General features: G+C 41.1%; 128 protein-coding genes, 1 tRNA gene, 1 rRNA gene, 5 pseudogenes and 1 riboswitch (2 of these 136 running past the window's edge). Of the genes and pseudogenes, 40 read left to right on the forward strand and 95 right to left on the reverse strand.

The window, feature by feature from the left end; translation table 11 throughout:
- Positions 1–313: ribosomal RNA gene (locus H7F25_RS12820) — 16S ribosomal RNA — on the reverse strand (it extends 1,236 nt beyond the left edge of the window).
- Between the two features lie 435 nt (positions 314–748).
- Positions 749–850: riboswitch (TPP riboswitch) on the forward strand.
- A 98-nt stretch (positions 851–948) separates the two neighbouring features.
- Here H7F25_RS12820 and thiT point away from each other — a divergent pair.
- On the forward strand, positions 949–1,524 hold the full coding sequence (gene thiT / locus H7F25_RS12825; RefSeq protein ID WP_024423228.1) for an energy-coupled thiamine transporter ThiT: 576 nt from the start codon (positions 949–951) through the stop codon (positions 1,522–1,524).
- Positions 1,525–1,764: 240 nt separating this feature from the next.
- Here the strand turns inward: thiT and H7F25_RS12830 are convergent, their stop codons facing one another.
- Positions 1,765–2,319, reverse strand: coding sequence for a GNAT family N-acetyltransferase (locus H7F25_RS12830; protein WP_024423230.1), 555 nt, complete (start codon positions 2,317–2,319; stop codon positions 1,765–1,767).
- A gap of 171 nt (positions 2,320–2,490) precedes the next feature.
- Between H7F25_RS12830 and H7F25_RS12835 the strand changes: the two genes are divergently transcribed.
- Genes H7F25_RS12835 through ftsW form a run of 3 tightly spaced genes read left to right on the forward strand, consistent with a single transcriptional unit; the run spans position 2,491 to position 5,437 of the window.
- Positions 2,491–3,129: a helix-turn-helix domain-containing protein gene (locus H7F25_RS12835; protein WP_024423231.1), complete on the forward strand. Its 639-nt coding sequence runs from the start codon at positions 2,491–2,493 to the stop codon at positions 3,127–3,129.
- 14 nt (positions 3,130–3,143) lie between these two features.
- Positions 3,144–4,298, forward strand: a complete 1,155-nt coding sequence (rodA, locus tag H7F25_RS12840; protein ID WP_024423232.1) for a rod shape-determining protein RodA — start codon at positions 3,144–3,146, stop codon at positions 4,296–4,298.
- A gap of 5 nt (positions 4,299–4,303) precedes the next feature.
- Complete coding sequence (gene ftsW, locus H7F25_RS12845; RefSeq protein ID WP_081372127.1) at positions 4,304–5,437, forward strand: putative lipid II flippase FtsW; 1,134 nt, start codon at positions 4,304–4,306, stop codon at positions 5,435–5,437.
- Positions 5,438–5,467: 30 nt separating this feature from the next.
- Here ftsW and H7F25_RS12850 read toward each other — a convergent pair whose 3' ends face one another.
- Positions 5,468–7,015, reverse strand: coding sequence for a flotillin lipid rafts scaffold protein FloT (locus H7F25_RS12850; RefSeq protein ID WP_024423234.1), 1,548 nt, complete (start codon positions 7,013–7,015; stop codon positions 5,468–5,470).
- Between the two features lie 11 nt (positions 7,016–7,026).
- Complete coding sequence (locus H7F25_RS12855) at positions 7,027–7,557, reverse strand: NfeD family membrane protein (protein ID WP_024423235.1); 531 nt, start codon at positions 7,555–7,557, stop codon at positions 7,027–7,029.
- A gap of 206 nt (positions 7,558–7,763) precedes the next feature.
- Between H7F25_RS12855 and H7F25_RS12860 the strand changes: the two genes are divergently transcribed.
- Entirely contained in the window at positions 7,764–8,243 is a 480-nt protein-coding gene (locus H7F25_RS12860; protein WP_024423236.1) for a DinB family protein, read from the forward strand.
- A 39-nt stretch (positions 8,244–8,282) separates the two neighbouring features.
- On the opposite strand, the gene H7F25_RS12865 is transcribed toward H7F25_RS12860, so the two are convergent.
- Both H7F25_RS12865 and betB read right to left on the reverse strand, forming a co-directional pair.
- Complete coding sequence (locus H7F25_RS12865) at positions 8,283–9,491, reverse strand: choline dehydrogenase (RefSeq protein WP_024423237.1); 1,209 nt, start codon at positions 9,489–9,491, stop codon at positions 8,283–8,285.
- A gap of 27 nt (positions 9,492–9,518) precedes the next feature.
- Positions 9,519–10,988 carry a betaine-aldehyde dehydrogenase gene (gene betB / locus H7F25_RS12870; protein WP_024423238.1) on the reverse strand — a complete coding sequence of 490 codons (1,470 nt, stop codon included), beginning with the start codon at positions 10,986–10,988 and terminating at the stop codon, positions 9,519–9,521.
- A 206-nt stretch (positions 10,989–11,194) separates the two neighbouring features.
- Here betB and cudC point away from each other — a divergent pair, with 206 nt between their 5' ends.
- The 3 genes from cudC to H7F25_RS12885 all read left to right on the forward strand — a co-directional run bounded on the left by cudC (position 11,195) and on the right by H7F25_RS12885 (position 13,453).
- Positions 11,195–11,752: a transcriptional regulator GbsR gene (gene cudC / locus H7F25_RS12875; protein ID WP_024423239.1), complete on the forward strand. Its 558-nt coding sequence runs from the start codon at positions 11,195–11,197 to the stop codon at positions 11,750–11,752.
- A 72-nt stretch (positions 11,753–11,824) separates the two neighbouring features.
- Positions 11,825–11,897: transfer RNA gene (locus H7F25_RS12880), tRNA-Ala, on the forward strand.
- 806 nt (positions 11,898–12,703) lie between these two features.
- Complete coding sequence (locus H7F25_RS12885; protein WP_073207150.1) at positions 12,704–13,453, forward strand: hypothetical protein; 750 nt, start codon at positions 12,704–12,706, stop codon at positions 13,451–13,453.
- Between the two features lie 757 nt (positions 13,454–14,210).
- Here the strand turns inward: H7F25_RS12885 and H7F25_RS12890 are convergent.
- Positions 14,211–14,474: pseudogene (locus tag H7F25_RS12890) on the reverse strand (thymidylate synthase (FAD)); the annotation flags it as partial.
- A gap of 90 nt (positions 14,475–14,564) precedes the next feature.
- On the opposite strand from H7F25_RS12890, the gene H7F25_RS12895 reads away from it, so the two are divergent.
- The gene (locus H7F25_RS12895; protein WP_073207156.1) at positions 14,565–14,933 is read left to right on the forward strand and encodes a DUF2513 domain-containing protein; all 369 of its coding nucleotides are present in this window, start codon (positions 14,565–14,567) and stop codon (positions 14,931–14,933) included.
- A 702-nt stretch (positions 14,934–15,635) separates the two neighbouring features.
- On the opposite strand, the gene H7F25_RS12900 is transcribed toward H7F25_RS12895, so the two are convergent.
- From H7F25_RS12900 to H7F25_RS12995, 20 genes are read right to left on the reverse strand one after another with little or no spacing between them, the layout of a single operon-like run.
- Positions 15,636–16,439 (reverse strand): peptidoglycan recognition protein family protein, encoded by an 804-nt coding sequence (locus H7F25_RS12900; RefSeq protein ID WP_103131524.1) that lies wholly within the window; start codon positions 16,437–16,439, stop codon positions 15,636–15,638.
- 19 nt (positions 16,440–16,458) lie between these two features.
- A complete protein-coding gene (locus tag H7F25_RS12905) occupies positions 16,459–16,722 on the reverse strand; it encodes a phage holin (RefSeq protein ID WP_024423242.1) in 264 nt (87 codons plus the stop codon).
- Between the two features lie 11 nt (positions 16,723–16,733).
- The gene (locus tag H7F25_RS12910; RefSeq protein ID WP_017367922.1) at positions 16,734–16,946 is read right to left on the reverse strand and encodes a BhlA/UviB family holin-like peptide; all 213 of its coding nucleotides are present in this window, start codon (positions 16,944–16,946) and stop codon (positions 16,734–16,736) included.
- Positions 16,947–16,982: 36 nt separating this feature from the next.
- Complete coding sequence (locus H7F25_RS12915; protein ID WP_034624530.1) at positions 16,983–17,126, reverse strand: XkdX family protein; 144 nt, start codon at positions 17,124–17,126, stop codon at positions 16,983–16,985.
- Positions 17,123–17,443 carry a hypothetical protein gene (locus tag H7F25_RS12920; RefSeq protein ID WP_024425888.1) on the reverse strand — a complete coding sequence of 107 codons (321 nt, stop codon included), beginning with the start codon at positions 17,441–17,443 and terminating at the stop codon, positions 17,123–17,125. Before H7F25_RS12920 ends, H7F25_RS12915 begins: the two co-directional genes overlap by 4 nt.
- 12 nt (positions 17,444–17,455) lie before the next feature.
- Entirely contained in the window at positions 17,456–18,841 is a 1,386-nt protein-coding gene (locus tag H7F25_RS12925) for a hypothetical protein (RefSeq protein ID WP_103131525.1), read from the reverse strand.
- A 48-nt stretch (positions 18,842–18,889) separates the two neighbouring features.
- Complete coding sequence (locus H7F25_RS12930; RefSeq protein WP_073207165.1) at positions 18,890–20,017, reverse strand: pyocin knob domain-containing protein; 1,128 nt, start codon at positions 20,015–20,017, stop codon at positions 18,890–18,892.
- Between the two features lie 7 nt (positions 20,018–20,024).
- Positions 20,025–20,198: an XkdX family protein gene (locus tag H7F25_RS12935; protein ID WP_103131526.1), complete on the reverse strand. Its 174-nt coding sequence runs from the start codon at positions 20,196–20,198 to the stop codon at positions 20,025–20,027.
- Complete coding sequence (locus tag H7F25_RS12940; RefSeq protein ID WP_041107564.1) at positions 20,195–20,524, reverse strand: XkdW family protein; 330 nt, start codon at positions 20,522–20,524, stop codon at positions 20,195–20,197. The genes H7F25_RS12935 and H7F25_RS12940 overlap by 4 nt, the downstream gene beginning before the upstream one ends.
- 10 nt (positions 20,525–20,534) lie before the next feature.
- Positions 20,535–21,413 (reverse strand): hypothetical protein, encoded by an 879-nt coding sequence (locus H7F25_RS12945; protein WP_103131527.1) that lies wholly within the window; start codon positions 21,411–21,413, stop codon positions 20,535–20,537.
- A 15-nt stretch (positions 21,414–21,428) separates the two neighbouring features.
- Positions 21,429–21,812, reverse strand: coding sequence for a phage tail-collar fiber domain-containing protein (locus tag H7F25_RS12950; RefSeq protein ID WP_024423249.1), 384 nt, complete (start codon positions 21,810–21,812; stop codon positions 21,429–21,431).
- Between the two features lie 11 nt (positions 21,813–21,823).
- On the reverse strand, positions 21,824–22,747 hold the full coding sequence (locus tag H7F25_RS12955; protein ID WP_185853791.1) for a YmfQ family protein: 924 nt from the start codon (positions 22,745–22,747) through the stop codon (positions 21,824–21,826).
- Positions 22,731–23,780: a baseplate J/gp47 family protein gene (locus H7F25_RS12960; protein ID WP_024423251.1), complete on the reverse strand. Its 1,050-nt coding sequence runs from the start codon at positions 23,778–23,780 to the stop codon at positions 22,731–22,733. Before H7F25_RS12960 ends, H7F25_RS12955 begins: the two co-directional genes overlap by 17 nt.
- Complete coding sequence (locus H7F25_RS12965) at positions 23,773–24,195, reverse strand: DUF2634 domain-containing protein (RefSeq protein ID WP_024423252.1); 423 nt, start codon at positions 24,193–24,195, stop codon at positions 23,773–23,775. The genes H7F25_RS12960 and H7F25_RS12965 overlap by 8 nt, the downstream gene beginning before the upstream one ends.
- A 14-nt stretch (positions 24,196–24,209) precedes the next feature.
- Positions 24,210–24,476 carry a DUF2577 family protein gene (locus H7F25_RS12970; protein ID WP_024423253.1) on the reverse strand — a complete coding sequence of 89 codons (267 nt, stop codon included), beginning with the start codon at positions 24,474–24,476 and terminating at the stop codon, positions 24,210–24,212.
- Complete coding sequence (locus tag H7F25_RS12975) at positions 24,473–25,483, reverse strand: XkdQ/YqbQ family protein (protein ID WP_185853792.1); 1,011 nt, start codon at positions 25,481–25,483, stop codon at positions 24,473–24,475. The genes H7F25_RS12970 and H7F25_RS12975 overlap by 4 nt, the downstream gene beginning before the upstream one ends.
- A gap of 12 nt (positions 25,484–25,495) precedes the next feature.
- A complete protein-coding gene (locus tag H7F25_RS12980; RefSeq protein ID WP_185853793.1) occupies positions 25,496–26,164 on the reverse strand; it encodes a LysM peptidoglycan-binding domain-containing protein in 669 nt (222 codons plus the stop codon).
- Complete coding sequence (locus H7F25_RS12985; protein WP_185853794.1) at positions 26,157–30,284, reverse strand: transglycosylase SLT domain-containing protein; 4,128 nt, start codon at positions 30,282–30,284, stop codon at positions 26,157–26,159. The genes H7F25_RS12980 and H7F25_RS12985 overlap by 8 nt, the downstream gene beginning before the upstream one ends.
- The gene (locus tag H7F25_RS12990) at positions 30,285–30,422 is read right to left on the reverse strand and encodes a hypothetical protein (RefSeq protein WP_152619553.1); all 138 of its coding nucleotides are present in this window, start codon (positions 30,420–30,422) and stop codon (positions 30,285–30,287) included.
- A 41-nt stretch (positions 30,423–30,463) separates the two neighbouring features.
- The gene (locus H7F25_RS12995; protein WP_012011040.1) at positions 30,464–30,904 is read right to left on the reverse strand and encodes a phage tail assembly chaperone; all 441 of its coding nucleotides are present in this window, start codon (positions 30,902–30,904) and stop codon (positions 30,464–30,466) included.
- 185 nt (positions 30,905–31,089) lie between these two features.
- On the opposite strand from H7F25_RS12995, the gene H7F25_RS19530 reads away from it, so the two are divergent.
- Positions 31,090–31,146: a putative holin-like toxin gene (locus H7F25_RS19530; RefSeq protein ID WP_350223447.1), complete on the forward strand. Its 57-nt coding sequence runs from the start codon at positions 31,090–31,092 to the stop codon at positions 31,144–31,146.
- 283 nt (positions 31,147–31,429) lie between these two features.
- On the opposite strand, the gene H7F25_RS13005 is transcribed toward H7F25_RS19530, so the two are convergent.
- From H7F25_RS13005 to H7F25_RS13090, 18 genes are all read right to left on the reverse strand, one after another.
- On the reverse strand, positions 31,430–31,873 hold the full coding sequence (locus tag H7F25_RS13005; RefSeq protein WP_024423257.1) for a phage tail tube protein: 444 nt from the start codon (positions 31,871–31,873) through the stop codon (positions 31,430–31,432).
- A gap of 1 nt (position 31,874) precedes the next feature.
- The gene (locus H7F25_RS13010; protein ID WP_044332541.1) at positions 31,875–33,221 is read right to left on the reverse strand and encodes a phage tail sheath family protein; all 1,347 of its coding nucleotides are present in this window, start codon (positions 33,219–33,221) and stop codon (positions 31,875–31,877) included.
- A gap of 3 nt (positions 33,222–33,224) precedes the next feature.
- The gene (locus H7F25_RS13015; protein WP_003212736.1) at positions 33,225–33,437 is read right to left on the reverse strand and encodes a YqzN/YkzM domain-containing protein; all 213 of its coding nucleotides are present in this window, start codon (positions 33,435–33,437) and stop codon (positions 33,225–33,227) included.
- On the reverse strand, positions 33,424–33,879 hold the full coding sequence (locus tag H7F25_RS13020) for a phage tail terminator family protein (RefSeq protein WP_039180991.1): 456 nt from the start codon (positions 33,877–33,879) through the stop codon (positions 33,424–33,426). The genes H7F25_RS13015 and H7F25_RS13020 overlap by 14 nt, the downstream gene beginning before the upstream one ends.
- Before the next feature lie 4 nt (positions 33,880–33,883).
- Positions 33,884–34,381, reverse strand: a complete 498-nt coding sequence (locus tag H7F25_RS13025) for an HK97 gp10 family phage protein (protein ID WP_024423260.1) — start codon at positions 34,379–34,381, stop codon at positions 33,884–33,886.
- Positions 34,378–34,734, reverse strand: a complete 357-nt coding sequence (locus tag H7F25_RS13030) for a YqbH/XkdH family protein (RefSeq protein ID WP_185853795.1) — start codon at positions 34,732–34,734, stop codon at positions 34,378–34,380. The genes H7F25_RS13025 and H7F25_RS13030 overlap by 4 nt, the downstream gene beginning before the upstream one ends.
- Complete coding sequence (locus H7F25_RS13035; RefSeq protein WP_024423261.1) at positions 34,731–35,114, reverse strand: protein YqbG; 384 nt, start codon at positions 35,112–35,114, stop codon at positions 34,731–34,733. The genes H7F25_RS13030 and H7F25_RS13035 overlap by 4 nt, the downstream gene beginning before the upstream one ends.
- A gap of 13 nt (positions 35,115–35,127) precedes the next feature.
- Positions 35,128–36,051: a phage major capsid protein gene (locus H7F25_RS13040; RefSeq protein ID WP_024423262.1), complete on the reverse strand. Its 924-nt coding sequence runs from the start codon at positions 36,049–36,051 to the stop codon at positions 35,128–35,130.
- Positions 36,052–36,073: 22 nt separating this feature from the next.
- The gene (locus H7F25_RS13045; RefSeq protein WP_185853796.1) at positions 36,074–37,150 is read right to left on the reverse strand and encodes an XkdF-like putative serine protease domain-containing protein; all 1,077 of its coding nucleotides are present in this window, start codon (positions 37,148–37,150) and stop codon (positions 36,074–36,076) included.
- Positions 37,151–37,188: 38 nt separating this feature from the next.
- Entirely contained in the window at positions 37,189–38,646 is a 1,458-nt protein-coding gene (locus H7F25_RS13050; protein ID WP_185853797.1) for a phage portal protein, read from the reverse strand.
- Positions 38,643–39,944, reverse strand: a complete 1,302-nt coding sequence (locus H7F25_RS13055; protein ID WP_162860192.1) for a PBSX family phage terminase large subunit — start codon at positions 39,942–39,944, stop codon at positions 38,643–38,645. Before H7F25_RS13055 ends, H7F25_RS13050 begins: the two co-directional genes overlap by 4 nt.
- 8 nt (positions 39,945–39,952) lie before the next feature.
- Complete coding sequence (terS, locus tag H7F25_RS13060) at positions 39,953–40,597, reverse strand: phage terminase small subunit (protein ID WP_024425907.1); 645 nt, start codon at positions 40,595–40,597, stop codon at positions 39,953–39,955.
- Positions 40,598–40,749: 152 nt separating this feature from the next.
- On the reverse strand, positions 40,750–41,268 hold the full coding sequence (locus H7F25_RS13065; protein ID WP_024423267.1) for a sigma-70 family RNA polymerase sigma factor: 519 nt from the start codon (positions 41,266–41,268) through the stop codon (positions 40,750–40,752).
- 127 nt (positions 41,269–41,395) lie between these two features.
- Positions 41,396–41,548 carry an XtrA/YqaO family protein gene (locus tag H7F25_RS13070; RefSeq protein ID WP_395960789.1) on the reverse strand — a complete coding sequence of 51 codons (153 nt, stop codon included), beginning with the start codon at positions 41,546–41,548 and terminating at the stop codon, positions 41,396–41,398.
- Between the two features lie 50 nt (positions 41,549–41,598).
- On the reverse strand, positions 41,599–42,000 hold the full coding sequence (locus tag H7F25_RS13075) for a RusA family crossover junction endodeoxyribonuclease (RefSeq protein ID WP_034624557.1): 402 nt from the start codon (positions 41,998–42,000) through the stop codon (positions 41,599–41,601).
- A 50-nt stretch (positions 42,001–42,050) separates the two neighbouring features.
- Positions 42,051–42,293: a hypothetical protein gene (locus tag H7F25_RS13080; RefSeq protein WP_029706250.1), complete on the reverse strand. Its 243-nt coding sequence runs from the start codon at positions 42,291–42,293 to the stop codon at positions 42,051–42,053.
- Positions 42,271–42,423, reverse strand: a complete 153-nt coding sequence (locus tag H7F25_RS13085; protein ID WP_162860191.1) for a hypothetical protein — start codon at positions 42,421–42,423, stop codon at positions 42,271–42,273. The genes H7F25_RS13080 and H7F25_RS13085 overlap by 23 nt, the downstream gene beginning before the upstream one ends.
- The gene (locus H7F25_RS13090; protein WP_135032751.1) at positions 42,420–42,683 is read right to left on the reverse strand and encodes a helix-turn-helix transcriptional regulator; all 264 of its coding nucleotides are present in this window, start codon (positions 42,681–42,683) and stop codon (positions 42,420–42,422) included. The genes H7F25_RS13085 and H7F25_RS13090 overlap by 4 nt, the downstream gene beginning before the upstream one ends.
- A gap of 159 nt (positions 42,684–42,842) precedes the next feature.
- Here H7F25_RS13090 and H7F25_RS13095 point away from each other — a divergent pair, with 159 nt between their 5' ends.
- The 3 genes from H7F25_RS13095 to bioB all read left to right on the forward strand — a co-directional run bounded on the left by H7F25_RS13095 (position 42,843) and on the right by bioB (position 44,936).
- The gene (locus H7F25_RS13095) at positions 42,843–43,220 is read left to right on the forward strand and encodes a helix-turn-helix domain-containing protein (protein WP_185853798.1); all 378 of its coding nucleotides are present in this window, start codon (positions 42,843–42,845) and stop codon (positions 43,218–43,220) included.
- Positions 43,221–43,438: 218 nt separating this feature from the next.
- Positions 43,439–43,789, forward strand: a complete 351-nt coding sequence (locus tag H7F25_RS13100) for a hypothetical protein (protein ID WP_024425911.1) — start codon at positions 43,439–43,441, stop codon at positions 43,787–43,789.
- Between the two features lie 151 nt (positions 43,790–43,940).
- The gene (gene bioB, locus H7F25_RS13105) at positions 43,941–44,936 is read left to right on the forward strand and encodes a biotin synthase BioB (RefSeq protein ID WP_034624561.1); all 996 of its coding nucleotides are present in this window, start codon (positions 43,941–43,943) and stop codon (positions 44,934–44,936) included.
- 35 nt (positions 44,937–44,971) lie between these two features.
- Here the strand turns inward: bioB and H7F25_RS13110 are convergent, their stop codons facing one another.
- The 4 genes from H7F25_RS13110 to H7F25_RS13125 form a co-directional block, all read right to left on the reverse strand.
- Positions 44,972–45,445, reverse strand: coding sequence for a hypothetical protein (locus H7F25_RS13110; protein ID WP_024423274.1), 474 nt, complete (start codon positions 45,443–45,445; stop codon positions 44,972–44,974).
- 173 nt (positions 45,446–45,618) lie between these two features.
- Positions 45,619–46,452 (reverse strand): undecaprenyl-diphosphate phosphatase, encoded by an 834-nt coding sequence (locus H7F25_RS13115; protein WP_025094210.1) that lies wholly within the window; start codon positions 46,450–46,452, stop codon positions 45,619–45,621.
- Positions 46,453–46,579: 127 nt separating this feature from the next.
- Positions 46,580–47,722 (reverse strand): AI-2E family transporter, encoded by a 1,143-nt coding sequence (locus H7F25_RS13120; RefSeq protein WP_024423275.1) that lies wholly within the window; start codon positions 47,720–47,722, stop codon positions 46,580–46,582.
- Between the two features lie 65 nt (positions 47,723–47,787).
- Complete coding sequence (locus H7F25_RS13125) at positions 47,788–48,180, reverse strand: DoxX family protein (RefSeq protein WP_185853799.1); 393 nt, start codon at positions 48,178–48,180, stop codon at positions 47,788–47,790.
- A 197-nt stretch (positions 48,181–48,377) separates the two neighbouring features.
- Between H7F25_RS13125 and H7F25_RS13130 the strand changes: the two genes are divergently transcribed.
- Positions 48,378–49,370 (forward strand): Gfo/Idh/MocA family protein, encoded by a 993-nt coding sequence (locus H7F25_RS13130; RefSeq protein ID WP_103131539.1) that lies wholly within the window; start codon positions 48,378–48,380, stop codon positions 49,368–49,370.
- A gap of 73 nt (positions 49,371–49,443) precedes the next feature.
- Here the strand turns inward: H7F25_RS13130 and H7F25_RS13135 are convergent, their stop codons facing one another.
- The 9 genes and pseudogenes from H7F25_RS13135 to H7F25_RS19570 all read right to left on the reverse strand — a co-directional run.
- On the reverse strand, positions 49,444–49,968 hold the full coding sequence (locus tag H7F25_RS13135) for a type 1 glutamine amidotransferase domain-containing protein (protein WP_185853800.1): 525 nt from the start codon (positions 49,966–49,968) through the stop codon (positions 49,444–49,446).
- 90 nt (positions 49,969–50,058) lie between these two features.
- Positions 50,059–51,012: a methyl-accepting chemotaxis protein gene (locus H7F25_RS19535; protein WP_370880889.1), complete on the reverse strand. Its 954-nt coding sequence runs from the start codon at positions 51,010–51,012 to the stop codon at positions 50,059–50,061.
- Positions 51,013–51,051: 39 nt separating this feature from the next.
- Positions 51,052–52,050 (reverse strand): annotated as a pseudogene (locus H7F25_RS19540) (cache domain-containing protein); the annotation flags it as partial.
- A 164-nt stretch (positions 52,051–52,214) separates the two neighbouring features.
- Positions 52,215–53,162: a methyl-accepting chemotaxis protein gene (locus H7F25_RS19545; protein ID WP_369880186.1), complete on the reverse strand. Its 948-nt coding sequence runs from the start codon at positions 53,160–53,162 to the stop codon at positions 52,215–52,217.
- A 39-nt stretch (positions 53,163–53,201) separates the two neighbouring features.
- A pseudogene (locus tag H7F25_RS19550) lies at positions 53,202–54,191 on the reverse strand (cache domain-containing protein); the annotation flags it as partial.
- A 173-nt stretch (positions 54,192–54,364) separates the two neighbouring features.
- On the reverse strand, positions 54,365–55,315 hold the full coding sequence (locus tag H7F25_RS19555) for a methyl-accepting chemotaxis protein (protein WP_375850675.1): 951 nt from the start codon (positions 55,313–55,315) through the stop codon (positions 54,365–54,367).
- 42 nt (positions 55,316–55,357) lie between these two features.
- Positions 55,358–56,356, reverse strand: a pseudogene (locus H7F25_RS19560) (cache domain-containing protein); the annotation flags it as partial.
- A 125-nt stretch (positions 56,357–56,481) separates the two neighbouring features.
- Complete coding sequence (locus tag H7F25_RS19565; RefSeq protein WP_370880891.1) at positions 56,482–57,432, reverse strand: methyl-accepting chemotaxis protein; 951 nt, start codon at positions 57,430–57,432, stop codon at positions 56,482–56,484.
- A 39-nt stretch (positions 57,433–57,471) separates the two neighbouring features.
- A pseudogene (locus H7F25_RS19570) lies at positions 57,472–58,473 on the reverse strand (cache domain-containing protein); the annotation flags it as partial.
- A gap of 156 nt (positions 58,474–58,629) precedes the next feature.
- On the opposite strand from H7F25_RS19570, the gene H7F25_RS13160 reads away from it, so the two are divergent.
- Complete coding sequence (locus H7F25_RS13160; RefSeq protein WP_024423283.1) at positions 58,630–59,370, forward strand: protein-glutamine gamma-glutamyltransferase; 741 nt, start codon at positions 58,630–58,632, stop codon at positions 59,368–59,370.
- A gap of 21 nt (positions 59,371–59,391) precedes the next feature.
- Here H7F25_RS13160 and H7F25_RS13165 read toward each other — a convergent pair whose 3' ends face one another.
- From H7F25_RS13165 to H7F25_RS13190, 6 genes are all read right to left on the reverse strand, one after another.
- On the reverse strand, positions 59,392–59,640 hold the full coding sequence (locus tag H7F25_RS13165) for a hypothetical protein (RefSeq protein ID WP_024423284.1): 249 nt from the start codon (positions 59,638–59,640) through the stop codon (positions 59,392–59,394).
- 24 nt (positions 59,641–59,664) lie between these two features.
- Positions 59,665–60,693 carry a nitronate monooxygenase gene (locus H7F25_RS13170; protein ID WP_185853803.1) on the reverse strand — a complete coding sequence of 343 codons (1,029 nt, stop codon included), beginning with the start codon at positions 60,691–60,693 and terminating at the stop codon, positions 59,665–59,667.
- 16 nt (positions 60,694–60,709) lie between these two features.
- The gene (locus H7F25_RS13175; protein ID WP_024423286.1) at positions 60,710–61,111 is read right to left on the reverse strand and encodes a secondary thiamine-phosphate synthase enzyme YjbQ; all 402 of its coding nucleotides are present in this window, start codon (positions 61,109–61,111) and stop codon (positions 60,710–60,712) included.
- A 113-nt stretch (positions 61,112–61,224) separates the two neighbouring features.
- On the reverse strand, positions 61,225–62,517 hold the full coding sequence (locus H7F25_RS13180; protein WP_024423287.1) for a hemolysin family protein: 1,293 nt from the start codon (positions 62,515–62,517) through the stop codon (positions 61,225–61,227).
- 48 nt (positions 62,518–62,565) lie between these two features.
- Positions 62,566–63,240, reverse strand: a complete 675-nt coding sequence (locus tag H7F25_RS13185) for a zinc metallopeptidase (protein WP_024423288.1) — start codon at positions 63,238–63,240, stop codon at positions 62,566–62,568.
- Positions 63,241–63,320: 80 nt separating this feature from the next.
- Positions 63,321–63,545 carry a YuzI family membrane protein gene (locus H7F25_RS13190; RefSeq protein WP_024423289.1) on the reverse strand — a complete coding sequence of 75 codons (225 nt, stop codon included), beginning with the start codon at positions 63,543–63,545 and terminating at the stop codon, positions 63,321–63,323.
- A gap of 126 nt (positions 63,546–63,671) precedes the next feature.
- On the opposite strand from H7F25_RS13190, the gene H7F25_RS13195 reads away from it, so the two are divergent.
- Positions 63,672–64,658 carry a potassium channel family protein gene (locus tag H7F25_RS13195; protein ID WP_073207222.1) on the forward strand — a complete coding sequence of 329 codons (987 nt, stop codon included), beginning with the start codon at positions 63,672–63,674 and terminating at the stop codon, positions 64,656–64,658.
- On the opposite strand, the gene H7F25_RS13200 is transcribed toward H7F25_RS13195, so the two are convergent.
- From H7F25_RS13200 to H7F25_RS13220, 5 genes are all read right to left on the reverse strand, one after another.
- Positions 64,655–65,056, reverse strand: a complete 402-nt coding sequence (locus H7F25_RS13200) for a YugN-like family protein (RefSeq protein WP_024423291.1) — start codon at positions 65,054–65,056, stop codon at positions 64,655–64,657. The two genes, H7F25_RS13195 and H7F25_RS13200, sit on opposite strands and share 4 nt — an antisense overlap.
- A 30-nt stretch (positions 65,057–65,086) precedes the next feature.
- On the reverse strand, positions 65,087–65,305 hold the full coding sequence (locus tag H7F25_RS13205; RefSeq protein ID WP_024423292.1) for a spore germination protein: 219 nt from the start codon (positions 65,303–65,305) through the stop codon (positions 65,087–65,089).
- A gap of 112 nt (positions 65,306–65,417) precedes the next feature.
- The gene (locus tag H7F25_RS13210; protein WP_024425924.1) at positions 65,418–66,773 is read right to left on the reverse strand and encodes a glucose-6-phosphate isomerase; all 1,356 of its coding nucleotides are present in this window, start codon (positions 66,771–66,773) and stop codon (positions 65,418–65,420) included.
- 126 nt (positions 66,774–66,899) lie between these two features.
- Entirely contained in the window at positions 66,900–68,072 is a 1,173-nt protein-coding gene (locus H7F25_RS13215; RefSeq protein ID WP_024423294.1) for an iron-containing alcohol dehydrogenase, read from the reverse strand.
- Positions 68,073–68,193: 121 nt separating this feature from the next.
- Positions 68,194–69,357, reverse strand: a complete 1,164-nt coding sequence (locus H7F25_RS13220) for an iron-containing alcohol dehydrogenase (protein ID WP_024423295.1) — start codon at positions 69,355–69,357, stop codon at positions 68,194–68,196.
- A 144-nt stretch (positions 69,358–69,501) separates the two neighbouring features.
- Here H7F25_RS13220 and H7F25_RS13225 point away from each other — a divergent pair, with 144 nt between their 5' ends.
- The gene (locus H7F25_RS13225) at positions 69,502–69,738 is read left to right on the forward strand and encodes a DUF378 domain-containing protein (RefSeq protein ID WP_003212952.1); all 237 of its coding nucleotides are present in this window, start codon (positions 69,502–69,504) and stop codon (positions 69,736–69,738) included.
- A 239-nt stretch (positions 69,739–69,977) separates the two neighbouring features.
- Here the strand turns inward: H7F25_RS13225 and yugI are convergent, their stop codons facing one another.
- The 3 genes from yugI to H7F25_RS13240 form a co-directional block, all read right to left on the reverse strand.
- Complete coding sequence (gene yugI, locus H7F25_RS13230) at positions 69,978–70,370, reverse strand: S1 domain-containing post-transcriptional regulator GSP13 (protein ID WP_008345795.1); 393 nt, start codon at positions 70,368–70,370, stop codon at positions 69,978–69,980.
- A gap of 198 nt (positions 70,371–70,568) precedes the next feature.
- On the reverse strand, positions 70,569–71,762 hold the full coding sequence (locus tag H7F25_RS13235) for an aminotransferase (RefSeq protein WP_024423296.1): 1,194 nt from the start codon (positions 71,760–71,762) through the stop codon (positions 70,569–70,571).
- Positions 71,763–72,263 (reverse strand): Lrp/AsnC family transcriptional regulator, encoded by a 501-nt coding sequence (locus tag H7F25_RS13240; RefSeq protein ID WP_003213765.1) that lies wholly within the window; start codon positions 72,261–72,263, stop codon positions 71,763–71,765.
- 175 nt (positions 72,264–72,438) lie between these two features.
- Here H7F25_RS13240 and H7F25_RS13245 point away from each other — a divergent pair, with 175 nt between their 5' ends.
- A complete protein-coding gene (locus H7F25_RS13245; RefSeq protein ID WP_044332465.1) occupies positions 72,439–73,263 on the forward strand; it encodes an alpha/beta fold hydrolase in 825 nt (274 codons plus the stop codon).
- On the opposite strand, the gene H7F25_RS13250 is transcribed toward H7F25_RS13245, so the two are convergent.
- Positions 73,260–73,520, reverse strand: coding sequence for a YugE family protein (locus H7F25_RS13250; protein WP_024423298.1), 261 nt, complete (start codon positions 73,518–73,520; stop codon positions 73,260–73,262). The genes H7F25_RS13245 and H7F25_RS13250 overlap by 4 nt on opposite strands.
- An 83-nt stretch (positions 73,521–73,603) precedes the next feature.
- Between H7F25_RS13250 and H7F25_RS13255 the strand changes: the two genes are divergently transcribed.
- Together H7F25_RS13255 and H7F25_RS13260 are read left to right on the forward strand one after the other, a co-directional pair.
- The gene (locus tag H7F25_RS13255; protein ID WP_185853804.1) at positions 73,604–74,779 is read left to right on the forward strand and encodes a MalY/PatB family protein; all 1,176 of its coding nucleotides are present in this window, start codon (positions 73,604–73,606) and stop codon (positions 74,777–74,779) included.
- 330 nt (positions 74,780–75,109) lie between these two features.
- Entirely contained in the window at positions 75,110–76,402 is a 1,293-nt protein-coding gene (locus tag H7F25_RS13260; RefSeq protein ID WP_024423299.1) for a sensor histidine kinase, read from the forward strand.
- On the opposite strand, the gene H7F25_RS13265 is transcribed toward H7F25_RS13260, so the two are convergent.
- Complete coding sequence (locus H7F25_RS13265; protein ID WP_167364633.1) at positions 76,403–76,579, reverse strand: hypothetical protein; 177 nt, start codon at positions 76,577–76,579, stop codon at positions 76,403–76,405. It lies immediately after the preceding gene.
- Between the two features lie 91 nt (positions 76,580–76,670).
- Between H7F25_RS13265 and H7F25_RS13270 the strand changes: the two genes are divergently transcribed.
- Positions 76,671–77,063 (forward strand): kinase-associated lipoprotein KapB, encoded by a 393-nt coding sequence (locus H7F25_RS13270; RefSeq protein WP_044332458.1) that lies wholly within the window; start codon positions 76,671–76,673, stop codon positions 77,061–77,063.
- Here the strand turns inward: H7F25_RS13270 and kapD are convergent.
- The gene (gene kapD / locus H7F25_RS13275; protein ID WP_044332456.1) at positions 77,060–77,677 is read right to left on the reverse strand and encodes a 3'-5' exonuclease KapD; all 618 of its coding nucleotides are present in this window, start codon (positions 77,675–77,677) and stop codon (positions 77,060–77,062) included. The genes H7F25_RS13270 and kapD overlap by 4 nt on opposite strands.
- A 218-nt stretch (positions 77,678–77,895) precedes the next feature.
- Here kapD and H7F25_RS13280 point away from each other — a divergent pair, with 218 nt between their 5' ends.
- From H7F25_RS13280 to H7F25_RS13290, 3 genes are all read left to right on the forward strand, one after another.
- On the forward strand, positions 77,896–79,074 hold the full coding sequence (locus tag H7F25_RS13280; protein ID WP_024423302.1) for an MFS transporter: 1,179 nt from the start codon (positions 77,896–77,898) through the stop codon (positions 79,072–79,074).
- A 107-nt stretch (positions 79,075–79,181) separates the two neighbouring features.
- Positions 79,182–81,083: a transglycosylase domain-containing protein gene (locus tag H7F25_RS13285; protein WP_051170126.1), complete on the forward strand. Its 1,902-nt coding sequence runs from the start codon at positions 79,182–79,184 to the stop codon at positions 81,081–81,083.
- 18 nt (positions 81,084–81,101) lie between these two features.
- On the forward strand, positions 81,102–81,512 hold the full coding sequence (locus tag H7F25_RS13290; protein WP_024423304.1) for a thiol-disulfide oxidoreductase DCC family protein: 411 nt from the start codon (positions 81,102–81,104) through the stop codon (positions 81,510–81,512).
- A 247-nt stretch (positions 81,513–81,759) separates the two neighbouring features.
- Here the strand turns inward: H7F25_RS13290 and H7F25_RS13295 are convergent, their stop codons facing one another.
- Complete coding sequence (locus H7F25_RS13295) at positions 81,760–82,317, reverse strand: YufK family protein (protein WP_024423305.1); 558 nt, start codon at positions 82,315–82,317, stop codon at positions 81,760–81,762.
- Between the two features lie 185 nt (positions 82,318–82,502).
- On the opposite strand from H7F25_RS13295, the gene malK reads away from it, so the two are divergent.
- The 7 genes from malK to H7F25_RS13330 all read left to right on the forward strand — a co-directional run bounded on the left by malK (position 82,503) and on the right by H7F25_RS13330 (position 91,484).
- A complete protein-coding gene (gene malK, locus H7F25_RS13300) occupies positions 82,503–84,101 on the forward strand; it encodes a malate sensor histidine kinase MalK (RefSeq protein WP_024423306.1) in 1,599 nt (532 codons plus the stop codon).
- The gene (locus tag H7F25_RS13305) at positions 84,094–84,801 is read left to right on the forward strand and encodes a response regulator (RefSeq protein WP_111926645.1); all 708 of its coding nucleotides are present in this window, start codon (positions 84,094–84,096) and stop codon (positions 84,799–84,801) included. Before malK ends, H7F25_RS13305 begins: the two co-directional genes overlap by 8 nt.
- Positions 84,802–85,195: 394 nt before the next feature.
- Positions 85,196–86,278, forward strand: a complete 1,083-nt coding sequence (locus H7F25_RS13310) for a BMP family lipoprotein (RefSeq protein WP_024425935.1) — start codon at positions 85,196–85,198, stop codon at positions 86,276–86,278.
- Between the two features lie 157 nt (positions 86,279–86,435).
- Positions 86,436–87,971, forward strand: a complete 1,536-nt coding sequence (locus H7F25_RS13315) for an ABC transporter ATP-binding protein (protein WP_075621899.1) — start codon at positions 86,436–86,438, stop codon at positions 87,969–87,971.
- A complete protein-coding gene (locus H7F25_RS13320; protein WP_025094189.1) occupies positions 87,964–89,010 on the forward strand; it encodes an ABC transporter permease in 1,047 nt (348 codons plus the stop codon). The genes H7F25_RS13315 and H7F25_RS13320 overlap by 8 nt, the downstream gene beginning before the upstream one ends.
- Positions 89,011–89,970: an ABC transporter permease gene (locus H7F25_RS13325; protein ID WP_024423311.1), complete on the forward strand. Its 960-nt coding sequence runs from the start codon at positions 89,011–89,013 to the stop codon at positions 89,968–89,970.
- A gap of 176 nt (positions 89,971–90,146) precedes the next feature.
- Positions 90,147–91,484, forward strand: coding sequence for a 2-hydroxycarboxylate transporter family protein (locus H7F25_RS13330; protein ID WP_039181105.1), 1,338 nt, complete (start codon positions 90,147–90,149; stop codon positions 91,482–91,484).
- A gap of 75 nt (positions 91,485–91,559) precedes the next feature.
- Here H7F25_RS13330 and H7F25_RS13335 read toward each other — a convergent pair whose 3' ends face one another.
- Positions 91,560–91,769, reverse strand: a complete 210-nt coding sequence (locus H7F25_RS13335) for a hypothetical protein (RefSeq protein ID WP_024423313.1) — start codon at positions 91,767–91,769, stop codon at positions 91,560–91,562.
- Between the two features lie 219 nt (positions 91,770–91,988).
- On the opposite strand from H7F25_RS13335, the gene H7F25_RS13340 reads away from it, so the two are divergent.
- Genes H7F25_RS13340 through mnhG form a run of 7 tightly spaced genes read left to right on the forward strand, consistent with a single transcriptional unit; the run spans position 91,989 to position 97,759 of the window.
- The gene (locus tag H7F25_RS13340; RefSeq protein WP_185853805.1) at positions 91,989–94,394 is read left to right on the forward strand and encodes a Na+/H+ antiporter subunit A; all 2,406 of its coding nucleotides are present in this window, start codon (positions 91,989–91,991) and stop codon (positions 94,392–94,394) included.
- Positions 94,391–94,822 (forward strand): Na(+)/H(+) antiporter subunit B, encoded by a 432-nt coding sequence (locus H7F25_RS13345; RefSeq protein ID WP_024423315.1) that lies wholly within the window; start codon positions 94,391–94,393, stop codon positions 94,820–94,822. Before H7F25_RS13340 ends, H7F25_RS13345 begins: the two co-directional genes overlap by 4 nt.
- The gene (locus H7F25_RS13350; protein WP_024423316.1) at positions 94,822–95,163 is read left to right on the forward strand and encodes a Na(+)/H(+) antiporter subunit C; all 342 of its coding nucleotides are present in this window, start codon (positions 94,822–94,824) and stop codon (positions 95,161–95,163) included. Before H7F25_RS13345 ends, H7F25_RS13350 begins: the two co-directional genes overlap by 1 nt.
- Positions 95,156–96,634 carry a Na+/H+ antiporter subunit D gene (locus tag H7F25_RS13355; RefSeq protein ID WP_024423317.1) on the forward strand — a complete coding sequence of 493 codons (1,479 nt, stop codon included), beginning with the start codon at positions 95,156–95,158 and terminating at the stop codon, positions 96,632–96,634. The genes H7F25_RS13350 and H7F25_RS13355 overlap by 8 nt, the downstream gene beginning before the upstream one ends.
- A gap of 6 nt (positions 96,635–96,640) precedes the next feature.
- A complete protein-coding gene (locus H7F25_RS13360; RefSeq protein WP_024423318.1) occupies positions 96,641–97,120 on the forward strand; it encodes a Na+/H+ antiporter subunit E in 480 nt (159 codons plus the stop codon).
- The gene (locus H7F25_RS13365; protein WP_024423319.1) at positions 97,120–97,401 is read left to right on the forward strand and encodes a Na(+)/H(+) antiporter subunit F1; all 282 of its coding nucleotides are present in this window, start codon (positions 97,120–97,122) and stop codon (positions 97,399–97,401) included. Before H7F25_RS13360 ends, H7F25_RS13365 begins: the two co-directional genes overlap by 1 nt.
- Positions 97,385–97,759: a monovalent cation/H(+) antiporter subunit G gene (mnhG, locus tag H7F25_RS13370; protein ID WP_024423320.1), complete on the forward strand. Its 375-nt coding sequence runs from the start codon at positions 97,385–97,387 to the stop codon at positions 97,757–97,759. Before H7F25_RS13365 ends, mnhG begins: the two co-directional genes overlap by 17 nt.
- Before the next feature lie 92 nt (positions 97,760–97,851).
- Here the strand turns inward: mnhG and H7F25_RS13375 are convergent, their stop codons facing one another.
- The 6 genes from H7F25_RS13375 to degQ all read right to left on the reverse strand — a co-directional run bounded on the left by H7F25_RS13375 (position 97,852) and on the right by degQ (position 102,726).
- Positions 97,852–98,241, reverse strand: a complete 390-nt coding sequence (locus H7F25_RS13375) for a hotdog fold thioesterase (RefSeq protein ID WP_024423321.1) — start codon at positions 98,239–98,241, stop codon at positions 97,852–97,854.
- Between the two features lie 23 nt (positions 98,242–98,264).
- The gene (locus H7F25_RS13380; RefSeq protein WP_024423322.1) at positions 98,265–98,906 is read right to left on the reverse strand and encodes a two-component system response regulator ComA; all 642 of its coding nucleotides are present in this window, start codon (positions 98,904–98,906) and stop codon (positions 98,265–98,267) included.
- A gap of 80 nt (positions 98,907–98,986) precedes the next feature.
- A complete protein-coding gene (locus tag H7F25_RS13385; protein WP_024423323.1) occupies positions 98,987–101,299 on the reverse strand; it encodes an ATP-binding protein in 2,313 nt (770 codons plus the stop codon).
- 53 nt (positions 101,300–101,352) lie between these two features.
- A complete protein-coding gene (gene comX / locus H7F25_RS13390) occupies positions 101,353–101,523 on the reverse strand; it encodes a competence pheromone ComX (protein ID WP_073207246.1) in 171 nt (56 codons plus the stop codon).
- Positions 101,520–102,434 (reverse strand): polyprenyl synthetase family protein, encoded by a 915-nt coding sequence (locus H7F25_RS13395; RefSeq protein WP_024423324.1) that lies wholly within the window; start codon positions 102,432–102,434, stop codon positions 101,520–101,522. Before H7F25_RS13395 ends, comX begins: the two co-directional genes overlap by 4 nt.
- Before the next feature lie 151 nt (positions 102,435–102,585).
- Entirely contained in the window at positions 102,586–102,726 is a 141-nt protein-coding gene (gene degQ, locus H7F25_RS13400) for a degradation enzyme regulation protein DegQ (RefSeq protein WP_003213123.1), read from the reverse strand.
- 505 nt (positions 102,727–103,231) lie between these two features.
- On the opposite strand from degQ, the gene H7F25_RS13405 reads away from it, so the two are divergent.
- Positions 103,232–103,588 carry a YuzC family spore coat inner layer protein gene (locus H7F25_RS13405; protein ID WP_024423325.1) on the forward strand — a complete coding sequence of 119 codons (357 nt, stop codon included), beginning with the start codon at positions 103,232–103,234 and terminating at the stop codon, positions 103,586–103,588.
- Between the two features lie 35 nt (positions 103,589–103,623).
- On the opposite strand, the gene H7F25_RS13410 is transcribed toward H7F25_RS13405, so the two are convergent.
- The 9 genes from H7F25_RS13410 to H7F25_RS13450 all read right to left on the reverse strand — a co-directional run bounded on the left by H7F25_RS13410 (position 103,624) and on the right by H7F25_RS13450 (position 110,002).
- Positions 103,624–104,850: an EAL and HDOD domain-containing protein gene (locus H7F25_RS13410; RefSeq protein ID WP_024423326.1), complete on the reverse strand. Its 1,227-nt coding sequence runs from the start codon at positions 104,848–104,850 to the stop codon at positions 103,624–103,626.
- A gap of 137 nt (positions 104,851–104,987) precedes the next feature.
- The gene (locus H7F25_RS13415) at positions 104,988–106,400 is read right to left on the reverse strand and encodes a nicotinate phosphoribosyltransferase (protein WP_229137108.1); all 1,413 of its coding nucleotides are present in this window, start codon (positions 106,398–106,400) and stop codon (positions 104,988–104,990) included.
- 77 nt (positions 106,401–106,477) lie between these two features.
- Positions 106,478–107,029 (reverse strand): cysteine hydrolase family protein, encoded by a 552-nt coding sequence (locus H7F25_RS13420; protein WP_024423328.1) that lies wholly within the window; start codon positions 107,027–107,029, stop codon positions 106,478–106,480.
- A 60-nt stretch (positions 107,030–107,089) separates the two neighbouring features.
- Positions 107,090–107,497, reverse strand: coding sequence for a YueI family protein (locus H7F25_RS13425; protein ID WP_024423329.1), 408 nt, complete (start codon positions 107,495–107,497; stop codon positions 107,090–107,092).
- A gap of 27 nt (positions 107,498–107,524) precedes the next feature.
- The gene (locus H7F25_RS13430) at positions 107,525–107,773 is read right to left on the reverse strand and encodes a YueH family protein (RefSeq protein ID WP_024423330.1); all 249 of its coding nucleotides are present in this window, start codon (positions 107,771–107,773) and stop codon (positions 107,525–107,527) included.
- Between the two features lie 97 nt (positions 107,774–107,870).
- Entirely contained in the window at positions 107,871–108,092 is a 222-nt protein-coding gene (locus tag H7F25_RS13435) for a spore germination protein (RefSeq protein WP_024423331.1), read from the reverse strand.
- A 98-nt stretch (positions 108,093–108,190) separates the two neighbouring features.
- The gene (locus H7F25_RS13440) at positions 108,191–108,412 is read right to left on the reverse strand and encodes a spore germination protein (RefSeq protein WP_024423332.1); all 222 of its coding nucleotides are present in this window, start codon (positions 108,410–108,412) and stop codon (positions 108,191–108,193) included.
- Positions 108,413–108,478: 66 nt separating this feature from the next.
- Complete coding sequence (locus H7F25_RS13445) at positions 108,479–109,582, reverse strand: AI-2E family transporter (protein ID WP_024423333.1); 1,104 nt, start codon at positions 109,580–109,582, stop codon at positions 108,479–108,481.
- Between the two features lie 183 nt (positions 109,583–109,765).
- Positions 109,766–110,002, reverse strand: coding sequence for a YuzF family protein (locus H7F25_RS13450; protein ID WP_024423334.1), 237 nt, complete (start codon positions 110,000–110,002; stop codon positions 109,766–109,768).
- 176 nt (positions 110,003–110,178) lie between these two features.
- Here H7F25_RS13450 and H7F25_RS13455 point away from each other — a divergent pair, with 176 nt between their 5' ends.
- Positions 110,179–111,666, forward strand: a complete 1,488-nt coding sequence (locus H7F25_RS13455) for an esterase/lipase family protein (RefSeq protein ID WP_241258024.1) — start codon at positions 110,179–110,181, stop codon at positions 111,664–111,666.
- Here the strand turns inward: H7F25_RS13455 and H7F25_RS13460 are convergent.
- The 3 genes from H7F25_RS13460 to essA form a co-directional block, all read right to left on the reverse strand.
- Positions 111,663–112,196, reverse strand: a complete 534-nt coding sequence (locus tag H7F25_RS13460) for an HD domain-containing protein (RefSeq protein ID WP_024425954.1) — start codon at positions 112,194–112,196, stop codon at positions 111,663–111,665. The two genes, H7F25_RS13455 and H7F25_RS13460, sit on opposite strands and share 4 nt — an antisense overlap.
- Positions 112,197–112,495: 299 nt before the next feature.
- Positions 112,496–113,239: a (S)-benzoin forming benzil reductase gene (locus H7F25_RS13465; RefSeq protein ID WP_253207519.1), complete on the reverse strand. Its 744-nt coding sequence runs from the start codon at positions 113,237–113,239 to the stop codon at positions 112,496–112,498.
- Between the two features lie 99 nt (positions 113,240–113,338).
- Positions 113,339–113,347: the 3' end of a type VII secretion protein EssA gene (gene essA / locus H7F25_RS13470; RefSeq protein WP_185853806.1), read on the reverse strand. It continues 477 nt past the right edge of the window; only the last 9 of its 486 coding nucleotides appear in the window; its start codon lies off the right edge, out of view; it ends in the stop codon at positions 113,339–113,341.

Genomic DNA, 113,347 nt, shown 5'->3' on the forward strand with positions numbered 1-113,347 from the left:
ATCACCCTCTCAGGTCGGCTACGCATCGTCGCCTTGGTGAGCCATTACCCCACCAACTAGCTAATGCGCCGCGGGTCCATCTGTAAGTGACAGCCGAAACCGTCTTTCATCCTTGAACCATGCGATCCAAGGAACTATCCGGTATTAGCTCCGGTTTCCCGGAGTTATCCCAGTCTTACAGGCAGGTTACCCACGTGTTACTCACCCGTCCGCCGCTAACATCCGGGAGCAAGCTCCCTTCTGTCCGCTCGACTTGCATGTATTAGGCACGCCGCCAGCGTTCGTCCTGAGCCAGGATCAAACTCTCCGAGGTATGCAGGATGCATATCACACATGCGTTGCTACACGATGTAGCGAACTTAGCATGTGATCACTTCCTGCCTCGCCAGTTTGACTGACTACCTATGAAGTATCATAGGATTTTTTTATAAAAACTCGAATTAACAGGTACGTTTTGTCTTGTTTAGTTTTCAAAGATCATCTTCGTCGTCTCTCAGAGGCGACTTTATTAATATAACATTCTATCAAGATAAAGTCAACAACTTTTTTCTTAATGTTATTTATCAACCGCGCTGTTTCAGCGGCGAATACAAATATAACATCTTTTGAAAGAAGAAACAAGTATTTTTTCTAAATAATTTATTTTTCCTTATCTCTTCCTATATATTGATACAAATGCTGCTTATCTCGGGAATTATCTATTGTTGATCCTGCAGGTCTTTAGTATATTTATAATAGATTGAAACTAAATAACCGCAGGGGGAGCTTTGTGCTGAGAGTGAACATTCGTTGTTCTGACCCTTTGAACCTGTCAGTTAATACTGAAGTAGGAATGTGGAATCACTTGAATACATACGGTGTATTCAAATCGATATGTTTTTCTATGAATAACATACTCATCCTTACACGGTCTCTCCTTGCTCAATTCATGAAAAAGGAGATTTTTTTATGCAGCAATCAAATCAATTGGTACGACTGATGGAAATCGCAATTATGACTTCACTTGCACTTGTATTAGATTACTTATCAGGTCTCTTTTTAAGAATGCCCAATGGCGGTTCTCTTGCGCTGATTATGATTCCCGTCATTCTCATGTCTATTAGATGGGGAATATCTACCGGATTTATCATCGGTGTGTTAATCGCAGGTCTTCAGCTGATGAATAGCCCGATCATCGCTACACCTGTTCAAGGATTCCTCGATTACTTCGTTGCATCTGTTGTCATTTCTTTAAGCGGCCTGTTTTCTGGACTGATCAAAAAAGCCATTCAGGATCAAAAGCGAAAACAGCAATTCTTCTATATTACCCTAGCTGTTTTTATTGCTAGTTTCTTCAGGCTGCTGACGTTCTTTATTTCTGGCGTCGTTTTCTTTTCTCAATATGCACCGAAAGGAACACCAGGATGGGTTTATTCTTTAGTTTATAACAGCACATATATGGTTCCTTCATTTATTATTTGCAGTATTGTTCTTTGTATACTTATCCCAAGTGCATCCCGTTTGGTTTTTCCTCATCAAAAATAACCGGCTGATTTCAGCTGGTTATTTTTTTATGCATAATTTGCTGCTCTATGGAATCTATTAATAGTAGAAGATTTCATGCTGGAGGTACGACAATGAGCCCTTACTCCATTATGCTGTGCTGTTATATTCTCAGTCTTGCTTATTTTTTGGCAGGCTTCTATGAAGCTTTAAAAATAGCAGGCGTGAAAGGAAAAGTAGAAGCTTCACCGTTTATTTCTTACATGTTGCTTGCTGTGCTCTTCACTTTTTTCTCTCATTATTACTGGAAGCTGACGATTTAATTCGCTGTACATGGTTATTCAATATAGACAGCTCCCATCCATACCCTATTTCATTATGGTTCTCGCCAGCCAGCTCGAACTGGCTGGTAACGACAAAACTAGGTTGAAGTTTTTGATAAAATTGTTTTGCCGAATTTTGTTCAAACACCCATAGCATCAACTTCTGATACCCTTTTTCTATTAAATAATCGACACCTTTAGCAATTAAGGCAATACCCGCACCTGATTTCTGTTTCTGTTGTAATAAATAGATGGCATATAGCTCTCCATCATATGTAGAATAACGTTCGTCACGTTGTTTTCCGAAAGAAGCAAAACCAAATACGCCATCCGCATCTTCTGCGACAAACGTCCCTTCAAGTGACCTTCTTCTCCAGCTCTCTTTCCGATCTTCAATGTTTAATCCATCTAAATACTCCTGCGAAATAATCCCCTGATAAGTCGTCTGCCAGCTTTTCACATGAATCTCAGCGATTTTTGGAATATCTTGATGTACCGCGTGTCTCACCTTCATCCGCGCCACTCCTACTCACTGTTTTTATCCTATTTATATTATGATAAATTCTTATTTTTTAAAATTCAATCAATAAAGGATATCCGTTGACATTTTGTCAACACACCTTTATATTGGGTACGACTTCTTCTATAGAAGAGTTGATACATAATGAAAAGGATGGCGTAGAAAATGGATATTAAGACAACAGAGCTTGGGCAAATTTTAAAGGAAAAATTGCAGCAACGCTCTTTATCTTTAAGAGAGCTCAGCACATACACAGGAATCGATAAAGCGACACTGTCCAGAATCATGAATGGAAAAAGAAAACCCACTTTGAATCATCTGCAGCGGCTTTCAGAATCTCTGAACATATCATTAGATCAACTATTGACTGCTTCAGGGTATCCAATTAAAAACGAAAAGGCGCACGGTGATACGTTCATTCAAGCGGTAGAAGAGATTGAAAAAACCCTAAAAGATCAAGAGATCTACGACGGTACGTTTAGTCAGACCAAATTGGAACAAAAGTTAAACGAATACGAAGTCTACAGCCAAACAGCTGAAGGAAAAGAAACGATTACGGCAAAGTTTGAAAAAAAGATGAAGACGCTAAGCGGCGTCGGGCCATTTCTTGAGCAGTTGAAAAACATGTACAGTTTATTCATCAATGGACGAGGAACTCCTCGAGAATTGATGCTGATGGGAGGCGCACTCCTTTATTTCATTATGCCTGTTGATTTAATACCAGATTATATTTTTCCGATCGGCTATATTGATGACGCTGCCGCGGTGCAAGTCATATTAAACCAACTGACAAATAGGGCATAGCAGGAAAAGAATCCATGAAAAAACAGTACAGCATTGACTTCGCACTTTTACTCACTGTTATTTGTTTATTTGTCATCAGCCTACTAGCTGTTTATAGCGGATCGGGACAGTATGAAACGCAAGATATGCTTTATTTCGTCAAAAGGCAAATTTTCTGGTATATCGTCGGTTTCGGTCTCATGGCAGCAGTTGCCTACTTTGATTATGAGCTGCTTGAGCGTTTATCTTTTCGGTTATTTGCAGGTGGTATTTTTCTCATTATTCTTGTGCATTTTTTCGGAACGAGTCAAAATGGTTCCCAAAGGTGGATCAGCTTCGGTTCAATCAAAATTCAGCCATCAGAGTTCATGAAAATTTTTGTGATCCTGCTGCTTGCGGCTGTCTTGAACCAATACAAGCATCAGCGATTTTCTTTTCAAGAAAGCATCATTCCTACAACTAAAGTCATTTGCTGGACTATCGTCCCTTTTTTCCTCATCTTAATTCAGCCTGATTTAGGAACAGCGCTCGTGATCTTATCCATTGCCTTTACACTGATGCTTGTATCAGGGATTTCGAGCAAGATGACGGCTGCATTAATGGCTGCTTTTCTTGCACTTCTTGCCTTTTTGATCTATCTGCACAATCATCATTTTGAGCATTTTACGAAAATCATTAAGCCTCATCAGCTTGATCGCATTTATGGGTGGCTCTCTCCTGATGAATTTGATTCAACATACGGGTATCAGCTGAAACAATCGATACTCGGCATTGGATCAGGTCAATTATCAGGGAGCGGTTTTACAAAGGGGCAACAAGTACAAGGTGGCAATATCCCTGAAGCCCATACGGATTTTATATTTGCCGTCATTGGTGAGGAGTTTGGTTTTATTGGCGCCTCTCTTTTGATGTGTCTGTACTTAATGATGATTTACCGAATCATTCACGTGGCTATGCACGCTAATACACTCTATGGATTATACATATGTGCAGGTGTCGTTGGGCTGATCATGTTTCAAGTTTTCCAAAACGTAGGGATGACAATCGGTTTAATGCCTGTGACGGGACTTGCACTTCCTTTTATCAGCTATGGAGGCAGTGCGCTATTGACCAACATGATCGCCATTGGTCTCGTGTTTAGTGTCAATCTTAGATCATCATCCTATATGTTTGGTCGCAATTGGGGTTGAAGATGATGACATTCCTTTTATCCCATCTCAAAAGAATCGACCGCATTCTTGTTGGTACGATTGTGTTTCTCTGCTTATTTGGTTTACTGATGGTCTACAGTGCAAGTTATCCTTTAGGAGAAGTGAAGTATGAACAGGGCAGCTATTTCTTTATCAAACAATGGCAATGGCTCGTGATGGGGGGATTCTTTTTCTTCATTGCCGCTCTTCTCCCTTATCAGATTTATCGCAAATGGATAAAGTGGCTTGTCTTACTGTCATTGCTATGTCTCATCCTTGTCCTGCTTCCTGGAATTGGTGTTGTCAAAAATAATTCACAGCGGTGGATTCATCTAGGTTCTCTCATGCTCCAGCCTTCAGAAGCTGTGAAACTAGTGATGGTGATCTATTTTGCCTATGTGTATGCGAAAAAACAAGCGTACATTACATCTTTTAAAAAAGGTGTAATGCCCCCACTCATTCTTTTAGGGATTGCTTTTTTATTGATCTTAAAGCAGCCGGATTTAGGCACAGCTGTGTCTATTTTATTAAGCTGCGGCATTATTTTATTATGCGCTGGACTGAAAACGCGCCATCTTATTTTGCTGGGATGGACTGCCGCAGCGGGAATCACTTTTTTTGCTGTGACAGCTCCTTACCGTTTAAAACGGCTGACTTCTTTTCGTAATCCTTTTCAGTATGAAAATGGGGATGGATATCAGCTGATTCATTCGTATTTCGCGATGAATTCAGGCGGGCTGACGGGAAATGGCTTAGGCGGAAGCATTCAAAAACTGGGCTTTCTTCCTGAAGCCCATACGGATTTTATCATGGCCATCATCAGTGAAGAACTGGGAATCATGGGAATTTTGCTTGTGATTGGTGCATATCTTCTCATCATGTATCGAGCCATGCGAATTGTGCAAGCTTTACACGACCCATTTGGAAAACTGTTAACGATCGGGCTCACGTTTCAAATCATGCTCCAAGCAGCATTTAATCTAGGAGCTGTCTTCGGGCTTCTCCCCATTACAGGCATACCTCTTCCCTTTATTAGCTACGGCGGATCTTCATTGGTGTTCATGATGATATCAGCAGGCATTCTTGTGAATCTTTCTTCATCTATCAAAAGACACCGGCATGTGCCCCAAATAAAATAGACACCTTCTATCAGAAGGTGTCTTTTGATTTTATTCTTCTATTTGACGATCAGCGATTTCTTTTTTTCTTGGCTGTTTGATTTCATTGGTCAGTTCTTGGATGCTTTGTTTCACATTGCCTTTGCCAGAGAAATTCTCAATAATTTCTTTGACATCAATCCCAGAGGAAGCTTTCAGACTTTCTTGAAGACTGGACATAAGGTTTGTCGCATAGCCGGTCACTTTATTGGCGCCGCTGCCTTCGCCGTTACCGCCCGTATCCACAACAGTAATTTTATCAATGTTAGAAAGTGGAGCAGATACTTGCTTCGCATATTCAGGAAGCATTTTCACAATCATATCAAGGATCGCTGCCTGGCCATACTGTTCGAATGCTTCCGCAATTTTCTCTTTTGCTTCCGCTTCCGCAAGTCCTTTCAGTCTAATGACTTCTGCTTCTGTTTCCCCTTTCGCACGATCCGCTTCCGCTTTGGCAAGCCCGTCAATACGGACTTTCTCAGCTTCTGCTTTGGCCATTGCTTCGATGCTGTATTTCTTCGCATCTGCTTCAGCGAGGCGTTTCGCTTTTTCCGCCGCAGCTGACTGCTCAACAGCATAACGGTCCGCATCTGCTTTCTTTTTCACTTCAGAATCGTATTGACGTTCACGACGCTGAATCTCTTTTTCTTCTAATTCAATTTGTTTCTGACGCTCAATGATTTTGACTTGCATTTCTTGTTCAGTTACGTGCTGTCGGTTACGAGCTGTTTCTAGATCGTACGCTTGGTCAGCACTTGCTTTTGCCGTATCCTGTTCACGTCTGAATTCTGCTCTTTTCAGCTCATTGATCTTTTCTGCTTCAGCGATTTCAGTAGCACGCTCAAGCTCAGATTTCTTCGCATCTTTATCTGCTTCCGCACGTTTGATACGTGTTTCTTTATCTGCTTCAGCTGTTGCAATATCTGCATCGCGTTTTACTTGGGCAATTCTTGGTTTACCTAGAGATTCTAAATAGCCATTTTTATCACGAACATCTTTGATCGTAAACGATACAATGACAAGACCCATTTTCGCTAAATCTTGAGAAGCGACACGTTGTACTTCTTGAGAGAATTTCTCTCTGTTTTTATAAATCTCTTCAACTGTCATTGATCCTAAGATGGATCGAAGGTGGCCTTCTAATACTTCTCTTGCTTCGTTTTCGCGGTCTTCTTTTGTTTTCCCTAAAAATTGCTCTGCAGCAGTCGCGATTTCTTCAATCGATCCGCCAATTTTAATGATGGCTGTTCCATCCGCCATGACCGGTACACCTTGTTCGGTATAGACTTCAGGTGTTGAAACGTCTAGCTTGCTAGATAGTAAGCTGAGCGGCTCTGCTTGTTGAAAGACTGGAAGTACAAAGGTACCGCCGCCTCTCACAATCTTAATCTTGTTTCCACCTTCATCCACGTGGACATTTTTACTTCCTAGGTAACTTCCTGTGACGATTAATGCTTCATCTGGACCTGCTGTCCGGTATTTAGAAACAAATACACCAATAAGTGCAATAAGAATCACAAGCACAATTCCAATGATCACTAAAATAGTTGTTCCTGGCATAGCATTCCCTCCTAGATTTCTTCATTTGGTATAACAGATAAGACGCCTTTGTTCACTTCGACAACTAGCACACGGGTTCCATATGGAATCTCCTCTTGGTCGAAACTGACAGCTGGCTTTGAGATTTTCCCGCTATTACTGATTAACAGCACTTCTCCAAATCCGTCTTTTGGAACAGATACAATGATCTCCCCAGTTCTTCCTTTTAAATCGGCCTCCGTATAAGAGAGAGATTCTTCAGCAGAGGAAAGCGGGACTAGTACAAATACATTCAAACAGGTCACAAGGATCACTGCGAGGATGGCAGATAATCCTGCGCCAAGTCCACTTCCTACAATTGCTGTTTTTTCAGAGATAAACCCTCCAGCCGAGAAAAAGGTAAGAAATGCGAGGATCAATGTTGGTTGAAGGAATGGAACAGGGATCGCTTCAAACAATCCATCAAATACATCGCCGAAAAAGACGAAAACAAGTGTCAGGATTCCTGATATCATTAATATGTATAAATACAGCGTCTGAAGAGGCAGCCCGAACACATCCATCTTCCTCACCCTTTCTTCATGAAATGAACATCTTTGTTTCATTTAGACCACACTCACCTCCAATGTATTCCTTCTAACAGGTAATACGAACCACTTTTGTAAAGGTTTCATATTTCATCACAATTCTTCAAAGGGTTTTTCGGATAGCTCAAGAATGATTGTCATGTACCATTATGTTAAAATTTGATCTTGAGGTGATGAAGAAAATGAGTTTATTACATGAAGCGAGACAAGAATTGTGGCACGAGCTGCAAGGTTTGAGCGAAGAACAATTGAACCAAAAATTATCTGATGATACTTGGAGTATTCAAGAGGTAGCAGATCATTTAAAGAAAATGGACCTAGTTGCAGCAAAACATCTAGCTGCTGAGGGTAAAAAAGCACCAATTAAAGAATATGAACCAAAGCCGGTAGAAATGGCAGAGGACCGTTCGAAAAAAGCCACTGCGCCTAGTATTGTTGAGCCTGAGCGCAAGCATGTAACACCTACACATTTAAAGGATGAGCTCGATACTGCACGTGAGCAGCTCAATCAAATTTTATCAACATTTACTGAGGAAGATTTCAAACGCGTCATTGCACACCCTGTGTTTAAAGAGCTATCCCTTAAGCAATACCTTGATTTTATCGGTGCACACGAAAAACGCCATATTCATCAAATCAAAGAAATTAAAGAACAACTATAGACATAAAAAAGACTCCCTTTTGGGAGCCTTTTTTCATTGTTACACCGTTTTAGGTGTTAACTCAAAGCAGCGAGCATAAATCCATTTGTACGCTTTTTCGTTTAAATCTCTTGGGTTTCCAACTGTTTGCGGATCTTTCATCGCTTCTTTAGATAAACGATCAATCATATCTTTTGATACACCTTGTTCTTCTAATGAAGGAACTTCTAAATCTTCTACTAAATCATACATCCAATTCACAGCTGCTTTGGCTGCTTCCTCTGTTGACATTCTGCTTGTATCAATACCAAACGCTTGCGCAATTCGAGCGAATTTTTCCGGATACCCTTTCCAGTTATACTCCATCACTGGTCCCATCATCGCTGCAACACACTGACCGTGCGCTACAGGAATAATGCCTCCGAGTGTTTGACTCATCGCATGTGCAGCTCCAGCTGATTCACTTCCATAAGAAAGCCCGGCAAGCATCGCAGCTTGTGCCATTCCATATCTGGCTTCTAAGTCCTCGCCATCAGCAAAGGCACGACGAATATAATGAGCTGCATATTCAATTGCCATGAGCGCTACCGCATCTGTAATCGGCTGAGCAAATTTCATCGTATAGCATTCAATCGCGTGAGCAAGCGCGTCAATTCCAGTCATTGCTGTCACATGAGGCGGCATGGACACATGAAGCTCTGGATCAATTACTGTTAGATGAGCTGCAATGAGAGGTCCACCAGTATTAAATTTGAATTCTCTTTCTTCATCAGTAATGACCGCCCACTGCGTTACCTCTGAACCTGTACCAGCTGTTGTCGGAATAGTGGTTAAAGGAGGGATTCTGTTTTCTAGCGGTTTTTTTCCCTCTGCCGCTTCGTAATCAAGGACTGAGCCTTCATGGGTCGCCTCTACTCCGATTGCCTTTGCTGTATCCATTGAACTGCCGCCGCCTACTGCGATTAATCCATTACAGCCTTCTTTTTCATATAAAGCAGATCCTTCGTTCACTAGACGGACTGGCGGATTTGGCTCTACTTTATCAAATAGAACGACATCGATTTGTGCTTCTTTTAATGAAGCAATTACTGGGTCCACCACGCCGGCTTGATAAATACCAGGGTCTGTTACAAGCAATACTTTTGAAACGCCGTATGCTTTTACTTCTTCCCCAACATGTTTCACTGCACCAATGCCGTGTTTGATAACAGTCGGAATTTCAAATGTATGGAATTTCTGCATGCTTTCAATTTTCATATTTAGTGTCATTAAGAATCTCCTCCAAATGCGTAATTTTTATTTAAACCAATGAACTGCTTCAGGTTTTGTATTTCGATATAAATGCTTCAGCTCGGTATATTCTTCAAGTCCCGTGCGTCCTAATTCACGCCCAATGCCTGATTGCTTGTAGCCACCCCACGGTGCTTGAGCAAAATAAGGATGGAAATCATTGATCCAAACCGTGCCCAATCTTAATTGTCGAGCCACTCTTTCGGCCTTGCTGATATCAGAAGACCACACAGCTCCTGCTAATCCATAAATCGTATCATTTGCCAGCTTGATGACTTCTTCCTCTGTACGGAAGGTTTCGACTGTCAGGACAGGTCCAAAGACTTCTTCCTGCACAATCCGCATATCTGACGTGCAGCCTGAGAATATGGTCGGCAAGTAGAAGAACCCATTTTGCAGCTCCTCTGCGTCAGGTCTTTTTCCGCCTGTCTCTAACTTAGCGCCTTCTTCTAAACCGATGCTGACGTATTTTTCTACTTTTTCTCGATGCTCAGCTGAGATGAGCGGCCCGCTCTGGGTGTCTTCATCAAAGCCGTTGCCTAGCTTGATTTTTTTCGTACGCTTCACCAGTTCTTCTAAAAATTCATCATGAATAGATTCTTCCACCAGCAAACGTGAACCTGCTGAACACACTTGCCCTGCATGGAAAAATACAGCATTCATTGCCTGGTCAACCGCTACGTCTAAATCAGCATCTTGAAACACAATATTCGGATTCTTTCCGCCAAGTTCAAGGGCTATTTTTTTCACATTCCCGCTGGCTCCCTGCATAATTTTCTTCCCTGTTTCAATACCGCCTGTAAATGAAATCAGATCTACTTGATCATTTACAGCAAGCTCATCACCAACGGTTGCCCCAGGTCCAAGCACTAGGTTTGCAACGCCTGCTGGAACGCCCGCTTCTTCCATGAGTTTAAATATTTTTATTGTGGTGAGTGGTGTGATTTCACTTGGCTTTAGAACGATTGTATTTCCCGCCGCAAGTGCAGGAGCGATTTTCCAGCTTGCTTGAAGCAATGGATAGTTCCAAGGAGTGATTTGTCCGCATACACCGACAGGCTCTCTGACTAATTCACTTTTCGAGTTTGAAATTGGTGATGCAATGATTTCCCCGCCATCTTTATCAGCCAGACCTGCGTAATATTGGAACACGTTCGCAATATCGTCCATATCTGCCTTGCTTTCCTCTAATGTTTTGCCTGTATCAAGCGATTCCAATTTGGCTAGTTCATCAAGATCACGTCTAATCAATTCAGCTATCTTAAACACAATATTTCCTCTTTCAAGTCCAGGCAGGTTTGCCCAGTCCCCTTGATCGAAGGCTTTTCTCGCTGCTTTAATGGCTAGCTGCGCGTCATTTCTAGATCCTTCGCTGACTGTCGCGATCACTTCTTGATTGAACGGATTGATGATATCCCGTGTGTCGCTACTTTTAGCGCCAACCCATTGTCCGTCTATAAATAGCGTTTGACTCATAGAAGGAACCTCCTCTGATTCTCTTTGGTAAGTTTGTTAAATAAAAATTTAACGTTTTGAACATAATTAACTTATCATGTTCAAATTTTTCTGTCAAAGGGAGATATGCTTCATTTATTTTGACATTTTGTATTCTTTCGTTAACATATAGTCCATAAAGATTTTTTTGAACGGATTGAATTCTCTTAATAGAAAGCAGGGACAAGATGAAAAAGCAGGAACAGCCGCAAGCAGAAGATCGTATTTTAGCTGCTAAAGATCTAGTCATTGATTCCATAGCTGAAACGATGGATCTCTATGGCATTACACGAAGTGCAGGTATTCTATATGGGACGATGTATTTAAATGAGGAAATGACACTGGATGAAATGCGTGAAGAGCTGCAAATGAGTAAGCCGAGTATGAGTACGGGTGTGAAAAAGCTGCAAGACATGAATATTGTCAAAAAGACGTTTCACCGTGGCCGAAGAAAACACAGCTTTGTTGCGGAAAAAGATTTTTTTAAGTTTTTCACGAACTTCTTTCCGCAAAAATGGGAACGTGAGGTCGAGGTCAATTTAGCGGCAATTGAAGAAGCGCAAGAGCGGCTTCAAGAGGTGTCGCGTGATGATCAGCTGGAGGAGCATGTAAGAGAGGAAGCGCAGCAGCTCATTGAGCAGCTTGAAAGCTCAAAAGCCTATTATGACTGGCTGAGACGATTAGCCCATTCTGTTCATTCTGGTGAAATTTTTGACTATATTCCGATTGAACAGAAAGAAAAATAGACGATGTGTTTACGTTTTACAGCTTGAATTTCACAGGAGGATTGATTATAATAAGTTATGTCGTCATACCTCGGGGCATTAGCTCAGCTGGGAGAGCGCTACGCTGGCAGCGTAGAGGTCAGCGGTTCGATCCCGCTATGCTCCATACTCCGGTTTAACGGTGGTATATCAACGTTTACTTAACGGTGACTTAAGCGTTGACTCAACGTAGCGTATCGCTACTATATTGCGCAGTGTAGCGCACCGGTAAATCGATCGTCTTCTATACGAATAGGAGGCGATTTTTTATGCATTCAGAACGATGGAAAGGTAAGCGAGTCAAGGCGGAGAGAACGATAACTAAAACCCGGCGCGGTAAAACGTATTCGATCTCGGTTATCTGCGAGAAAATATGCGAATCAAAGCTCGCGGAAAATAGAGCAGAGCACCGGAAACTATCGATCGGTACCGAAGGGCGTGTCGTTACTTATTTTACGTCCAGCCACTCACATTACCTAGAATATACTGGGTTCCATCCCATGAAAACTCCTTTATCAAAGCAAAACCGTTTAGCATCCCATAAAGAAATTCACAAATTTCAATTGATATATCTAAGATATTATGTTAGAATTTAAAAAATTTACAAAAAATACCTTTTTGTATGATTCTAATTGAGAGAAACAAATTGGAAATTATATATGTTAGAAGAAGCCTTATAGAAATTTAAAGCTTTCCTAAGCTGTCTGGTTGACTGAAGAGCCTAACAGCTATCTATGATGTGGCTTCTGCTTACATAAAGATTAGCATTAGGAAGAAAAAGTGGAGAATTGAAAGTGAGAATCTCTTTGCTATTCTTTGAAAACTGAATAAAAAAATCTGTTAATATAAATAAGTGATACCAGTTCTTACTCAGCTTGATCCAGATTAAGATATAGAATATTTCATAAAATCAAATGAATCTTAGGAGGCAGTATGGATTTTTTGATAAAGCAAATCTCCGGAATTTATGAACAAGATATAGTTTCTAGCATTACTATTACTATTATTCTATTAGCATCGATTTGGTTGTATAAATCTATTAAAAAACAAGATGACAAATTAGAAGAAGAACGCAATCAAATTTTAAAGGATACAGAAGATTGTTGTGCTGACATTTTAAAAAATGCAGAATTAGCTCAGGGATCAGTAATCACAGAATCAGAATTTTATGCATCAGTAAGTAACCATCTTTCATCTATAGATTTAGAATCATTTAAGAAGCTTAAATTACTACTAATAAAAAAAGATCGTAAAATAAAAGACTTTCAAGAATTAGCAATGGAATTATTGAACAAATCAAAAATCCATAATGATAGTACCCCTTCAAAATTAATTAATCAAGTAAGTTCTTTTTTAGATAGGTTAGGCGCAATCCTTAAACCTTTACTTGCGACTGTATTTATCATGTACTTCATTCTTACTATAATTGTTAATACTTCGAACGAAAAAGAACTGTTTATATATTTCTCTTTTTTCTTTTATATAATGGTATTACTTCTACTCATCGCATCATTCATTGACAGAAATATAAATTTTAAAATCTTAATTATCAATCTTCTAATAGCTATAATACCGTTTTTAATAGTATTACTCTTTAAAAATTTCATTTTGACAATTACGTCTTTCTTTATTTGTTCCATAATAGTTGTAATAATTGTAAGGAACAATCGTATCGAAAACTAAAAATATCTTCCGAGTTTTAAAAATTGTGCGGAGTTTTTATTCGTCTGATTCTCCGTTTTCGTTGGGGGCGCATGGGGGGGCGGCGCCTCTTTCAATCGTTTCATCACGCAAATGAATAAAACATACATAAAAACGCATAATGAACGTAACAGAATCACCTTTTGTTACATTCGCGAACGTACGATATCATTGGTATGACAACGTTTGTCACGTTCTTATCTTCGCAATGACTACTATTGTTTTTATGCAACGTATAAACCGCGCCACGCCGGTATGCTCCCCGATGCCCTATGCCGGCCCGACTGTATAAGATCATGCATAAACGGTTCGTCGTCGGATGTTACACGTCGATACGTAACACACACCGTTAAGGCGTCCTATGCCGATAACCTATCGTCACATAAACGTTGGTATGACGCGGCTTAACGCCTCGTTGTGCCGCAGTGTACCGACCATTACGCTCAGCCCCTACATTCTATATACGGTAACATGGTGCAACCCCCCCTGAGTTTTCGGAGGCCTCGTCCGCGGGCGGTGCTTGCTTGGTGTTTTATATCTCGATAGCCTCGTAAGCTGCGTAGATCTCATCCACAGTTATGCCGATATGCTTTAACGTTTGCGCCTCCGAATTATAGTCGTATACTCTCCGCTTAATCTTGTACCTTTCGAATATAGCTGGAACCCGAATGTTATACGTAGTATGTACGTACTTACTGTGATATTTAAATTAATTACGTCTCGCCAGATACTTCTATGCCACGATCTCCCGGAATATTCGGTCTGCGTCCGTCCCCCCCCCGCCGCCATCTGATGCGTTGTTTTCGAAATACTTAGCGCCTTCTTTGGATGCGATTTCTGACGGCTTGTTTGCGCTATAACAAGTTCTGATCGCGGATAAGGCGACCGCTTGGCCGTGTGTGGCTTCGTAATCAGCCTCGTGATCATCGCTAAAGTCTACACGAGAGTGAGATCGATAGAATTTATCGCTTAATTGCGTATGTGCGAGTAGCTTCACGTTCATTTTGGTTTCCGCCATTTATTCGTCCTCCTCTATTTGTGTTACATAGTGAATTCCAATACAATAAACTTAAAAATGGAAGGTTGTATTTCTATGAGATTAAAAAATGAGATTATCAGAGACGTATTACTCAGCCTGGAGGAAGAGTTGGGTTTTGAGCAAGAAATGAATAAAGATGAATTTTTATCTATTGATAAAATCAAAAACCATAATAAAGATGATGTTTTATACACTTTAAAGAAACTGCATGAAGCTGGGCTGATTCATGTCATTTTCACACACGATTATAGCTTCGTAATATTGGATATCTCGTTTGAGGGTCACCAATTTATAGAAAATATTAGAGACCCTGAAATATGGGCAAAAACTAAATCAGCCGTGAATAAGGTGGGTGGAGCGTCTCTAAATGTTATTGGAGAATTAGCAGTAAATTACGTCAGACAAACTATCGGACTTAGCTAACACCGCTGCTCCCGAAGCCACCTGCGCCTCATTCCGTTTCTTCCAACGCATCAACAACCGTAATGCCAGTTTGATGAGCGCTTGGGCAAAGCTCTCGATATTCCCCACTATTGCGCCGCTTGATAATGACGTAACCCCCCAACCGCCTATTAAGACGAGGGTTCAGAGTAACGCCGTATTTAGTTGCGGTGTAGCGTTCCTATACGATATAATGCGCTTAGAGACGATTGACTTAACGTTGATATAGTTGACTTTACGGGTGACTTATCGGAGAAAAACAACGTAGATATAACGACGTGGAAGCTGGCAGCGTAGAGGTCAGCGGTTCGATCCCGCTATGCTCCATACGAAAAACCATTCTTGAGAAATCAAGGATGGTTTTTTTATGTACATATCTCTTATGCTTGTTCTTTGTTTTTTCGTATTCTTAATAAATTTATGATGCGGTATGTAATCACAGAAAGATAAGTTAGGATGAGAATGATTGTGTAGGACACAGGGAAATCGCTCGTCATTCCTTCCGTGATAAATGAAATAGATGAGCAGCACTGACAGCATGATGATCTGAAACAGTCCTTTTTTCATTTTTCTCCCCTCTTATGATATTGATTTGGTTGATTATATCACAAAAGATGTTATTTTTTGTTAGCTATCAGCAAGGTGGCATTTCCTCACTTGCTGATAGCTCTTTTTACCAAATCATTACTTCTTCAGCAATTGTTCGATTTTGCTCTTCGTCTTCGGTCCGTAAATTCCGTCTGCAGCTAAGCCGTTCATGAGCTGGAACCGCTTGACCGCATTTGCCGTTTTCGGTCCATAATAGCCATCAATCCCGTTGTTTTTTGCCCCTTTGTCTGGGTAAAAATAGAGGGAAGATAAGGCTTTTTGCAATGATGTGACTTGAGGGCCTTTTGTTAAGGGCTTGGTAACTTTTAAAATGCCAGATGGCAGATTTGACGATTTCTGTTTGGAAACAGGTGCTTTGTGGCTCAAGCTTTCTGCCTGAACTGGTTTTCTTGTGCTTTTGCTGCCGGTATGTGCTGTGGCTATGCCAGCTTTAAACTGATCCCATCGTCCGAGAAGTTTCCTTGGACATTCTTTCCCGCTCCAATGTTTATGAGGCACTACATTTGATAAAGGAATTCCGAAATCTCCCATCAGCTTTCGAATGAGCCATTGCGCATTTTCGACTGCTTGTTCAAAATTGCCGTCTGCATTTTCACAAATTTCAATACCAATTGATTTCATATTGCCGGTGCCTCTGCCATCCCCTGCGTGCCAGCCGTTTTCGTTTAACGGTAAATGCTGATAAATCACCTGATCATCAACGGTGTAATGCCAGCTCACCCCGGTACTTGAACGTGCAACAAATGCTGCATGACTGGCCGCATTAGCACCTTTTGCACTGTTTGACGTATTATGCACTGTAATATAGAGCGGCTTCATCGTGTTTCCTGGTCTGTTGCGATGTTGTTTTGGAATCAATGCTTGAATGATTTTTACCATGTCGTTTCTCCTTCAAGTATTATTTTGTTAGCCCTCTTTGTTTCAGAGCATCTTTTTGTAATTTGCCTTTGTAGGTCACATAATTGTTTTTAAACCAAGCTATTACCGCTGTGACCATAGTGAAAATTGTAGAACCTGCCACATATAGTGCCTCACCTGCGGTTTGTACTTGCTCCTCACTAATCGGCAGCACCGTCTGTCCAAACATGACAAGCGTTTGATTGATCAGAGCAATAAAAAGAAGCACTGTGCGAATCACAGTGCCTTTGTCGAATGTTTTCATGAGTTTTCCTCCTATTTTAAATTTCGTTCTATTTTGTCGAGTTTGTCGATCACGACGTCATACTTTTCACTAAACTTGGCTAGCACATCATTTTGCGCCTCGATTTGCTCATTGAGTTTGTTTTCTCGTTCCTTTGTGGTGTTGAGAACATAGAACAGAATCCAGCAAAAGAGAACGGCAAATGGGCCTTGGGTCATTAAGTTTTGAACAACATCTACTTCCATTGGAATCACCTTCTTTCCGACAAAAAAATAAAGCCATTAGGCTTCGTATTTGTCTCCTGTTATGTCTTGATAGTCGTCTGCCGAGATCCAGCCGATGCTTACATAAAATGCAATGTCCTCTGGGCCGTAACATTGCCAGTCCCAAAATTGTTTGATATCTGCTACAGTTGGAAACATCATTTTGATTCAGCTCCTTTAAAGATAGCAAATAGCTGCGTTAATTGTTTTGATAATAAAGCATTTTGTTTCTTTAATAGTTCTATATCATTTGGCGGGCGAGGGGCTGGTTTTAGGCTATCTATATACTCCTGTGTCGCAGATTCATACCATTGTTGTTTTTCCACATCAAAAGCTGCTTTATAAAAAGAAGGATTATTGGGTGGAGCAATTGTTGTGCATTGATCTGGAATGATATAATTTCCTTCATCATCCCTCTCAAACACTACTATAGGTCTGACCAATTCATTTTGATGATTGTACTCATAAACTTGTATCATACTATCACTTCCTTAATTTAATGGGACGACTGTGTCTAAATAGTAGCCAGTTACTGCACTTTCATTCGCTGCCAGTAAACCAGTTAGCTTTAGTTCTCCTGTCTTATATATAAGTAATTTACTATGACCCGTTGTACCTGATACGGGAACTGACACCACAAGACCTTTCTCTGGTAAACCTTCGGCTGGAATCCGGCCACAGATGATTTCTCTATTTGCTTTTAGATGACCTCTCAGCAACAACAAATTTCCCCATTTCACATATTCAACGGGTCTATCCCCTATAGATGAACTTTTGTCTAAGGTAACACTAAGCCACGTGACATGTTCAAACTCAGCATTTGTCACTAGCTGTTTCCAGCCCCTGAAGATTCCATCAGTATGAGTAGTTCCGTACCAATGGCTGTTATCATAGCTTCGACTCACATGAAAAGTTTTGCGGTTATTTCCCGTTTCTAAAATATCTACATTAAACCAAGAAGCATCGGTCGTTGATGGCATATTTACTGCATTCGTTCCAGAGACATAATAAAAACCAGAAGGCAGAGTGAATATATCTGTACCAGTAGGAATAAGCATTCTATTTCCATTCGCTTTCAATAATGGGTGCTCGTTCAACCTCTTCCAGCCGCTCCATTCTTGCTGAGTACCGGTAACATCTGTCGTCGATCGATTGATGTATACATCGCCTGTATTATTCGCCCCAATGATCCAACCATAAGTATTTTCACTAAAGACTGATAAGGCCCTCATAGAACTTTTTGTAGGCAGATCGGGGTGTGCTTCATGAATATACCAAGAATGCACGCCAGGTAATTTGATAAGTTTATCTAAAATACTAGGATCGTTTGCATTAATTCTTTCATAAGCTTTTCCATCGTCAGCAGTGATTTTAGATAGTTGTCCTGCGTCCCATTTGTTTTTTTCATTTTGTGTCGGCAATTGGAGCCAGTTAATTCCGACGTCATTCACATGATAGGAAAAACAAAATGCATTGCCTGATGTGTCAATCGCGATTCCTACGCCAATATTATTTTGACCTACAAGCTGAAAACCTCTTAATGCAGCATTACCTATAGCAGGAGAATCGACTACTCCAGAACCTCCCGGAGCATAGAACGAGCAGGCACCTAACGATTTAATCCCGTTATAAATACTGCCGCCAGCAGGGATATTCACCAACTGGGACCCGTTATCACTTGTCATTTTATATAACTGAGATTGATCCCATTTCTGCTTTTCTGTTACAGATACATGAGATGTTGCATCATTTTTGTGTTGATTGATTTGATCCAAAAGTCCAACATCATTTTCAAGAATAACCTTGCTCATGTCATTAAACAGATTTGCATGGGCTTTGTCACTGACTTTAAAAGAACGAGGTGTCTTTATCTCCATGAACATTCTCCTTTTATATTTCAGCTCTAAATATTGATTTTATTAGTTTCACCTTGTGCTGAACTTAAAACCAAATGTAATAAACTCAGTGGGATTGGCGTTATTTGAAGATGATTGTACACATACATTACCCTCTTTATCTATTAAGGTGCGATGGAATTGTGGTACTCCTGGAGTCCCTATACTAGAAGCGACTCCTACAAAATGCATTGCCTGTTTCGGCCGATATTCTTCAGGCAAATTAAACACTGCATTATTTCCTAATGTCCCACCTTTTACAGCTCCTACTATCTCAACTTCACCTAGGAGATTCTTGCGATATTTTACTGGTAAATTAATAGGGTCATATTCCTTCCAATTGCTTTTAATCTCTTTAGGTGTTTCCCAAGATCCTTCTAATAAATCTGATAGCGTGATTTGCTTCTCCCATGGTGTCCATGATTCTGCATTGTGTTTAAGAACTCTAAAGTATGTGTTCTTCCCATAAACAGATTCGTATGCTATTTGCACTAATGTACTGCCATAACTCATGACCAATAAAAACACTCGATTAAAGGATGATGGACCGTTTATACCTTGGTTATAAATGAGGTACATTCCTGTCTGAGTGAGGGTGTTATAGTCTGTTTCGCTAGCAAATCCATGATAAATGGGCTTTCCATTATCTTGTGTGATTTTTACTAATTGGCCGTTATCCCATCTATTCATATCACTTTCTGTAGGCAGCTTTGTCCATGAAATCGATGTATGTCCAGCATCATAATAGAAAAAATAAGCATTACCTGACATATCAATCGCAAAGCCAGATCCAATATTTTCTTGCCCTACTGTCTGCAGCCCTCTTATTGATAGATTCGGTAAGGCAGGTGAATCCTCCACGCCAGCAGCTGCATAAAATGTACATGTTCCTTTGTCTTTTATCGCATCAAATATGCTTTCCCCGGCTGACACATTGATAAGCTGTCTTCCACTATCAGCCGTGATCTTATAACTCTGGGATTCATTCCATTTTTTCTTTTCTGTTTCAGATGCGTGTACTCCGCCATCATTTGTATGTTTTAAGAGATGCTCTAATAATCCAGTATCATTTTCAAGTAATACTCTGACCATGTCATTAAACAGATCTGCATGCGCTTTATCATTCACGTTAAATGGTTTTGGTTCTTTTATTTCCATTCGGTTTTCACTCCCTTGCCTTGAAATTTGGTTCTATCTCTTGCAGCTGCTCTAAAGTGAGCAGCCTTTGCTCGTATCCTGCATTTAGATCTTCCATCGAACAATCACCTAGTTCAATTGCCTGTTTGACCAATCCAGGTGTCACCCATTTGAAATATAATGCCATTACCCAATAACTCATCTATCACTCTCTCCTTTAATGAAAAGGATCTCATTTTTTAACGCTTTTAGTTCGTTTGATAGAAGATCACATTGATGTTCAAGCTGTTTTCTCATCAGCTTTTCTTTTGCTACTTCTTGTGCTAGATAATCTAGCGGGAGCGGTGGTTGATACCTTGGATTAGCTTGTGATTCCTCCCACCATTTTTTCAACTCTTTCTCTGTTGGTTTGGGCACATCAAGATACCATTCATCTATATACGAACCAGCACCGTCATTTCTTAGTTCAAAATCCTTTTGCGGATCCGCATCGGGATATTTATATTTAATGGCTTCATATAAAATCATCAAAACCCTCCTATACTCGCGGGAAATTTCGGCCGCCTACTTCTGTAATGTCAAAATAGTTGTACCAGCCTGAGTTATCTGATATATAACGACTAACGTCTCCGTCATATCCTGCGTACATGTAAATTTCTAAATAATCCCCTTTATTAGCCGGTACATTGGCAGAACCATAAAGTCCCATACTAAAACTCAACGTATCAGATGGGCTTGTCGGACTTTGTCTTTGATGTGAAATATTTTTATATCTTTTTCCATTTAAATAGATCGATAATTCAAAGTTTGCATACCGTTGAAAGCTTTCAATATACACACCAGCATTCACTGAATACATTCCGTTTTCAAGGCAGATGAAGCGATTATTTTTGATATCAAAATTGTTATGACTGTCTTTTATCTTTCGATTAAAAAGGACTTTTTGATACTCTCCCTTGGTTAATAACTGCTTCCCGGTTGTACCTATATTGGCATGACAGAACCCAGAGAGTTTATGCCAGTCGGTCCAACCCGACCCAGTCCACCAATGACGGCACCACGTACCTGTGCTATCAAAATAGCTGCCTGCTTCGTTTCCAGTCCCATAATAATATTGAACAAATCGAAAGTTACTATATTTTTCATTTTTCACAAAGCCGAATCTTGTAGGGTATCCCGTATCATTGGCTTGACCAATATCCATGAATGTAATACCTATTGGATATTCCTCGCCGCTGACTGTCGCATCTTGAATGGCTTGATCCCCTGGTAGTTTGAATAAGCTTTCATTTGTGATCCCTTCTATTTGTTTACTAAGCGCATTGTCATTTTCCACAAGTGTGTCGACCATCCGGTTAAACAAATTGGCATGTGCTTTGTCAGAGGTTTCAAACGGTAAAGGTGATTTTATGTCCACTTCATTTCTCCTCCATTAATAAATATCATCAATCTCAAAAACAAATTCGATGTCGCCGTCTTTTTGTTTGTCTGTCATGGTGCGGATGGCGGTGAATTTGCCGTCTTCGTCGACAAGTGCTAGTTCGTTGATCACTTCTCCTGCCAGTTCTCCTTCCGCGATCGTGCAGGTGTAGCGGATTTTTGCTGGTTCCATGAAAGTAAACGAATCAATATTTTTTTGAACTAGTTCTTTTTTGAGTTTTTGTTCAGTGCCGTCTAGTGAGATCGGTTTTCCATCCTTCGTTCCCCCATTTCCAAAGGCCATTTTGACGACTTTTGTAAGTTTTGTTCCTTCAGCTCTTGCCTTTGCCATTTGTTGACGTGCATACAGTGTTGTTACAGTTAATTGATCAGCCATTGTGATCCTCCTTATAAATCTATTTTTTTAGAAGTTGCTGCTAGCATTTTTGATCCGTCCAGCGGAACAGATCCATCGAGAATCCAGTAATGATCCTTGATCAGTAAGCTTCCACCCTGCTCAGTTTGGACATGTACTGGCAGACGGAACGTCATCTTCTTCTCTGTTTGATGCTGGAGCTGCTTTTTTGTGCGTAAAGTCAATGCCGCTCCTTGCTTCGTTTCATGTACCGCTCCAGTCATGACATAGTTCATGCGATATGCTGTTTCTGACTGATGATGAAGCGGCATTCTCATGTTTAATGAGTGCCAAAAACGAGCAGGCACATCCGTTGTCCCTCTTGTTCCGCTGAGATAAAACGTACCATTTAAGACAAATTCACCATTGAGTAAAATGGGGATATGATCGAAAAAACCCACTCTGCTGCGCAGTGTGAGCCTCCCGTGATGATCATTTTTTTCATGTACATCAGTATGATGAAAAGCCGTGAACGTATAAGCCAAGTGTGCGGGTTTTAACGTTTCAAGTATTTCTACAATATATCTCGTGTTTTGCAAATCATCTAGGTTCACACGTAAAGCGAAGTGATAGCGATTGGTTGTGAGACGGATGACGGCACTTGGATTCTTGAGAAAGCGATTGACTGATTTCTCTAATGAAAGGTAAGTGATTGGGGGAATATTTGACATCATATTGAGTAAGCGTGCCCTGCGCAGTTCAATTGAATCATCTGATTCCCGCTGCACCTTCAGCATTCTTTCCCATCTATTCAATCCCCATGTCGCTGTTAAAGGAAAGAACTGATCCGTTAAGTCGAAAATAGATTCGTCCAATCCCTCAAATTCCGGTGCCTCTGTCTTGAGCAGGTGATCAACTTCATAAATCTCTGTAAAATATGGCGGCAAGTAGTTTTTCATTTCATCCTGTTTGCTCAATAACCTTCACCTGCCTAAGACGCGGAATCTCAATATCCTGTAATACTAAGTTTTTCGACTCTCCATTCAATAACACATCTGCATAATCTGACACACTTTCTGAATGGTACAGAATATCATTTAAGGCGGACATTCGAATGGTACTCTTTTCAAATGCGATTGATTTCAACAGCGTCTTGACCTTTTCTTCTATTTCTTTCTGAGCGCCTTCAAGGGTCCAGTCCATTTGAAGTTCGACAGCCACTTCTATGTCGATATCCAGCCATTTGGCGCTTTCAACGGTTGCTTTCGAGCCTATAGGCGCTTGTCCTTCTCCTTCACCTGGCACTGGGTCGATATATTCCTGTACCCTTTTGACAAGAAGGTCTGATGCAACATCTAGATTGCCATCTGTGATGACAATTTTGACTGTCCCTTCTCCGTTCCAAAGCGGGAACACTTTCGCTCTGCCAACACCGGGCACTTCCTCAGCCCATTTTTTATAATGCGCCCTGTTGGCACTGACAGCCTCCCGCCTCGCACGTATTAAATATCGATCATATAAAGAAGCGTCATCTTCCTCCTCTTGACCTGGTATCACCAGTTCTTTCATCTTAATCGATTCAAGTCCTGGAATTGTATCAAGTGACAGCAGCGGCTGATCTGTTAATTGAACATTGCCAGCTTTACCAGGTGTCTCGCATTCTAGCGTACCATCCTTCGAATACTGGAAATAAACGTCTTCAATAAAAAAACGTGAGCCAGCTGGTATGTTGATATTGTCTGGCTGAATGACCGCTGACCAAACCGCTTTAGTGGCTGGTTTTCTTTCGATCCCTACTTCAGCAGCCCGCCGATCTAGAAACTCTCCTTGTGCTGTGTCTGCAAAGACCAGCTCAAATACTTGGTCAAGCCAAATATAGGACTGGGCCAGTTCAGCGGCAGCAGGTGCCAAGGCATTCCAAATGACGCTGTTTTCTCTTTTATCTATATCATCTGGCAGTCTGTCCAGCATTCTTTCCATTAATGCTTCGTACGTCTGTTCCTCAAACATCGCCCTCCATCACCTCCTCTATTTCTAATGTGCCCTCATCTGTGACAATCGCTAGCTTGACATGAAACGAGTCATTTTGCTTTGTGACCTCTAACTCTTCAATATGATCAATCCGTTCGTCAACGAGCAGTGCTTCCTCTAGCAGCCTTGGAATCTCCATTTCTTTGTATTCATCCGTAGCTTCTGTATCCGTCAACAGCTCCTGAATTTCAGTGCCAATGTCGTGACTGTAGATAGGATGTGCATACCGCTCTGTCCTAAGTGTCATATAAATGAATTGCCGGATTGCCTCAATACCTGAAATGGTTTCGCCTGTCAGTCTGCCAGTTTCAAAATCTATTCGATACGTCGTTGAGGTTTCGACCTCTTCATCTTCTTCTATTTCCTCGATTTCTTCCTCTGGTGAAAGTGCCACGTTCATCACCTCCCTTACAATTTGTCGATGATGTAAAAGGACTGGCCTCCTGCCATTGCAAGCACCATAATACTGTCTCCCCTTTTCAGCTCATCATCCTCACCCTTATTTAAGCGCTTCGGCCAAATCAGTAATTCTTCTGGAATGATCAGCTTATGATTTTCATTTAATCGGATGCTCAGAGGGGAAACTGCCGTGACTTCTCCGATGACAAGATCAATTGGCGATTCTGCGTCTACTGCATTCACTGCTAATCGTTTAATCGCTTCACTTAATCTCACGCTTGATCACCCTTTGGCATAGAATTTTTCTCAACAACATCAATGGTCATGGTGTGTTTCACCCCACTGAATTCATGTTTGTCTTGATCGATCCAGTAAGTTTTTTTTACGTTGATTTCAGGAATTTTCAAATAGATTGGGAGACCGCTTTGCAGCTCAGGAATTCCTAGGGCTTGTATGCTTTTGACTTCTTGTTTGACGCCTTTTTTCTCTGCCAGCCGTACTTTGGCTCTTTTTTGCAGCTGCGGCTGGTTGATTTGCCCAGTGACTGTCTCAACATGCTGTAAAATACCGTATTTATTCTGACCGGCTTTATCCTGTTCAATCACCACAATCTCGGATTTACTGCCTTTTTTCTTATTCTTCCCGTGTTCATCAGCTGACGTACGCATCTTGACACGAGTGGCTGTCTCTTCGATCGAGGTGCTGTATTGATAGCTGATGAGATTGACGCCTGATTCAATGACCCAGACGTCCTCTGGATCAGGCCAGGCTCTCAGTCCCATCTTGCCTTTAGCAGAATAGATTTGATAGTTTCTTCCTGTTTGCCGCTTCGTTTCTTTCAATGCTTTCAATATCATGTCATACAAGCTCGTATCATTTTTAAACACTAGTGATTTTATGACATGTCCTGTATTGGAGATGGAGGTCATTGGAATTTGAAAGTCAGCTCCAATCCGCCTTAAGATTTGATCTGCTCTTTGATTTGAAAAAACATAGACATCTTGGTTTTTCACCAAATATTGAAGCATATCGTATGCAGTAAAGGTCAGCTTTCCTTCAACAGGCGTCCGGGAAAAAACGATACCCCTGAACAGCTCTTTCCCTTTCCATTTAAAAAGAACCGTGTCCCCTTCTGAGACACTGTAATATGTTTGACTGCCTTGCTTTGTGATAATATTTGCCTGAATAGAGCGAGGGGCTTGATACCTTTGCCCCTGAAGTGTCACACTCTCTGTGACAAGCTCATACATGGTGCCGCTTCTGATGGCAAAAAGCTCAATCAATGCCAGCCCCCCTTATTGTGGTATTTTTAATTTTTGTCCAGGAAAAATCCAATGCCCTGGCTGCTTAATATTGCGTTTACTTCGTTTAATCATCGCTGCTTTATTGGTATTCCAAATACGCCGCCATTTTGTACTGTCACCATAAAATCGGCCTGAAATGGCCCATAGCGTATCCCCTTTTTTGACGGTGTACATTTTTGGTGGTGTTTTTGAAGGCCGCTTCTTTTTCGTTTGTTTTGCTTTTTTCTTTCGTTTGATTTTCCTAGGCGATGCGGTTTTATATTCCTTTAACTCGATCGTAAATTCACGATCTCCAATATCATATGACCCTTCCTTGTGGGTGAAGCTTTCAATGCTGCACGTCATATTGATTTTTGTCCCAGTTACAATCAACCGAACAGATTTCTTTGAACGCATCATTCGTTCAATTTTCGCGATCGCATTCTCTGGTGATGGAATGCTTTTATATTCAGCAATCGGCGAATATTTCTTAGGAAATAATGAGGTGAATGATACTTGTTTCGCCGATGGTACGTCAATAAAGGTCAGTTCTCCAAAAGAGGCGACCTTTACCGTTTCATTTTGTACGTTATTTGTGATTTCGAGTTCGGATGGAAGGACAGGGAATCGCAACTTGTCCTTTCCTTGAGAAATCCACAATTGATACACTGATTTACCCATCAATTACGACCCCCTTCGTTCCTGTATGAATCTCTACTTCTAGTTCATCTACAAGCATTTTTTTAATTTTTTCGACTAGCGATTGCTGATCTTGTCCATTATGGAAATGCTGATCTCCATTGAATTGAATCGTGATTTGTTTATTACCTGGCGATGTTGTACTGCCAGTAGACTGAACTGAGGTAACTTGCTGCATCTGTGCTTCTGGTAAAGGAGCAGATGCATTTGATGGATCATATACTTGCATCCCAAGTGCTTTAGCTGCCTGCGTCAATAAATACCTTCCGCGAATGCCTCTTTCCTCAGGAATAATCCATTCGCGTTTATTTCCTTCACCGACTCTAGCAACCTGCTCTTGAGTAATCAATCCGCCATTTGCATAGCCTTTATAAGGGCCGCCTCTTCTCATACTTCGTAATCCCGGCGTGTTGAAGACTGTTCCATATCTTCCCTTAATGTAGTTAATGGCTGCTACGGCATTATGAATTGGGTTCCAAATGTCATTCATGCCTTTGCCTTTATTGGAATTAAAAGTCGGTCCAATGGTTTGCATTAAGCCTTTAGAAGGTGTTCCCTTTTTGGCGTTGGAATCCCATAAGTTGATCGCTCTCGGGTTTCCATTTGATTCATGCTGCGCGATGGTCATCAAACCAGGTAGCCAGCTCATAGATGTGCCAGTTGCCATGAGAGCTGCCATAAGCCATTGCTGAACACTAAGGCCTGAAGCACCCATACCGCTAAACGCTCCGATTAATGAACCGGCTTGATTCTCTGCGAATTTCTTCACGTCAACTGAATCAAGACCTTTGACGACACCAATCGATGCAAATTTACCAAGACTCATCATGACGCGTGAAGGGGAATGAATGTCTAATTCCTCTCTAAACGCCTGTTCTACTTTCTTCGCCATTTCTTTGGCCGCTTGCGTGACTTCGCTTCCTTTGGAACGCATGCCGCTGTTAAAGGCGTCAATCATTCCTGAACCCCAGCCTGGTGATTCTTGTTTCGCTTGCAGGAATGGTTGTTTGATGTTTTGATCTACGTATTGGCTCGTGCCAATTGATGTGGCATTTTGGCCTGCTGCAAAACCACTAACCGTTCCAGAACCCCAAGTGGGTGATGCTGTCATCACTTGTTGGTAGGGTGCTTTTACACGACTTTGTAAAAAGCTATCTGTTCCAGTTGGTGTCATCTGCTGACCGTTTGCAAAGGCAGAAACCGTTTGCTGACCATACTTTCCTGAGTCTGATGTCAATTGACCAAAAGGCTGATGAATATTCTTTTGTTTCCATTGATCAAGAGAGATGACTTTACGATTTAATCCTTGTTCAAAATCGTTATTAAATTGCTCGCCAATGCTAGAGGCTTGAATGTCCCCCGTCATCGAGAGCGATCCGTCTATTGAACCGACAGAAGATGATGAAGCTACTACTGTAGGAGCTGGAGAGCTTGACACTGAATTTCCTGCCGCTCCGCTTGGTACAACAGACATTCCAAGTTGAGAAGCGGCCTGTGCCAGCAGCATTTTTCCGCGTCCTCGGTTATTTTGAGTTGGAATAACAAATTCGTTACCAGCTTCACCGACCCATGATAAGGTTGGCTGGGTGATATAGCCGCCTGTGGCGTTATTATCAGCACCTCCAAAGACATGTTTCAATACAAAATCAACCCCACCGCCAGCCTTATCAAAAATCTTTTTGACCCAGCCAAACGCTTTAGAAAACCCATCACCAATAGCTTCTGCTACTTTTACAATTGGCTTTTGAATGTTTTCCTCAAACCATTTGGATAATCCATCCCATATATCTGTCACAACTTTATACGCTTCTTCAAACTTTTTACCGAAACTGTCTTTAATGGTTCCTACCGTATCTACAAGTGGATTCCACACATTTTCCATAAACCATGTCGATACAACTCCAAAGATTGATTGTATCTTTTTCCATGCATTTGATAATGCTGTCCAAATTCCTGTAGCGACTGTAACAACTGTGCTGCTTAGTGGCGTCCAGACGTTCTCGATAAACCAGCCTGCGACTGCACTGAACGTTTCTTGAATCCATGTCCATGCATTGACTAGACTTGACCAAATGGTCGTGGCTACTGTAACGACTGTACCGCTTAACGGCGTCCAGACGTTCTCGATAAACCAGCCTGCGACTGTACTGAATGTTTCTTGGATCCATGTCCAGGCGTTGACTAGGCTTGACCAGATGGTCGTGGCTACCGTAACGACTGTACCGCTTAACGGTGTCCAGACGTTTTCGATAAACCAGCCTGCAACTGTACTGAATGTTTCTTGGATCCATGTCCAGGCATTGACTAGATTTGACCAGATGGATGATGCTACTGTGACAACCGTACTGCTTAATGGTGTCCAGACATTTTCTGTGAACCAAGTCGCAACTGTTGACCAAACTTCAACAATTTGGTCTTTGATTTCAATGGCTTTTTGACCAATCTTTTCAAATCCGCCGCCATCAAACCATTTTCCGATCGTTTCACCGATAGATTCGCCGCCCATACTTCCAGCGATGCCGCCTACTAGACCACCGATGGCTGTACCTACTCCTGGAACTACGCTTCCAATAGCTGCACCTGCTGCTGCACCTGCCATTCCGCCGGCAATACCGCCTCCAGTCGTACCGATCTTTTCACCAGCATTCTCTTTTTTCATACCGATTAAATTTGTTGCGCTAAGTAAACCACCTAGAATAGGTACTTTCTTTAATAATTTACCGCTCCCTTTACCGATATTTTTCACCGCATCTCCTAGTCCACTTAACCCCTTGCCACCTTTCATTAGACCCGTAAGTCCGCCAACTGAAGCTGCGATACCCGCACCTTTCTTTAGACCACTAGGGATTTTTCCAAATAATTTACCTGCATTTGATTTCAGTTTCCCTAATTTACTTGGAGGCCTTCTATTCATTTCGGTTCTTGATGTGGCATTTGGATTTGTTGATCGTCTCGATGAACGGCCATTTTTCGCTTTAGTAGATCCTCGGCTGCTTATACCTCTTGCACAACAAGGGCAACAACTACTGCGAAACAAACCTTTTCCGCCTCGCGGCTTAGGCTGCGTTTTAGGAGCCGAATTAGATGGTGTTGATGTTGGTGTTGTTGTTGGTGCTGTTGTTGGTGCTGTTGTCGGTGCTGTTGTTGGTGCCGGAGTGGTACTGTTGTTTTCACTTGATTGATCACTTGTACCAAAGAGGCGATCTAATCCAGTCTTCACCCATTGATCTAGTTTTTCTTCAGGATTAAATTTAATCTTCTCTTTAATTCTTCCGATCACATCTTGTTTGTACTCTTCTATTTTATTTTCAACCCAAGGAAGTGCTTTTTCATCCCAAAACTTTCTAGGACTCAATTTTTCCTTCACTTTGTCTGCAACGTCACCTGCATATTTTTGAATTTCATTTAATCCTTTATTGGCAAAGTTCTGTAGCAAACTCTGTTTAGGTTCATCCGTTTTAGCTGACGGACTAGCAGCCTCAGGCTCTTTTTTTATGGTTTTTTCTTTCACAACAGACTCTGCCTGATCTCGTTTTTTCAACTTACTTTTTGCATTGTCTTGAACAGACACTCTGATTTCGTGTTTGGACATTGTCAAGCTTTTGAGTGTCTTTTTGATTCGTTGAATTGCAGCGGTGGCTTGGTCAACCATGTTTAATCTCATATAGTACGTTCTGTTGATGAGCTGAAGGATTGATTTTTTGATCGATGACATTTTCGCTGACAATTGATCGTTTAGTTTAAACGTCAGCATAATGGGACTTGTCCCCATTTGTTTCAAACGATCTATGTTGGATTTAATGACATTCAGCCCCTTCGCTTGAAAGGATATGACCAGATGATTTGGAATCATATTTAACTGATTGTTCAATGTTTTTAGATCCCGATAGATTCCTTGATCCAGCCTCATAGAAAATACTGAAACTTTCCGCAGCGATAAAGTGAGGTTTCTTAATTTCTTTTCATCCATTTCCAGACTTATTTTCACTGGTTTTCTAAATGGTTTGAGCTGCTTCTCAAACGTTTGAAATCGTTTTTGAATGCGTAATAGCTTCTTCGACACCCGGTCTTCTAATTCAAATCGTGCTGTAAGTTTCGCCAATTATTTACCTCCTTTCTTTGCTTCTTTTTCTAGCAGGTCTAGCTTGTAGCTGATGAGTCCGAAAAGGAATGCTTTGAACGGTCTTGGTGATTCGTATAATTCCAGGAGTTCAGATGGGGAGTAGTGAAGCTCGTGCATTGCGTAATATAAAAACACCGCTTCTTTATCCCCATCTTTTATTAGTTTTTTGCTGCTTCTTCTAAATCTTCAATTTCATCTTCGAATCCGTTGATTTCGATCGCTTTGTTTAACCAGTTCGCATATTCACCGCCGACTGACAGGACCCGTTTTGCTACTTCAACTGGATCTTGTGTGCTGTAGGCTTCTCTTAATTCCTTTGAGCGGAAATCTGGATAAATCGTCGATTCAATCGCAATACGTGCGTAGAAGCGCTGGCTGTCTAAGTCTTTCACACGTCCTCTGCCTTTGACATTTTTGAAGGTTGTGTTTTCTTTTTCCAATTCATCAATACGTTCAGTTGTAATAGCTTTAAAGACAAAAGGAATGACATTCCCTTTTTTATCAACAAAACGCTTAGAAATCGGTACTTTGACTTCTTCCGCTTCTACTGTTTGTCCTGGCATAAAAAATGAAAGATCAAATGTTTGTTTTTCACTCATGTTTAAAAACTCCCTTTGTTATGTTTTTTTGAATGCAAAAAAGCACATCCATTTTTTGAATGTGCTTTCCAATCTTTTCATGTATCATTTAAATTGTACAATTGAACGGCTTGCTCAAGGGCGTCTGGCTCATCCCCGATAGGAAGGGGGTGATGCATATGTCAACATTTGAAGCGATTTCCCTTATGCTTTTATTCGGGATGTTTATCTTTACTTTGTTGACGTATATAGACAAAAAATAGACTCCCCTTGAGCTGTGGAAGGTTAAAGGGAAGTCTACCTAAAGAACCTATTCGATAAGCCAGCCCATTGAAGGGCCTCATTGTACATTGCCGGGATGTTAGAGCATCCTGGCTTCTTTTTATTTTATGCAAATTGCTTTGCAAGTAAACATATTTTAATGAATCGAATACAAGACGTTACCAGACGAAATGAAGACGGCATCAAGACGGTTGTATTACAACTGCATTATAGCATATTCAGCTGTTATTTAGCTAATTAATTAGCTAATTTCCTCCACTTTTCTTAGAATGTATTCTTCAGCTTTTCAGGCAGATCAAAGTCCTCGAATGTGAAAGGAACTTCTTCTTCAAGCGCCTCTGAATCAACATCTAATCCAGCGATTTTAGCAGAATCAAAGTTGACATCAAATAATGTCACACGCTCAGTGCCACGGCCTGATGATTTATCGTCAATTACCGCTTGTAGAGTGAAATATGGATCTTCTCCTTTTTTCACATAATTGAGCATTAATTGAACGAAACGGGACGTAACTTTATAGAATGTTGCCGTTCCTGTTCCGTTTGCTCCCGTTGTTTTATGGCCAGTCATTCGGCGGCCCATGACGTTGACTTCTGATTTGTTTTTCTCCACGTTTGCTTCGAAGGTTTTGATAAATGCAAGTTCCTCACCTTCTAAGAAAAGACGACCTTCTTTACCTGAAATTGTATTTTGTGCTTTAAAAGCCATCTTACTTCACCTCCACATTGAAATAGAATTTTTCTGCTGCATCTACTGGTTGAACCGCTAAATCGATGATAAATCCATCACGATCTTCATTGAGGCCAATTACGATATCTGTTTCTGAATTAAAGCCTGTAATGCCGCTGCCATCTTGAAGCTGTGTGAGATACTGGGTAATCAGTGTTTTCACAAGCTGCACTCCATCATCTGATGCTGGAATGTCATTGCCATTGGCTTTACGTAATTTAATCAGATTTTTTAATTCGAATGTTAAATCATTGTTGATCGCATCAAGCACACGAATGATTTTGTTTTTCGCCATTTGCTGGTTCTTTTCAGCTGTGAAGCTTGTCAAGGAGTTAATATCTTTTTCAACACTCACGGTACGATCTCGCGCATCAAAGGTGAAAAGGAACTCCCCTTGAGATAATCGGTATTCTACTTGATCATTGTCAAGGCGTTCTAATGTATCGACCGCTCCTTCGTATTCAACAAAGGTCAGTGACTGATTGAAATTTGCTCCGGCACTTGCACCTGCGACCCATGCTGTTGTTTGAGCAGGTGTTAGTTCGGTTCCATCTTCGAGTACAACACCGCTTGTCACATTGATGATTCCTTCTTGGTCAGCTGCATAATTCGCCACAACCCCTTGCACCTTACGTCCTTGCTTATCACGCAAACGCTCGATAAATGAAGCGAAGGTTGCTTTTAATTGCTCACTATTATCGACTGGAAGGGCAATGACATCGAAGTATTCTGTTTCTGCCGCTTCTAGGAAAGCTGTATAATCTGCGACACTTGCCACCCCGTTTTTCCCGCCGCTTAGTGCCACACCAGCTGTGATGACAGCTTCACCTTCACCAGAAAATTGAACGTATTTGTTTTTCACAAGATCTTTGACATCAGTGACAACCTGTTTATCCACAATGTCTGTTCCAAGATAAGTGATCACATCGCGTTTTGCGCTATCAAGTACATTTTCTGCGACTTGTACTGTGATCTCATTTCCTTTTTGGCCGCCATAATTTGCTGTGACGACAAAATTTTCAGCAATTTCGGCTTTGGCCGGCTCTCCTTCATTTAGGCGGTAAAGCAAGACTGTTTGCGCTTTTTTCTTTGCTTCACGGAAAAGAAGAAGTGACTTATCATCAATGTTGAGTCCAACCTTTTTATTTAAATCTTCCATATTTGAAACGGAAATAAAGGTTTTTGGTTCTCCCCAGCTCATCACAAGAGGAAGTGCCACCGTACCTCGATCGCCTAAAGTAATTCGCTGCTCTGCTGTTGTTTTAAAATTAAAGTAAATACCAGGACGCTTTTTCTCTGTACCTGGTGTAAAAGTGCCTCCGTTCATCCTTTAAACCTCCTTGGACAAAAAAGCATCAATGTGCTTTTTCGCTTCTGTTTTTGTAATTGGTTGATGTTTGATATAAAAAAGAGCCCCTTCAAGGATTTCTGGTTTGACCCCAAAAAGATCCTTACTGTGCTCCTTTAAGGCTTCAAATGAAAAGCCAAATTCTTTTTCTTCGCCGGCTGTTTGAGCGGGCTCTGCTTTTTTAGTCTTGCTCACGTTTGATCACCCCATCTGAAAAGTTGATATCTTCAAGGCTTGCCTGTTTGTCACGGTTGTACCAATAGCTGCTATCCCACGTCAGGACAATCGCTGCTACGCCTTGATCTATCATTCTTGTTTCCACTCTTTTTATGCGGACATAATCATCAAGCACCTCTCCGTCTTCACTCATCATCTGAATGATTTGACGATCAGCAAGCAATGCATCAACGATTGTTTCTGCCGCATCATGTGCTTTTTCTGTATCAATATGAAAGACTTTCACTTGCAGCGAATAAGATTTCATAAAGGTAGAGACCGTATCTGGACCACTGATTACTGTCACAGGCGGCACATAAACCGATGGCACTTGAAAGCGTTCTGGCAAAAGACGATCATACATTGTCACAGGAAAGTGTGTGTAGATATAATGCATGATTGCCCCGACTTCTTGATTCATTCCATCACCTCCCAAAATGTCGATCGAACCAGCTTTGCAGCTTTCGATCCAGCGACTGTTCAAACATTTGCTCATAGAGCATGACAGCATGATCCCAGTAGCCATTGCCATCAATCCATTGAGAGGCAAGCATCATTCCTGTACTTGCATTCGGATCATATTCAAAGCGGCTGCCAGTCCATCTGCCAGGCACCCATCTTCGCTCTCCACTTGAAGAAGTGGCATGTCCGTCATTGACATAGGAGGCATATTCAAGCTGCGTTCCCACTTCAAGTGTGAGACCGCCTTTTGAAATGAGAAAATGATTCTCCTTATCGCCTTGTGTAAAGGATCTAAGAAGCCGGCCTGTATCGACAGCATTCTCCTTGATTAATTCATCCTGAATGATGTCTAAAAACTGCAGGCCCATGTCCTCCAGCCAATCTTGATATTCTGCCTTTAAGCCGCCATCACCCGCTGTCTGCAGCTGTGAAATCAGCCGGTCAAGTCCATCAATTTTCATAGATTTTTCTTCCTGACTGCTATCACTTCGATGTGATGATTTTTCACTTTTTTAGGCTGTTGTAATTTGAGTGACACGCCATTCCACACCATTTTGTCATGCAAGCGAATATCACTTGCTAAAGGAAAATGGACAAGATAGGATTGATAAATGACTGTATTTGGCTCTTCTTGCACAAGTGACTGGTTTTTTTCTATGACATAACAAGATAGATCGGCTATGCTGGGAGCATCGGGATAGGAAAGTGTTATTTGTAAATCATCAGCTGGAATTCCAAATTTCCCGCGGGCAGACTCCTGCTGTTCAAGGTGAAAAAGATCACAGCGGTCTGTTAATAGAGATTGATAGCTCATAATGACCTCACCTTTAACTTGGCACTGCCGCCGGTCAATGTTGGTTCAATATAATCTACAAGCAGGGCATATACATAGGGTCTGCCTTTGACTTGATCAGCTGCCTTCGCATATGAATAATCGCCCATTTTTTCTGACGTAAAGCCTTTCATCATAGATTCGTCATCATTCAGCATGGCAAAATATTGGGCCATTTTTAATAATGCAATTCTTGCTTTTTCAGGGAGGGGCTGATATTTTTCGCTTGAGAAATCGTGACCTACGATCTGAAATACCGCAGCTTCTGCTTCGATAATATCTGCTGTCAGTCTTTCCACAGATCGATTTTTCACACGATCAAAGACAGAATAGGCTTGCAGTTCTTCAGCAGAAATGATCATGGCCTGCCGTCACCTACTCTTTCACTTTCATCACTTTTGCTACAGCATCCTCTTCCTCAAATTTGCTGTCTAGCTTCGCTGTGAGGACAATAATAAATTTACGGCTGCGAATATCTTTTTCTACTTCAATTCGAATATGACGAGAGAAACCTACGATAATATTTTTAGGGTGTGTCAGCAAAATATCTGATACGTCTGTTCCCGCTTCGTCATATGGCTGCATATTGGCAAGACCTTTGACCGGCACACCAAATGCAGAAGAAAGTCCGCCTTGAATGGCTGCATCTCCAAGGCCTGTCTGACGGTTTGCTACTTGATCCTTCCATTCAACTTCTAAGCTTGGGGATGTGTAGAAACGGAAATCCTGAGGTACACGTAAATATTTTGACGGCATCGCTTTATAGGCTTGCTTAAACATTTGGCGGCTGATTTCCGCTCCGTTTGCATCTACGATATGAGAGACTGCTTGTTTTCTCACGCCATCCATTTGAGCTAAAAATGGATCTGCTGAAGTCGTATCGCCATTGACAATGAGCTCTTCAATGTCAACGGCTGCTCGTTCAGCGAGCATTTGCATAATCGTCTGCTGAATTCCGTCTTTCTCAATATTGTTTTCAATGCTGTCATAGGTCATATGAATCTCTGCGATGACCTCTTTCGCATTTAGCTGGACAGTGCTTGTCGCTGGGACAACACGGTCTTTCGCATCAAGTGCTTTGCCTTCTTCTGCTGGGCGCAAAATACGCTGGCCAAAGCCGATTTTTTCGATTTTTTGTGAATCACTTTCCATTGGAATGATACGTGCATCATTTAAAACGGTTGGTGTATTTTGCATCATTCTAATGAATGTGTTAGATTGGGTGGCGTTCATGAGACCGCCGGTTTTTAAGCTGGCAAGTGTCATTTCGGCCTTGCGAATCAACTCTTGATTTCTCACACTGTTTCCTCCTTATTTAGGCTTATAGTAAGCCATCCCATATGGGCTTTGTACTGTCGTTTTGTGTATCGTGGATTGTTTGTTTTGACATACCGCGCGCTTTTTCAAGCATGTGAATCCGCTCTGAAATAGGCAAAAGCTGCTGCTGAAGCACTTGCTCAAGCGATGCTTTTTCTCTGCTGGCTGATTTCTCTAAGGAAGAAAGCTGATGACGAATCGGTGCAACGACTTGCTCAAGCACCTTTTGGACAGGTTCTTCCCCTGTTTGATCTGTTTCTTGCTGTAAGACATTTTCGATAGCCATTTTTGCTTTTTCAAGCTCTTGTACTTGCTCCGTTGTCAGAGCGGCATCTTGTTTTTGTACGGAGGCTGGCCTTTCACCAATCGTTTGAAGCACATCCTCTGTCTTCAAAATGTCCTGCACGATTGGCAGCAATTGCTCAAGCGCTGATCTTACACCCGCCTCATCACCATCACTTGACTGTAAGGTTTCCAGCAGATGGTCTAAAACGCTCCAAAATTGTTGTGACATGTTTGCACCTTCCTCTTTCAAAAAGAAATTTTTCAGCAAAGAAAAAAGCCCTCTCTCATTTGTGCTTTGAGATAGGAGCTGATCTTGTTCTTCTATTGCTACGATGTCCGCCGTTCCAGCCATTGAATACCCTGTAATGTGGCCTTTCTGAATTTGATCCCAAATCTCTTGGGAAGCCTTTGTTACAAGTACCCACGATCCTTTTCGAATCAGCTCACCGCCTACCTCAAAATCAGCGGGGGCAATGTATGATTCCACAACCTCGCCCACACCATGTTGAAAATCATGCTGCTTGTCAATGTGGCGGGCATCCTTCATAAAACCATGTGCCGCTCTTTCAATTTCTTTGGCAGACATAAAGTCTTGATGTGCATCAGGTGTATTCGGTTCATACACGACACCATACACAAGGCGATGAGCATCTTCTGCCTTTGTCAGCACACTAACCTCCTTTTGAAAGTCAGGCCGCTTTTTCTTTGCCTTCATCAAAAAGAATTTCTTTTTGTTTGCGGCTCTGTCCACATAGGAAACATGCGTAATTTTTGCGTTTTTTAATTCTCTTGGCATATGTTCACCCCCTTTCAAAAAAGCGCATGCGCTTCGGTTTATTTCTTCAGCTGAATCGCCTCTCGTTGAGGCTGTTGTTCGGCTGATGTCATGCGGCTTTCTAAAGGTCTGTGATAGAGATCCTCCGGCCATTCCTCTAACGTTTTCCCAAGGATACGTCCCGCTAGATCTCGCAAATCGTTTGGTGACACTGCCCCAGCCTGAATAAACGGTGTCAGAACCTTGGCAATCTCTAATGGATCTCTAAAGTCAGGACCATTTAATAGGAAACGAACATGCCAAATATCAAGATCCGGCAAGAAAAGGGTATTGAGCTTTCCTGTGATGAGATGCCGTTCAGGCTGAAATACCTGTTCTTCTGTTGTTTTTCGCGCCGTATCGGCTGTCGCTTTGTTATAGTCTTGAGACTCACCTGTGTAAATAGGCGGCAGGCGAAAAGCAGAGCGGATTTTGTTTCTTGTTTTTTCATCGTATTCTAAAAAGAGTGCATCTTCTTGCAAGATCTCTGCTAGGGATTTGAAGTTCACTTTGACATTTGAGACATCTTCTTCTCCAGTTAACCCTTTTTCCGTCGGGAGACCTTCGACTTCAAGCAATAGAAACTTATGTGCATGATCAGAGCCTTCAATATCGTCCATATAATCCTGAAGCTGCTGATAGGAAGACTCAGACAGCATTCCATTTTCGACAATGATGGCACCAGGTACATGCCGCCCTTGTTTAAAATAAAGGTAGTTCAGCTCTTCTGCCTTGCGTGCTCCATACATATTGACGATGTTGCCAATCCAGCGGGGAATTCCATACGTTCCACTGCCGATTTTAAAATGAATTACTTCTGTTGCGCGCAGCGGCTCTGGGGTGGTGTCATCGTATTTACCTGTTTCACAATGTAAAATGCGCGGATCACCATATTCCTTGAAGAAGACTTTCTTTTCATTGATCACCTGCACATATTTACGGAATCGTTTCTTTCGATTCATTGTTTTCAATTCACCGTTTTCTGTGTACTGGAATTCGACGTCGACTGGCTCACTCAGCTTGCAAATACGGATATGGAGCGCATCTAAATACTCGATTCCTGCCGGCTTTCCCTGACCATCTCGGAGCACCTCTAAAAAACCATTGCCCGTTTTCTCCCGGTCTTCGATGACATAGCCAAGCACTACATCGGCTGATTCATCATAGTTCATGTATTTCGTAAACTCTTCAAGTCTTGTCCATTCCTTCTCTGCGGCCTTCTTTTTTGCTGGTTTCACACCTTCTGCATTAAAGTCAAAGGCATATTCTACACCAAAACCAAAGCCTAAAATATTGGTCTTATACGCATCAATACATTGCTGAAGAATGGTTGAATATTCTGCCATGCTTTTTAATTCATTGATATTGTAAGGCGGGGGAACAATGTCATCCTTTTCGTAGGAAAATTCATCTGCATACATTTGTTTTGTATGATCAGACATGTTTGCCTTCATAATGGTTGCTTTCAATTGTTTCATTGTATGGACCTCCTCTCTCTGTTTGGACGGACACGCTCTGAGGCGGTCTGCTTCAAATCTGTCACTTCATAATCATCCAGCGCATACCAGATGGCTGATAAAGTGTGCGGATCGATTTGAAATTCATCTTCCTCTAGACGTCCATCCTTATCTGCCTTATAGGTTAGTGATTGAAGTTCATAGATGGTATATGGACAAGCATCAGAACAAATAATTTTCTTAAACCGTTTGATTTTTTTTGTATACTGCAAACGTGAGCCTTGGAACTTATGTGCTGCTACCATTTGAAAGCCGCGCTGCCGAAAATAGTGAATGGTTTTAGGTTCGGCTGCGTCGGCTTTAATTAGTTCCTTTGATTCAATGAACTCTTTCAAGTCAGTGGCTGTTTCATCATCTGTTTTCCCGCGGTCGTAATATTCCCAATAAATGTATAAGTACTTTTTTTCATGATCGACAGCTAACCGAATGAGCGCATTGTACGATTCAACAAATCCAAAATCCATGCCTGCTCGTTTCAGCGGTCTGTCAATCTGCTGAATGGCTTCTAATACATCAGAATGGCTTCTCACCTCAAATTGAGGAAAAACCTTTGTGCCATTAATGCCGAAATACCCCTTCCTCGCAATACGATAGAGATCTGGATCATACTCTTTCAGCTCATCCAGCTGCTTCACGTAGCTTTTAGGAAGGAATAGGTTATCTTCCGCCGTGGAGTGATGGTAATACGTATCCTTGATGACAACGGTTCGCTTTTTGTATAATGTTTCGTCATCTAAAACAAATCGCTTCAGCTGTTCATCTCGAAAAAAATGTCTGTACGTCCAATTATCCTGACCAACAGGATTGGTCGATAACATCATATAAAGCGGTAAGGATGGATGCCTCAGCCTTCCAAGCAGCTCTTTAAAGCCTTCATAAGAAACCTCTGAACATTCCTCAATCCAAATGATCGAGATGTTGTTGATCGATTTCAATTTTTCAGGCTTGTCCAGTCCTTTAAATAAGATGCTGCTGCCGTTTCGAAATGTTAGTGCAAGCGGCGAACTTCGGCACTTCACCACGTGGTCGATGCCGAGGTCGCTGACGATTTCTTGTAATAAAGAAAAGGTTGATTCGCGGTGCGTATCATACACTTCTCGAATGACAAGTGCTGTCCGCTTTTCTTCCAGCAGCTTTAAGACGAGCTTTAAAGCAATGTGATAGCTTTTAGAGGAGCCGTAGCCCCCTACTAAAAATTGAAACTTTTGATTCCAATCGAATAGAAAGTGTTCAAAATGAGGATTGACTTCTTTTTCAATCAATGGCGTCATGAGTCGTCCTCTTTTCGCTTGATCATGATTTGAAGATCTTCCTCTTTTTCTTCACGCACTGCTTTTTTCGTTTTTTCGATCGTCAGTTCAATTTGTTTCAGCCTTAATCTTCGTTCATCCTTCGCATGTGCGAGCTCTTCAAACTGTTTTATTAAACGCCTGAGTTCACCCATTGCACGGGATTGTGCATTTAAAAACGTCGCATGCCGATCCCATGAAAATTGAAACGAATATTCTTCTGAGGTGATGTCTAGTTCTGTCTGAATGCCTTCTCCTGTTTCTTCTAATGAAGAAGGCATGTATGCCGCCTTTTTCAGCTCTTTGATCATGTCCTCTTGATCTGCTACATACATGATTCGCTGCGCGCGAATAATGGCTGCATATTGAATTTGAATTTGATCCCAGATTAAATCAAGCGATGTACGTCCATCCATTTTCTCCATGATTTCAATCGTTTCATCTGAAAGAAATTGATTGAAAATCGAGTGTGCTTGCTTTGACGAAGTTTTTTGTCTTTGCCATCCGTATCGCCTTTTCCACGATTTGACGGTATGGATCGAGACATTGTAATGATCAGCAATTTGCTGGTACGTCATCCCCTTCATATAATCCTGCTTGGCCTCTATCCGTTTATCTTTCATTTACATTCACCTGCCGCCTCCTTTTAATTCGAATGATTCCCTCTGAAGGAATCATTTGTGTAGGGCTAGCAAACATTCGTTTGGTCTTTCTAACTATAGGTGGCAACTGTAAGACAAGCTTTAGCTGTTTTATTTTTGAATAGAAAAAACACCTATTCAGCAGCTCTGAATAGGCGTTCTTGTACTTTTTTGGACATCTTCGTCCGCGCTCTTTCCATATGTTTTTGGACAGTTCCTTTTTTGACATCCAGCATAACCGCAATCTCGCTAAACGATAACCCTTGTGTTGTGTGCATAAAGAATACGTCCTTTTCTCGATCTGTTAAAACAGACAAAGCTTCATCAATTCGTCTTTTGTCTCTCTCACTGACTTCTCTTTCTTTCTCTTGAATAAGGGTATATTCATGTGATAAAGCCTCTAACACTTCAGGATTTGCGAGAATGGTACGCTGATAGACTGAACGTCTGTCTAATCCTCTGCGCGCACCTGGCTCTCTTCCGATTTGAAGCCATTCTACTACGTATTCCAGATCGCTTACCATACTGGCGATCATTTTTTTATCATGCTTGTCTTGAACGGACAGCTGATGTTCTTCTTTTTCTTTAAATGGTTCATATTGTTTTCTAGCATTCTTTAAAGCTCTTTTATATTCAATGAGTAAATCTTGCATATTGGCTCTCTCCCTTTTTTAAGAAAATAAAAAACGGACACCAATCAGGCCCCCTTTTAGCAGGGTCTTGATCAGTGTCCGCAGGCTTTCCGTCTTGGACATATTGTGCTTTGATGTGTTCAGTCAGTTAGCTGATTTTAAAACCAATCTCGTGGTCTACTCTTGCAAAATGACCTTTTGCCGTTTGAATAATAGTTTTTCCATGTTCAGGTACATCCATTTTATAAGCCGTTCCTACATTCCCATCTAACACGATGACTTGAATTTTTCCTTTTTCCATCTCACCGACAAATGTTTGGTTTTCTTGAATGAATAGTTGTTTTGGCTCGTTCATATGCTTGTCTCCTTTTTTGGTGATGGCCTCGTGCCACCACCTACCGTATTGATAATGATTTCAACTCTTGGACACATACTATAAAACTGGGAAACTCTTAAATCGACCATCTGCAGAGGGACTTCATCAGCTATAGAATGAAGTGCTTCTTGAATATGCTGTAGATTCGGCTGAAAGATGCTGACGTGTACCGGGCGTATCAACCCTTTTTCTGCGTATGTACGCTTTTTTTGGCAGTCAGCTATGTCAAACGGCATGTGATCAAATAAACGAATTTCAAGTGATAGTGCGCCTTTTAATTTTTGCGGGCATTGCCCTTTTGCAGCTGATCGTATTCTTTTCATCAATGTCTCTTTTGTTAACAAATGCTCATGTTCAATAATTAAATGGATGACCATGTTATGATCTCCCGTCATCCTTTGACCACTGGCGGATGTCTTGTTCGTTTTTACTCGCTTTGAGCAAGCATTTCAAAAATGTCATGATTTGCTTCCATCGTTTCACGTTGCCCTGATTCCTCCTTTTTTGTATCATCGACCTTAGCCTCCAGGAGGGTCATATATGTCTCTTTCTCTTCTGCTGTGGCAAAAACAAACATCGGTTTCTGACGATGAAAGGCGATCCAGCCGCCAGCTTGGTCTAAACAAAGCTGCGCTTCTTTTCTAGCATCAAACGTCAGCTGATGTCTCATCTTCTTCAGCTCCCTCCAAGCTGTCCTCAATTTCTGTTTGGTATCCATATCGTTTCATGTCATATAACCAATAGCTTTTTGGATAACCAAAGTCACTCATCTGAGTCACCATTGGATGTTCAATATTCATTCTGCTCGTCTCCCCTTTTCTAAGAACCGATCTTCTCTTAAAGAATTACTCTTTTCGTGTAACTTTTGGCCAAAAAAAAGCTCTTGAACCCCGGTATTCAGCAGATCTGCAATATGCTTTGCTATTTCTAAGCTAGGCTTCGTTCTGCCCATTTCGATATTTGCATAGCCGCTTATGTACTTATATCCCAGTTTTTTCGCCATATAGGTTTGTGTTTTTCCTTGCAATATGCGCTCTTCTCGTAAATTTTCAAGTTTCATCTTTCCACCTCTTACTCAATATGTGTAAGTTATATTCATTATGATAATATACACTGAACGAGTAAGTCAATCATATTTTTATTCTTTTTGTGTATTTATTTATCTTTTCCGTGTAATTCATGATAAAATTTACTCATAACATGAAAAAAGGTGTTTCTGATGGATAATTTGACTGGGAAGATTCTAACTGAATTAAGAGAGAAGCATGGATGGAGCAAGTCAACAGTTGCTAAAAAACTCGGATTAAAGGCAATGTCCACTTATGCAAACTGGGAATACGGCTTGAGAAAACCCGACGGTGAAATGATTGTGAAAATTGCCGAGTTATATGGGGTCTCAACCGATTATCTTCTCACAGGTAAGGACAAAGGCAGGCCCGATGACGATCTTGCAGACGATCTTGATTTGCAAATTGCGTTTAAAGCAGCCTCAGATTTTTCCGAAGAAGCACGAAGACAAACCATCGATTTTATTAACTACATTAGAGAGAAAGAGAAGCAAAAAGGTCGTCAGCCAAAAAAGCGTGACGACAATTGATCATCTCTTTTCATCTGCTTTACGCTGGGACGAACCCAGCTTTTTTTATACCTCTTTTTCCCTTAAAAAAGAAATAGCATATGAATAAAAAATCATGTCTTTTCCAACAAATATGTGACAATTTTCACCATAATTACTCTTTTTTTCATATATATTAATTGACAAATAATTCTATTATTATTAATATATGTATATACCAAAAAAAAGGAGTGTTACCGATGAAAAAATTCATGAAAATCTGTACATTGTCTTTAGCTGCTGTAGGTGCTCTTACGTTCTCTCAAACTGAAGGTGCTCATGCAGCTGCACAGCCAAAAGAACCAGTCATAGCAAAAGCTCCTATTATGAATAAAGTAATTACGGTGAACCGTACACTTTCTGTAGGTTCTTCAATCGCCGTCTCTCTTCCAGCAAGCCAAATTTCTGTGTCGGGTGCAACGTATGCAATTCAATTAGATCAAACAGCTCCAAACTTCACTTGGATTCGCGCTGTACAACGCGGTTCTGTAACAGTTTCCTACTATAATTCACTAGGCGAGCTTGTGATTAACTATATTACTGTTCGATAAACAATCTAGCTTTACATATCTAAAGGCGATGACATGAAGTCATCGCCTTTTGGTGTTTAGAGTCGGTTTCATCTGAATCATGATTGCCAACATCCGCCCAATATGTTAACTTTTAATAAAAATAAGTTAACATATTAAGGGGGCATTCATGATGAGAGAGCAGCTGTCTTTGTCTTGGGAAGCAATAGCGGAGAAGGCGATGAAAAATGAACCGATCACGGTGCAAGAGGGTCTAGACATTCTTGAAGCTGACGATAGAGAATTGTTATCTATTATGCAAGCAGCCTATCAGGTACGATTTCATTTTTTTCAAAAAAAGGTGAAATTAAATATGATTTTTAACGCGAAAAGTGGATATTGCCCTGAGAACTGTGGATATTGTTCACAGTCGATGATTTCAAAAGCACCAGTTGAAAGATATACAATGCTTGATCAAAAGACCATTGTAGATGGTGCGCGTGAAGCTCTTAAAAGAAAAGCCGGGACTTATTGTATTGTGGCAAGCGGGAGAGCGCCTTCTCATAGGGAATTAGATGAAGTCACAGCAGCAGTCAAGGAGATCACTGAAACGATGCCTTTGAAGGTGTGTGCCTGTCTTGGGTTATTAAATGAAGAAAAAGCGAAGCGGCTGAAGGAAGCGGGTGTTCATCGGTATAATCACAATATCAATACACATCATGATCATCATGCTCAAATTACGACAACTCATACATACGATGACCGCGTGTCGACCATTGAGCAGGTCAAACAGTCTGGCATGTCACCTTGCTCAGGGGTCATTATTGGAATGGGTGAAACCAATCAGCAGATCGTTGAAATGGCTTTTGCGCTTAGAGCACTTGATGCGGATTCAATTCCAGTCAACTTTCTTCATGCCATCGAAGGAACACCGCTTGAGCATCAAAAACGAACACACCCAATCAAAGCATTGAAAGTGCTGGCAATGATGAGATTTGTCAACCCAACAAAAGAAATTCGGGTATCCGGAGGCAGAGAGTTTAATTTACGGACACTCCAGCCGCTCGCACTTTATGCCGCAAATTCCATTTTTGTTGGTGATTATTTAACAACTAAAGGCCAGCAAGTCCAAACGGATCATCACATCATTGAAGATTTAGGGTTTGAAATAGAAGAATGTGCGTTATAAAAAAAGTCTGCCGATTCTCCGGCAGACTTTTAAGATTAGAATCTTTTATGAAAATCGACAGTTCCGCTTCCATCTTCTCGGTCAAAGCTGCCAACAAACGTCCAGTTAATATATCCACCGTCGCCATTATTGACAAACGTACCATCTTCAAATACCCAAATACCAAACGTAATACCGTCATATTCAACACTATCATAGTAAACAACATTGTTCAGACCGCTAAAGTCGTGGTCTTGGCTTAAGTTTTGGACAACTACGTTGTAGTTTTGACCTGCTTCATAGAACGCACTGTATGCTGCATTTTTTACGAATCCATCACGATTTTGAGATGACTTTACTGCTTGTTCAATTTTATCGGCAATAGCTACTGGATCAATAGAGACACTTCCATCAACCCCTGTTGTTGTAGCAGCTTCAGCCGTTTGACCAAAAGTCGTAAGAGATAGAGGGGCAGCAATCATTGATGTAGCGATGACAGAACCAACAAACATTTTGCTTGTTTTTCTCATTATTTCTAACTCCTCCTTTAATTGGTATGTTTATGTACTACCCCTTTATCTGTCTCTTAAACACTAATTTATGAAAAAAATTCTTATTCTACCAATTAAGAGGGTGTTTTTACTGTTTAATTAGGCGAAATAACAAAAAAACTACTCTTATAAAAGAGTAGTTTACAGCAGTATTACATGAACAGGATAAATAAAATCACACCTAGGATAATTCGGTATATCGCAAAAGGCACCAGTTTGATTTTATTGATCAGTTTTAGGAAGAATCGAACAACAAAGAGAGCCACAACAAACGCACTCACAAAGCCGACGATAAAGAATGGCAGCATGTCTGGTGTTAAATATTCGGCATTTTTCACAAGGGTTAACAAGCTTGCTCCTGCCATAATCGGCATCGCCATGATAAATGTAAAGTCTGCCGCAGCACGGTGATTCAAACCAAGAATAACCCCGCCTGCGATCGTCGAACCTGAGCGCGAAAAACCTGGCCATAATGCTAAACATTGAAACAGTCCAATATAAAGCGCTTGTCTGTACGTCATGTTATCGACAGAGCTTGTTTCTGTTTTTCGTTTATTGATCCAGTCAGCGACAAGCATCAGCACTGCCCCTAAAATCAAACCGACAGCGACCGTTCTGACGTCAAATAAGTATTTATCAATATAATCTTCAAATAAGAATCCTAAAATGACGGCTGGAACAAGTCCAACTGCAATTTGGGCGATGGTCAGTTTATGCCCGCTGCGCTTTTGCTCTTCGGTGATATTTTTCTTTAAGCCCAATAAGTTTAAAATACGATCTTTAAACACGATCATAACAGCTAAAATTGAGCCTAACTGAATCACGACTTTAAATGTGTTAGCCGCTTCTGGCGTAATAATTTCCTTTGATTTTAGCCAAAGATCATCGACAATAATCATGTGACCTGTAGATGAAACAGGTGCGTACTCTGTTAATCCTTCGACAATTCCTAAAACCAGTGCCACGAATAAATCCCATAGATTCATGATTTTCTTTCCTTTCAATTCTGATCTTTTGAACACGCCAAACATCTATGTCCACATAAAGACAAGCTTCCTTCATCGAAAGCTCGTCTTTATGATACTATATTTTTTTCAAAAAAAGATTATGACATCAAACCTTTTCTTCTTTATACAAATTGGACCGCATTTTGAACCAATCAAATAAGTGAGTCGTGATGACCTTCAGAACAGCATACGTCGGAATAGCGACAATGATGCCGACCACGTTGAACAATTTACCAGCTGTTAATATAACAAAAATAATCGTAATGGGATGAATATGAAGGTTTTTCCCCATCACCTGAGGAGAAATGAATTTCCCTTCAACTAGCTGAACCACTGTCCAGACTATAATGAGTTTTAACAGCATTACTGGTGACGTCACAAGTGCAATCACAATCGCTGGTGTAATCGCAATTGTTGGACCAAGGTAAGGCACTATGCTTGTACATGCAGCAATGATAGCGAGCAGCAGCGCATAGTCAAGTCCAATGATCATATAACCGATTAACAGAAGAACACCGATACAGAAGCTGACAATGATCTGTCCGCGAATATACGAGCTCAGACGGTGGTTCATTTCGTGAAGCATGATATGTGTATGTTCCCTCATTTTACTTGGGAAAAATTTCAATAGATAGTCAGGCAGCTTTTTACCGTCTTTTAAGAGATAAAACAGAATAAACGGCACAGTCACGATCGAGATGATGACTTCTGTGAGCGCCCCTAAGAATGTTCCTACACCGGTAAAGGTGCTTTCCAAAATCTTCGTCGCTTGACTGGATGCTTTACTTACTAATTCAGACACGTTAAAGTTCATCGAGTTTTGCACTTGATTAATAAAGTTACTTCCTGTTAATTGTCTAATTTGATCTTCTACTGTATCGACGTATTTCGGAAGATTATGAAATAGACTCATGGTTTGAGCTTGTAAAAAAGGAATAATGGACACGATGGTCACTGTAATAATCCCAATAATGACAATATATAAAAGCAAAATGGAATAGATCCGCTTGATTCTTGCTTTCTCTAACAAGTTGACAATTGGATTTAATAAATAATACACGACCCCCGTTAAAATAATCGGTAAGGCAATGGTTTTGACGAGTACAATGAGCGGTGTGAAAATAAATGATGTTTTCATGAAAACAAGGATATTCAATCCAATTAATAACAGGACGAGTAAAAAGAGAACAAACTTGTTATCAAGAAAAAATTTTCTAAATCGACTGCTCCACATTTGCATAGAGTTCATATCGTTCCTCCAAACACGGGCTATTTTATGAGTAAATTGTACACTACTTGATCATGTTATGGTGGTCATTGTTTCAGCTTTTTTTCCCATTTTGCAATAGACATCACCCATACAATGAGAATCGGCTGTCCATTAAGCCTTATCCATAGCAAGGCTTGTTCTGTATTTTCTTGACCTGGAAATGGTATTCCCTCACGAGCAGCAAATAAGTTTGCAGGGAAAATGAGTACAAGATAGACAGCAATGGATTTTGCCGCTGTAATCCTGACATTTGGCAAAAGCAGCAGCACGGCCAGCAGCCATTCAAAACATGCAGTCGCATAGACCATTACATATGGAAATGGCCAGCCTGGCATCATGCGGGCAAAGCCGCTCGGCTCTATCACATGAAAAATGCCAGCCGTTATGAATAAAAGCGCAAAGATATATGTACTTCCTATATGCAGGACGCGCTTCATGTTTCCTCCTCTCCCTTCTATCCTGAGTATTACCCGAAGAAGGAAGAAACTACCCACTTTTCGTACATTTTTATCCTTTATGTAAGACGTTTCAGCCTATATAAAGGTTTCATCCGCTTATCAATAAAAAGAATATTCTTTCATACAAACGCTTTCAAAGCATGTATAATCAGAGAAAAGCAGAAGGAGGGAATCACATGATTCGATTTGCTGTCATCGGAACGAACTGGATTACAGATCGGTTCTTACAAGCTGGTGAAGAACTAGCTGATTTTACATGTACAGCCGTCTATTCACGGTCCGCTGAAAAAGGGCAGGCCTTTGCCGAAAAATATGGGATTGATACGGTTTTTACGAACTTACAACAAATGGCGGAAAGTGATACGTTTGATGCCGTGTATATTGCGAGTCCAAATGCCCTTCATAAAGAGCAAGCCATGTTGATGATGGAGCATCAAAAGCATGTTTTATGCGAAAAACCATTCGCCTCTCATCGAAAAGAAGTGGAAGAAATGATTGCCGCAGCGAAAAAACATCACGTTTGTTTGATGGAAGCGATGAAAACGACATTTCTGCCTAATTTCCTTCAAATCAAACAGCATCTTGATCAGCTTGGACCTATCAGGCAAGTGGTCGCGCATTACTGTAAATATTCTTCAAGATACGATGCCTATCGAAGCGGCGAGCTTCCAAATGCCTTTAAGCCTGAGCTATCCAATGGTTCTTTAATGGATATCGGGGTGTACCTCGTTTACCCAGTCATATCCTTATTTGGTCTGCCGAATCAAATCACCGCGAGAGGCTATAAGCTTTCTTCTGGTGTGGATGGGAACGGTTCAGTCCTTTTACAGTATGACGGGCATCAAGCACTTCTTTTTCATTCTAAAATTTCAACGTCTCATTTATCGGCTGAAATTCAAGGCGAGGATGCCACGATGGTGATTGATCAATTCCACCGTCCTTCACAAATTACGATACATGACCGTGACGGACATCAAACTGACATCTCTCTCAAAGATGATCAGCCAGCAATGTCTTATGAGATTAATCATTTTATTGAGTGTATTCAGCAGGGAATGGGGCAGTCTCCGGTCAATACATTTGCCTTATCTGTTCAAACCATGTCCGTCATGGACGAAGCGAGAAGACAAATGGGCGTGATGTATCCTGCCGACAGACAAAATGTATAGGGCATGAAATGAGGAACAAAGGGCGAATGATTGATTTGTTCGCCCTTTGTTTTTTACGTTTCATGTCGGTCATTTATTTTGCCGCTAACACATCCGCAAATGCTTTCACATACGGCGGAAGGTCAGGCGGGCGTCTGCTGGAGATGAGGTGGCCATCTGTGACGACTGCCTCATCGAACCAGTCCGCACCAGCATTTGTCATATCATCTTTAATACCTGGTGTACTTGTCACTTGTCTGCCTTTCAGGATTCCTGCTGATATCAGCACCCAGCCAGCATGACAAATCTGACCGATTGGTTTTGCCTTCGCATCAAATGTACGAACGATGTCTAATACTTCTGGAAAACGGCGCAGTTTATCAGGCGCCCATCCACCAGGGACAAGCACAGCATCATAATCATCAGCTTGAATGGAATAAAAATCTGCATCGGATACCGCCGGCACACCATACTTCCCGATGTACTCATGATTTGCTTTTTCACCTACAAGATGGACAGTTGCTCCCTCTTCTCTTAATCGCAGAACCGGATACCACAGCTCTAAATCTTCAAAATCATCGCTGACAAACGCAATGACTTTCTTATCTGATAAACGCATACTATCTCTCCTCTTCTTTCGATTTCCTCTATTGTACGAGATGTCCTGTTAAAAAGAAAAGCGGTTCCCCTTGAGGAGAACCACTTAACCTTATTCACTAATCTTGAATTTTTTAATTAAATCACGTAATTCTTCCGCCATTTGTGAGAGAGTTGTGGATGAAGAACTAATCTCTTCCATAGAAGCAAGCTGCTCTTCAGCAGATGCTGCGATATCTTGGATACTTGCTGAACTCTCTCTTGATACATCTGCAATTTCATTCACTGCTTTAGAAATTTGCTCAGACCCTTTCGACAGCTCGCGCACCGTTGTATTCATTTCGTTAATTCTTGCTGCGATTTCCGCTGTTTGTTCATTTATTTGTGAGAAGCTTTCTTTCGTTTGATCTGTAATTGTAAGACCATTCTTCACTTCTTCATTCACTGCTTTGAACATATTTTGAGATGTTTCAATTTCAGTGACGATTTCATTTACAAGCTTTTCAATCTCTTTTGCTGAATCCGATGATTGAACCGCTAGTTTACGCACTTCTTCAGCAACAACAGAGAATCCTCTGCCTGACTCGCCTGCGCGTGCTGCTTCAATAGCGGCATTTAGTGCAAGTAAATTCGTTTGATCCGCAATACCGTTAATCACGCCTAAGATGTTTGTGATATCTTTTGATTTATGCTCTAGCCCATTGATCACGCCTTCAGCTTCTTTCACTGAATGGTCAATCGTCTTCATTTGGCCAACAGTTTGCTCCACAAGCTGTCCGCCTGTTTCCGCAACTGTTTTTGATTGAATAGATGACGCTGTGATGACATCAGACGTTTCGGCAACTTCGTTCAGACCCTCATTCATTTGTTTTAAATGAGCCGCGCTTTGCTCCACCATTTCGCTTTGATTTTCGTTGCCGTTTGAGAATGTTTCAATAGATGATGTAATATGTTCGGTTGCTTTTGTTGTTTGACCTGCGCTTGCCGTCAGTTCTTCAGATGATGAAGCGACATTCTCAACAGATGTTTGTACAGCTTGAATGACATCTCTTAGGGACTCACTCATTTCATTAAAGCTTGTGCCAAGCTGTCCAATTTCATCTTTTGAGCGGACATCAATTTTTTCTGTCAAATCTCCCTGACTGATCTTCTTCGAAGAAGAGACAAGAGTGGAAAGTGGTTTTGTAATGGAACGGATGATAAAGAAGATTAGAATCCCGCCAATGATAAGCGCGCCTGTTAAAATAATAGCAGCCATGTTAAAGACTGGCTGTGCAGCTTCTTCTACTTCACTGACAAACATCGTCCCGACAATCTTCCAGCCAGTCGCCTTGTTTGTGGTGAACTCCATTTGCTTTTCTTTTCCTTCAAACATATAACTCGTAGATCCTTGATCTTGTGAATACAGCTTTTCTAACCATTCACCACCAGATAATGTTGTTCCAGCTTTTTTCTTTGGATGTGCCACATATTTGCGATCTGGACTTGAAATAAAGGCATAGCCTTGTTTTCCAATATTAATACTATTTGATTCTTTTACAAGATTCGCAATGTCTAGGTTCATCGCAATAACGCCTGATCCATCCTCTAGTTTTTTAGAGATTGTGATTACAAGCGTACCAGTTGATGCCGTTGGATATGGTGCTGAAACAGACAGCTCACCGTTTTTCGCCCAGCCGTCTTTATACCAATCACGCTCAGTGGCGACATAATCGGCAGGCATTTTTTGATTAGGATATCTTGAAAACACTTTACCGTCACTTGAAGCGACAAAAATGCCTTCTGTGTCATCATTCATACTCATGAACTGCTCAAAGCGTTCTTGAATATCGGTCGTTCCTTTTTGCTTGAGCTTTTTCTCCGTGATCCATTTGCTAAAGAAATCGGCTGCGTCTGTTTTCACTTTTACAACCTTCGTAATATTTTTATCTAGCTGCTCTACGTTTTCCTTAGCACTTTGCATAATTTGATCATTTAAGGAAGTGCTTGCCGTATGGTATGAAGAGAATGCCAATACGATGATTGGACATAAAAGAATAAATAAGAAAGAGAATACGAGCTTTTTTGAAATAGATGGCTTTCTGAAATACTGTATGAATTTCATAAAAAAGAAAACTCCTTTTAGTAAGATAGTATATATATCGGAAGTACTACTAGGTTCTTTACTTTTTTAACTTATTAAAGTCTAAATAAGTCCAAATTACCCAATTTATATGCATCGAATGGAAAAACACCTGACGTTTTGGCGTCAGGTGTTTCGCTACTCTCTTACATTTTAAATTGTTTAATGAGCTCCCTTAGTTCTTCTGCCATCTGAGATAAAGTGGCAGATGATGAACTGATCTCTTCCATAGATGCAAGCTGTTCTTCTGCTGATGCCGCGATATCTTGGAAGCCTGCTGAGCTTTCTCTTGAGAGCTCTTTGATTTGATTCACCGCATGAGAAATATCATTTGAACCATGCGATAGCTCTTTGGCTGATCCGTTCATTTGTTTCATTTGTTCTGTCATTTCTGATGTTTTATCAGTGATTTTCTCAAAACTCACTTTCGTTTCATCTGTAATGTTTAATCCAGATTGTACTTCACCTGCTACTTGTTTAAACATTTTCTGCGATTTTTCTATTTCCTCCACAATTTCGTTCGTCAGGCTTTCAATTTCTTTTGAAGAGCTTCCTGACTGCTCTGCCAGCTTGCGGACTTCTTCTGCGACAACAGAGAAGCCTCTGCCTGCTTCACCTGCTCGTGCGGCTTCGATCGCAGCGTTTAAAGCAAGGAGATTCGTTTGATCCGCAATACCGTTGATGACCCCAAGAATGTTTGTAATATCCTTTGATTTCTGCTCCAAGCCTGCAATGACAAGCTCTGCTTCTTTTACTGCCTGCTCAATCGTTTGCATTTGACCTGCTGTTTTTTGAACGAGTTCTCCTCCAGCCTGAGCGGTTTTGCTCGATTCGATCGACGATTCCATCATATGAGAGGTTGTGTCGACCATATGCGATAAGCTCCGATCCATTTCGTTTAACTGGACTGAGCTTTTTTCGATCATATCATTTTGATGTTCAGTGCTGTTTGAGAACTGTTCAATAGATGATGTGATATGCTCAGTCGCTTGAGCTGTCTGTCCTGCACTTGCCGTTAACTCTTCAGACGAGGCAGCCACATTCTCAATGGAATTTTGGACAGCTTGAATGACTTGTTTCAGCTTAGCTGACATGTCGTTAAAGCTTTGCGCAAGTTTACCGATTTCATCGTGTGTACGAACTTCAATATGCTGGGTCAAATCACCTTGACTGATTTTCTCAGCCGATTCTGAGAGCTCTATCAGTGGCTTACGAATCGATTTAATAATAAAATAAATCGCGATTCCACCAATGGCAATTGCAGCCGCAAGGATGATCATTGTTAAGTCGAGCACTGGCTGTGCGGCTTCTTTTACTTCATTCACATACATCGTTCCAGCTAGCTTCCAGCCGGTTGCTTCATTTGTGTCAAAAAACATTTGCTTCGGCTGGCCATTGTATTCATATTCAAAGCTGCCTTCTTTTTTATCATATAGTTTTGAGATGAAGTCACCAGTCAGCTTTGTCCCAGCCTTTTCGGTTTTATGGGCCACATAACGCTGATCTGATGTGGCGATAAACGCATAGCCTTCTTGGCCAATTTTGATGCTGTTTGTATCTTTTACAACCGTATTTAATCGTACATTCACCCCAATCACACCAGATCCATCTGCTAACTGTTCTGATATTGTGATGAGCAGGTCATCTGATGACTTGTCGGTGAAAGGATCTGAAATGATGAGTTTCTTCTCTCCCATCGATTGCTGAAACCATGGTTCATTTTTTGCGCTCTTTGCATTACCTTTGTGAATCTCGGAATATTCAGTTAGTTTACCATTTTGATCTGCAACAAATACTTCTACTACATCGTCATCTGTTTCCGATAATTGCTCTAATTTCACTTTGAGTAAATCTTTGTTTTTAGCAGTCAATTCTTCCTTTTTGACCGATCTGGATAAATATGAAACAATGTCAATTTTAGGCTGTATATCTTTATTAATGAGTTCGTCTAATTGTTGAACACCATTTGCAGCACTAGACATAATCTCATCATTGAGAGACTTTGATGCCACTTCATAAGAAAATGCGGCCAATACGAGAATTGGCACTAGGAGAATCGCTAAGAATGCAGTAATTAATTTCTTCGACATCGTAAAGTGCTTAAAAAAGTTGATTTTTTTCATGACTCTACTCCTTTTGATTTATGATTTGTGGTCTTCCTCTTCTATTCTTAGGTAATATGAATTATTTTTCAAGGAATAATGTTCAAGAAAAACAAAAAATAAGTATAATTACCCACTTCTTTTGGTTTATCCAATAAAAAAGAGCCTCTAGCTGGAGGCTCTTTTCTTCATGTCTATTCAACTTTAAATTTACTAATTAAATCGCGTAATTCTTCTGCCATCGAAGAGAGAGTGGCAGAGGACGAGCTGATCTCTTCCATTGATGCCAGCTGTTCTTCTGCTGAAGCCGCAATGTCTTGAATATTTGCCGAGCTTTCACGTGATACGTCTGCAATCTCACGAACAGCCTCTGACACATGTGCAGAGCCTTTTGAAAGCTGGACAACGGTTTGATTCATTGCTTGGAGCTGGTTAGAAATTTCTTTTGTCATGTCGAAAATATTGTGGAAGCTTACTTTCGTTTGTTCAGTGAAGCTTAAGCCTGATTGAACTTCTCGATTCACCGCAGTGAATACTTCCTGTGATACATCGATGTCTTGCACGATTTCTTTGATCAAATTCTCAATTTCTTTTGCTGAGTTGGCAGATTGAACCGCCAGTTTTCTTACTTCTTCTGCTACAACGGAGAAGCCTCTGCCAGATTCACCAGCTCTTGCTGCTTCGATTGCTGCATTTAGCGCAAGTAAATTCGTTTGATCGGCAATTCCATTGATGACACCGAGAATTTGGGTAATGTCTTTCGATTTACTTTCAAGTGCACTGATGACATTCTCTGCTTTTTTCACGGACTGATCAATGACATTCATTTGAGAAGCGGTTTTTTCAACAAGCTGCCCGCCTTCCCCTGCGATATCTGTTGATTTGATCGATGAAGCCGTAATAGATTCAGCCGATTCATTCATATTCTGAAGGCCTCGGTTCATTTCCTCTAACTCTTCTGAGCTCAATTCCACTTTATCATTTTGGCTTTCATTTCCGCTGGAGAATTGTTCAATGGCTAGTGTAATATGCTCTGTTGCTTTACTTGTTTGTCCTGCGCTGGCAGTCAGTTCTTCTGATGAAGATGCGACATTCTCGACTGAAGTTTGAACAGCTCCAATGAGGGATCGCAATGAATCAATCATCGTATTAAAGCCTTTACCAACTTGTCCAATTTCGTCATCTGACTGAATCTGAAGCTTATCGCGTAAATCACCTTCGCTGACTTTTTTCGAGAAGCGGGCAAGATTGGATAACCTTTTTGAAATAGAGCGGACGATAAAGAAAATGAGGGTTCCTGCTACAATGAGTGTGACACTGAATACGATAATGGCAGTATTGAAAACGGGCTTTGCCGCTTCTTCTACTTCAGATACGAGCATCGTTCCACCAATTTTCCAGCCGGTTAATTCATTGGTGACATATGCAACCTTTTTATCTGTTCCTTTGAGGGTATAGCTGCCGCTTCCTTCTTTGTTTTTATAAATAATACTGGCCAGATTTTCATTGACCTGACTTCCTGACTTTTGGGTTGGATCTGCTAAAACCGTTTTATCTTTCTCCATCATGAAAGCATAGCCTTTTTGCCCAATTTTGATTTCTTTTAGTTTTTGGAGCAGGCTGTCAATTTCCATATCAAGACCAATGACACCAGAACCATCTTTCGTTTTTTGGGCAATTGTGATAACCATTTTGCCTGTAGATGCTGCTACATATGGTTTTGTGATGACTTGTTTGCCGTTTTCTGCTTTCAATGCCTCTTGATACCATGGACGTTCTCTTGGATCGTAGCCATCTGGCATCTTTTGAACTGGGTATTGCATAAATAATCCCTTTTCAGAGCCTGCATAGATCGCAGAAACATCCTTTTCATTAATTTTACCAAATTGCTGTAATTCTTTAATGGTCGCATTTCTATTTTTTTCTTGAAGATTAGACGCTTTGAGTGAATCTGAGAACAGTGTCACAGCATCTGATTTGTTGCCAATATTCTCATTGATTAAGGTATCAAATGCATTGACCTGACTCATCGCACTGCGCATAATCTGTTTGTCTAGTTCTGTCTTTGATGTAAAAAACGCACTAATTGTCAGTGCCACAGTCGGCAGGATAAGAACTACCAAGAAGGCAATGATTAATTTTTTTGAAATGGATGGTTTTTTGAACCATTGGATCATTTTTCCCATTTTAACTTTCCCCCTTTACTTCTCTAAAGTTAATATCGGATGAAAGGTGTATTTTTAGAGACTGGAAATGAGGTTTAAAAATAAAAAAAATACCCAGACAATTCTGGATACTTTTTCATCATTATTTAATTAATTTTAAATTGACTTGTGAGCTCTTTTAGTTCCTCCGCCATGTTGGCAAGTGTCACAGAAGAAGATGTGATTTCTTCCATAGATGCTAGCTGCTCTTCTGCAGAAGCCGCAATGTCCTGAATGTTTGCTGCGCTTTCTCTTGAGACTTGGCGCATCTCCTGCATCGCTTGTGAAACAAGCTTTGAACCGCTCGATAGGTCAATAGCTGTATCGTTTAATTGCGACAGTTTTTTCGACATTCCTTCTGCCGCCTCATAAATGTGCTGGAAGCTTTCTTTTGCTTCTTCTGTCATACCAAGTCCTGCATTTACTTCTCGATTGACTGCTTTGAACATATCTTGAGATTTAGCAATTTCTAACACAATTTCTTGGATAAGCTTCTCAATTTCTTTCGCTGAATCTGCGGATTGGACAGCTAGTTTTCTCACTTCTTCTGCAACGACGGAGAAGCCGCGTCCTGATTCACCTGCTCTTGCTGCTTCAATTGCTGCATTAAGCGCAAGTAAGTTTGTTTGATCCGCGATGCCGTTAATGACATTTAAAATACTCGTAATATCTTTAGACTTGTATTCTAATTCTTTCATGACCTGTTCTGCTTCTTGTACAGATGTATCAATATGTTTCATTTGGTTCGCTGTGCTTTCAACAATGCGTCCGCCTTGACCAGCCGCCTCTGTTGATTGAAGTGAGACAGCAGCCACTTCAGATGAGGTTTGTGACATATCTTGTAATCCTTCGTTCATTGCCACAAGCTGATTCGTACTGGATTCGACTTTCTCGTTTTGTGCTTCATTTCCATTTGAAAATTGTTCAATTGACATCGTGATATGCTCTGTTGCTTGACTCGTTTGGCTGGCACTTGCCGTCAGCTCCTCTGAAGCCGAAGCCACGTTGTCGACAGATTGCTGTACAGCGCGAATGACGTCACGAAGAGATTCACTCATCTTGCTGAAGCTTCTTGTGAGATCTCCTATTTCATCCTTCGATTTGGTTTCCAGGGTTTCTGTTAAATCCCCTTCACTCACCTTTTCTGAGAAATCAACAAGCCTTCTCAGTCCAATGGTAATCGAGCGAACAATGAAGAAGATAGCGACACCGCCAAGGATAAATGAAGAAATTAAAAGAATAATGGCAGAATTCCAAACTGGCTGTGCTGCTTCTTCTGTTTCTGATACAAACATCGTTCCAGCAATTTTCCAACCTGTTAAATCATTTGTGACAAAAACGATACGTTTTTGTTCTCCTTTATTCTCATAAGTTGATGTTCCTTCTTTGCCGCTGTAAAGGATTGATGAAATATTTCCAGTGACTTCAGATCCTGATTTTTCTTCTGGATGGGCTACAATTTGTTTGCTTTTATTTGCAATAATTGGATATCCTTCTCGTCCAATTTTAATTTCTTTGATTTTATCAACAATGTCTTGCACATCAATGTCGATTCCGATTGCTCCCGACCCGTCCTTCAGGCGCTGGGCAATTGTGACCACCATGCCGTTTGTTGTAGCAGAAATGTATGGATTGGTGACAACTGGCTCACCTTTTTCATCCTGCATCGCTTGCTGATACCAATCGCGTGTTGTTGGGTCATAGCCTTTTGGCATGTCTACTTTAGGAAACTGAATGAAATCACGATTTTTACTTGCTGCATAAAATCCAACTACATCATCTTCGTTGATTTTGCTGTATATTTCGAAATGCTCATACAGTTCGTCCTGGTTTTTCTTTTTAAAGTCTGCAGCAGTAGTTGTTTGAGTAAAAAGTTTCACCGCGTTTTCTTTATTCAAAAGCTTTTGCTCGATCATGTCATTCATATCATTGACTCTTGCTTTTGCTCCGTACATGATTTCATGATCTAATTCTTCTTTGGCAATCTGATATGAAATTGTACTAAGTGTAATGATTGGCAAGACGAGAACAAGTGTGAATGAAATAATCAGTCTCTTGGAAATCGATGGTTTTTTCAACCATTTTATTGCACTTTTCATGTTTTTCCTCCTTTTAAACGATATGTTTTATATCGGACATCTTCATAGTATTTTCATGTTTTTCAAATAAAAAGGATGCTATTTTGTTTATTTTCACAAATTGATTCCTTGCCCAAGCACCCTGCATACGCTAATACAAAAGGGGGCGCTTTTCATATGATTATCCTTTCAGGACAGCCAGTGACAAATGAGCAGCTGGCATCGTTTCAGCTAGAGGGACAAAAGCGGAGCATTTTGATGCAGTTACAAGCCTCAAATGATACGTTCCGCTATAGGCAAGCATCTGATTTGCTATTTGAGGTCACTTTAAGATCGAACATTATGAATGCTGCAAGAGATTTGAATAAAAGCGGTGCCTCATTTGCCATCTTTCAAAGATCGCGTGCAAATGATGCGTTTTGGCGAGTATCGGAAGCAGGAGCACTAGAGCTGCGCTATCAAGTGGAGCCATCTAGAGGCATTAAAGACATTTTTGAAAATGGTTCAAAATATGCATTTGAATGTGCAACCGCAATTGTCATTGTGTTTTATATGGGGGTCTTGCAAACAGTAGGAGAGGAGAAGTTTAATCGGAGACTTCGCAGTTTAACACTGTATGACTGGCACTATGATACTTTGTCGATTTATACAGAGCGCGGGAATGATTTTATCTATGGGGATTGTTTATATTTCGAAAATCCAGAGTTTAGCTATCAGCAGTCGCAATGGCGCGGAGAAAATGTGATTTACTTAGGAGAAGATCAATATTACGGTCATGGGCTTGGAATTTTAACAGCGGCAGAAATTATCGACAAACTAAATAAGAGAAGACGGCCAGGTGCGGTTCAATCCGCTTATTTATTACCGCAGACTACCCGGATGGATGTCATTTATCTCAGGCAAATGTTTGGCAGCTAAAAAAAGCCTCTTGTCTCTTGGTTATGACAAGGGGCTTTTGTATGCCTTGCGTTTACGATAATTTTGGAGTGTGCCAAGCATCGTGTTCGCAAGGACCTCCATTTCTTCTAAATCTTTTCTTGTAACCGGCGAGTCGTGCCGGCTCCATTTCACGTAGCGAACAAAATAGTAATGACGAATGGGCGTAAGGACAGCAGGAGAATGAGGGAAATCATCAAACCAAAATTCAATCTGGCCTTTTTTTCGGTAGGAATGTTTTAAGATGTCCATCCTGTCACACCACCCATCATGATTTTATGTCTGCGTCAGTTCGTGCATGATGTCTTCAACGCTTAAAATCGAGTGAATACGTCCAACCCCCTGTCCTGCCCACAGAGCCATTTGATCAGGGTTACTGCCGGCAGCAGCTGCTTTTCGCATCGGTGTTGTGCATACATGCTGAACTGGATAAGGAAGAACCCGATCTTCATGCAGGCTTTCATCCTCCAACCACTGATTCACAATACCTCTCGCTCTTTTCCCAGAAAAAAGTCTGGTCACCTTTGTTTCACTGCCTTCTGCCTGTAAAATAGCCTTCTTATATACTTCTGCCGCAGCACTTTCCTTGCTGGCTAAAAACCGTGTACCGATTTGGACCGCATCCGCTCCAAGCGCCAGCGCTGCTTTCACACCTGATCGGTCCGTGATGCCCCCTGCTGCAATCAAAGGCACTCGGCAGACCGGTTTGACATCAGAGATCAGGCTGATGAGTCCCAGCAGAGCGTCTCCTTTTGCACGTAAAAATGTGCCGCGGTGCCCTCCTGCTTCACATCCTTGCAGAACAATGGCATCCATTCCTTTTTCCTCTAAAAGCAGTGCTTCCTCTTTTGTTGTGGCCGTTCCGATTAAAAAGATTCCCTTTTGTTTTAAGCGGTGAATCGTTTGTTCTTTTGGACAGGCGAATGTAAAGGAAACAATCGGAACGTCTTCTTCCAGAAGAATGTTGATTTTCTGTTCAAAATCATCCCACAATTCTTCTTCGCTTGGCATCCTATGAGCTTCGGGCCATACAGGCAGTTTCCTCTCCCAAAATGCCACATCCTCTTTTTTCACATCAGGAATTGGCTCTGGTACAAACACATTGACCTGAAACAGGCGAGATGTCAGCTGTTTGACCTGTCTAATCTGCTGTCTCAAATCGTCAGGCTGCACATATCCACTTGCCAGGCTGCCAAGCCCGCCGTAATTTGAAACAGCGGCTGCCAGCTGCGGTGTCACAGCTCCTCCTGCCATTGGCGCTTGGATGATTTCATGTTCGATTTGCAACTTTTTGATATCCCCCATTTATTTCCCCCATCTCTTACTCGTTTGACATCACTTGTACATAAAAATGACGCTGCCTCGGCCCGTCAAACTCACAGAAATAGATTCCCTGCCACGTGCCTAGCACAAGATCTCCATCATGAATGAGAACATGCTGAGACGCCCCCATATAACTCGCTTTCATATGTGCTGCCGTATTTCCTTCCATATGGCGATCCTTTGGATGTTTCCACGGAAAGACTTCATCCAGCCGGCGAAGCATATCCCGTTTCACATCTGGATCCGCATTTTCATTAATGGTGATCCCAGCTGTCGTATGTGGACAATAGACGATGACAGTTCCGTTTTGTATGCCTGTTTCCCTGACATATTGGAGAACCTCGTGTGTGACGTCGAGCATGTCATCGCGTCTGTCTGTTTGTACATTGATTTTTTTCATATGAGCTGCTCCTTTTTGACGTTTCTATAAAAACCATACCCTTTTTATGTGAAACAAATCTTCTTATCTAAAGTTTACCAAGCAAAAAAACCTCGTCAAGCAATGCGAGGTTTTTAAGAAAAGTGAACCTTTTTGACTTCAATGGTTCGAATATGGTGGTCTTCAGCATCAATGATCGTAAATTCACAGCCTTCTGCTTCAATCGTATCTCCAATGTCAAAATCAAATTTATGCGTCATCATCCAGCCTGCAATTGTATCAACATCATCATTCTCAATGGCTAAATCCAATAAATCATTTACTTCATCAATCAATGCTTTCCCATCCATCACATAATGAAAATCACCTTTTTTAACGATATGAGGTGTTTCATCCTGATCATATTCGTCTCGAATCTCTCCGACAATTTCTTCTAATATGTCCTCTACTGTGACAAGTCCCGCTGTACCTCCGTATTCGTCTACAAGCACTGACATATGAATCCGTTCCTTTTGCATCAAAATGAGCAATTCTTGAACAGGGGTGCTTTCAATGACCCGGATCACCGGACGCATTAAGTCTTCAATCGATACATCTTGATTTAGGAAACTCGCCTTAAATACATCTTTGCTATTGATAACACCAATCACATGATCTTTGTCTTCTTTAATAACAGGGTAGCGTGTGTACCTTTCGTTCAGCATATAATGGGTCACGTCTTCTAAGGTCTGTTCAATCTCTATGGCTGAAATTTCTGTACGCGGGATCATGATCTCTCTCGCCACTCGGTTATCAAATTCAAAGATTTTATTCACATATTTGTACTCAGATTGGTTAATCTCACCCTTCTCATAGCTTTCAGATAAAATGAGTCGCAATTCTTCCTCACTGATCGCCACTTCATGTTCTTTGACAGAATGATAACCAAATAATTTCACGATGCTTCGTGCAGCCCCATTTAATGCTTTAATAAACGGGTACATGACTTTATAGAAAAAGATGAGTGGTTTTGCTGTCACAAGGCTGACGGCCTCTGCCTTTTGAATGGCAATTGTTTTAGGCGCGAGTTCTCCCACCACGACATGTAAAAACGTAATGATCACAAATGCGATGATAAACGAAAGGATGTCAGTCAATGCAGAATGAAGCCCGATTTTTTCAAACAGCGGATGCAGAAAATGCTCCACCGTCGGTTCACCCAGCCACCCTAGACCTAAGGCCGTGATGGTAATGCCAAGTTGGCAGGCGGATAAATATTCGTCGAGATTTGATATCAGCTTTTGAACATGGATGGCTCTCTTATCACCGCTTTCGATCAGCTGGTTGATTTTAGAGCCTCTAATTTTCACAATCGCAAATTCAGTGACAACAAAAAATGCTGTCGCAGCAATGAGTAATATGACTAAAAATACGTTTAAAATATACAAAAAAACCCTTACCTAACACTGGTAAGGGCTCACCTCCTCTGGCATCAATTAATCATTACGGCCATTTAGGAAGATCATTACAAAACGGAGCAATTCAAACAGGGAGACAAGGGCCGCTGCTACGTACGTCAGAGCTGCAGCATTTAACACCTTGTTCACGCCTCTTTCTTCACTGCTTCTAATGATTCCTTCTGAAACAATGATATCTTTTGCACGAGAACTTGCATTAAACTCGACAGGCAATGTCACAAGCTGAAAGAATACAGCTGCTGAGAACAAAATGATCCCAAGCCCGATTAAGTTAAGGCTGCTGAGCAAAATTCCACCAAGGAAAAGAAGCGGAGCAACACCAGATGCAAAGTTCACGACAGGAAAGATCTTATGTCTCAAAACAAGCGCACCATAGGATTCCTGATGCTGCAAGGCATGTCCAACCTCGTGTGATGCGACTGAAATGGCCGAAATGGAATGGCCGTAGTACACAGGTTCAGATAAACGAACCACACGCTGCGTCGGGTCGTAATGATCAGTCAAAGTTCCTCTTACCGGTTCAACAGGCACGTCGTATAACCCATTGCGATCTAAAATATATCGAGCGGTTTCAGCACCTGTTTTCATACTGGATGCTTCAACCTTTGAATACTTTTCAAAATTATTCTTTACTTTAAATTGTGCCCAAAATGATAATCCCAATGCGGCAAATGTTAAAAAATAAAAAAACAGCATGCTCATCAGCTTCCTTTTATTTTATATATTTATTTACAATTTTAATGACTTTTATGTATCATGTACAGCAAAAAGCACTAGGTCTTTTTCAGGGGGATAACCGCACCAATGAAAAAGAAGAACACACCTAAGCAAGCTGTATAAAAGGTTCCCGTACCATAAAGGTCTTGAAAAAAATGCAGCCATGAAAAATCATTCATAAAATGATTCACAGCATTTAAATCAAACACGAGTAAGATGACAGCTGATGATAAAAAGTGCACACCAATAAAAAGAAGTACGGTCTTTTGAACAAACGACATTCGAATTCCCTCCTTCTTCTCCCTTATTTTAAGATATGGGTTCTATTTCAATACATGACAAAGATGAAAAAATGTGTTCCCAATCGGGCATACTGACATTAGCAGTCTCCTGAAAGGAAGAGTCCGATGAAATCAAACCGTATCTTTATTGCTTGGCTAAGGTGGCCGCTTTATCTTCGAATTGCCATCATCATCTGTTTCTTGCTTCTCTTTTTTGGACAATTAATCGTTTTACTTGAACCGAAGCAGTATCATACGATCTTTGATGGGATCTGGTGGGCGCTTATTACAGTCTCTACGGTTGGTTACGGTGATTTTGTGCCGCAAACCACGCCAGGGCAGGTGGCAGGTATGGCGCTCATTTTTATCGGAGCCAGCTTTGTCACCGCTTATTTTGCCACACTTGCCGCCGCTGTGTTCAGTAAGCAGCACCATTATGTGGAGGGCAAGGTAGCCTTTAAGGGAAAAGGACATCTCATTATCGTCGGCTGGAATGAGAAAACGAACAAACTGCTTCAGTCATTTCAAACGATTGATCCAGCTATGCCGATTGTGCTGATTGATGACTCCTTGAAAGAGGGGCCTCTTTTAGAGAATGTTCATTTTATTAAAGGACACGGGACCGAAGACGTCACACTGCGCAAAGCCAACATTACAGGTGCAGATGCACTGATGATTACCGCAGATCAGCATGAAAATGAAGTGACAGCCGATATGCAGAGTGTTTTAACCTTACTTGCAGCAAAAGGATTAAACCCTTCGCTATATTGTTTAATTGAAATTTTAACAGATCGTTACGTGAAAAATGCCGAGCGTGCTGGTGCCAATCAAGTCATTCATACCTCTGATGCTGTCAATCATTTAATGGTTGAACATTTTCTGATAAAGGAACAACTCACAGCATTAACAAAAAAACGACAAATGACCTTGCATAAAAACGTTACCATCATACCTGTACCGGCTTCATTGGCTGGAGAAACCTTTTTAACAGCGCTGCATCATTTTTTAGAGCATCATGTGATCATCGTCGGCGTACAAAAAAAAGAAGGACCCATGATGAATCCTCCCTTTGGCTATGAGCTTCATCCAGAGGATGAACTGATCAGCCTTTAAAGCAGTGCGTCTTCTAATTCCTTGACGAGCGAAAAGCCAATCTCAGCATAAGCCTTTGATACATCCCCATCTTTCTCTTTTGGTTCTTGGAATTGGTTAAAGGATGCGCCCACATTTCCAACCATCGCATGATCATCTAACTTGTCTTGATATACATGCTTTAAGAGAAATGGATGTCCCATTTTCACCACAACACCAGGCTGATCGAGCTGGCCTTTCTCGGCTGTAAAAGGAACTCTGAGAAAGGTATAGCCATCACGGTTATCAATTTTATAATCAAAATACCCGTGATCATAATCCCAGTTCCCATTAATGACATAACCGAGCGGCTTCATCGTTTCTTCTAAATGGTAAAGTGAAAAGCTTTCACCAGGCAGCCTAGATGGTACATGAATCATACGAACCCCTCCTTTTTTTATTAGGGTTCGTTAAAGAGAGGAATTCATACATTTGCCTCTCGTGATTTGTACATTGTTTGTAAACGCGGCATCAAATAAGCTTTGATTGGTTGATTGATTCGTCTCGTTATCACTGCCGGAACCTGCTGTTTCCTTCGTAGCACTTTTAGAACAAATGCGTCCGACATTGCCAAAGTTCACGATTGCCTGGCCAGAAATATCATGAATATAAATATGATTCGTCCTCATTTTTCACCCTCCTCCATTCATTATTCTATGTACAGAACATAGGAAAGCTTGCACAGGAACATGAAGAAAATAAAAAAGGCACACCCTTATGAAAAGGTGTGCTTTTTCATTCTTATGATTGTTTCAGGCGGCTTTCAAGCTCTGCTTTTTTCTCTTCGAAGCCTGGTTTTCCTAGTAAAGCAAACATATTTACTTTATAAGCTTCTACTCCAGGCTGATCGAATGGGTTGACGCCTAGTAAATATCCAGACATCGCACATGCTTTCTCAAAGAAGTAAACAAGGTATCCGAATGTATAAGCATCCATCTCAGGAATTGTCACGATGAGATTCGGTACTTTTCCATCTGTATGGGCAAGCATCGTTCCTTCAAATGCTTTTTTATTGACGAAATCAACCGTTTTTCCTGCTAGATAGTTCAAGCCATCAAGGTCTTGTTCTTCTGCTTCAATTACAAGCTCATGTCGAGGCTTCTCTACATTGACGATTGTTTCAAACAAGTCTCTTCTTCCTTCTTGAACATATTGGCCAAGTGAATGAAGATCTGTTGAGAAGTTAGCAGATGAAGGATAGATTCCTTTTTCATCTTTCCCTTCACTTTCACCAAATAATTGCTTCCACCATTCTGCGAAATATTGCAGGCCTGGCTCATAGTTAATCAGCATTTCAATCGTTCTGCCTTTATTGTAAAGGACATTGCGGACGACAGCATATTGATAAGCCGCATTTTCAGAAAGCTCAGATGAAGCGAAGTCTTCGCTTGCTTTTGCCGCACCTTCCATCATCTGATCAATGTCTGCACCGCTCACAGCGATTGGCAAAAGACCGACTGCTGTTAATACAGAATAGCGTCCACCAACATCATCAGGGATGATAAATGATTCGTAGCCTTCTTCAGTTGCTAATGTTTTTAATGCACCGCGTGCCTTGTCAGTTGTCGCATAAATACGTTTTTTCGCTTCTTCAGCACCGTATTTTTCAATGAGGAGCTTTTTAAAGATGCGGAACGCAATGGCTGGCTCTGTTGTTGTACCAGATTTTGAAATCACATTAATGGAGAAATCTGCATCTTCCAATAGATCCATCACATCTGTTAAATAAGAAGAACTGATGTTGTTTCCAATAAAAATGATTTGCGGTGTCTTGCGCTTGCCTTTTGGCAAAGTGTTATAGAAAGAATGGTTCAAAAATTCAATCGCCGCACGTGCACCTAGATATGACCCGCCGATTCCCACGACGAGCAGGACGTCAGAGTCAGACTTAATTTTGTCTGCACTTTTTTTAATGCGGGCAAACTCTTCGCGGTCATATTGCTTCGGCAAGTCCACCCAGCCTAAATAGTCACTGCCTGCACCCGTTTGTTCATGAATATTATGATGGGCTACCTTCACAAAATCTTTTAAATATGTAAGCTCATGTTCTTGAAAGAAAGGTAACGCTTTCGAGTAGTCAAATTGAATATGTGTCATCGCTTGTAAGCCCTCCATTACGTTAGTTCTGTCCCTTTCACTTTAGCGGAACTAGCTATTGAAATCAAGTGATCGTCACTGGCATAGCAAAAAGCCGCTTCTCTGGATGAAAAGCGGCAATCTGGATTATAAAGAAGCTTTCAAAATCGCTAGAATATCATCACGGTTAAGTTTCATAAAGTTTCCAAAACCACCGTATTCCATTTCTTTTGCTGCAATGTCGGCAATTTTGTCCAGCTGATCCTCACCAATGTCATAATCAGCTAAACGGCTTGGTGCACCAAGGCTAGTCCAGAAAGCTGACAGTTTGTCGATTCCTTCTAATGCGATGTCACGATCTGATTTTCCTTCTGTTTCGATGTCAAACATGTTCAGCATAAGGTTTTTAAAGCGTTCCACATTATGATCGAGCGTGTGGCGCATCCAGTTTGGGAAGAGAATAGCAAGCCCACCTGCATGCGGAATGTCATAGACAGCCGATACAGCATGCTCAATCGTATGGGACGCCCAGTCGCCAAAGTAACCCATTTGCAGCGTGCCATTTAAAGCAATCGTTCCTGCATAGAGAATCGTTTCACGATGCTCATAGTTTTGTAAGTCTTCCAGCAGTTTTGGTGCTGTCTCGATGACCGTTTGAAGAACAGCAAAACACATCCGGTCCTGTAAAGGCGTGTTTTTCACATTATGGAAGTATTGCTCAAAAACGTGGCTCATCATATCGACCATACCATACACCGTCTGGTTTTCTGGCACAGAATACGTATGCTCAGGGTCTAGAATTGAAAAAGCAGGGTGAGTGACAGAGCTGCCCCACACATATTTTTCATTCGTTTCCCAGTTTGTGATGACTGAATCCGGGTTCATTTCTGAACCAGTTGCTGCAAGTGTCAGCACTGTGCCAAACGGCAGCGCTTTTTGAGCGGTTGTTTTCTTTGAAATAATATCCCACACATCACCGTCATACTCTGCTCCGGCTGCTATCGCTTTTGTACAGTCGATCACACTGCCGCCGCCAACGGCTAATAAGAAATCAATGTTCTCCTTTTGGCAGATATCAATTCCCTTTTTCACTGTTGTGAGGCGCGGGTTTGGTTCAACGCCAGACAGCTCAAATACTTCAGCATCTGCTTCTTTTAACGCACTGATGACTTTGTCATAAAGACCATTTTTCTTAATGCTGCCGCCACCATATACAAGTAACACTCGTTTTCCATAACGAGCGAGTTCGCTTTTGAGTCCTTCTAACTGTCCTTTTCCAAACATCAATTTTGTTGGATTATAGTAAATAAAATTCTCCATCTGTTGAAACATCTCCTTACAACGAATATATCCAAAAACATGAAAGACTACTGTAACATATGTACACGATGAACTCAAAAAAAGATAACTGCCCGCAAGCAGCTATCCCTTTGTTGTTCAATTATAAAGAAGCGTTCAAAATGGCTAAAACATCTTCTTTGTTCAGCTTTTTAAATTGACCAAATTCACCGCGTGCCATTGCACGGTCTGCAATTAAATCAATTTTCTCATCGTTGATGTCATAATCCGCCAAACGGCTTGGTGCACCAAGACTTGTCCAGAAAGCTGACAGCTTGTCGATTCCTTCTAAGCCAACTTCTTCGTCTGTTTTGCCCGCAGGATCTACATCGAATACACGCACCGCTAATTGTTTAAAACGGCCTGGGTTTTCTTGAATCACATGTTTCATCCAGTTCGGGAACAAGATCGCAAGACCGCCTGCATGAGGAATATCATAGACAGCAGATACTGCATGCTCAATGTTATGAGATGCCCAGTCACCACGTGCCCCCATTGAAAGCATGCCATTAAGTGCAATTGTGCCAGTGAATAAAATCGTTTCACGCAGCTCGTAGTTCTCTAGATCGTTGATCAACTTCGGTGCCGTTTCAATGACAGTGCGAAGAAGTCCTTCACACATACGATCTTGATAAGGTGTATTTTCTGTGTGATGGAAATATTGTTCGAACACATGTGACATCATGTCAACCATGCCATAAATCGTATGGTTTTTAGGCACAGTGAATGTGTTAACTGGATCAAGAATAGAGAATTTCGGGAAAACTGCTGGACTTCCCCAGCCATACTTCTCATTTGTTTCCCAGTTTGTGATAACTGATCCTGAGTTCATTTCAGAGCCTGTTGCCGCAAGTGTTAACACTGTACCGAACGGAATAGCTTCCATTGGGACGTGTTTGCGTGTCACGATATCCCAAGCATCTCCATCGTACTTCGCACCAGCTGCGATTGCTTTTGTGGCATCAATGACACTGCCGCCGCCAACTGCCAAAATAAAATCAATGTTGTTCTCTTTGCAAAGCTCTACCCCTTTTCTTACTGTTGTTAAGCGCGGGTTAGGCTCTACACCAGCAAGTTCAGTGATTGCAGCTCCTGATTCTTTTAGGATGCTGACAACTTGGTCATAAAGGCCGTTTCGTTTAATACTGCCTCCACCATATACAAGTAATACGTTTTTTCCGTAGTGTTTGAGTTCATCTGAAAGGGCTGATACTTCTCCCTTTCCAAAAATTAATTTCGTTGGGTTCCAATAAGTAAATCGATCCATGTGATCTCCTCCTCGCGCTACATTATGCGCCTCATTCATTCCAAAAGTAAAGTAATTTGCTTTCATCCATTTTCTTACGCATAGTTTGGCTAAAAATCTGCAAAATATAAATGTATTGATGCTGTAGCGAAAGGAGGAATCACGATGAGTGCTATTCAGCGTATTGCCCTCGTGCTCACGATTATCGGTGCTATTAACTGGGGACTAATCGGCTTTTTTCAATTTGACTTAGTAGCAGCGATCTTTGGCGGACAAGGTTCTGCATTATCACGTATTATTTATGGTCTTGTTGGAATTGCAGGTCTTGTCAACCTTGGTCTGTTGTTCAAACCAAGCGAAGAAGCTGTTCGCCGTGACGAGCCGAACCCAGAAGTTCGTTAAATAAAAGGACATAAAAAAGGCTGCCTACATGAGGCAGCCTCAGCGTGTAGACAAACCCTCGCATTCTTTGTCAGGTCTGCGCGCTGGTGCTCACGAATTCTAAATTCGCTCCAGTGCCCGCCATTCCTAGACTTCAAAGGTTTTCTATCACGCTGAAAAAAAAGACAAAGGGCTAAAATCAAGATCATTTTAGCCCTTTGTCTACAATCTAAGGCACCGTTTGAAGCGGTGCTTTTTTATTATTTCTTGATAAGGTCTTTACGGTTTGATTGCTCAATCCACTCTTCAAGTTTATCTTTAAGCGTATTGAAACCTTGTGGTGCAGCAGCTTCTTCTTTCACTTGCTGTGGTCTTTGTTTCTTTGGTTTGCTTTCTTTTCTTTCAGGTGCTTCTTGTGTCGCACGGATAGAAAGGCTGATTTTACCTGCATTTTCATCAACAGAAAGAACTTTTACTTGTACTTCGTCACCAATTGAAAGGTGCTCGTTGATGTCTTTTACAAAGCCATGTGTTACTTCAGAAATATGCACAAGTCCTTGAGTTTCTTCATCTAATGCAACAAACGCACCATACGCTTGTAATCCTGTTACTTTACCAGTGTAAACACTGCCTACTTCAAACTTTGTCGCCATGATAACAACTCCTAAATAAATGTTTTAATATTCGTTTATACGCAATTAAAAACTATATCACAGAACGGGCAGTTACGCAAAATATTTTTTAAATGGGTTTAGATGAGAACAAAAGGGGGAATACCTGAAAACAAGAATGCTTTCTAGTATTCCCCCCTAATTTGTGAGGCATGAGTCCATTTGGATTGATGCCTTTTTTTATTTTAATATGGCTGATGCTTCTTCCTTCACTTGTCGAGCCTGCAAAAAGCGCTGAATTCTTGAAAGTGATTCCTGAAGATGATCAAGTGACGAAGCATATGAACAGCGGATATGACCCTCACCGCTCGGTCCGAATACATTCCCAGGAACAACAGCGACTTTTTCACTTAGGAGCAGCTCCTCAGCAAATTGTTCTGATGTCATGCCTGTGCTTTTAATCGATGGGAACGCGTAAAACGCTCCGTTTGGCTGATGGCATGTGAGTCCTAGTTCATTCAGGGACCCGACAAACAAATTACGGCGTCTTCTGTAGCTTTTCTTCATTTTCTCTACATCTTCAAGCCCATTTTTTAATGCTTCTTCTGCCGCATATTGTGCCATCGCCGGTGCGCACATCATAGAATATTGATGTATTTTCAGCATGGCATCCCGCAGTACAGGTGGTGCGGCCACATATCCTAAACGCCAGCCCGTCATGGCAAACCCTTTGGAAAAGCCTGAAATCAAGATCGTTCTTTCCTTCATATCTTGAATAGCTGCGACGCTTGTAAAAGCTTCATCGTACGTCAGCTCTGCATAAATCTCATCCGTAATAATAAGCAGGTCATGCTCTTTCGCAAATTGAGCAATATCTTCAAGCTCTTCCTTTGAATAAACAGACCCAGTCGGATTTGATGGCGAGCAAAGCAAAATAGCTTTTGTCTTCGGCGTCAGCTTTGTGCGAAGATCAGCAGAATCTGCTTTGAAATCTTTTTCAGCGGTTGTACTTAAATAGACAGGCACTCCGCCTGCTAGTGTCGTAAGTGCCCCGTATGCTACGAAACAAGGCTCTGGAATGATTACTTCATCCCCGCTGTTTAAAATCGCACGAAAGGCCAAATCAAGTGCCTGGCTTCCGCCAACTGTGATAATGAGTTCTTCTTCGGGACTGTAATCAATGTGAAACCGCTTATATAAATAGTGGCTCAATTCTTTTCGCAAAGAAATTAAACCTGCATTCGCCGTATAAGAGGTCAGCCCTTGTTCTAATGACATAATACTTGCCTCTCTGACATTCCAAGCTGTCACGAAATCCGGCTCGCCGACACCAAGGGAGATAACCCCTTCCATTGTGGCTGCCAAATCAAAAAATTTCCGAATACCTGACGGCTGAATGCTTTGTACCGTTTCAGATAAATAAGACTTTTTCATTTAAGGAGACACCACGATTCTTTTGTCATCGTCTCCTGTTTCAAACACTTTCCCATCATGTTTATATCTTTTCAAAATAAAGTGGGTAGTTGTTGAAACAACGGAATCAAGTGTCGATAATTTTTCAGATACGAAGCGGGCAATATCAGACATTGATCTTCCGCGGATCACAACGGAAAGATCGTAAACACCTGACATGAGATAGACAGACTCCACTTCCTGAAACCGATAAATCCGTTCAGCAATTTCATCAAATCCGACGCCTCTTTTTGGTGTCACTTTTACATCAATCATTGCTGTAACGCCTTCATGACCATCCACTTTTCGCCAGTCAATCATGGTTGAATAATCAATAATAACTTTTTGATCTTCAAGTTTTTGAATGATGGCTTCGGCTTCTTCTGTTGTCACGCCTGCCATTTTTGCAATTGTATTTAAATCGGCGCGGCTGTTTTCATCTAAAATCTCTAATATTTCAGTTTCTTTTTCTGTTAGTTTCATTTGATTTTACACCTCAGATTATAAAAGCTAGTTTTAAAAAATCTTCTGAACATTATAGCACGTTTTTCCCATTATGCTAAGCAGGGAAAAGATTCTAATGATAGCTTAAAATCCACTTTTTAGGGTACAATACAGTCACCTAACAGAGAGAGTATCAAGTATCGGAGTGAAGAATGTGGACATTGTTCAGCCAGCTTATATGAAAAGTGCATTCGGTTTAGATATCTATTACGAGCACTATCCAAATGAAGGCAAGAAGACATTGATCTTAATTCACGGTCTCTTCTCTTCTACCTTCAGCTATCGAAAGCTCATCCCGCTTCTGAAACAGGACTTCAATTTAATTGCGATTGATCTGCCGCCATTTGGACAGTCCGAGAAGTCGAATACGTTTATTTACAGCTATCGCAACATGGGGAAAATTATTATAGAGCTAGCTGGTTATTTACAGATTCAGCATGCAATTCTAGTGGGCCATTCAATGGGCGGACAAATCGCCTTATACGCTGCTACTGAACGGCCGGATCTATTTGAAAAGGCGGTTCTATTGTGCAGCTCAGGCTATTTGAATAAGTCAAAAAGATCACTTGTTTACAGCACATATATTCCTTATTTTTATCTGTATCTAAAAAGAAAGCTTTTAAAGCAGGGCATTATGAAAAATTTAACGGCTGTTGTGCATGATCATTCCATCATTGATCAAGAGATGGTCGACGGATATTTAAAGCCATTTTCAGATGATCAAATCTTTCGGGGGATCTTTCGTTTGATTCGGCACCGGGAAGGAGATTTAACCTCGGACGTTTTAAAGAAAATGGAAACACCCGTGCTGCTCATTTGGGGCGAGGAAGATCGAATCGTTCCCATTCAAATAGGCGAAAGACTGCACAAAGATCTGCCAAATTCGACCTTACATGCATTAAAAAAAACCGGGCACCTCATTCCTGAGGAAAATCCGGTCTTTGTGTCTGATCAAATCGGACATTTCAGCCTGTCTTAGCGTGAACAGGAGCTGCTGTCTCGTATGACAAAAAGCTGATTTGCTATATGCTGACAGCTCTCTATCGGAAGAAGCTGTTCAAATGAGTGATGGTAGATGGCTTGAATCTCTTTTGCTAAAGATAACGGGTCTTCTGCGTCGTATAATGCACTGATGACGTCAGCAGGCTCCGTTTCATAAAAATCCTCTCCATAATGAAAAGGGTCCCATGCCTTAATGAATTGAATCATCTCTTCTACAGCTTGACTATCTTTCATCGGTATCACCGCTTATAATAAATTTTGTGATGTTTATTTTAGCACAACCAAGAATGGTTGAAAAACAGCTAGAGGTGGGTTTCATGAATTTCGACGAACAGATCATACGTAAAGGTTCAAAATCAGTGAAATGGGATCAGGCAGAGTCTTTGTTCCTGACAACAGATGCCCTTCCGATGTGGGTGGCCGATATGGATTTTAAAGCACCGCAGGTCGTCCTTGATGCATTGAAAGAGCGATTAGATCACGGTGTATTTGGCTATGCATTTCAGGATCAGGATACGCAGCAGGCAGTCGCTGGCTGGCTCAAAAGAAGACATGGATGGACAATCCAGACAGATGCCGTCACCTTCACACCAGGAATCGTAACGGCACTTAGTTTTGCTGTTCAAGCCTTTACAGCACCGCACGACGAAGTAGTTATACAGTCACCAGTGTATACACCTTTTTATCAAATGATTGAGCGAAATGGACGTACAGTCTCAACCAATCCTTTAAAAATAGAAAACAACCGCTATATGATGGATTTTGATGATTTAGAGAAAAAACTGAGCAGACCACAAGCAAAGCTCATGTTCCTTTGCCATCCGCATAATCCGTCCGGAAGAGCATGGTCAAAAGAGGAATTAAAGCGAGTCGGAGACCTATGTGTAAAACATGGAGTCACAGTCGTTTCAGATGAGATTCACTCGGATTTGATGCTTTACGGGAAGCAGCATGTGCCCTTCGCCAGCCTTTCTGACGACATTGCACATATCACGGTAACGTGTATTGCGCCGAGTAAAACCTTTAATCTAGCGGGGCTCCAGGCCTCTGCTATTATCATTTCAGATGAAGAAAAAAGAACCCTTTTCAATAATGAAGTGCAAAGAAACGGACTGTCCAAACTGAATGCCTTTGCGATTCCAGCGATGGAAGCAGCATACCGCCACGGGGATGAGTGGCTTGATGCCCTTGTTCTTTATCTCGAAGGCAATATGAAGACGGCGATGGACTATATCGACGAAAATCTTCCAAATATGCGTTATATGAAACCAGATGCTTCTTATTTATTGTGGCTGTACATTCGGGATTATCAATTCAGTCAAGCGGAATTGAAACAGAATCTGCTGAAAAAAGGGAAAGTGATCCTAGAGCTTGGCCACGTGTACGGACACGAAGGAGACGGCTTTATTCGGATGAATCTCGGCTGTCCTGCTGCAACAGTCAAAGAAGGACTGAAACGTCTCCACCAAGCGTTCACGCTATCAGCTGAATAAGACCTATACGATAGAAAGAACATCCTAACGGGTTTTCTCAGCGTGTAGACAATCCCTCGCATTCTTTGTCAGTCCTGCGTGCTGGTGCTCACGAATGTCAAATTCGCTCTGCAAAAGTAACTGTCCTTCCTAGACTTCAAAGGTTTTCTATCACGCTGAAAAGAAGACAAAGGGCTAAAATCAAGATCATTTTAGCCCTTTGTCAACAATCTGAGAACATCCTAACGGGTGTTCTTTTTAAAGAAAAAAACCCTCCTTTTATCATATCTACTTTGTACATGAAATGATATAATGAGAGGAATTACAATTATTTACGAGGAGAGCATTTAAATGGAAATGTTCAAGGATTTTCTGCTCCATGTATCTTTTATTCTATTTCCAATCTTTTTATATCATGCGCTATGGTTAAGCCGGACCCCTGCTCATTTCCCAAAAACGAATAAACTGCTCATCACAGTATTCGCATCCATCTCTTCAGCACTATGTATTATGTATCCAGTTGGTTCGATTTTAGATTTGCAGACTGGGCTTCAATCCATTCCCCTTGTACTTGCTATTTTATACGGAGGATATATGGCGGGGATCGTTGCCATCTTGATAAGCATCATTGTCAAATTCGTGATGTACGGCTCTTTCTTATGGATTGGACTTATCGTTGTCCCAATTTACTTTTTTATCCCATTCCTGTTCTACCGAAAATGGCATCAATATTCGAAGCCAAATAAGCTGTTTTACGGAGTGCTTATCGGTTTATCCAAAGGATTCTTTATTTACATTGGACTTTTTGTGGTCAGCTTAATGGCATACAGCCCAGCTTTTATTATGCAGCAAAAGCTCCTTGAGTTATTTTTCTCAACTCTTTACTACATATTCTTTCTTGTGCTCAGTATCTATTCCATTGAATTCGTTAAGGAAAATGCGGAAATGAGATCACAGCTTGTCCAGTCAGAAAAACTGACCATTGTAAGTGAACTTGCTGCAAGCGTTGCCCATGAAGTACGCAATCCGCTGACAGTTGTGAGAGGCTTTATTCAATTGCTCTTTTCGAGTGATCATACAAAAGAGCCACCTGCCAATAAAGATTATAAAAATCTCGTTCTGTCCGAGTTAGACCGGGCGCAGGACATTATCACGAGCTATCTTGACATTGCAAAACAAAACTATTATCAAATTGAATCTCTTAATCTCTCTAAATTACTTGAGGAATGTGCATCACTGATGACATCCTATGCGAATTTTAAATCGGTCACGATTCATCAATCCATTGAACCTGACTTATACATTCAAGGTGACGTAACGAAGATCAAGCAAGTCATGATTAATTTAATCAAAAATGCAATTGAAGCAGCTCCTGAACATGAAGGGAAAATTGAACTTTTTGCTTCAAAAGAAAATCATAAAATCTGCCTTTATTTCGTTGATAACGGTGTAGGTATGACAGAAAGTCAGATGAAAAAACTCGGCGAACCCTATTACACACTTAAAAATAAAGGAACTGGACTTGGGCTGACAGTGACTTTTTCAATTATTGAAAATCACCATGGAACGATTCGTTTCAAAAGCTCGCTGCAGTCTGGAACAACCGTCACCGTGAAATTTCCTGAAGATACAAGAAGAAAATGATTAATCCATTTTTTTTGTTCTTTTTTCTTCTATCCGCTCCTGCTTCTTAGACGCACGAACGATGAGACGAAAACAAATAAACGCAGCAATAAAGAAAATCACCGTGGTGATAGCCGCTGGGATGTACTCCCTTTTATCTTCAGGAAAATATAGTAGAAAAAGTACGATGAATGACATCTCGCCATTCCCCCTTTTGCTCGTTTACTTCACTATATTGGCTAAAAGAAATGAAATACCTTCCTTTGAGAAGGAAATGGAGGAATTTCACATGACAGACATTCAAATTGGACAAGTTGTGAAAGGTTTTTATAAAACAGGTGTATACGTTGGGGAAGTGACAGCAGTGAAACCATCGACCTATCTCGTTCAAGTAAAAGCCGTTCTGACACATCCCACTCAAGGCGACCTGCATCATCCGAAAGAAGCAGACGTGCCTTTTTTCCAAGAGAGGCGGGCTTTGGCCTATAGAGAACAGACAAATATCCCTCATCATATGGTGAAGCCTTATGATGGCGATATCCCTGATTATGAAGAGTCACTGAAAGAAGCTGTAGATAAATTGAAACAAGCACTCCGTGCGGATGATTCCAAATGGGCTGAAAAATCAAGAGCATGCCTATCTTCTCTTGAGAAAGATTATTTTCCAGAAGACGGCCGCTAATCAGCCGAATCAAAAAAATGTGAGAAATCGATCAGCTCACCAATTTTGGTTGTTTGCGGATTTTCCACATAGGCTCTGTCTTTTTCAAAAAGGGTGAACAGCTGATAAGTCGTCATGGCATCATCGAGTGCTTTATGATGCTTACCAGCTCCTTCACTGCCGTATTCCTTTGCTGCTTTTCGAAGCCCTGTCAGTGTGCGGTCACCAAAAAAGGTTTTATATTCAAAGGCCAGGTCCCTCAGCTTCCCCTTAAAAGGAAAGGCAATGTGATTGAGCATACAATTTTGCTTCAATACCTTCATGTCCATGTTGCCCCACGTAATAATTTCACAATTCTCTCCCCCATCAAGTGACACGAGCTTCTCGATAAATTCCTCAAATGAAATTCCGCTCTCTACATCCTCCTGCGTAATTCCGAGGAAAGATTTACAGCGCTTCGTCAGCTTCGGGAACTTTTTCGGTTTGACGTAGCTAGAGAATGTGTCTATGATCGTTTCATCTGCTGCTTTCACTACCCCAGCTTCAATAATTTCAGGAAAAAAATTTTGCGGATGATATTTTCCATCAGGCATCGTAAATTCAAAATCGACCACAAGCACCGTCTTCTGTTCCACCAGTTTCACCTCACTTTTTCGTCAGCTTTTCATTCTCATACCATTATATTAAGACGGACCTTGAAATCACTTCATTTTTGTGAAAATAATGCAGATTCACTATGCCCAACCTATTCATCTGATGAAAGATCGTTTATTTTCCTTTATAATTATTAAGGAACACGAAATAAATAAAGAAGGTGGTCTCTATCACAAACAGGAAGAAAAACTTGTACATCATGTGGTTTGTGAACTTTTTTGTATCTGCGAGCATTACAATGATCGTCCCTTTTTTATCACTTTACATAGAATCTCTTGATAGCAGCTATTCAAATGAATTTGTTCAAAGATGGAGCGGCTATGTCTTTGGGGTCACGTTTTTAACAGCCTTCCTGATTTCTCCGATTTGGGGGCGGATTGGCGACCGGCATGGCTATAAAAAGATTTTATTAATTAACGGTATTGGCATCGCCACAAGTATTCTATTAATGGGGCTTGTAAACACCGTGTATCAGCTATTCGCATTAAGGCTCTTCATGGGGCTTGTCACAGGCTTTATCTCGACTTCAATGGCACTGATTTCTGCACAAACCGAAAAGGCAACTGCCGGTAAAACCCTTGGAACGATGCAGATGAGTAATGTTGCCGGAGGATTGTTTGGTCCATTAATGGGTGGATTCATGGCAGACAGCGTCGGATTTATTTATACGTTTTTCCTGACAGCGGCTGTCATTTATGTGTCAGCTATTGTGATTATCTTCGGAGTGAAAGAACAGCCGATCCGATCAAAAGAAGCAAAGCGTGTTTCTTACTCACGGAAGGATGTACTCTTTCACATTTTCAAGCAGCCTTTACTTGTGGTCACGATGCTTTTAACGTTTATTACACAAGTAGGGAACTTTAGCATTCAGCCGCTTTTGGCTTTATACATTCATGATTTACATGGTCCTGTCAATCTCGCTTTTTATGCGGGGCTTGCTTTTTCTGCAACTGGACTTGGCAATTTGCTGTTTACGCGAAAATGGGGAGATCTCGGAGATCGAATTGGTCATGACAAGGTGCTGCTTGCCCTTCTCATCCTCTCCTCTATTTTATTCATCCCGCAAGCGATGGCGGATTCGTACGTCATGTTAGTCATTTTCCGTTTCCTATACGGGATGGCACTTGGCGGAATTATTCCGTGTACGACGGCGTATATCCGGATTAAAGCACCTGCTTCTATGCAAGGAGAAGTGCTCGGATACAATGTCAGCTTCCGCTTTCTTGGGAATGTTGTCGGTCCGGTAATCGGCGGCATAGTGGCGAGTCATTACGGGATTCCAGCTGTCTTTTATGTCACTGCCGGCATTTTTCTGTTTGGCGCGTTATTTTTATGGGCGGTCCGCTCGCATGCGAAAACAAAGGAAAGGAGTGTCTGATCATCTTCAGATACTCTTTTTTCTTGCGGAAAAGCCTGATTCACTAGACTTCACGCCCTTTCTTTTCTAAAAATAACCTTCTCGTATCCGCAAAAGAATGGTACGATATGGCTAGAAAATTGAAGAAAGTGAGTGACCTCATGTTTCGTGCAATCATTGGTTGGTTATTACTTGCTGCCCTCATCCCATTATTTGCTCTGACTTTTTATCTATCAAAGGAAGAAGCTGCAAGTGTAAAGCCTGTTAACGAAGTGCTTGATCAAAAAATCAAGCTGGAAAAGATAGATTTTTCCCAAAACAGTTATATGTATGACCGGGATGGTTCTCTTATCTCCGAGATCGTCTCAAACGATGAGAACCGAGTGTTCGTGAAATACGATAACATTCCTGAACCTGTGAAGGAGCTGTTCCTTCGTTCAGAGGACCGCAACTTCTATGACCATAAGGGAATTGACTTTATGGGAGTTGTTCGTGCCCTTGCTGCAAATGTCAAAAACCATGGCATCAGCCAAGGAGCGAGTACGATCACACAGCAGCTGTCCCGCAACTTATATTTAAGCCATGAACGTTCGTTCAGCCGAAAGTTTACGGAGCTGCTCTATTCCTATGAACTTGAGCGGAAATTCTCGAAGGATGAAATTCTCGAAAGCTATTTAAATACGATTTATTTCAGTAATGGTGTTTACGGTGTCGGTTCTGCGGCTAATTACTATTTTGACAAGCCGCTTAGTTCTTTAACACTTGCCCAAATGGCATTTATCTCTGCAATTCCAAACAACCCAACACTGTATGACCCATTAAAACAGTTCAAGCACACAAAGAAACGCCAAGAACGACTGCTTGGTATTTTGAAGAAAGATGGCGTCATCACCAAAAAACAATACAAAAAAGCTGTCAAAGAAAAAATCAGCCTTTCTTTAAGTGAAAAGAAAAACCTATACCCTGACTATGTGACATATGCCAATGAAGAGTTTACCGATCTTGTGTCTGATCAGGAGGGCTTTACAAAACGATTGAAAAAAGCCAAAACAGCTGAAGCGAAAAAGGCGATTCAAAAGGAATTATCTGAAAAGGTCAGTGCCCTGCTCCAGGATGGTGTGAAAATTTATACGGCGCTTGATCCTTCCTTACAGCAAAGAGCCGTCTATCAGCTCAATGCTCAATTGCCTTACCAAGGTGTGGAAGGCGGATCAGCCGTCATTAATCATGAAACGCATCAAATTGTTGCACTTGCTGGCGGAAAAAACTATAAGAAATTTGATTTTAACTACGCTTATCAAGCGCAAAGACAGCCTGGTTCTGCGATTAAGCCGCTTTTAGACTATGCGCCTTATATTGATCAAACCGGTGCAACGGCTTCAAGCACCATCAGTGCCGGCAAGTTTTGCAGCAGTGGATACTGTCCGCAGAACTATAATCATAAAACGTATGGAACAGTCACACTTGAAACAGCCTTTAAAAATTCTTACAATACCCCTGCGATCCGAATGCTGGATACAGTAGGTGTCAAAAAAGGCTTCAGCTATTTAGAGAAGTTCTCATTCCAGCATATCGTAGCGGATGATTACCGCCTTCCTTCTGCACTTGGCGGATTTACGAAAGGCTTCTCACCGCTAGAAATAACAGATGCATATACCGTCTTTGGCAACCAAGGAGCCTACACACAAAGTCATTCGATCACAAAAGTGACAGACTTAAACGGTAAGACCCTTTACAAGTGGAAAGAGTCGCCAAAGCAAGTATATTCTCAGCGTACAAATGAAACGATGCGTAAGCTGCTTACCTCTGTTGTGAAGAGTGGGACAGGGAAAAAAGCGAATTTCAACGCCCCTTACATCGGTGGGAAAACAGGGACATCCAATGACTACAAAGATATTTGGTTTGTGGGACTGACAGATCAGTACACAATGGGTGTATGGGTTGGAAGAGATAGAGGAACGGTGGAATCGATTTATCATTCAAGCCCGCACTTACGTATTTGGAAAAATACGATGCAATACGCCAGATAAACAGGAGGTTTGATTGCGATGCATTCAACACATCCACCCCATTTAATCTTATTTGACGGTGTCTGCAACGTGTGCAGCGGCGCTGTTCAATTTGTGATTAAGCGCGATCCGAATGAACGGATGATGTTCGCTTCCTTACAATCAGATACAGGACAGCGTATTTTAAAGGAAAACGGTTTGCCTTTAGATGAGTTCAATTCATTCATTTATATCGAAAAAGGGACCCTTTATACGAAATCAACAGGCATCTTAAAAGCCGCGCGGCATTTAAAAGGGATATACAGATGGAGCTTTTTACTCCTTGCCATACCTCGCCCAATCCGTGATTGGTTTTATCAGTTGATAGCAAAAAATCGCTACAAATGGTTTGGTCAAAAAACATCTTGTATGATGCCTACACCCGATATTCAAAAACGGTTTCTTTCATAAAAAAAAGCATCCTCCATCATCGGAGGATGCTCAGATTGTTGAAAAAGAGCTAAAATGATCTTTATTTTAGCTCTTTTTCTTCTTTTCAGCGTGACCTGAAAACCTTTGCAGTCTAGGAAGGACGAGCACCGAAGCGGAGCGAATTTAACATTCGTGAGCATCGGCGCGCAGAACTGACAACGAATGCAAGGGTTTGTCTAAACGCTGAAAGCATCCTCCATCATCGGAGGATGCTTTCTTTGTCTGCTTATGAAGGCAGACTTGCCATCACACTGTTATAAAGCTTAATAAATAAGTACAAAATACCGATCAAAAACGTCGCCCAAAACAGCAGAATAAACATCATAAATCCAATCAAATTCAGCATAGAAAGCGATTGATAAATGCGAACCACAACCCAGATAAAATAGACAAGACTTGCTAATGCAAAAAGTCCGACTAGCAGAATGAGCTGCTGCGTCAACAGAAATGCAAGCAAGCTGGCAAATAAATAAACAACGGATGCAATCCGAATTTTCTTTAAGTTCTCCCCTTCAGGGTCCTTAGCGAAAAAGAGCAACGCCAGCTCTAATACCGTATCTGCAATCAGTTTTAAAGCAGATAAGATCATAAAATAAACAAGTGCAAAAGCAGCAAAGAGAGCAAGACGGATGCCCTGTTCTGAGAAAAATTCCAGCATTCCTTTTAAAATACCTGCTTGAGTCAAGAAATCAGTTGTGATACCTACTGTGAAAATCGAAAAAGCAGAGCTGAATAGTAAAATTGAAATCAGCGGAAAATATCCAGTCAAATATGTATTTTTCATAAATAGTTCCTTTCTCATAAGCTCACATTTATTATGGCTCACTTAAAACGGATTGACAAGATGCTTTCAAAGTAAACTGACAGCAAAATCAAATTTATGATTTTGCACGTACATTCCTTCACAAACTTACATTTTCCCGTTAAAGTATTACTGTTACGAAAAAATCGTGCGTTAGGGGTATACTCGTGAAAAAAACTTTAAGACTGCAAACACGACTGACGATCTTTGTGTGCATCGTTGTCCTGATCTCCCTTTGTATCACATTCTTTACGATATGGTCGGAAACAGCCAAGAACATTCATCAGCAGGAGCGTGACATTGCTCTCTCTACTGCCAAAATGGTCGCAGAGGCACCGATTACAGCACAATCATTAGAAGATCATTCATATTCCGCATTACGAAAATATACAACAAGTGTTCAGCAAATCACCAAAACCGAATTCGTTGTCGTCATGGATATGAACGGTATCCGCAAAACACACCCGAATCCGCAGAAAATTGGAAAGCGGTTTGCCGGCGGTGATGAAAAAGCAGCATTACAGGGAAAAGAACATATTAGTACGGCTTCTGGTACACTCGGCAGATCCATGCGTGCTTTTGTTCCTGTTTATGATCAAAATGGAAAGCAGCTTGGGGCTGTGGCCGTAGGGATTACGTTAAAGGAAATTGACTTGATTATTCATCAAAGCTTACTTCCACTCTACTTCGTCACATCACTCAGCCTTCTATCTGGCATCATCGGAGCACTCATTGTGGCAAGAAAAGTGAAGAAGATTATGTTTGGACTTGAGCCGGATGAGATCGCCACATTGTTAAAAGAACGAAGTGCCATGCTAGAATCAACAAAAGAAGGGATTCTGGCCGTCGATCAGCACGGTAAAATCAAACTGGCCAATGCAGAGGCTAAACGGCTCTTTCATAATATGGGCATTATGGTTGATCCTAGAGAACAAGATGTGCAAACTCTCCTCCCTTCAAGCGGCTTAAAACAGGTCATTGAAACACGCAAGCCGCTGCTTGATCGTGACGTGAGAATGAATGGACTGGAACTCGTCTTTAATGAAGTGCCCATTACGGTAAAAGGTGAAATTGTCGGAGCCATCGCCACCTTCCGTGACAAAACAGAAGTGAAACATCTGGCTGAGCAGCTTAGCGGGGTCAAAATGTATGCGAATGCGCTCCGTGCCCAGTCACATGAATTTATGAACAAGCTGCATGTCATTTTAGGATTGGTTCAGCTCAAAAACTACGATGACCTTGGCACCTATATCAAAGATATTGCGATCTATCAGCAAACGGAAACAAATGAAATCATCAACCATGTGAAAAACTCTGTTTTAGCAGGATTTTTACTAGGAAAACAAAGCTATATCAGAGAACAAGGCGCTGCCTTGGAGGTTATTTGCAGCACACAAGTGCCAAATACGGAGGACCCGGCAGTGACGCATGATCTCATTACCGTGATTGGCAACTTGTTAAATAACGCACTCGATGCTGTTTCACATACTGATACGAAAAACATCTCGATCTCCTTCAGATACGTCCATGAGCAGCTTCACATTGAAATCACGGACACAGGTGTTGGTCTCACGAAAGAAGAACAAGACATCATGTTTGATCAAGGCTTTTCAACTAAAGGAGAAGACCGAGGGTTCGGACTCTACTTCGTTGACCAAAGCATCAAGAAATTGAACGGACATATGATTGTCACGAGTGAAAAAGGAGAAGGAACGACCTTTAGTCTCCGCATTCCGTATAAACAAAAGGAGGATTCACATGATTAATGTGTTAATAGTAGAAGATGATCCAATGGTTGGGGAGCTGAACAAACGCTACCTGACCCAAATCGACGGCTTTGAGTTAAAGGGGATTGCCACCTCGTTTCAGCAGGCACTTGAAGTGTTAAAAACAGAAATCATTCACCTCGTACTGCTCGATATTTATATGCCTGGACAAAATGGACTGGCATTACTAACAGAAATTCGCCAGCAAAATCATGCCGTTGATGTCATTGTCATTTCGGCTGCAAATGAAGTCGATGTTGTACAGCAAACGATGCGAAACGGGGCAGTTGATTATTTAATTAAGCCGTTTGAGTTCGAACGATTCCAATCAGCACTGGCAGAGTATAAACGGAAACACGCCCTGTATCAATCCATGAACAGCATTTCGCAAAATGATTTAGATGCGAAGCTTTTTCATAAAAAAGCAGAGGCGGAAAAAGTCCTCCTGCCAAAAGGACTGACCAAAAGCACACTTAAACTCATCTGGACAAGCATTCAATCATTTGGCCAGCAGGCTTTCACAACCGAAGACCTAGCCAATCATACAGAAATCTCTCAAGTCTCCATTAGAAAATACTTGAAATTCCTTGAGGATATCGAAGTGGTGGATGTTGAAATGGCATATGGGACAATAGGACGTCCTGTTTTCCAATATAAACTGAACACGAGCAATATGAATTTGATTCAGCAATATCTTTAAAATACTACATCTGACCTTTCACAAAGGCCAGATGTTTTTTTATGGCATACGATGTAACAAACCCCTTGATATCAGTGGTTCTGCTGTAGCGGAGCACATCACAAAAGCGGCATTATATCATATTTCAGCAGATAAAAAGACATCAAATAAAGCCATTTAACATTTTTTTAAAAATAAAACAAATTTCTATTTATTTATTCGATCGGAAATGATAAATTATGATTGATTAGTTCAACGAGATATAAGTCTGATGTCTTACATCTTCTCTCCTGCCCTCCATAAGTTTCATGAGAAAGCAGGATAAAATACCCTCTTCAGAAGGGTGAGAAGAGATAGATCGGTCTTTTTTCGCGAGACTTTTCTGAAACTTTTAAATTTTATAGGGGGTTATGTTTTGAAGAAGCGCAAAATTGGACTAGCATTGTCCTTAGTCGTAGCAGCAGGAACCATCCTTGGAGCATGCGGCAACTCTGGCTCAAACAGCGGTGAAAGCAAAAAAGATAAAGATCAATTCACTGTTGCAATGGTAACTGATGTCGGTGGTGTCGATGACAAATCGTTTAACCAATCAGCTTGGGAAGGTTTACAAGCATTTGGGAAAGACAACAATCTAAAAAAAGGTAAAAACGGCTTTGATTACTTACAATCTAAATCAGATGCTGACTATACAACAAACTTAAACACACTTGCTCGTGAGAAATTCGACTTGATTTACGGAATTGGTTTCTTAATGGAAGATGCTATTTCTGAAATTGCGGATCAACGTAAGAAAAACCACTTTGCGATCGTTGATGCAGTCGTGAAAAAAGACAACGTAGCCAGCATTGTATTTAACGAAAACGAAGGATCATTCCTTGTGGGTGTTGCGGCTGCTCTTTCTACAAAATCAAACAAAATTGGATTCGTAGGCGGCGTTGATTCTGAATTAGTCAGAAAATTCGAAGTTGGCTTCCGCGCAGGTGTTGAAGCAGCTAACCCGAAAGCAAAAGTTGAAGTGAAATATGCCGGTGCATTCGATAAGGCTGACATCGGGAAAGCAACAGCTGAAAGCATGTACAAATCTGGCGTCGACATCATCTATCATGCTGCTGGCGGCACTGGAACTGGTGTCTTCACAGAAGCGAAAAACCTGAAAAAAGCAGATCCTAACCGTAAAGTTTGGGTTATCGGTGTAGATAAAGACCAGTATGACGAAGGAAAAGTACCTGGAACAAAACAAAGTGTTACCCTTACTTCTATGGTTAAGAAAGTAGACACAGCGGTACAAGACTTAACAACGAAAGCAAAAGAAGGTAAGTTCCCTGGCGGCGAAGTGATCACATACGGTCTGAAAGAAGGCGCTCTTGACATCTCTCCATCTAAGGAAAACCTTGATAAAGATGTATTAAAGAAAGTTGAAGAATGGAAACAAAAAATCATCAAGGGTGAAGTGAAAATCCCTGCAACACGTGATGAACTAAAAGATTTTAAAGCTTAATTTGAGCAGCGGGATAAGCGCGCCTTATCCCCTGCCTCTCCTTTACCTCCTCTTTTTCGTAAAAGGTGGTAAAAGAAAAGCTGCAGCCTCGTTTTGCAGCTTTTCTTTTGCTAGTTTTTATCTTCATCAGCACCCTAAAAAAGGAGCGGTTAAACCTGTGGATTATGTCATTGAAATGTTGAATATACGCAAAGAATTCCCTGGCATTGTAGCAAACGACAACATTACGCTGCAGCTAAAAAAGGGCGAAATTCATGCGCTGCTTGGTGAAAACGGCGCTGGAAAATCAACGCTCATGAACGTGCTTTTCGGACTGTACCAGCCTGAAAAAGGTGAAATCAAGGTACACGGAAAACCTGTGACCATCTCTAGTCCAAATGATGCTAGTGATTTAGGCATCGGAATGGTGCATCAGCACTTTATGCTTGTCGATACCTTCACTGTCGCTGAAAACATCATTTTAGGTAAAGAGCCCAAGAAGTTTGGAAAGATTGACAAAGAACAAGCCATACAGCAAGTACAAGAGCTTTCTGACCGCTATGGTTTGAAAATAGATCCTGCCGCAAAAGTATCTGACATCTCTGTCGGCATGCAGCAGCGTGCAGAAATCTTAAAAACACTTTACCGCGGCGCTGACATTTTGATCTTTGACGAACCAACGGCCGTTTTAACACCTCAAGAAATCAAAGAACTCATACAAATTATGAAAAACTTAATTAATGAAGGCAAATCCATTATTTTAATCACCCATAAGCTGAAAGAAATTATGGATGCCTGTCATCGCGTGACCATTATCCGAAAAGGCCAAGGCATTCGTACACTTGATGTGGAAAGCACAAATAAAGACGAACTTGCAAGCCTCATGGTTGGCCGTGAAGTGTCATTTAAAACAGATAAAAAAGCTGCTTCTCCAGCTGAGGAAGTTCTTCAAATTCAAGACCTCACAGTAAAAGACGCCAGAGGAATTGAAGCGGTCAAACAGTTGAACCTCTCAGTGAAGGCTGGCGAAATTGTCGGAATTGCTGGGGTAGATGGCAATGGCCAGTCTGAATTAATTGAAGCCATTACCGGTCTAAAGAAATCAGAATCTGGCACAATCATGCTAAACGGGAAAGCCATTCAAAATCTCCCGCCTCGTAAAGTGACCGAATCTGGGATTGGACATATTCCTCAGGATCGTCATAAACATGGACTTGTACTCGATTTTTCAATTGGAGAAAACATTTCCTTACAAACGTATTATCAGCGTCCTTATTCAAAATTCGGCTTATTGAATATGAAAAATATTTATCAAAAAGCAAAACGAATCATTGCGGAATATGACGTCAGAACACCGAGTGAATATACAGAAGCGCGCGCTCTGTCAGGCGGTAACCAGCAAAAAGCCATTATCGGCCGTGAAGTTGACCGCAATCCTGATTTATTAATTGCCGCTCAGCCGACACGAGGACTTGATGTTGGTGCGATTGAATTTGTTCATAAACGTCTAATCGAGCAAAGAGACGCAGGCAAAGCTGTTTTGCTCATCTCCTTTGAGCTTGATGAAATTATCAATGTCAGTGATAAGATCGCTGTTATTTTCGAAGGCAGCATTGTCGCCATTGTTGATCCAAAAGAAACAACAGAGCAAGAGCTTGGTCTATTAATGGCTGGAAGTACGCAACAGGAAGTGGGGAAAGAAGCAAATGTCTAATCGCTTAACAAATCTGCTGATTCCGCTTATAGCCATTGTACTTGGTCTTTTGGTTGGGGCCATTATTATGCTGGCAAGCGGTTATAGTGTCATCGAAGGCTATAGCGCCCTTTGGAATGGCGTTTTCGGTGAAACCTATTATATGGGAGAAACCATCAGGCAAGTGACACCTTATATATTATCAGGTCTTGCTGTTGCCTTTGCATTTCGGACAGGCCTGTTTAATATCGGTGTAGAAGGTCAAATGCTTGTTGGCTGGGTAGCTGCTGTATGGATTGGAACAACTGTCCATGCACCTATGTATATTCATCTGCCGCTTGCACTCATCACCGCTGCTGCTGCAGGTGCTTTATGGGGCTTTATTCCTGGTTTTTTAAAAGCTCGTTTTTATGTGCATGAGGTCATCGTTACTATCATGATGAACTACATTGCCCTTCATGTCACAAACTATTTAATCTCAAATGTCTTAACAGATAATAAAGATAAAACAGATAAAATCGATGCCACTGCCTCGCTCCGCTCTGGATTTTTTGAGCAGATCACTGATTTTTCCCGAATGCATAACGGTATTTTTGTTGCCATTATTGCTGCGGTCGTGATGTGGATCATTATTCAAAAAACGTCTAAAGGGTTTGAATTACGAGCAGTTGGAATGAACCAGCAGGCATCACAGTATGCTGGCATGAACGTTCGCCGCAATATCATTTATGCGATGCTTATTTCAGGTGCTTTTGCAGGTCTTGCAGGCGCTATGGAAGGTCTTGGTACATTTGAATATGCCTCTATTAAAGGCTCATTTACAGGCGTAGGTTTTGATGGAATTGCCGTCGCTTTATTAGGTGGAAATACGGCTGTTGGTGTTGTCCTTGCTGCATTATTGCTTGGTGGATTGAAGGTCGGTGCATTAAATATGCCGCTTGAATCAGGCGTACCGACTGAGGTTGTTGATATTGTCATTGCGATCATCATTCTTTTCGTCGCCTCAAGCTATATTATCCGTCTTGTGATTCAACAAATGAAGAAAAAGGGGGGAAAATAAGTGGGATTTCTGCAAATACTTGAAATCATCGTCCCAGCTACACTTGTTTATGCTGCACCACTTATTTTAACCGCTCTTGGAGGCGTCTTTTCAGAAAGATCAGGTGTTGTCAATATCGGTCTTGAAGGGTTGATGGTCGTCGGAGCATTTTCCAGTATTATCTTTAACTTATTTTTTGCTGATACGTTTGGAGCCTTGACCCCGTGGCTTGGGCTTCTCGTCGGAATGGCCGTTGGCGGATTGTTCTCACTGATTCATGCAGTGGCGACCATTACCTTCCGAGCTGATCAAACGGTCAGTGGTGTGGCGATTAACATGCTGGCACTTGGCGCTACATTGTTTGTCGTCAAACTGATTTATGGGAAAGCACAAACTGATAAAATTACAGAGCCTTTCTATAAAGGAGATATCCCCCTTTTAAGTGACATTCCGATCATTGGTGATATTTTCTTTAAAGATGTTTATTATACGTCTATACTCGCCTTAGCTCTTGCGGTTGTTGCTTGGTTTGTTTTATTTAAAATGCCGTTTGGTCTTCGTCTTCGTGCAGTCGGAGAGCATCCAATGGCAGCTGATACAATGGGTATCAAAGTGTATCGGATGCGTTACATCGCTGTTTTCATTAGTGGACTGTTTGGCGGTCTTGGCGGAGCTGTTTATGCCTCAACGATCGCGCTTGATTTCTCACATGCCACCATTACTGGACAAGGCTTCATCGCACTAGCTGCGCTTGTATTCGGTAAATGGCATCCATTTGGCGCAATGGGCGCTGCTTTATTCTTTGGATTTGCTCAAAGTTTAAGCATCATTGGCTCTCTCCTGCCGCTGTTCCAAGATATACCGAATGTGTATATGCTCATAGCACCATATGTGCTCACCATTTTAGCACTTACTGGCTTCATTGGACGTGCCGATGCACCTAAAGCACTTGGTACACCTTATTTAAAAGGAAAACGATAAATACGATGTATGATCAATCCCCTGAAGGACAAACTACCTTCAGGGGATTTTTGTATGATAAAAAACTCAAAAACTCCTGTTTATTTTACTTTTATTACACTTATTTTAGTTTAATAAATAGATGAGTGTCACAGAATCTTCTACAATTGAGACAAATAGCATTTGGGGGTGTTTATGTGGCTAATGCACAACAATTGAAATCGATTACAGACGATTCTGACAATAATAAAAGCGTTTTCCGTAAGATCATGTCTTGGAAAATTGGTGTTATTGATCTACCTGTGTATTTAGTACTTGCAGCGATTATTTTAACTGCCGCTTATTTTAATAAAATTCCAGCAAATATGCTTGGTGGTTTCGCTGTTATTATGATTTTGGGGATTTTCCTTGGAGATGTAGGACAACGTATTCCAATCTTAAAAGATATTGGTGGACCGGCGATTCTTTCTTTATTCGTACCATCGTTCCTGGTCTTTTTTAATGTTCTAAATCCGAACTCATTGGAAGCGGTTACGTCTCTGATGAAAACGTCGAACTTCCTTTACTTCTATATTTCTGCTCTTGTAGTAGGAAGTATTCTTGGCATGCAGCGAACTGTTTTAGTACAAGGCCTTATTCGTATGTTTGTCCCTCTAGTTGCAGGTACAATTGCAGCTGTGAGTGCTGGTATCCTTGTTGGCCTTTTAGTTGGTTACACACCGCATCATTCATTCTTCTTTATTATTGTACCGATTATTGCCGGTGGTGTTGGAGAAGGAATTTTGCCATTATCTATCGCTTATTCACAAATTCTTGATGTATCAGCAGAGTCATTAATTTCTCAATTAATTCCTGCGGCTGTCATTGGGAACGTCATTGCCATTATCTGTGCTGGCGCAATGAAGAAGCTTGGTGAGAAACGTCCTGAACTGAATGGGAATGGCCGTCTTGTGAAATCTAAAGAAGCAAACGAAATTTTCGAACAGCCAGATATGGATGCAAAAGTTGATTTCGGGTTAATGGGTGCTGGTGTACTCGTTGCTTGTACAACCTTTATCTTTGGTGGTTTGTTAGAAAGCTTTGTTCATATTCCAGGTCCAATCTTAATGATTGTTCTTGCTGCTTTAATCAAATACTTAAACGTGATGCCTCAGCATCTTCAAAATGGCTCACAGCAGTTCTACAAGTTTGTATCAAGAAGTTTTACATGGCCGCTAATGGTTGGTCTTGGTATTCTATACATTCCACTTGATGATGTAGCAACTGTCATCTCAATTCCATTCGTATGCGTATGTATCGCTGTTGTACTCGCAATGGTTGGTTCTGGTTACTTCGTTGGAAAACTAATGAACATGTATCCAGTAGAATCTGCTATTGTCACTGGCTGTCACAGCGGACTTGGCGGTACTGGTGATGTTGCCATTCTTTCAGCTTCTGGAAGAATGGGTCTTATGCCTTTCGCACAAGTATCTACACGACTTGGCGGAGCAGCAACTGTTATCTGTGCAACGATCTTACTCAGAATGTTTAGTTAAACTACCACACATAAAAAGCATGAGCTCTCACATGGGCTCATGCTTTTTTATATTTCTTTTCTCCTATAGGATCTCTTATTCATCAGCTAATACAATTCGTAAATATTCCCTGGGCTGAAAAGGATACAGCTTCGTTTCTTGATAGCTCATGTGAAGAAGATGCTCAGAAAATAGCGGCCATTCACTTCCGGCCTGCCACCTTTTTTGATCATTTCGGTCAATCAAGAATGCTCCTCCTAAAATCGTGCAGAATAGGCTTAAGCTGATGGCGATCTTTCGTTTCATTTGATCAGCTCCTTTAAGAAAAGCATGTACGAAAAACAAAACAATATACAATGAGTGTCATTTTTGATAAAATTATTTTTGTGGTCAAAAGAACCTAAAACAAATACAGTTTGCTTGAAATCGTTTCAAACCAATGCACTATGGCTGTATTTACGCTATAATTTTAATTACCAGTTCTTTAGAACGTGAATTTATATTGATCAAAGGAGGTTCATTTTCTTGCAGCTTATTCACTTCGCCATCCTATCACCTTTTTTACTCGCTTTTGTTGTACCTTTCCTTTACAAATATGTGAAGCGTATACATACAGGATGGTTTGTTCTCATCTTGCCGATTCTTTTATTTACCTATTTCATCCAAATGTTACATATCACTTCGAATGGACGAACGCTTTTCTCACAGGCTGAATGGATTCCATCTTTAGGGATGAATTTCACTGTGTATGTCGATGGTCTCAGCCTGTTATTTGCTTTATTAATTACAGGTATCGGCGCACTTGTGGTACTGTACAGTATTTTCTACTTATCAAAGGAAAAAGAACAGCTTGGCTCTTTCTACACGTATTTGCTCATGTTTATGACCGCGATGCTTGGTGTCGTTCTTTCTGACAACATGGTGGTTCTATACTTGTTTTGGGAGTTAACGAGTATCTCTTCCTTCCTCTTAATTGGGTATTGGTATAAGCGTGAGCGCTCTAGGTATGGAGCAACGAAATCACTGCTTATTACTGTTTTTGGCGGATTAGCTATGCTTGGTGGCTTCATCCTCATTTACCTGATTACTGATTCATTCAGTATTCGTGAAGCAGTCAATCAGCTTCAGCTCATTATGGCATCACCTTACTTTATCCCTGCCATGATCCTAATCTTACTAGGTGCCTTTACGAAATCAGCGCAGTTCCCATTCTATATCTGGCTGCCTGATGCAATGGAAGCACCGACCCCTGTGAGCAGTTATCTGCATTCTGCTACGATGGTGAAAGCCGGTATTTATCTTGTTGCGCGCTTCAGTCCAATCTTTGCTATATCAGAGGTATGGTTCTGGACCATTTCCATCGTTGGGCTTGTCACATTATTCTGGGGATCATTCCACGCCGTCCGGCAAAACGATTTGAAAGCCATTCTGGCCTATTCGACAGTGAGCCAGCTCGGCATGATTATGCTCATGCTTGGCGTCGGTGCAGCTGCAATTCATGAAAACAATCCTGCCTTTTTTGGTGCAGCCGTTCTTGCAGCTATTTTTCACCTCATTAACCATGCTACGTTTAAAGGCAGTCTCTTTATGGCAGCTGGTATTATCGATCATGAAACAGGGACTCGTGACATTCGGAAATTAGGCGGATTAATGACGATCATGCCGATTACCTTCACAATTACGTTAATCGGTACATTTTCAATGGCTGGATTACCGCCATTTAACGGTTTCTTAAGTAAAGAGCTATTTTTCACAAGTATGATACGGATTTCTGATATCAGCTTTACAGACGTTTCAACATGGGGTGTCATCTTCCCAGCACTCGCTTGGCTCGCTAGTGTCTTTACGTTCATTTATAGTATGATGCTCCTCTTTAAAACGTTTAGAGGCCGTCTGAATATAGACCAATTGGAGAAAAAACCGCATGAAGCACCGATCGGCATGCTCATTCCGCCCATCATTCTAGCTGCACTTGTGGTCACCTTCTTCTTTTTCCCTAATATTCTTGCCTATTCTGTCATTGAACCTGCAATGGCGGCGATCATTCCTGAAGCGATTGAAACAGGAAGCCGTTTTTCTGTGAAAATTGAAGCATGGCATGGCTTCCAGCCAGAGCTCTATATGACAATAGGTGTTGTTGTACTCGGCACAATCGGCTACTTGACGCTTTCAAAATGGCGTCCAATGTACAACATCTTTAAGGAAAAGTGGTCATTTAACGCTTTATACGACCGCTCTCTTATCGGTTTAGAAAAAGGTTCATACCGCCTGACAAACAGTTATATGACTGGTTTTCTTCGTGACTATCTTGTCTATGTGTTTGGGTTCATGATTATCGTCATTGGCGGCGTGATGTTTTATCAGCAGGCCTTTTCATTTCAAACTGATCAGGCTGCCTCAATTGGCACGTATGAGGTGATTCTTTCACTTGTGATGGTGGCGGCGACGATTGCCACAGTATTCGCAAGTTCACGATTAACAGCTATTATTGCACTAGGTGTCATGGGCTACACGCTGTCATTATTCTTCGTGATTTTCAGAGCACCTGACCTTGCGCTGACGCAGCTGATTATTGAAACGATTTCTGTTGCACTGTTTTTGCTTTGCTTCTATCATTTGCCGAAGCTGAGCTTAAAGCAAAAAACAAGAAGATTCAAAATGACCAATTTCATCATTTCATTAGGTGTTGGGGTTGTTGTCACTTGTCTAGCTTTCGCTTCCACAAGTCAGCAGTCACTTGACACCATCTCAACTTACTTTATTGAAAACAGCTACAAACTTGCTGGCGGTGACAATATTGTCAATGTCATTCTTGTAGATTTCAGGGGCTTTGATACCCTTTTTGAAATTACCGTGCTCGCCATTGCGGCACTTGGTATTTATGGGTTATTAAAAACACAGGCTAAACGGAAGAGAGGTGCGCGGCGATGAGAAAGATTGATACGAATGATATGCTTTTGCAAGTCACAACAAAAATCACAGCATTCATCATCTTGCTTTTCTCCCTTCACCTATTTCTTGCGGGACATAACAATCCTGGCGGCGGATTCATTGGCGGCCTGATGAGTGCTGCGGCTGTCGTTCTTCTGCTTTTAGCCTATGATCTGAAGACAGTAAGACGCATTTTGCCATTTGATTTTATTTATGTAACTGGAGCCGGTTTGCTTGTTGCAATCCTGACCGGTATGGGATCCTTTCTATTCGGTGCACCTTTTCTATCCCATGCATTTGATTATTTCCAATTACCGTTTTTAGGGAAAACAGAACTGGCGACAGCCGTCCTGTTTGATATCGGTGTGTATTTGGTTGTTGTCGGTGTCACCATGACCATTATTCAAATGATTGGAGAGAAGGAATAATGGAATTTCTAATGTCTATTATCGTCGGAATTATTTTTATGGCGGCGACCTATTTGATGCTGTCAAAGAGCCTTCTGCGGGTCATCGTCGGTACTGCTGTTTTGAGTCACGGCGTCCACTTGCTTCTTTTAACAATGGGCGGTTTAAAAAAAGGAGCGCCTCCCGTTCTAAAAGAGGGGCTCACATCCTATGTGGATCCATTGCCACAAGCATTAATTTTAACAGCCATTGTCATTGCTTTTGGTGTGACATCCTTATTACTTGTCATGGCCTTCCGTGCCTTCCAAGAGCTGCGAACAGATGACATGGATCAAATGAGAGGAAATGATCAGCATGAATAATCTCGTGATCCTGCCTATATTAATTCCATTACTAGCTGCTACACTATTGATCTTTATGAATAAAAACATCATGCTGTCAAGAGTCTTTAGTGTCTTGGCATCTCTTTCAGCCATTATATGTAATGCATATTTGGTTCAAACGATTTTCACAAATGGGATACAAACACTTTATTTGGGCGGCTGGAAAGCGCCATTTGGGATTGCCCTTGTGGCCGATCAATTTGCTGCACTCCTTGTACTGACCGCTTCCGTTGTCGGGCTTGTGACAGTCCTCTTCTCCTTTCAAACGATTGGGGAAGAAAGAGAGCGGCTCTTCTATTATTCTGGCGTACAGTTTTTGTTAGCTGGCGTGAGCGGAGCCTTTTTAACGGGAGATATTTTCAACCTGTTTGTATTCTTTGAGTTACTGCTGATGGCATCTTATATGCTTATTGTATTAGGCGGATCAAAGCCTCAGCTTCGTGAATCACTCAAATATATTGTGTTTAATATCATCTCGTCGGCCTTATTTATTGTTGGAGTCGCCTGTTTATATGCAGTGACGGGTACGCTCAATATGGCTGATTTAAGTGTGAAAATAGCTGAATCAGGACAAACAGGGCTAATCACTGTCATTTCCATCCTGTTCCTCATTGTATTCGGCTTAAAAGCTGGGATCTTCCCGCTTTATTTCTGGCTGCCAGGATCGTATCACGCGCCGCCAGCAGCGATTTCAGCTCTATTTGGTGCTTTGCTCACTAAGGTTGGCTTATATGCGATTGCCAGAGTCTTTACATTAATTTTTATACACGATACAGGCTTCACCCATACACTCATGGCGTGGCTTGCTGCACTGACGGTGATATTCGGTGTGATAGGCTCGATCGCCTATTCTGATGTGCAAAAGATTGTGATTTATAACATTGTCACAGCTGTTGGGGTCATTTTGTTTGGATTTGCAGCCAACACACCCGCATCACTCCAAGGTGCCATTTATTATCTCATTCACGACATGGTGATCAAAGGGGCATTATTTATGCTGGCAGGTGCCCTCTTTGTGTATGCTGGTACAAATCAACTGAAAAAAATGGGCGGACTGATTCAATCCCAGCCTCTATTAGGATGGATGTTTTTCATATCGGCTTTATCGCTTGCAGGAATTCCGCCGCTGAGTGGCTTTGTTGGAAAACTAAAAATTGTGGAAGGTGGATTTTCTGCTGGATACATGACGTTTTCTATCCTGGTCTTACTGTCCAGTCTCCTTGTCCTCTACTCTATTATGAAGATTTTCATGTCCGCATTTTGGGGCGAGGAACAGGATATGCGAAGAAGAAAGCCGTCAATTAAAGGAATGGTGTATCCTGGCGTACTGCTTGTCGTCTTATCGCTTGCCATTGGGTTAGGGACAGAGTTCATTGCCCCTTATATCAATCAAGCAGCGGAAATGCTCTCAACACCAGAAAAATATATTCAAGCTGTGCTGAAGGAGTAGATGAACATGGCCTTTCAAATATTACTAAACGCTCTCCTCGCCTTTACATGGATGTTTATGAATGATACATACAGAGCCGCAGACTTTGTATCAGGTTTTGCATTAGGAATGATCGCCATTTTTATGCTGCGTCGATTTTTCCCGCAGCGTTTTTACGGCTATGCCCTTTATGCAATTTTCAAGCTGATCATCATTTTCATTCGCGAGCTGCTTCTTGCCAATTTAAGTGTATTAAAGACTGTATTATCTCCAAAGCTCAAGATTAAGCCCGGTATTTTCGCCTTTCGTACGGACTTGAAAACAGATTGGGAAATCACCATACTGTCAAATATGATTACATTGACACCAGGTACATTAGTAATTGATATTTCCGATGATCGGTCCATTTTATACATTCATGCGATGGATATTGAAGATGCTGAAAAAGCCATTCACGATATCCGGGTTTCATTTGAAAAAGCGATTCAGGAGGTGAGCGGTAAGTAATGGAACTCATTTTGCAAATGTCACTTGGCATTCTTGCACTGTCTACCTTGCTTTTTGTGGTACGAGTGATCAAAGGCCCCTCTATTCCTGATCGTGTGAGTGCGCTTGATGCGATAGGAATCAATTTAATTGGGATGACAGCCATCGTTTCAATTTTACTGAAAACGACTGCATTCTTTGAAATTATTTTACTGCTCGGCATCCTTGCCTTTATCGGTACTGTCGCTTTTTCCAAATTCCTTGAGAAAGGGGAAGTGATTGAAAATGATCGTCATCGCTAAAGCCATCGTGATTTTCTTTATCCTGCTAGGCGCTATCCTTTGTTTGATTTCAGCCATTGGTGTCCTTCGCCTGCCGGATGTTTACACACGTATGCATGCTGCATCAAAAGCATCGACCCTTGGCGTTGTTCTGATTTTAGTAGGTGTGTTTTTTCACGAATGGTTTCTTGCAGGCGTTATTTCTGCAAAAATCCTACTCGGCATCGTATTTATCTTCCTGACAGCACCAGTCGGCGCACACTTAATCGGAAGAGCCGCCTACAATACTGGTGTGAAGCTCGACAAACGCAGTGTCCAAGATGATTATGGCGGTTTCCGTAACTTTGTGATTAAGCGAAAAGAAGATTCTTATTTATAAAAAGCAAAAAAGAATGGCCTGCCATGTTGGGCCATTCTTTTTTTACCTCTCAACAGCATATAAAAAAAGCTTCCGCTGCACCGGGAGCTTTTTTATATGCGATCAATGACAGCAAGTGTGCATCTTGACGTACAGATGTGCCGGTCTCGATCATCCTTTATATCGATTTGAAATACCATTGTACGCCGTCCTACATGTACAGGAACAGCTGTCGCTGTCACAACTCCATCGCGTACAGATTTTAAATGATTGGCATTGATTTCAATACCTGAGCAAACTTGCTGCGTTAAGTCTAAATGAGCCGCAGCCCCCATGCTCGCCACTGTTTCTGCTAGAGCAGCAGATGCTCCTCCGTGCAGCAGTCCAAATGGCTGTTTTGTTCTGTGATCGACTGGCATTGTTGCAACGCATCGTGATTTATTGCACTCTACAATTTCAATGCCTAGTGCCTCAAGCAGTGTATTTGATCCGCTCACATCCATTAAGGCCCTCTCCCTTCACACGTTTACAGCACACTTTCAGACTTGGCAATTAACACCGCTTCTGTACGAGATCCAACATTCAGCTTATTAAAGATGGATGTCAAACTGTACTCAATTGACCGTTTGCTCAAATGAAGCACATCGGCTATTTCCTGGTTCGTGTATCCTTTTTCCACTTCTCTAAGAATCAAACACTCCCGTTCGGTTAAGAGATCGTGATCAGTCTGCTGCGCCTGTTCTGGCTTTTCTTGCTGCTGTGAAATTAATTTCTTTAAATAGGACAGCTGAATGACAACTTCCCCTTGCAATGTCCGGTGTATGTATTCAATAATTTTGTCTTTCGTCTCTGTTTTGCTAATTGCACCGTGTAATCCAGCCCGAATAGCCTCTTCAAAATAATCATCTACTTCATACCCTGTATAAATGATAATTTTCACTTGATGGTTGGTTTCTAAAATTTGTTTCGCAATGTCCATTCCATTGATATCCCCGAGATTTAAATCCATTAAAATCACATCATAGATGGAAAAGTCATGCGTCTTTAAAAAGGCGGCTTCTGCATCAGGACTTAAACAATCGACTGATAGCTGCTGGTCTGATTCTAATATGCTTTTTGTCCCTTCCATGACAGCCGGATGATCATCAATGACCAATATCTTCTTCATGTCTTCCTCCCTTTAAATCACTCACTTCCATTTTATATAAAAGACTTGGCTGATGCCAAGTCTTAATCCTTAATAAATCGTTACAATTCCATTTCAATTTTCACCTTAAGCCCTTTTTCCGGGGCTGTGTGAATTTGAAGCTTTCCATTTAACGCTTTCACTCGTTCTCTAATACCCGATAGCCCCATGCTCATTGTGTGCTGATCAAGATGACTGGCATCAAAACCGACTCCATCATCCTCATAGTGAAGAACAACCTGATCTTTAATACAAATCAGCATCACTAACACTTGAGTGGCTTTTGAGTGCTTCAGGGCGTTGGATAACAGCTCCTGAACAATTCGGTAAATATTCAGCTGTGAATCAATATCAATGTCCAATTCTTTATCAAAGCGTGTCGTATTCAGCCTAATATGAAACGGCGCTTCCTCCTGAATTTGAGAAGTCAGCTTCGATATCGCCTTTACTAAACCTAAATCATACAGCAGCTGCGGGCGAAGCTCATGACACGTTTCTCTCGTCGTTTGAATCACTTTGGACATTTGATCATTCCATGAGATAAGCGAATTTTCAATAGATGTCGGGCATTGGTTGTTTTGGAAATTCGTTAAAAACATCTCCGACTGCCTTTTTAGTGATATCAAGTCCTGCAGCACGGAATCATGAAGATCTCTCGCTAAATCTGAACGCTGCTTTTCTTCCATAGCAAACATGATTTTCTTCAGCCAGGCAGGATTGGCCTCACGCTGTTTCAAATCGTCAAGATGCTCCATCAACTCTTCAATTTTGACGACATTTTCTAAACTGACACTTGTATAAAAGGCCAATGTTTTCAGCCAAGAAATCTCATCACGCGTCAATTTCGGTGTCTGTATATTGGATAAGCAGCAAATGATAAACGAGTGACCGCCCCGTTCGCCAATTTTCATCATAAACCCTTTATCAAGCTCAATAATTTTCCCGACTTCACCTAAAATATCTTGAAATTGATCCACGTATTCTTTCCATAGCTTACTATCATTTGTCGATTCATCAATTTCAATAATTTGTCCGTCAGCTTTCACCTCAAGCACAAAGGCTTTATTCACAACAAGCACTTCTAAAATGGTGTATTTCAAATGATACAGCACTTGATGAAGTGAGGACGCCTCACGAATGAGCTGCGTGAATTTAAACACACTGTCCTGGTAATTATGCTTTTCTGAAAAACGCTTCAGACGGAAGCGGAAATCTAGAATTTCTTTGAAATAGAATACAGCCAACATGAGTGTATAGGTGATTAATGCGAGCTTCAGTGTGTACTTCAAATCTTCTGGTTTTTGCAGAATGTAAAACGTGACAACAACAAAAACGGTCGGTGTAATGGCAAGAAACCCATAGTATTTCAGTCTGCCTATCAAAAAATCCATATTGTAAAGCTTGTTCGTCATAAATTGATACACGAGTGAAAAAGGAATGAGCAAGACAAAAGAAGTTAAGAAAAAGGGATCTACCACATAAATACGAAACAAAACATATGGAATTGCAAATAAAAAGATAAATGGACAAAATGCTATGATATTTATCATGACAAAAAACTTTAAAACAGACCCCTGCTCTGTCTCTTTATATTTCCGCATTCCATTGATAATCACTTTGAATGACATGATAATAGAAGCGAAAAAGAATAAAAGATTTAAACTTGGCATGTATCTGGCTATCGCTGAATCAATCGGAACAAATAACTCTATTACTAGATTAATTATAGGAAGACTATATAAAAAGCGAATTGTTTTTTGAGTCGTTATATGCAGGTCAAACTCTTTGAAATACTGATAAATGAAATGAATATAAAAGACAAATACACTTGATAAACAAAATGTAATTACATAATGGCTAAATCTTTCACCAATACCTGAAGTACCTGCACTAAGATATCCGATACAAATCGTTAATAAAAATACAACTAAAAGAAATGCTGATTTTCGTTGGGCCTCTTTGTTAATTCGAATGATAAAGAAGATACAAAATAAACAAATTGAATACAGGATGAGAGGAATTATATAGACAAATAAACTTTCTTGACCAATCAATGTCTTATTTTTTAGGGTGATCATTTGGTTGCCTCTTTGAATATCAATTCTTTGCACATTCCTAAGCTCACCATTGATCAAATGATCTTTGTTGTTAGCAGGTTCCCCATTGATTTTAAGTATAATATCTCCTTCTTCTAATCCTGATGTGTAGGCTAAAGAAAGATACTCAACTTTGACAACTTCTGCTTGACCGTTCTTGTTCTCCGCTACACGTGCTCCATTAAAAATATCAAATACATAAATATATGAAACATAGATCACAAATAAAAAAGACAGAAAAACTAAAAAAGCAGATAGTTTCGTATAAGTTATCTTCATGTAAAAAACATCCTTAACTGGAGAACTTTTAAATCATTTTTAAATGAATAGTATCATTTATAGTACCATATATAATCTGCAGACATTTGCCCTTTTTTAATCCCCTGAATGATTGCTTGCATGGTTTGCTCATCTGTGTGAATTAAACTTGCATTCCCTAAGTCCAATTCATTCACAACACCAGGATTTTTGACTAAATATGCAATAACATTTTGAATGTTCAATCATTGCCCTCCTTTGTCATAAATGCACATAATTGTTCCTTCTTCTTCCCCGGTAAATCAAGTTGTTCAATTCCTTGCTTCATTTTTAACAGCATAATCTCTCTCATCGATACCATGTACTGAGTCAAACCAGCTTCAAGTAACTTCTGCTTCAGTTGAAACGGCTTTTGCTCTGACTCATCCAGCCGCTTAGAAAAAAAGGAAAGAAGCTCTTGACTGGCATCGTTAAAACGTCTTTGTAAATAACTGAATGCCAGCGTTTGTTTTTTTTGAAAATCTCCGTTTGATTTTGAAAATAACGCAAAAAAATCGTTACTGATCTGTTCAGCAACACCATAATATATCGAATAAGATTCCACAGTGGCGTTTATTTTTCCTGTCGCTAAATAAACACCCAATACGCTAGAAATAGCTGTTAAAGATCCTGATTTTTTCTTTAAAACCTCTACACACTCTTCTTCTGTTCCATGCAAATGACGCAAATCCTCGTGCTGCCCTTCCATTGACATTTTAATGAAATGGAACAGTTTCTCTAATAGTTGAGAATTATTTTCACATATTGATGTGATGAATTGGATACTCACCGTATACAAATACGTAGAAGCATTGATGGCCACTCCTTGATCGACGTTCATCCAAGGATACGAATCATTGTCTTGATCTTCAATATCATCTAATATATCGGCAGATAAAATGAGAAGTTCAATCCCTGCTGCCAGTTTTGTAATCGCTTGCTTGTCTTGTCCGCCAAATGCCTCATAATGCTGGTAAGCCAATTGACCAAGAGGAAATTCTTTTTTTCTATCTGTAAATTCAAGAAGCAGCTTTTGTAAATCATTCTGCCTGACTGCATGTTGAATAAAATCAGACATATTCTGCTTGATTTTTGTATTCTCTAGATAGTTTAGCATACTCGATCTTGTACCTCACCCTTTCGTCTTTTATTTTACTAAAAAGACATGAGCAAATGTCCACTGACATCACTATTTAACAATTATATAATAATATATCCTTTTTTTGTATGTATTTGGATAAAAAAAAGACTTGATGATTATCAAGTCTTTAAGAAATTTTCACATATTCATATTTGTCGTATTGATCAATGCTTTTGTTAATGTTATGAAGAGAAGCCGTTGTTTCTCTGATTTCGTTTTCAAGTTTCCATAATAATTGTTTAAGTTCTTCGATTTCATACTTTTCCATCGATTCCACTCTCCTTTTTTGGAAGATCAATGTATTTGTGTATGGTGATTGGGTCATAAGTATTTGATCTGTTACTAACAGTGTAAATGTAATTGAGTATTTTTTCACCGAAAAGTATGCACAAAACGTGTGCGTGATACCGCAAAATTCAATAGGTCTTTTTTCATCATTTTCTGACTTTTCAAATCATACTTTTATCTCAATTTCAAAGGAATTGCGTCATTTTTGCGACAGGAATAGGCATCATTCGTCACACTTCTCTCCCGATAGAACGTACGATCCCCTCTGTATCTTCGGTTTTGCGTGTCATAGGCCAGATGACAGACGCTATTGTGGACACCGCAATTTTTTGGCGACATTCACCGAAATTGACCGCAAAAGTACCTATTTTTATGCTGGAATTACAAAGCTAGAAAGATCATTTTGATTCTTTATTCTGATTTTCTACATACATTTAGAACAGATATCCGTCCAATTTCACGTCAATGAGAGAAGAGGTGACCATGTGTTTTACTATGTTCCTTATCCTGCTTTGCCGGTTCCCGCAATGAGCCACGCATACCCGCCGCGCACGCCAATGACTTTTCCTCCAGTAGATGCCCACTCATTTCAACGAGCCGCAAAGGAATCGGCCCGTCTCGTTGCTGATGCTTCACTCATCACGCAGCAAATTTCAAGCTCCCTTCCGTTTGCGCAGCGCATCATGGAGGCTGCTGAGCGCTCTGATTCCACAAGTGTGAGCCGAATGCTGAAGCAAATTGGTGTGAAAAGCGGCATTGATATCCGCTTTAGTCCAGAAGGGATTCGAATCTACTTGTCTCTTGCCTCCAGCAGACTTTTTCTTCTTTTAAAGTGGGCATGACAAAGAAAAAGCCGCTCTCACACGAGCGGCTTTTCTTAAGATTCAAACATTTTATGGCACCATTCAATGGCTTCTATATAACACCCATAGGCTTCCTGTTTCGGGAGATTTCCATCTAACATTTCATCATCCCATTCATTTCGTTCAATACGTTTGGCCACACCTAGCACAAAAGAATAATCATTTTCATAGCCAAGCAGTGCCTCACCAACTTCATCAGAAAGCGGCAGTTCCTTTACAAGTTCTGTGATATCTGCCCTGACAAGCGTATCAATGAGAGAAAACATACCTGTCAGCATATAAGAGGCGGGGTGCTCTCGTTCAGTACGAGAAGCAATCAGTTCACACGTTTTGGCACGAATGAATGACATTTTGATAATTTCTTTTTGGCTTGAGTTAGCTTGGACATTCAGTTCTTTAAATGAAAGGATAAAGATCCAGCGCCGAATTTCATTAAATCCAAGCAGGATAATCGCCTGCCGGATACTTTTAATTTGATAAAGACGTCTCATGCCGCCTGAATTCAGCATTTTTAATAATTGATATGATAGCGAAAGGTCACTTTCAATAAAATGGGTCACGGTCTGGATATTCGGCTGGTCCTTGCTTAACTCATTTAAAAGCTGATGGTACGCATGGAAGCTGGTCGATAATGCTCGTCCCGATATCACATGCGGCTCACTAAAGAAATACCCTTGAAACAAGTGGAAGCCCGCTTCTAGTGCCTCTTCATATTCTCTTCTCGTTTCTACCTTTTCTGCTAGGAATCGAAGGCGATACTTTTTATACGAATGCAGAATATCTCTTCGTTCTTGCGTTGTGGTTTTCAGAAAGTCAATTTTTAAAATATCTATGCAATAGAGGAGTTCCTCAAGCAGCTTGTCACTATAATGTGTTCCGTTTAGGAAGAAATCATCGAGTGCAATCGTATATCCCCATTTTTTTAACTGCTTACATCTCATAATAAGTGCCGGGGTAATCGGTACATTTTCTAATATCTCGATCACAAGCTGATGCGGATCAAAATAGGTGAGCAGATCAGATGAAAGTAAGCTTTCGGTGAAATTAATATAGCATCGTTTTCCTTCTGTCAGTGTTTCGATGCCGATATTTAGAAAACTATTGATAATGAGGTCCGTTGTCGCTTGATCACCGTCTTCAGCGCTATATGTATTGGTTTCACTATCTCTATAAAGCAGCTCATATGATACGACTTGTTCTTTTCTGTTAAAAATAGGCTGTCTCGCAACAAACACCCTCAACTGCTCCAATCCTCCTTTATGCCATGACAAACAAGATGTGCTTTCAGTATACCAAATGATTGCGCTTTTAGTTCAATTTCAATCGGTCAAAATAAAAAAAAGAGACCACCTGGCTTGATGGTCTCCCTTTCTTCAAATCATTCGCTTTCATAAAGCTCTTTTTTGATTTTATTTTTCACATCATGGATAAACTGCATTTTATTATCCCAGCATTTTTGACTCAAATCGACTGGATATTCTTCTGGTTTGCTGATTCGTTTGTATTCCTCCCAGAAGAGTCCAAGACTGTCCTGCACGTAGGCTTGAATCGTTTGAATATCTGGATTGTCATAGACAAGTTTCCCTTGCTCAAAAATCGGGACGTGAAGATCTTTCGCCACAAAGTTTGTCACGAATTTACTAATAAATGTATGCACAGGATGGAACATTTTTAGTTTATCCTCACTATGAACATCTTCCTCTTCAAGCGCAATGTAGTCACCCTCAGAATGATGATTCAATTGATTGATAATGCGGTACACACGTTTACGGCCTGGTGTTGTCACTTTCTCTGGATTGGATGAAATTTTGATGGTATCATTCATTTTGCCGTTTTCTTCAATGGACACCAGTTTATACACTGCACCGAGGGCTGGCTGATCGAATGCTGTGATCAGTTTTGTTCCAACACCCCACACATCAATTTTGGCGCCCTGTGCCTTTAAGTTCATAATGGTGTGTTCATCAAGATCGCTTGATGCAATGACTTTGGCATCATGGAATCCTGCTTCATCCAGCATTGTTCTAGCCTTTTTAGACAAGTATGCAAGGTCTCCGCTATCAAGTCTGACACCAATGAAGTTGATTTTGTCTCCAAATTCTTTCGCTACCTTAATCGCATTCGGAATACCTGATCTGACAGTATCATACGTATCGACTAAAAAGACACAGTCTGTATGTGTTTCAGCATATTTTTTAAATGCTGTATATTCATCGCGGTATGCTTGTACAAGTGCGTGAGCATGTGTTCCTGATACTGGAATGTTGAAGCGTTTCCCAGCACGAACATTACTTGTCGCCTGAAAGCCGCCGATGAGTGCTGCTCTTGCTCCCCACATCGCCGCATCCATTTCATGCGCACGTCTTGTTCCGAATTCTAATGCTGTCTCATCTTCAATGATTCCTTTAATCCGGGCCGCTTTTGTTGCAATCAGCGTCTGGAAATTCACGATATTGAGCAATGCCGTTTCAATTAACTGAGCTTCAACAAGCGTTGCCTCGATGCGCATAATCGGTTCATTCGCAAAGACAATTTCCCCTTCTCGCATTGAATGAAGTGTACCTGTAAAGGACAATCCGCTTAAATAGTCAATGAAATCGCTTTTATAACCGAGTTCATCTTTTAAATACGCCAGATCGCTTTCGGTGAAGGAAAAGTCCGATAAATATTCAATCGCTTTCTCTAAGCCAGCAAATACAGCGAAGCCATTGTCAAATGGAAGCTTTCTAAAGAAGAGTTCAAAGACTGCCTTCTTCTCATGAATGCCGTCTCTCCAATACGTTTCTGCCATGTTAATTTGATAAAGATCTGTATGTAGTGATAAACTGTCGTCATTAAACCGATGCTCCAACTTCCATTCTCCTTCCCTTACTTAACCACTTTCGCACCAAGCGACTGCTCAAAGTGAGAAAGTGCCCACTCGTGCCCCGCTTCATTAAAACTCGCCACAGCATTTTGGTGAATCACAAGTTCGAAGCCTTTATTGTACGCATCAACAGCTGTATGAAGTACACAAATATCGGTACATACGCCGGCTAAGTGAAGTTCCGTGATGCCGCGCTCGCGCAGTTTCATTTCTAATTGAGTGCCTGCAAAAGCAGAGTATCTTGTTTTTTCCATATAGTAGACATGTTTTAAATGTTTTGACGTGTGAAATAGTGAACTTAGTTTTCCATAAAGTTCAATACCCTCTGTTCCGCGAATATTATGGGGCGGAAATAACTTTGTCTCTGGATGATAAGGGTCCTCTTCTTCATGATGATCGACAGCAAAGACGACAAAGTGGCCTTCATCAATAAATGAAGAAGTGATCTCTGTGATCTTAGACTCAATCGCCTGTCCAGGCTTTCCGCATGTCAGTTTTCCATCGTCTGCAACAAAATCAACTGTATAATCAATACAAATCAACGCTTTGCCCATCCGCATCTCTCCCATATGCTCTTTTGAATCATTATAGCTTATTCATTTCACTAGGGAAACCTATTCAACAGATTCATGAGAAAAAGCTTTTTGAAACAGCTCATCTTCTATATAGATATGCTCCTGATTGACCGCACCAGGCATCTCGATGACAAGACCAAAAGGAGAGTGTGCTTCGTGATGATTCACCACTTTAAAGGAACATCCAGCGGCATTTGCCATTTTCACATATTGAGAATAAGAAGCATAAGACAGTTCACCATTTAAAAGTAGGGAGGCCTGTCGATTGGCCTTCAATACTTGTTCCACCTCTTGATACGGTTTATTTCTTGATACCTGTCCCTTTGTCAGGGCGAGAAGCGCTCGTTCCCTTAATGAACCAAGAAACATCCTTCGTTCATCAGGTTTTGTTTCAGCATGTCCAAATATCCCTTGCTGCAAATAAAAGTCTACGGATTCTTCTTTCATCGCTGTTTTCACTCCTGGTTTCTAAATTTACATTTCTGTGACCCAGTGCACAATTTTGAGTGCGAGGTCACGGGCTTCGTCTGTTTCTACTCTTTCCATTAAAGATTGTTCAAGCGTATGGATGAGCTGCTCCTTTTCGTCCTCATACGCAATGGAAATACTCCATTCAATGTCAGGTACGGCTACAAGCGTTTTATATTCTTTTTTATTTTCATGTAAATATACATTGTAGGTCTTTGGTTGTCCGCTTGTGATGTGTGCTTTTCTAATTTTCATTTGACTCAGTTCACACCTCTTTTTTCTTCTTACATCCATATCTATTGTACCATAAAAAAAGACAGCTTCTGAAAAAGGAATTCCCTTTCAAAGCTGGCTATGCATTAAAGCTCTTTTGCTGGCTGATCAGGTTTATATCCCACATAAACGTAACGTTTGGACTGCTAAAAAATTGGACAAAGTCCCCTGCATTATAGGTACCTGATCCACCGGCGGAGTGATCGACACTTTTTGGCGAAATGGCAAAAACATCACCGAAATGTGCAGAACCATTTCCAATCACACGGTCAATATGAATAGGCCCAACAATCGCTGGCATCTTTCCACCACCTTTTCTCCCCACATCATATGCCCAGCTTAAAAATACGTGTATGAAAAATAAAAAAGACAGCTGATCTGTGAGTATCAGCTGCCTTCCTATGCATTAAATGATTGAGGCTGGCCAAACAATGTAAAGTCCCAAAGCATCGTGGCATTCGGATTACTTGTAAGCGACATATAATCACCTGAATTAAAGGCTCCCGCACCGCCAGTAGAGTGGTCTACAGCCAAAGGGGCAATGGCCAGGACATCACCGAAAGTAGCTGCACCGTTTCCTCCTAACGACTCGATATGAATAGGTCCAACGATTGCAGGCATCAGAATCTCCCCCTATCTGCTTATCTCAATCATCTTATGCAAGTAGGGAAAAGGTGTGCATCTGTCCTAGACGTTTAAATGCTGTTCTTTGCGAGATCGCTGACGCAGCTGCACCAATCTAACAATATTCAAGGTGATGGCTTTGAGCAGTGCATAGACAGGGACCGCAAAGATCATGCCAAGGATTCCACCAAAACTTCCTGCCCCAATTAATAACAGGATAATGGTCAAAGGATGTGTGTTGAGGCGTTTTCCAATGATCAATGGAGAAATGACATTTCCGTCAATTTGCTGAACGACAAGAATGACAATGACTGTCACCACCGCTTTTCCAGGCGAATCAAGAAACGCAATAAGCACAGCTGGTGCCGCGCCAAGATATGGCCCAAGGTACGGAATCACATTTGTGACCGCAATGATAATGCCGAGAATGAGCGCATATTTCACACCGATTAATAAGTATCCGATAAAACAAGCCACTCCAACAAATAAACAGACAACAATCTGCCCTTGTATGTAAGCCGCAAGTGTATCGTTTAATTCTTTAAAGATTTTCAATCCTTCCTTACGGTAAGGCATTGGCAAAAATTGAACGAGCTTGTCCGGAAACTTATGTCCGTCTTTCAACATATAAAACAAAATGAACGGAACTGTGATCACAGCTAAAGCAATATTAGCAATCACGCCAAACACAGCAGACATGCTTGAAGCAATATTTTCCGGCAAACCTTTTAATGTTGAAACAATTGTCTGTTCAAACTTCGAGACGGAGACATAATCTTGGTTCATCATCCAAGTGAATGTTTTAGAATGCGAGAAGTCGTTGATAAATTTCTGCATATCCGTCACATAACCAGGGAAGCTTTTGACAAGTCCACCGACCTGTGTGACAATAACCGGTCCCGCAGCATTCACAATGAACGTGATAAGTCCGATGAACAAAAGATAAATAATCAGGATAGCAAGTGTCCTAGGAATTTTCTTGGACAAAAATCGAACAATTGGATTAAAGATGAAAAAGAGAATCCCAGCCAGCAAGATGGGAACAAACAAGGTGGATGCAAATAAAATAATCGGCTGAAATAAAAACGAAACCTTTGTTGATACATAAACAATGAGTAAAACAAGTAATATTTGGAATGTCCAAAAATGAACTTTAGATTTTAACAAAGATGCTCCTCCTGTTACGTATTGATCTTATTAAAAAACTACTATTCAACCCACCTTCTGTCAACTGCTTCTTGTTTTAGAACCTCATTTTTTGTAAAAAAAAGAACAATTGGTATATCATGCACTTTTTCCAGATATACATTCTATAAGCGTGAAAAAAGCAGACACCTTTGCGTCTGCTTGTTACACTCTTTCACTGTGATCAGGCATCACCGATACAATTTGCTGGATCCGCACATAAAAAACTGATTTTGCCCCCGCCTCAATCACAATATGATCCGGCATGACTTCCTTCAATTTTCCGCGCACTGTATCTTTCACTGTTTGAACAATTAATCTCATACCGATCACTTTCTGCAATGTTTGATAAACATATGGATCAACTAATGAAACAAGCTGCGGACTTCCTTGTTGTGCCATCCTACCTGCCCCTTTACTTGTGTATTTACCCACAGCGTATGCAATGACCCATGTGAATGTCACTCAGGGCAAACCCACAACCTAAATACCATATTTTAACATTTTATGTAACTTTACATCTTTTGGAAGTATAATAGATTGGTGCTGCCAACAATTTAAAACATTTGAAGAGGTGAATGATCTTGAAAAAACTCATCTGTCTCGCTGCTGTCATGCTCTTTTTTTCCTTTGCAAGTTATGCGTATGCAGGATCAATTGGGGATGAGCCTGGGACACCAGGGAAGTGGTTTAAAGGAGAAGAGCCGGTTCAAAAAGACGAGTCAAAACCGCCGCTTGTTTTTGTTCACGGCATTAACAGCTCCTCCTCCACATGGTTCGACCGAAACGACATGGCAAAGCAAGCTGTTCTGAACGGATACGAAAGCGCATTCATAGATTTGTATCCAGATCAGGATACGAAAAAGAATGGCAAACTATTAGCAGAAAAGTTAAAAGAAATCTATGATGTGTTCGGTCGAAAACTCATTGTGATTGGTCATAGTAAAGGCGGGGTGGATACACAATCCGCACTCGTGTATCACAATGCCCATCCATATGTAGAGAAGGTCATCACACTCGGCTCCCCTCATTACGGGACGCCGCTGGCAGATTTAGCGTATAGCAAGGGCGGAAGCTGGCTCGCGGAAATTCTTGGACAAAAAAGCGACGCGCTCTATTCTTTGCAAACGGGGCTCATGGCGGCTTTTCGAAGTGAAACCGACAAGCTGGAGAAGTTTCCTCATAAATACATCACGTATTCGGGATCGGAATGGGGAACATTTGGCGGGGTGCTGTACTTAGGAGGCATGTATTTAAAGAGCTTTGGCGCAAACGATGGCGCCGTCACGGTAAGCAGCACAAGACTATCATATGCAAACAATATTTTAACAGGGAAATGGGATCACAACTCAATTAAAAACGGCACAAGCATGTTCCCTGTGTTTCAGCATCAGCTGCTGGCAAATGCCGCAAGCGCTGAAAAAGAAAATATAGAGAGCCCGAACTCTACTGAGCTGAATACAGATATTTATGTGAAAGGCGGTGAAAGTGAAAAGGAGAAAACAGAAGCGTTCTATGTAGAGGAAGGAACGAATGGCTTATCGATTCATTGGTTAAATGAAAGACAGGAGACGCGGCCAGAAATCATCGCCCCAAATGGAGACGTCTTAACAAATCTGAAGACATCGGAAGCATCTTTCCCATATGAAGGCGCATATACGCACCATGTGCAAATCAATAAACCCGTTCCTGGAAAATGGACGATTCGATCAAATTCAGGAAAAAAGGCTCCTTATTTGCTGCTCGTATCCTTTGATTCACCATTAAATGAAGAAATCAAAGCAGAGGCAGCGAAATCAGGGGATGATGCATCGACCCATTCAAGCGGTCTGATTAAACGGTTAAGCAAGAAAGTAGAAACCTTTTACTTTAAGGATGCCCAAAAAGATCATCCACTCAAAACAACTGATTCATCCGCTGTTCAATTGAAAAAAGAAGGTGCTTATTCTGTCACGGTTCATTACACTGGACTCACTGCATCAGGTACATCAGCATTTAACCGCACCGTTATTCGCACATTGTATGTCGATCAGCATGGAAATATTCATGGAGACATTCCATACTAAACAGAACGTTTCATGGGCTGAAGTGCCTGCTGCACTTTTTGATCCAATTCCGTGATTTTTTTCATTGCTAGTGATTCGTCTATTTGTCTGTAATGATGATGTCCGCCAGGCTCTTCATCCATTTCATCTGCTTTCTTGACGATTTGCTGGAGTGTGTCCTTATGAAGGTCGCCCTCTGGCAAATATGAATCTGTATGAAGCAGAATCGCAAGCGCAATATCTTTGGCTGCCTTCGGTTCCTCACCGAGCCGTATGAGCAGTTTGTGAGCCCGCTCTGCGCCTTTAATGGCATGAATATCATTCCGTCTATATGTCTCGTAATCCCATTCTCCGCCATCTGTATACCATTCATAGTGGCCGATGTCATGCAAGAGGGCTGCTTTCACAGCGAGATCTGGATTAATCCCAGCCTGCACCGCCAGTTTGAATGCGTGATAAGCACAAGCAATCGCATGGGCTTTTCCTGAACGATTTAAATATTTTTGAGCGACTGGATGGGTGTAAACATCCATTAATGTAACCTTTCTCATGGAAACCCCTCCTTATCTATATTTTTAGCATCCTAACATATTCTGAAAAGAAACTCAAATGTTCTGTTATATTTTCTATGAGTCTCAAGAATAGCTTATGTCAAATAAGCTGTGTTTGCTTGTACAATACGAAAAAAGCAGTCGTTATGACTGCTTTTTTTCCTCTTTTCAGCGTGTTATGAAAACCCTTGAAGTCTAGGAAGGCCGAGTACTGGTGCGGAGCGAATTTGAGATTCGTGAGCACCGGCACGCAGGCCTGACACCGAATGCGAGGGTTTTTCTTCACGCTGCAGCCGTCGTTATGACTGCTTTTTCCCATACTCACGTGCATCGTAGACACATCCGCCAGCTGGATCACCCGATAAAAGATCGAGCAAAATACGTGCGACTTCATCTGGACTCTTCAGTGTGCCTGTTTCATATAATTGCTGAAAACGGTCTATTTGTTCAAAGTCTTGTTTTGATGATTTCCGAATTTCCCCCTGCATATCTGTATCGATTGTGCCGGGTGAAAAGGAAAACGTGTTGATCGGATGCGCCTCGTCCTGTTGTTCCTCATGAAAAGTCCTCATAAACATATCGAGTCCTGCCTTTGAACTGCAATACGCACTCCAGCCTTTGTATGGGTTTTTCGCCGCTCCAGAAGAGAGATGAACGATCGTTTTCTTTCCGTTAAATGATTGAGTCTGCTTGGCAAACACATGGCTCAGCAAAATAGGAATGACAAGATTCAGCTTGTAATGCTGATGAAGTGTATCCTGTCCGCCTTGTCCAACGCGCTTGATCGGTGTGACCATTCCTGCATTGTTGACAAGTAAGATGTCATCAGCATCTGCCAGAGTTTGCGGCGTAAGACTATGTTGAAGCCATTTGGCCGCTGCTTCTTCATCGGTCAGATCAACCTGGGTATGTGTAAGCTTCGGATGGGATATTGGCGATGCACTTCTTGCTGCCGTGTACACATGATCCCCGCGTGAAAGCAGCTTGTTTACAAGTGCTAAGCCAAAACCTTTTGATCCGCCTGTAACGATTGAAATTCGAATGACAATCTCCTCCCTTGATATCACTATTTTACGTAGTGAAACGGTATGACAGCAAGCAATCTGCATAAAGAAAAGCCTGCCTCTATTAAAAGAGACAGACTATTTCTT

It is taken from the genome of Bacillus sp. PAMC28571 (genome assembly GCF_014250435.1).
Taxonomy (GTDB): domain Bacteria; phylum Bacillota; class Bacilli; order Bacillales; family Bacillaceae; genus Bacillus; species Bacillus safensis.

Excerpts from the sequence above, each read along its gene's own strand:
- H7F25_RS13085 (WP_162860191.1), bottom strand. The coding sequence starts at position 42,423 with ATGAATATTGAACATCCAATGGTGACTCAGATGAGTGACTTTGGTTAT.
- H7F25_RS12895 (WP_073207156.1), top strand. The coding sequence starts at position 14,565 with ATGAGATTAAAAAATGAGATTATCAGAGACGTATTACTCAGCCTGGAG.
- H7F25_RS13165 (WP_024423284.1), bottom strand. The coding sequence starts at position 59,640 with ATGGACATCTTAAAACATTCCTACCGAAAAAAAGGCCAGATTGAATTT.
- H7F25_RS13365 (WP_024423319.1), top strand. The coding sequence starts at position 97,120 with ATGGAACTCATTTTGCAAATGTCACTTGGCATTCTTGCACTGTCTACC.
- H7F25_RS12850 (WP_024423234.1), bottom strand. The coding sequence starts at position 7,015 with ATGCCAGGAACAACTATTTTAGTGATCATTGGAATTGTGCTTGTGATT.
- H7F25_RS12990 (WP_152619553.1), bottom strand. The coding sequence starts at position 30,422 with ATGCACGAGCTTCACTACTCCCCATCTGAACTCCTGGAATTATACGAA.
- H7F25_RS19555 (WP_375850675.1), bottom strand. The coding sequence starts at position 55,315 with ATGATTGATTCATTGCGATCCCTCATTGGAGCTGTTCAAACTTCAGTC.
- H7F25_RS13135 (WP_185853800.1), bottom strand. The coding sequence starts at position 49,968 with ATGCGTTTATCAGATAAGAAAGTCATTGCGTTTGTCAGCGATGATTTT.
- H7F25_RS13010 (WP_044332541.1), bottom strand. The coding sequence starts at position 33,221 with ATGAACGGAGGCACTTTTACACCAGGTACAGAGAAAAAGCGTCCTGGT.
- H7F25_RS12865 (WP_024423237.1), bottom strand. The coding sequence starts at position 9,491 with ATGACACTAAATATGAAAATTGAAAGCATGCAGAAATTCCATACATTT.
- H7F25_RS13205 (WP_024423292.1), bottom strand. The coding sequence starts at position 65,305 with ATGAGGACGAATCATATTTATATTCATGATATTTCTGGCCAGGCAATC.
- H7F25_RS13395 (WP_024423324.1), bottom strand. The coding sequence starts at position 102,434 with ATGCTAAACTATCTAGAGAATACAAAAATCAAGCAGAATATGTCTGAT.
- betB (WP_024423238.1), bottom strand. The coding sequence starts at position 10,988 with ATGAGTCAAACGCTATTTATAGACGGACAATGGGTTGGCGCTAAAAGT.
- H7F25_RS13420 (WP_024423328.1), bottom strand. The coding sequence starts at position 107,029 with ATGGGCAAAGCGTTGATTTGTATTGATTATACAGTTGATTTTGTTGCA.
- H7F25_RS12950 (WP_024423249.1), bottom strand. The coding sequence starts at position 21,812 with ATGGCTGATCAATTAACTGTAACAACACTGTATGCACGTCAACAAATG.
- H7F25_RS12835 (WP_024423231.1), top strand. The coding sequence starts at position 2,491 with ATGGATATTAAGACAACAGAGCTTGGGCAAATTTTAAAGGAAAAATTG.
- H7F25_RS13160 (WP_024423283.1), top strand. The coding sequence starts at position 58,630 with ATGATTATCCTTTCAGGACAGCCAGTGACAAATGAGCAGCTGGCATCG.
- H7F25_RS13065 (WP_024423267.1), bottom strand. The coding sequence starts at position 41,268 with ATGCAAGATTTACTCATTGAATATAAAAGAGCTTTAAAGAATGCTAGA.
- H7F25_RS13255 (WP_185853804.1), top strand. The coding sequence starts at position 73,604 with ATGAATTTCGACGAACAGATCATACGTAAAGGTTCAAAATCAGTGAAA.
- H7F25_RS13210 (WP_024425924.1), bottom strand. The coding sequence starts at position 66,773 with ATGACACATATTCAATTTGACTACTCGAAAGCGTTACCTTTCTTTCAA.
- H7F25_RS13050 (WP_185853797.1), bottom strand. The coding sequence starts at position 38,646 with ATGAAACAATTGAAAGCAACCATTATGAAGGCAAACATGTCTGATCAT.
- H7F25_RS13030 (WP_185853795.1), bottom strand. The coding sequence starts at position 34,734 with ATGAGCTATCAATCTCTATTAACAGACCGCTGTGATCTTTTTCACCTT.
- H7F25_RS13075 (WP_034624557.1), bottom strand. The coding sequence starts at position 42,000 with ATGGTCATCCATTTAATTATTGAACATGAGCATTTGTTAACAAAAGAG.
- H7F25_RS13035 (WP_024423261.1), bottom strand. The coding sequence starts at position 35,114 with ATGATCATTTCTGCTGAAGAACTGCAAGCCTATTCTGTCTTTGATCGT.
- H7F25_RS13070 (WP_395960789.1), bottom strand. The coding sequence starts at position 41,548 with ATGGAAAAAGGAAAAATTCAAGTCATCGTGTTAGATGGGAATGTAGGA.
- H7F25_RS13290 (WP_024423304.1), top strand. The coding sequence starts at position 81,102 with ATGCATTCAACACATCCACCCCATTTAATCTTATTTGACGGTGTCTGC.
- H7F25_RS13455 (WP_241258024.1), top strand. The coding sequence starts at position 110,179 with ATGATCTTGAAAAAACTCATCTGTCTCGCTGCTGTCATGCTCTTTTTT.
- H7F25_RS19565 (WP_370880891.1), bottom strand. The coding sequence starts at position 57,432 with ATGAGTGAATCTCTTCGTGACGTCATTCGCGCTGTACAGCAATCTGTC.
- H7F25_RS13190 (WP_024423289.1), bottom strand. The coding sequence starts at position 63,545 with ATGTCGTTTGTTCAAAAGACCGTACTTCTTTTTATTGGTGTGCACTTT.
- H7F25_RS13295 (WP_024423305.1), bottom strand. The coding sequence starts at position 82,317 with ATGAAAAATACATATTTGACTGGATATTTTCCGCTGATTTCAATTTTA.
- H7F25_RS12900 (WP_103131524.1), bottom strand. The coding sequence starts at position 16,439 with ATGGTAAAAATCATTCAAGCATTGATTCCAAAACAACATCGCAACAGA.
- H7F25_RS13375 (WP_024423321.1), bottom strand. The coding sequence starts at position 98,241 with ATGGATGTGAGCGGATCAAATACACTGCTTGAGGCACTAGGCATTGAA.
- H7F25_RS12860 (WP_024423236.1), top strand. The coding sequence starts at position 7,764 with ATGAGTTTATTACATGAAGCGAGACAAGAATTGTGGCACGAGCTGCAA.
- ftsW (WP_081372127.1), top strand. The coding sequence starts at position 4,304 with ATGACATTCCTTTTATCCCATCTCAAAAGAATCGACCGCATTCTTGTT.
- H7F25_RS13450 (WP_024423334.1), bottom strand. The coding sequence starts at position 110,002 with ATGGCACAACAAGGAAGTCCGCAGCTTGTTTCATTAGTTGATCCATAT.
- H7F25_RS13345 (WP_024423315.1), top strand. The coding sequence starts at position 94,391 with ATGAGAAAGATTGATACGAATGATATGCTTTTGCAAGTCACAACAAAA.
- mnhG (WP_024423320.1), top strand. The coding sequence starts at position 97,385 with ATGATCGTCATCGCTAAAGCCATCGTGATTTTCTTTATCCTGCTAGGC.
- cudC (WP_024423239.1), top strand. The coding sequence starts at position 11,195 with ATGAAAAAGCAGGAACAGCCGCAAGCAGAAGATCGTATTTTAGCTGCT.
- H7F25_RS13320 (WP_025094189.1), top strand. The coding sequence starts at position 87,964 with ATGTCTAATCGCTTAACAAATCTGCTGATTCCGCTTATAGCCATTGTA.
- H7F25_RS12930 (WP_073207165.1), bottom strand. The coding sequence starts at position 20,017 with ATGGAAATAAAAGAACCAAAACCATTTAACGTGAATGATAAAGCGCAT.
- H7F25_RS13380 (WP_024423322.1), bottom strand. The coding sequence starts at position 98,906 with ATGAAGAAGATATTGGTCATTGATGATCATCCGGCTGTCATGGAAGGG.
- terS (WP_024425907.1), bottom strand. The coding sequence starts at position 40,597 with ATGAAAGATAAACGGATAGAGGCCAAGCAGGATTATATGAAGGGGATG.
- H7F25_RS12925 (WP_103131525.1), bottom strand. The coding sequence starts at position 18,841 with ATGGAGATAAAGACACCTCGTTCTTTTAAAGTCAGTGACAAAGCCCAT.
- H7F25_RS12910 (WP_017367922.1), bottom strand. The coding sequence starts at position 16,946 with ATGGAAGTAGATGTTGTTCAAAACTTAATGACCCAAGGCCCATTTGCC.
- H7F25_RS12980 (WP_185853793.1), bottom strand. The coding sequence starts at position 26,164 with ATGGGTAAATCAGTGTATCAATTGTGGATTTCTCAAGGAAAGGACAAG.
- H7F25_RS12995 (WP_012011040.1), bottom strand. The coding sequence starts at position 30,904 with ATGAGTGAAAAACAAACATTTGATCTTTCATTTTTTATGCCAGGACAA.
- H7F25_RS12855 (WP_024423235.1), bottom strand. The coding sequence starts at position 7,557 with ATGGATGTGTTCGGGCTGCCTCTTCAGACGCTGTATTTATACATATTA.
- H7F25_RS13130 (WP_103131539.1), top strand. The coding sequence starts at position 48,378 with ATGATTCGATTTGCTGTCATCGGAACGAACTGGATTACAGATCGGTTC.
- H7F25_RS13285 (WP_051170126.1), top strand. The coding sequence starts at position 79,182 with ATGGCTAGAAAATTGAAGAAAGTGAGTGACCTCATGTTTCGTGCAATC.
- H7F25_RS13195 (WP_073207222.1), top strand. The coding sequence starts at position 63,672 with ATGAAATCAAACCGTATCTTTATTGCTTGGCTAAGGTGGCCGCTTTAT.
- H7F25_RS13110 (WP_024423274.1), bottom strand. The coding sequence starts at position 45,445 with ATGAGAAAAACAAGCAAAATGTTTGTTGGTTCTGTCATCGCTACATCA.
- H7F25_RS13220 (WP_024423295.1), bottom strand. The coding sequence starts at position 69,357 with ATGGATCGATTTACTTATTGGAACCCAACGAAATTAATTTTTGGAAAG.
- H7F25_RS13025 (WP_024423260.1), bottom strand. The coding sequence starts at position 34,381 with ATGAAAATTGATGGACTTGACCGGCTGATTTCACAGCTGCAGACAGCG.
- H7F25_RS13120 (WP_024423275.1), bottom strand. The coding sequence starts at position 47,722 with ATGAACTCTATGCAAATGTGGAGCAGTCGATTTAGAAAATTTTTTCTT.
- H7F25_RS13175 (WP_024423286.1), bottom strand. The coding sequence starts at position 61,111 with ATGAAAAAAATCAATGTACAAACAGACAGACGCGATGACATGCTCGAC.
- yugI (WP_008345795.1), bottom strand. The coding sequence starts at position 70,370 with ATGGCGACAAAGTTTGAAGTAGGCAGTGTTTACACTGGTAAAGTAACA.
- H7F25_RS13265 (WP_167364633.1), bottom strand. The coding sequence starts at position 76,579 with ATGTCATTCATCGTACTTTTTCTACTATATTTTCCTGAAGATAAAAGG.
- H7F25_RS12940 (WP_041107564.1), bottom strand. The coding sequence starts at position 20,524 with ATGATTTTATATGAAGCCATTAAATATAAATATCCCGATGCGGATCCG.
- H7F25_RS13350 (WP_024423316.1), top strand. The coding sequence starts at position 94,822 with ATGGAATTTCTAATGTCTATTATCGTCGGAATTATTTTTATGGCGGCG.
- H7F25_RS13360 (WP_024423318.1), top strand. The coding sequence starts at position 96,641 with ATGGCCTTTCAAATATTACTAAACGCTCTCCTCGCCTTTACATGGATG.
- H7F25_RS12830 (WP_024423230.1), bottom strand. The coding sequence starts at position 2,319 with ATGAAGGTGAGACACGCGGTACATCAAGATATTCCAAAAATCGCTGAG.
- H7F25_RS12935 (WP_103131526.1), bottom strand. The coding sequence starts at position 20,198 with ATGAGTTATTGGGTAATGGCATTATATTTCAAATGGGTGACACCTGGA.
- H7F25_RS19545 (WP_369880186.1), bottom strand. The coding sequence starts at position 53,162 with ATGTCAGCTAAGCTGAAACAAGTCATTCAAGCTGTCCAAAATTCCATT.
- H7F25_RS12960 (WP_024423251.1), bottom strand. The coding sequence starts at position 23,780 with ATGTTTGAGGAACAGACGTACGAAGCATTAATGGAAAGAATGCTGGAC.
- H7F25_RS13425 (WP_024423329.1), bottom strand. The coding sequence starts at position 107,497 with ATGAAAGAAGAATCCGTAGACTTTTATTTGCAGCAAGGGATATTTGGA.
- H7F25_RS13260 (WP_024423299.1), top strand. The coding sequence starts at position 75,110 with ATGGAAATGTTCAAGGATTTTCTGCTCCATGTATCTTTTATTCTATTT.
- H7F25_RS13305 (WP_111926645.1), top strand. The coding sequence starts at position 84,094 with ATGATTAATGTGTTAATAGTAGAAGATGATCCAATGGTTGGGGAGCTG.
- H7F25_RS13215 (WP_024423294.1), bottom strand. The coding sequence starts at position 68,072 with ATGGAGAATTTTATTTACTATAATCCAACAAAATTGATGTTTGGAAAA.
- H7F25_RS13430 (WP_024423330.1), bottom strand. The coding sequence starts at position 107,773 with ATGAAAATTAGAAAAGCACACATCACAAGCGGACAACCAAAGACCTAC.
- H7F25_RS12885 (WP_073207150.1), top strand. The coding sequence starts at position 12,704 with ATGGATTTTTTGATAAAGCAAATCTCCGGAATTTATGAACAAGATATA.
- H7F25_RS13115 (WP_025094210.1), bottom strand. The coding sequence starts at position 46,452 with ATGAATCTATGGGATTTATTCGTGGCACTGGTTTTAGGAATTGTCGAA.
- H7F25_RS13280 (WP_024423302.1), top strand. The coding sequence starts at position 77,896 with ATGTGGTTTGTGAACTTTTTTGTATCTGCGAGCATTACAATGATCGTC.
- H7F25_RS13225 (WP_003212952.1), top strand. The coding sequence starts at position 69,502 with ATGAGTGCTATTCAGCGTATTGCCCTCGTGCTCACGATTATCGGTGCT.
- H7F25_RS19535 (WP_370880889.1), bottom strand. The coding sequence starts at position 51,012 with ATGAGTGAGTCCCTAAGAGATGTCATTCAAGCTGTACAAACATCTGTT.
- H7F25_RS13125 (WP_185853799.1), bottom strand. The coding sequence starts at position 48,180 with ATGAAGCGCGTCCTGCATATAGGAAGTACATATATCTTTGCGCTTTTA.
- H7F25_RS13090 (WP_135032751.1), bottom strand. The coding sequence starts at position 42,683 with ATGAAACTTGAAAATTTACGAGAAGAGCGCATATTGCAAGGAAAAACA.
- H7F25_RS13095 (WP_185853798.1), top strand. The coding sequence starts at position 42,843 with ATGGATAATTTGACTGGGAAGATTCTAACTGAATTAAGAGAGAAGCAT.
- H7F25_RS13415 (WP_229137108.1), bottom strand. The coding sequence starts at position 106,400 with ATGGCAGAAACGTATTGGAGAGACGGCATTCATGAGAAGAAGGCAGTC.
- H7F25_RS13170 (WP_185853803.1), bottom strand. The coding sequence starts at position 60,693 with ATGGGGGATATCAAAAAGTTGCAAATCGAACATGAAATCATCCAAGCG.
- H7F25_RS13005 (WP_024423257.1), bottom strand. The coding sequence starts at position 31,873 with ATGGCTTTTAAAGCACAAAATACAATTTCAGGTAAAGAAGGTCGTCTT.
- H7F25_RS13080 (WP_029706250.1), bottom strand. The coding sequence starts at position 42,293 with ATGAGACATCAGCTGACGTTTGATGCTAGAAAAGAAGCGCAGCTTTGT.
- H7F25_RS13020 (WP_039180991.1), bottom strand. The coding sequence starts at position 33,879 with ATGAATCAAGAAGTCGGGGCAATCATGCATTATATCTACACACACTTT.
- H7F25_RS13385 (WP_024423323.1), bottom strand. The coding sequence starts at position 101,299 with ATGAAGATAACTTATACGAAACTATCTGCTTTTTTAGTTTTTCTGTCT.
- degQ (WP_003213123.1), bottom strand. The coding sequence starts at position 102,726 with ATGGAAAAGTATGAAATCGAAGAACTTAAACAATTATTATGGAAACTT.
- H7F25_RS12905 (WP_024423242.1), bottom strand. The coding sequence starts at position 16,722 with ATGAAAACATTCGACAAAGGCACTGTGATTCGCACAGTGCTTCTTTTT.
- H7F25_RS13100 (WP_024425911.1), top strand. The coding sequence starts at position 43,439 with ATGAAAAAATTCATGAAAATCTGTACATTGTCTTTAGCTGCTGTAGGT.
- H7F25_RS13335 (WP_024423313.1), bottom strand. The coding sequence starts at position 91,769 with ATGAAACGAAAGATCGCCATCAGCTTAAGCCTATTCTGCACGATTTTA.
- H7F25_RS13200 (WP_024423291.1), bottom strand. The coding sequence starts at position 65,056 with ATGATTCATGTACCATCTAGGCTGCCTGGTGAAAGCTTTTCACTTTAC.
- bioB (WP_034624561.1), top strand. The coding sequence starts at position 43,941 with ATGAGAGAGCAGCTGTCTTTGTCTTGGGAAGCAATAGCGGAGAAGGCG.
- H7F25_RS13435 (WP_024423331.1), bottom strand. The coding sequence starts at position 108,092 with ATGCCAGCGATTGTTGGGCCTATTCATATTGACCGTGTGATTGGAAAT.
- H7F25_RS13355 (WP_024423317.1), top strand. The coding sequence starts at position 95,156 with ATGAATAATCTCGTGATCCTGCCTATATTAATTCCATTACTAGCTGCT.
- H7F25_RS13235 (WP_024423296.1), bottom strand. The coding sequence starts at position 71,762 with ATGAAAAAGTCTTATTTATCTGAAACGGTACAAAGCATTCAGCCGTCA.
- H7F25_RS13045 (WP_185853796.1), bottom strand. The coding sequence starts at position 37,150 with ATGCCAAGAGAATTAAAAAACGCAAAAATTACGCATGTTTCCTATGTG.
- H7F25_RS13270 (WP_044332458.1), top strand. The coding sequence starts at position 76,671 with ATGACAGACATTCAAATTGGACAAGTTGTGAAAGGTTTTTATAAAACA.
- H7F25_RS12920 (WP_024425888.1), bottom strand. The coding sequence starts at position 17,443 with ATGATACAAGTTTATGAGTACAATCATCAAAATGAATTGGTCAGACCT.
- H7F25_RS13240 (WP_003213765.1), bottom strand. The coding sequence starts at position 72,263 with ATGAAACTAACAGAAAAAGAAACTGAAATATTAGAGATTTTAGATGAA.
- rodA (WP_024423232.1), top strand. The coding sequence starts at position 3,144 with ATGAAAAAACAGTACAGCATTGACTTCGCACTTTTACTCACTGTTATT.
- H7F25_RS13440 (WP_024423332.1), bottom strand. The coding sequence starts at position 108,412 with ATGCCTGCAATCGTTGGACCTATTCATATCGAGTCGTTAGGAGGAAAC.
- thiT (WP_024423228.1), top strand. The coding sequence starts at position 949 with ATGCAGCAATCAAATCAATTGGTACGACTGATGGAAATCGCAATTATG.
- H7F25_RS13250 (WP_024423298.1), bottom strand. The coding sequence starts at position 73,520 with ATGAAAGATAGTCAAGCTGTAGAAGAGATGATTCAATTCATTAAGGCA.
- H7F25_RS12915 (WP_034624530.1), bottom strand. The coding sequence starts at position 17,126 with ATGATGTTTCCAACTGTAGCAGATATCAAACAATTTTGGGACTGGCAA.
- H7F25_RS13460 (WP_024425954.1), bottom strand. The coding sequence starts at position 112,196 with ATGAGAAAGGTTACATTAATGGATGTTTACACCCATCCAGTCGCTCAA.